The 115343-nt window shown below is 43.9% G+C and carries 86 protein-coding genes, 1 tRNA gene and 2 pseudogenes (2 of these 89 only partly in view); 45 read left to right on the top strand and 44 right to left on the bottom strand.

Annotated elements, in window-relative coordinates; all coding sequences use genetic code 11:
* The 6 genes from FFF34_008525 to FFF34_008500 all read left to right on the top strand — a co-directional run.
* Positions 1-1281, top strand: the final stretch of a protein-coding gene (locus FFF34_008525) for an RNA-binding protein (GenBank protein ID TSD67420.1). It extends 2292 nt beyond the left edge of the window; the window shows 1281 of its 3573 coding nt (coding positions 2293-3573); the start codon falls outside the window, past its left edge; the stop codon is at positions 1279-1281.
* 23 nt (positions 1282-1304) lie between these two features.
* Positions 1305-2630, top strand: coding sequence for a vanadium-dependent haloperoxidase (locus tag FFF34_008520; protein ID TSD67419.1), 1326 nt, complete (start codon positions 1305-1307; stop codon positions 2628-2630).
* 21 nt (positions 2631-2651) lie between these two features.
* The gene (locus FFF34_008515; GenBank protein ID TSD67418.1) at positions 2652-4199 is read left to right on the top strand and encodes a VCBS repeat-containing protein; all 1548 of its coding nucleotides are present in this window, start codon (positions 2652-2654) and stop codon (positions 4197-4199) included.
* Between the two features lie 51 nt (positions 4200-4250).
* Entirely contained in the window at positions 4251-5801 is a 1551-nt protein-coding gene (locus tag FFF34_008510) for a VCBS repeat-containing protein (GenBank protein ID TSD67417.1), read from the top strand.
* A gap of 188 nt (positions 5802-5989) precedes the next feature.
* Positions 5990-8401 (top strand): FtsX-like permease family protein, encoded by a 2412-nt coding sequence (locus FFF34_008505; GenBank protein TSD67416.1) that lies wholly within the window; start codon positions 5990-5992, stop codon positions 8399-8401.
* A 121-nt stretch (positions 8402-8522) separates the two neighbouring features.
* Entirely contained in the window at positions 8523-8897 is a 375-nt protein-coding gene (locus tag FFF34_008500) for a hypothetical protein (GenBank protein ID TSD67415.1), read from the top strand.
* Between the two features lie 6 nt (positions 8898-8903).
* On the opposite strand, the gene bla is transcribed toward FFF34_008500, so the two are convergent.
* Both bla and pgmB read right to left on the bottom strand, forming a co-directional pair.
* Positions 8904-9626, bottom strand: a complete 723-nt coding sequence (bla, locus tag FFF34_008495) for a subclass B1 metallo-beta-lactamase (protein ID TSD67414.1) — start codon at positions 9624-9626, stop codon at positions 8904-8906.
* A 47-nt stretch (positions 9627-9673) separates the two neighbouring features.
* Positions 9674-10324 (bottom strand): beta-phosphoglucomutase, encoded by a 651-nt coding sequence (gene pgmB, locus FFF34_008490; GenBank protein TSD67413.1) that lies wholly within the window; start codon positions 10322-10324, stop codon positions 9674-9676.
* 135 nt (positions 10325-10459) lie between these two features.
* Between pgmB and FFF34_008485 the strand changes: the two genes are divergently transcribed.
* The 7 genes from FFF34_008485 (at position 10460) to FFF34_008455 (ending at position 16295) form a co-directional block, all read left to right on the top strand.
* Positions 10460-10813 carry a glyoxalase gene (locus FFF34_008485; protein TSD67412.1) on the top strand — a complete coding sequence of 118 codons (354 nt, stop codon included), beginning with the start codon at positions 10460-10462 and terminating at the stop codon, positions 10811-10813.
* Between the two features lie 325 nt (positions 10814-11138).
* Positions 11139-11336: a hypothetical protein gene (locus FFF34_008480; GenBank protein TSD67411.1), complete on the top strand. Its 198-nt coding sequence runs from the start codon at positions 11139-11141 to the stop codon at positions 11334-11336.
* Positions 11337-11512: 176 nt separating this feature from the next.
* The gene (locus tag FFF34_008475) at positions 11513-12088 is read left to right on the top strand and encodes a nuclease (GenBank protein TSD67410.1); all 576 of its coding nucleotides are present in this window, start codon (positions 11513-11515) and stop codon (positions 12086-12088) included.
* A 34-nt stretch (positions 12089-12122) separates the two neighbouring features.
* Positions 12123-14558: a penicillin acylase family protein gene (locus tag FFF34_008470; GenBank protein TSD67409.1), complete on the top strand. Its 2436-nt coding sequence runs from the start codon at positions 12123-12125 to the stop codon at positions 14556-14558.
* Between the two features lies 1 nt (position 14559).
* A complete protein-coding gene (locus FFF34_008465; protein ID TSD67408.1) occupies positions 14560-14901 on the top strand; it encodes a hypothetical protein in 342 nt (113 codons plus the stop codon).
* 211 nt (positions 14902-15112) lie between these two features.
* Positions 15113-15622, top strand: coding sequence for a sigma-70 family RNA polymerase sigma factor (locus tag FFF34_008460; protein ID TSD67407.1), 510 nt, complete (start codon positions 15113-15115; stop codon positions 15620-15622).
* Positions 15623-15626: 4 nt separating this feature from the next.
* Positions 15627-16295, top strand: a complete 669-nt coding sequence (locus FFF34_008455) for a hypothetical protein (GenBank protein ID TSD67406.1) — start codon at positions 15627-15629, stop codon at positions 16293-16295.
* Between the two features lie 356 nt (positions 16296-16651).
* On the opposite strand, the gene FFF34_008450 is transcribed toward FFF34_008455, so the two are convergent.
* On the bottom strand, positions 16652-17326 hold the full coding sequence (locus FFF34_008450) for a lipid-binding SYLF domain-containing protein (protein TSD67405.1): 675 nt from the start codon (positions 17324-17326) through the stop codon (positions 16652-16654).
* Positions 17327-17449: 123 nt separating this feature from the next.
* On the opposite strand from FFF34_008450, the pseudogene FFF34_008445 reads away from it, so the two are divergent.
* Together FFF34_008445 and FFF34_008440 are read left to right on the top strand one after the other, a co-directional pair.
* Positions 17450-18437, top strand: a pseudogene (locus FFF34_008445) (acyl transferase).
* 54 nt (positions 18438-18491) lie between these two features.
* On the top strand, positions 18492-19142 hold the full coding sequence (locus FFF34_008440; GenBank protein TSD67404.1) for a hypothetical protein: 651 nt from the start codon (positions 18492-18494) through the stop codon (positions 19140-19142).
* Between the two features lie 3 nt (positions 19143-19145).
* Here FFF34_008440 and FFF34_008435 read toward each other — a convergent pair whose 3' ends face one another.
* From FFF34_008435 to FFF34_008425, 3 genes are all read right to left on the bottom strand, one after another.
* Complete coding sequence (locus FFF34_008435; protein TSD67403.1) at positions 19146-19628, bottom strand: RES domain-containing protein; 483 nt, start codon at positions 19626-19628, stop codon at positions 19146-19148.
* On the bottom strand, positions 19628-20074 hold the full coding sequence (locus tag FFF34_008430; protein TSD67402.1) for a DUF2384 domain-containing protein: 447 nt from the start codon (positions 20072-20074) through the stop codon (positions 19628-19630). The genes FFF34_008435 and FFF34_008430 overlap by 1 nt, the downstream gene beginning before the upstream one ends.
* A gap of 85 nt (positions 20075-20159) precedes the next feature.
* Positions 20160-21443, bottom strand: coding sequence for a tyrosine--tRNA ligase (locus tag FFF34_008425; GenBank protein TSD67401.1), 1284 nt, complete (start codon positions 21441-21443; stop codon positions 20160-20162).
* Between the two features lie 177 nt (positions 21444-21620).
* On the opposite strand from FFF34_008425, the gene FFF34_008420 reads away from it, so the two are divergent.
* Together FFF34_008420 and FFF34_008415 are read left to right on the top strand one after the other, a co-directional pair.
* On the top strand, positions 21621-22292 hold the full coding sequence (locus FFF34_008420; GenBank protein ID TSD67400.1) for a hypothetical protein: 672 nt from the start codon (positions 21621-21623) through the stop codon (positions 22290-22292).
* 201 nt (positions 22293-22493) lie between these two features.
* A complete protein-coding gene (locus FFF34_008415; GenBank protein ID TSD67399.1) occupies positions 22494-24503 on the top strand; it encodes a 30S ribosomal protein S1 in 2010 nt (669 codons plus the stop codon).
* 74 nt (positions 24504-24577) lie between these two features.
* On the opposite strand, the gene FFF34_008410 is transcribed toward FFF34_008415, so the two are convergent.
* Positions 24578-27382, bottom strand: a complete 2805-nt coding sequence (locus FFF34_008410; protein ID TSD67398.1) for a hypothetical protein — start codon at positions 27380-27382, stop codon at positions 24578-24580.
* Positions 27383-27545: 163 nt separating this feature from the next.
* Between FFF34_008410 and pyrR the strand changes: the two genes are divergently transcribed.
* Positions 27546-28091, top strand: a complete 546-nt coding sequence (pyrR, locus tag FFF34_008405; GenBank protein ID TSD67397.1) for a bifunctional pyr operon transcriptional regulator/uracil phosphoribosyltransferase PyrR — start codon at positions 27546-27548, stop codon at positions 28089-28091.
* A 54-nt stretch (positions 28092-28145) separates the two neighbouring features.
* The gene (locus tag FFF34_008400) at positions 28146-29069 is read left to right on the top strand and encodes an aspartate carbamoyltransferase catalytic subunit (GenBank protein TSD67396.1); all 924 of its coding nucleotides are present in this window, start codon (positions 28146-28148) and stop codon (positions 29067-29069) included.
* A 38-nt stretch (positions 29070-29107) separates the two neighbouring features.
* Here the strand turns inward: FFF34_008400 and FFF34_008395 are convergent, their stop codons facing one another.
* A complete protein-coding gene (locus FFF34_008395) occupies positions 29108-29449 on the bottom strand; it encodes a cupin domain-containing protein (GenBank protein ID TSD67395.1) in 342 nt (113 codons plus the stop codon).
* Between the two features lie 11 nt (positions 29450-29460).
* Positions 29461-30765, bottom strand: a complete 1305-nt coding sequence (locus FFF34_008390; GenBank protein TSD67394.1) for an FAD-dependent oxidoreductase — start codon at positions 30763-30765, stop codon at positions 29461-29463.
* Between the two features lie 192 nt (positions 30766-30957).
* Between FFF34_008390 and FFF34_008385 the strand changes: the two genes are divergently transcribed.
* From FFF34_008385 to FFF34_008365, 5 genes are all read left to right on the top strand, one after another.
* Complete coding sequence (locus FFF34_008385; protein TSD67393.1) at positions 30958-33270, top strand: glycoside hydrolase family 65 protein; 2313 nt, start codon at positions 30958-30960, stop codon at positions 33268-33270.
* Complete coding sequence (locus tag FFF34_008380; protein TSD67392.1) at positions 33270-34982, top strand: alpha-amylase; 1713 nt, start codon at positions 33270-33272, stop codon at positions 34980-34982. The genes FFF34_008385 and FFF34_008380 overlap by 1 nt, the downstream gene beginning before the upstream one ends.
* 292 nt (positions 34983-35274) lie before the next feature.
* Positions 35275-37689, top strand: a complete 2415-nt coding sequence (locus FFF34_008375; GenBank protein TSD67997.1) for a glycoside hydrolase family 31 protein — start codon at positions 35275-35277, stop codon at positions 37687-37689.
* Between the two features lie 149 nt (positions 37690-37838).
* Entirely contained in the window at positions 37839-39977 is a 2139-nt protein-coding gene (gene glgB, locus FFF34_008370; protein ID TSD67391.1) for a 1,4-alpha-glucan branching protein GlgB, read from the top strand.
* A 9-nt stretch (positions 39978-39986) separates the two neighbouring features.
* On the top strand, positions 39987-40178 hold the full coding sequence (locus FFF34_008365; protein ID TSD67390.1) for a hypothetical protein: 192 nt from the start codon (positions 39987-39989) through the stop codon (positions 40176-40178).
* 2 nt (positions 40179-40180) lie between these two features.
* Here FFF34_008365 and FFF34_008360 read toward each other — a convergent pair whose 3' ends face one another.
* A complete protein-coding gene (locus FFF34_008360) occupies positions 40181-41050 on the bottom strand; it encodes a polyphosphate kinase 2 family protein (GenBank protein ID TSD67996.1) in 870 nt (289 codons plus the stop codon).
* A 107-nt stretch (positions 41051-41157) separates the two neighbouring features.
* Here FFF34_008360 and FFF34_008355 point away from each other — a divergent pair, with 107 nt between their 5' ends.
* Together FFF34_008355 and FFF34_008350 are read left to right on the top strand one after the other, a co-directional pair.
* Positions 41158-42054 (top strand): helix-turn-helix domain-containing protein, encoded by an 897-nt coding sequence (locus FFF34_008355; protein TSD67389.1) that lies wholly within the window; start codon positions 41158-41160, stop codon positions 42052-42054.
* Between the two features lie 51 nt (positions 42055-42105).
* Complete coding sequence (locus FFF34_008350) at positions 42106-42831, top strand: SDR family oxidoreductase (protein ID TSD67388.1); 726 nt, start codon at positions 42106-42108, stop codon at positions 42829-42831.
* An 82-nt stretch (positions 42832-42913) separates the two neighbouring features.
* On the opposite strand, the gene gap is transcribed toward FFF34_008350, so the two are convergent.
* The 3 genes from gap to pfkA are packed head-to-tail and all read right to left on the bottom strand — an operon-like array spanning position 42914 to position 45753.
* Positions 42914-43909, bottom strand: a complete 996-nt coding sequence (gene gap / locus FFF34_008345) for a type I glyceraldehyde-3-phosphate dehydrogenase (protein TSD67387.1) — start codon at positions 43907-43909, stop codon at positions 42914-42916.
* A gap of 8 nt (positions 43910-43917) precedes the next feature.
* Positions 43918-44766 (bottom strand): hypothetical protein, encoded by an 849-nt coding sequence (locus FFF34_008340; GenBank protein ID TSD67386.1) that lies wholly within the window; start codon positions 44764-44766, stop codon positions 43918-43920.
* Entirely contained in the window at positions 44767-45753 is a 987-nt protein-coding gene (gene pfkA / locus FFF34_008335; protein ID TSD67385.1) for a 6-phosphofructokinase, read from the bottom strand.
* A gap of 124 nt (positions 45754-45877) precedes the next feature.
* Here pfkA and FFF34_008330 point away from each other — a divergent pair, with 124 nt between their 5' ends.
* Positions 45878-46579: an NUDIX hydrolase gene (locus FFF34_008330; GenBank protein TSD67384.1), complete on the top strand. Its 702-nt coding sequence runs from the start codon at positions 45878-45880 to the stop codon at positions 46577-46579.
* Between the two features lie 125 nt (positions 46580-46704).
* Here the strand turns inward: FFF34_008330 and FFF34_008325 are convergent, their stop codons facing one another.
* On the bottom strand, positions 46705-47565 hold the full coding sequence (locus tag FFF34_008325) for an N-acetylglucosamine kinase (GenBank protein ID TSD67383.1): 861 nt from the start codon (positions 47563-47565) through the stop codon (positions 46705-46707).
* Positions 47566-48031: 466 nt separating this feature from the next.
* On the opposite strand from FFF34_008325, the gene FFF34_008320 reads away from it, so the two are divergent.
* Positions 48032-48108, top strand: a tRNA-Arg gene (locus FFF34_008320).
* A gap of 58 nt (positions 48109-48166) precedes the next feature.
* Here FFF34_008320 and FFF34_008315 read toward each other — a convergent pair.
* Positions 48167-49021 (bottom strand): hypothetical protein, encoded by an 855-nt coding sequence (locus FFF34_008315; GenBank protein ID TSD67382.1) that lies wholly within the window; start codon positions 49019-49021, stop codon positions 48167-48169.
* Positions 49022-49733: 712 nt separating this feature from the next.
* Here FFF34_008315 and FFF34_008310 point away from each other — a divergent pair.
* The 3 genes from FFF34_008310 to FFF34_008300 are packed head-to-tail and all read left to right on the top strand — an operon-like array spanning position 49734 to position 61143.
* Complete coding sequence (locus FFF34_008310) at positions 49734-56384, top strand: amino acid adenylation domain-containing protein (protein TSD67381.1); 6651 nt, start codon at positions 49734-49736, stop codon at positions 56382-56384.
* A gap of 2 nt (positions 56385-56386) precedes the next feature.
* On the top strand, positions 56387-60415 hold the full coding sequence (locus FFF34_008305) for an amino acid adenylation domain-containing protein (protein ID TSD67380.1): 4029 nt from the start codon (positions 56387-56389) through the stop codon (positions 60413-60415).
* A complete protein-coding gene (locus tag FFF34_008300; protein ID TSD67379.1) occupies positions 60385-61143 on the top strand; it encodes a 4'-phosphopantetheinyl transferase superfamily protein in 759 nt (252 codons plus the stop codon). Before FFF34_008305 ends, FFF34_008300 begins: the two co-directional genes overlap by 31 nt.
* A 4-nt stretch (positions 61144-61147) precedes the next feature.
* Here FFF34_008300 and FFF34_008295 read toward each other — a convergent pair whose 3' ends face one another.
* From FFF34_008295 to FFF34_008260, 8 genes are all read right to left on the bottom strand, one after another.
* Positions 61148-62452, bottom strand: coding sequence for a zinc dependent phospholipase C family protein (locus FFF34_008295; protein TSD67378.1), 1305 nt, complete (start codon positions 62450-62452; stop codon positions 61148-61150).
* An 84-nt stretch (positions 62453-62536) separates the two neighbouring features.
* On the bottom strand, positions 62537-63916 hold the full coding sequence (locus FFF34_008290; protein ID TSD67377.1) for a carbohydrate-binding protein: 1380 nt from the start codon (positions 63914-63916) through the stop codon (positions 62537-62539).
* A 178-nt stretch (positions 63917-64094) separates the two neighbouring features.
* A complete protein-coding gene (locus tag FFF34_008285) occupies positions 64095-64670 on the bottom strand; it encodes a transposase (protein ID TSD67376.1) in 576 nt (191 codons plus the stop codon).
* A gap of 170 nt (positions 64671-64840) precedes the next feature.
* A complete protein-coding gene (locus tag FFF34_008280; GenBank protein TSD67995.1) occupies positions 64841-65317 on the bottom strand; it encodes an N-acetyltransferase in 477 nt (158 codons plus the stop codon).
* A gap of 190 nt (positions 65318-65507) precedes the next feature.
* Positions 65508-66200 carry an ATP-dependent Clp protease proteolytic subunit gene (locus tag FFF34_008275; GenBank protein ID TSD67375.1) on the bottom strand — a complete coding sequence of 231 codons (693 nt, stop codon included), beginning with the start codon at positions 66198-66200 and terminating at the stop codon, positions 65508-65510.
* A 14-nt stretch (positions 66201-66214) separates the two neighbouring features.
* The gene (locus tag FFF34_008270) at positions 66215-66484 is read right to left on the bottom strand and encodes a hypothetical protein (protein ID TSD67374.1); all 270 of its coding nucleotides are present in this window, start codon (positions 66482-66484) and stop codon (positions 66215-66217) included.
* Positions 66465-66992: a sigma-70 family RNA polymerase sigma factor gene (locus tag FFF34_008265; protein TSD67373.1), complete on the bottom strand. Its 528-nt coding sequence runs from the start codon at positions 66990-66992 to the stop codon at positions 66465-66467. The genes FFF34_008270 and FFF34_008265 overlap by 20 nt, the downstream gene beginning before the upstream one ends.
* A gap of 275 nt (positions 66993-67267) precedes the next feature.
* Complete coding sequence (locus FFF34_008260; protein TSD67372.1) at positions 67268-68677, bottom strand: phosphoglucomutase/phosphomannomutase family protein; 1410 nt, start codon at positions 68675-68677, stop codon at positions 67268-67270.
* A 90-nt stretch (positions 68678-68767) separates the two neighbouring features.
* Between FFF34_008260 and FFF34_008255 the strand changes: the two genes are divergently transcribed.
* Complete coding sequence (locus FFF34_008255; protein ID TSD67371.1) at positions 68768-70078, top strand: aspartate kinase; 1311 nt, start codon at positions 68768-68770, stop codon at positions 70076-70078.
* Between the two features lie 143 nt (positions 70079-70221).
* Positions 70222-71433, top strand: coding sequence for a diaminopimelate decarboxylase (gene lysA / locus FFF34_008250; GenBank protein ID TSD67370.1), 1212 nt, complete (start codon positions 70222-70224; stop codon positions 71431-71433).
* Here the strand turns inward: lysA and FFF34_008245 are convergent.
* Complete coding sequence (locus FFF34_008245; GenBank protein TSD67369.1) at positions 71416-72171, bottom strand: hypothetical protein; 756 nt, start codon at positions 72169-72171, stop codon at positions 71416-71418. The genes lysA and FFF34_008245 overlap by 18 nt on opposite strands.
* A gap of 453 nt (positions 72172-72624) precedes the next feature.
* Here FFF34_008245 and FFF34_008240 point away from each other — a divergent pair, with 453 nt between their 5' ends.
* Both FFF34_008240 and FFF34_008235 read left to right on the top strand, forming a co-directional pair.
* Entirely contained in the window at positions 72625-73764 is a 1140-nt protein-coding gene (locus FFF34_008240) for a PAS domain S-box protein (protein TSD67368.1), read from the top strand.
* 84 nt (positions 73765-73848) lie between these two features.
* A complete protein-coding gene (locus FFF34_008235) occupies positions 73849-74043 on the top strand; it encodes a cold-shock protein (GenBank protein TSD67367.1) in 195 nt (64 codons plus the stop codon).
* A 108-nt stretch (positions 74044-74151) separates the two neighbouring features.
* Here the strand turns inward: FFF34_008235 and FFF34_008230 are convergent, their stop codons facing one another.
* The gene (locus FFF34_008230; GenBank protein ID TSD67366.1) at positions 74152-75258 is read right to left on the bottom strand and encodes an acyltransferase; all 1107 of its coding nucleotides are present in this window, start codon (positions 75256-75258) and stop codon (positions 74152-74154) included.
* 228 nt (positions 75259-75486) lie between these two features.
* Between FFF34_008230 and FFF34_008225 the strand changes: the two genes are divergently transcribed.
* Positions 75487-75852 (top strand): YtxH domain-containing protein, encoded by a 366-nt coding sequence (locus FFF34_008225; GenBank protein ID TSD67365.1) that lies wholly within the window; start codon positions 75487-75489, stop codon positions 75850-75852.
* A gap of 76 nt (positions 75853-75928) precedes the next feature.
* On the opposite strand, the gene FFF34_008220 is transcribed toward FFF34_008225, so the two are convergent.
* The 3 genes from FFF34_008220 to FFF34_008210 all read right to left on the bottom strand — a co-directional run bounded on the left by FFF34_008220 (position 75929) and on the right by FFF34_008210 (position 80028).
* A complete protein-coding gene (locus tag FFF34_008220) occupies positions 75929-77089 on the bottom strand; it encodes a DUF418 domain-containing protein (protein ID TSD67364.1) in 1161 nt (386 codons plus the stop codon).
* Positions 77090-77419: 330 nt separating this feature from the next.
* Positions 77420-79303 carry a M1 family metallopeptidase gene (locus FFF34_008215; GenBank protein ID TSD67363.1) on the bottom strand — a complete coding sequence of 628 codons (1884 nt, stop codon included), beginning with the start codon at positions 79301-79303 and terminating at the stop codon, positions 77420-77422.
* Between the two features lie 215 nt (positions 79304-79518).
* The gene (locus FFF34_008210; protein TSD67362.1) at positions 79519-80028 is read right to left on the bottom strand and encodes a DUF892 family protein; all 510 of its coding nucleotides are present in this window, start codon (positions 80026-80028) and stop codon (positions 79519-79521) included.
* Positions 80029-80160: 132 nt separating this feature from the next.
* Here FFF34_008210 and FFF34_008205 point away from each other — a divergent pair, with 132 nt between their 5' ends.
* Both FFF34_008205 and FFF34_008200 read left to right on the top strand, forming a co-directional pair.
* On the top strand, positions 80161-81105 hold the full coding sequence (locus FFF34_008205) for a DNA mismatch repair protein MutS (protein TSD67361.1): 945 nt from the start codon (positions 80161-80163) through the stop codon (positions 81103-81105).
* 143 nt (positions 81106-81248) lie between these two features.
* Entirely contained in the window at positions 81249-83642 is a 2394-nt protein-coding gene (locus FFF34_008200) for a DUF4968 domain-containing protein (GenBank protein ID TSD67360.1), read from the top strand.
* A gap of 87 nt (positions 83643-83729) precedes the next feature.
* Here FFF34_008200 and FFF34_008195 read toward each other — a convergent pair whose 3' ends face one another.
* Complete coding sequence (locus FFF34_008195) at positions 83730-86093, bottom strand: TonB-dependent receptor (protein TSD67359.1); 2364 nt, start codon at positions 86091-86093, stop codon at positions 83730-83732.
* 304 nt (positions 86094-86397) lie between these two features.
* Between FFF34_008195 and FFF34_008190 the strand changes: the two are divergent.
* Positions 86398-86769, top strand: a pseudogene (locus FFF34_008190) (hypothetical protein).
* Positions 86770-86890: 121 nt separating this feature from the next.
* Here FFF34_008190 and FFF34_008185 read toward each other — a convergent pair.
* Both FFF34_008185 and FFF34_008180 read right to left on the bottom strand, forming a co-directional pair.
* Entirely contained in the window at positions 86891-87319 is a 429-nt protein-coding gene (locus FFF34_008185) for an SRPBCC domain-containing protein (protein ID TSD67358.1), read from the bottom strand.
* A 5-nt stretch (positions 87320-87324) separates the two neighbouring features.
* On the bottom strand, positions 87325-87642 hold the full coding sequence (locus tag FFF34_008180) for a helix-turn-helix transcriptional regulator (protein ID TSD67994.1): 318 nt from the start codon (positions 87640-87642) through the stop codon (positions 87325-87327).
* A gap of 112 nt (positions 87643-87754) precedes the next feature.
* On the opposite strand from FFF34_008180, the gene FFF34_008175 reads away from it, so the two are divergent.
* On the top strand, positions 87755-88804 hold the full coding sequence (locus tag FFF34_008175; protein ID TSD67357.1) for a glycosidase: 1050 nt from the start codon (positions 87755-87757) through the stop codon (positions 88802-88804).
* Between the two features lie 68 nt (positions 88805-88872).
* On the opposite strand, the gene FFF34_008170 is transcribed toward FFF34_008175, so the two are convergent.
* The 6 genes from FFF34_008170 to FFF34_008145 form a co-directional block, all read right to left on the bottom strand.
* The gene (locus FFF34_008170; GenBank protein ID TSD67356.1) at positions 88873-89343 is read right to left on the bottom strand and encodes a MarR family transcriptional regulator; all 471 of its coding nucleotides are present in this window, start codon (positions 89341-89343) and stop codon (positions 88873-88875) included.
* 55 nt (positions 89344-89398) lie between these two features.
* Positions 89399-91966, bottom strand: a complete 2568-nt coding sequence (locus tag FFF34_008165) for a carboxypeptidase-like regulatory domain-containing protein (protein TSD67355.1) — start codon at positions 91964-91966, stop codon at positions 89399-89401.
* Between the two features lie 7 nt (positions 91967-91973).
* Positions 91974-92264 carry a hypothetical protein gene (locus tag FFF34_008160; GenBank protein ID TSD67354.1) on the bottom strand — a complete coding sequence of 97 codons (291 nt, stop codon included), beginning with the start codon at positions 92262-92264 and terminating at the stop codon, positions 91974-91976.
* Between the two features lie 317 nt (positions 92265-92581).
* On the bottom strand, positions 92582-93223 hold the full coding sequence (locus FFF34_008155; protein ID TSD67353.1) for a hypothetical protein: 642 nt from the start codon (positions 93221-93223) through the stop codon (positions 92582-92584).
* 101 nt (positions 93224-93324) lie between these two features.
* Entirely contained in the window at positions 93325-93927 is a 603-nt protein-coding gene (locus FFF34_008150; GenBank protein TSD67352.1) for a DUF2238 domain-containing protein, read from the bottom strand.
* A gap of 83 nt (positions 93928-94010) precedes the next feature.
* Positions 94011-95567 (bottom strand): M20/M25/M40 family metallo-hydrolase, encoded by a 1557-nt coding sequence (locus FFF34_008145; GenBank protein TSD67351.1) that lies wholly within the window; start codon positions 95565-95567, stop codon positions 94011-94013.
* 477 nt (positions 95568-96044) lie between these two features.
* On the opposite strand from FFF34_008145, the gene FFF34_008140 reads away from it, so the two are divergent.
* From FFF34_008140 to FFF34_008125, 4 genes are all read left to right on the top strand, one after another.
* A complete protein-coding gene (locus tag FFF34_008140) occupies positions 96045-97568 on the top strand; it encodes a glycoside hydrolase family 28 protein (GenBank protein TSD67350.1) in 1524 nt (507 codons plus the stop codon).
* Between the two features lie 161 nt (positions 97569-97729).
* A complete protein-coding gene (locus FFF34_008135) occupies positions 97730-100456 on the top strand; it encodes an insulinase family protein (protein TSD67349.1) in 2727 nt (908 codons plus the stop codon).
* A gap of 174 nt (positions 100457-100630) precedes the next feature.
* Positions 100631-103060: an outer membrane beta-barrel protein gene (locus FFF34_008130; GenBank protein TSD67348.1), complete on the top strand. Its 2430-nt coding sequence runs from the start codon at positions 100631-100633 to the stop codon at positions 103058-103060.
* Between the two features lie 416 nt (positions 103061-103476).
* Positions 103477-104055: a fasciclin domain-containing protein gene (locus tag FFF34_008125; GenBank protein ID TSD67347.1), complete on the top strand. Its 579-nt coding sequence runs from the start codon at positions 103477-103479 to the stop codon at positions 104053-104055.
* Positions 104056-104177: 122 nt separating this feature from the next.
* On the opposite strand, the gene FFF34_008120 is transcribed toward FFF34_008125, so the two are convergent.
* The 4 genes from FFF34_008120 to FFF34_008105 form a co-directional block, all read right to left on the bottom strand.
* Positions 104178-105629 carry a RagB/SusD family nutrient uptake outer membrane protein gene (locus FFF34_008120; protein ID TSD67993.1) on the bottom strand — a complete coding sequence of 484 codons (1452 nt, stop codon included), beginning with the start codon at positions 105627-105629 and terminating at the stop codon, positions 104178-104180.
* A 63-nt stretch (positions 105630-105692) separates the two neighbouring features.
* Positions 105693-109118 (bottom strand): TonB-dependent receptor, encoded by a 3426-nt coding sequence (locus FFF34_008115; protein ID TSD67346.1) that lies wholly within the window; start codon positions 109116-109118, stop codon positions 105693-105695.
* Between the two features lie 244 nt (positions 109119-109362).
* Entirely contained in the window at positions 109363-110556 is a 1194-nt protein-coding gene (locus FFF34_008110; GenBank protein TSD67345.1) for a DUF4974 domain-containing protein, read from the bottom strand.
* Positions 110557-110662: 106 nt separating this feature from the next.
* Positions 110663-111253 (bottom strand): sigma-70 family RNA polymerase sigma factor, encoded by a 591-nt coding sequence (locus FFF34_008105; protein ID TSD67344.1) that lies wholly within the window; start codon positions 111251-111253, stop codon positions 110663-110665.
* Between the two features lie 242 nt (positions 111254-111495).
* Between FFF34_008105 and FFF34_008100 the strand changes: the two genes are divergently transcribed.
* Positions 111496-112749 carry an alkaline phosphatase family protein gene (locus FFF34_008100; GenBank protein ID TSD67343.1) on the top strand — a complete coding sequence of 418 codons (1254 nt, stop codon included), beginning with the start codon at positions 111496-111498 and terminating at the stop codon, positions 112747-112749.
* A gap of 55 nt (positions 112750-112804) precedes the next feature.
* Here the strand turns inward: FFF34_008100 and FFF34_008095 are convergent, their stop codons facing one another.
* The 3 genes in view from FFF34_008095 to FFF34_008085 are tightly spaced (at most 6 nt apart) and all read right to left on the bottom strand, a layout consistent with a single transcriptional unit that may run on beyond the window.
* Positions 112805-113932 carry a TIGR03364 family FAD-dependent oxidoreductase gene (locus tag FFF34_008095; GenBank protein ID TSD67342.1) on the bottom strand — a complete coding sequence of 376 codons (1128 nt, stop codon included), beginning with the start codon at positions 113930-113932 and terminating at the stop codon, positions 112805-112807.
* On the bottom strand, positions 113929-115239 hold the full coding sequence (locus tag FFF34_008090) for a hypothetical protein (protein ID TSD67341.1): 1311 nt from the start codon (positions 115237-115239) through the stop codon (positions 113929-113931). Before FFF34_008090 ends, FFF34_008095 begins: the two co-directional genes overlap by 4 nt.
* 6 nt (positions 115240-115245) lie before the next feature.
* Positions 115246-115343: the 3' end of an HAD-IA family hydrolase gene (locus tag FFF34_008085; protein ID TSD67340.1), read on the bottom strand. Its footprint extends 586 nt past the window's final position; 98 of the gene's 684 nt are visible here — the last part of the coding sequence; its start codon lies beyond the right edge, outside the window; its stop codon occupies positions 115246-115248.

Here is a 115343-nt window from a genome sequence, read left to right as displayed (position 1 = left end):
CCTGCCAACTTTACCAGCAAGCTATGCGTAAAAGCCGTCGATTATGATAAAAATGGCAAGCTGGACTTGTTTGTATCCGGCAGGGTTGATCCATGGAACTATCCTAAACCGGTATCAAGCTTTATTTTGCGTAACGATAGCAAAAAAGGCGAATTAAAATTTACCGATGTTACGCCAACGGTAGCTAAATCGCTTAAAAATATAGGCCTGGTGTGCGATGCAGCCTTCACCGATTATGATAATGACGGCTGGCCCGACCTGGTAATAACCGGCGAATGGATGCCTGTTACTTTCCTGAAGAATGACCATGGCGTATTTAAAAACGCTACAAAAACAAGCGGTGTACAAAACAAGCTGGGCTGGTGGAACACCATTGCAGGCGGCGATTTTGACCATGATGGTGATATTGACTACATAGTTGGTAACACCGGCTTAAATACTTTTTACAAAGCAACAGACCAATATCCGCTATACATAACGGCCAAAGATTTTGATAACAACAACAGCTTTGATGCTTTCCCATCGGTGTTTTTAAAGGATAAAGATGGTGATATGAAGGAGTTTCCGGCGCATACGCGTGATGATATTGTTAAGCAAATGATAAGCATGCGTATCAAGTTCCAAAACTATAAATCGTACGCGGTGGCAACTATGGATAGCGTGATAACACCAAAAATGCGCGAGGGGGCTATCAGGTTAAAGGCAAATATATTGCAATCGTGCTATTTGCGTAATGACGGTAAGGGCAAGTTTACCATGATACCATTGCCTTTACAGGCGCAAGTATCGCAGTTAAGCGGTATAGTGGTTGATGACTTTGATGGAGATGGCAACCTCGATGTTGCTCTAAGTGGTAACGATTACGGCACCGAGGTAACCACCGGGCGCTACGATGCTTTTAACGGCCTGCTGTTAAAAGGCGATGGTAAAGGCGGCTTTAGCCCGCTAACCATTATGCAAAGCGGCATATATATACCCGGCGATGGCAAGGCTTTGGTAAAGCTGCGCGGCGCTAAAGGGCAATATTTAATAGCGGCAACGCAATACAAGGATGCCCTAAAACTATTTGAGTTGAAAAAGCCTGTAAAAACCGTTGCCCTGCAGCCTATGGATATGTTTGCCATAATAAAATACAAGAGTGGCAAATCGGCGAAACAGGAATTTTATAATGGCGGATCTTTCTTGTCACAGTCGGGCAGATTTTTTAATATTGATGCTGCAATGGCCTCTGTTACAATAACTGATAACCTGGGCCATACACGAACCATACCTATTAATTGATATTATATATTAGCTATTGAATTATGAGATACTTTAAGGTATTATTTGCTGTTGCTTTGGGCATATTGGTAGCAGGCACGGGTTGCCGGCAAAAACCAAAGACCGCTTTAAAAAGCGATGCCGATGTTTTGCACGATAACGTAGACCAGTTAACACAGGTGATTATATATGATGTGTTTACCCCACCGGTAGCCAGCCGTATATACGGATATGCCTCGTTAGCTTCATACGAAGCAATGCGTTTTGCTAACCCAAAGTATAATTCAATTGTTAGCCAGTTAAAGGGGTTTAAGCCCATGCCGCAGCCGCAAAAGGGTAAAAAATACAACTTCGCGCTTGCCGCTTCAAAGGCATTGTTTACGGTTGCGCATAAAGTAACTTTTTCTGTAGATACCCTGCAAAAGTACGAGGACAAGCTTTACGCCATGTATCACGATAACATGGACGATTCTACCTACGCCCGTTCGATGGCGTTTGGCGAAAGTGTAGGTAAAGCTATATTGGGCCGTGCTGCTTTTGATAATTACCCGCAAACACGCGGTAAACCTAAATTTTTAGGCACTAACGATAACGGTAAATGGCACCCAACCCCTCCCGATTATTTGGATGGGGTAGAGTATTGCTGGGGTACTATGGAAACATTTGTAGTGAAATCATCATCAGATTTTGCCTTGCCGCCGCCGCCTGCCTACAGCGAGGACAAAAACAGCGAGTATTTTAAACAAAACATGGCTGTTTATGAACAAAGCAAAAGTTTAACGCCCGAGCAGGTTACCATAGCCAAGTTTTGGGACGATAACCCATTTGTAATACAGCACAACGGCCACATGATGTTTGTAAACAAAAAAATAACCCCCGGTGGCCACTGGATAGGCATTACAGCCATTGCCTGTAAAAAAACTAAGGCCGATGCAGTAAAAACGGCACAGGCTTATGCGCTTACCTCAATAGCTTTGTACGATGCCTTTATTTGCGGCTGGCAGGTTAAATATGATACCAAATACATTAGGCCGGTTACCGTGATAAACGATAAGATTGACCACACCTGGCTGCCATTGTTACAAACACCGCCATTCCCCGAATACCCAAGCGGGCATAGCGATATAAGCGGCGCGGCGGCGGTAATGTTAACCCACATATTCGGCGATAATTTTGAATACCAGGACACCAGCGACCTGCGTTATATTGGCATGCAGCGCCATTTCGATTCATTCTTAAAGGCATCCGACGAAACATCAATAAGCCGGTATTATGGTGGCATACATTATAAGATAAGCGTTGATGCCGGAGCTAAACAAGGCCGCCAGATAGGCGAGTATATTTGGAACACATTAAAATTACAAAACTAAAAATAAGCACACATACTGATCATGAGACTAAAGAGGACTTTTTGGTTTACATCCTGCATGGTAATAGGCGTAGCAATTTTATCGCTTAGTACTTTACTTAATGGCTGCAAAAGCAAAACAGGCAATGGTTTTGAGTTTACAGGAGATACCCTTGCCGATGGTAAAAAGCTGGCCGAAATTAACTGTAAGCGCTGCCATGCCTTAGTGCCCGTAGATGCACTAACAAAAGATGTTTGGACGGTACATACGTTACCGGCGATGGCGCATAATTTTGGTATTAAAACCTACGGTATCGATTATTATAAGGACGAAACGGATACCTCGGGCCTAACTTTACCCGAATGGGCCGCTATTGTAAACTACTATAAAAAATTAGCGCCGGATACGCTTGCTGCTGCTAAGCCGCCGGTGCCTTTACAAAAAGATTGGGCAGGTTTTACACTTAAAAAGGCGGCCCGATCAAACGATATTTGTTTCACTACAATGGTGGCCGCCAGCCCCGCGGGTAAAATATATACCGGCGATGTGGTATCGGGCAACTTAACCGAGTGGGATAAGCAATTAAACATCAGCAGTGTTACCAAACTGCCATCGGCGGCTATACAAGCTAATTTTGTAAAGGATGCATCGGGTGCCGAAAAGGCAATAGTTACCGCTATAGGGCGCATAGATCCTATTGATTTCCCTAACGGGAGGGTATTTGATGTGGCACTGGGTGGCAAACTGCAGGCAACCGAAATAGCGGCAGACCTGCCAAGGCCGGTACAAACCATTAACGCCGACTTTGATAAGGACGGGAAAGCAGAAATAATAGTGTTAGGCCAGGGTAGCCTGAAAGGCGGCATTTATATGCTAAAATTAGCGGCCGATGGTAAAACCTATAAACAAACCACCCTAAGCGACAGGCCCGGCGCGGTGCAAGCCGTTACCGGCGATTTTAACAAGGATAGCTGGCCCGACCTGATGGTGCTGTTCGGCAGCTCTAACGAGGGCTTATCGCTCATGCTGAATGACAAAAAAGGTGGCTTTACATCAAAAGAACTGATGAGCTTTCCGCCGGTTTATGGGTCTACCAGTTTCCAGCTAACGGATATTGACAAGGATGGCAACCCCGACCTGATATATACCTGCGGTTACAACTTCCGCGATTCGCGGATATTGAAGCCTTACCATGGTTTGTACATATTTAAAAATACAGGCAACTTTAACTTTAAGCAAACCTGGTTTTACCCTATAAATGGTTGTACCAAAGCCATTGCTGCCGATTTTGATAACGATGGCGATTTGGATATTGCTACCACCGCGTTTTTTGCTGATATGAAAAATAACCCTGCCGAAGAGTTTATTTACTTTGAGCAGGACAAAGCCATGCAATTTAAACCGCATGCGGTACCCGTAAGCCAATACGGCCGCTGGATGGCCATGGAAGTTGCCGACCATAACAACGATGGCAAGCCCGATATAATTTTAGGTAATTATGCCAGCGGGTTTTTGTTTCAGCCCAATTTTGCACCAAAGTGGGACGAGCATACACCATTTATAGTACTGGAAAACAACATAAAAAAATAGTTATTGTGGTATTATTGACGAGCGAGATGATGGGAGCAAAACAATTACTAAATGCCTAATACCTACAGGCTACCGGCCAATGGTTTGGCTGCTTTATTGGTAACCATAACCGCCGCGGCTATATTTATTTTGAATGGTTGCGGCAGTAATACAGATAGCCCTCCAACCCGCGCCGAAATACTGGAGCAGGGTGCTGCACTATCAAAAAAGTATTGCGCCAACTGCCATCAATACCCAAAGCCCGCCCTGCTTGACAACCACATTTGGGAAACCAGTGTATTGCCTGCAATGGCCCTTAAATTGGGCTTTCAAAGCGAAATGGGGCAGCTTTATGCCGATAAGCAATCGCTGATAAATATAATAGACTGGCAAAAAATAGTTGAATACTATAAAGCCAATTCGCCCAAAAAGCTGGAAGTACCAAAACCAAATGCCGTTACCGATTGGGCTATATTTAAACTGCAGCGCCCTTTAGGCACAAATAAAAGTGCCACCGCCATGACCACCCTAGCGCGGTACAACCCATTTAATAAAACCCTGTACACTGCCGATGCGGCTAACAACGTGTACAGCTGGGATGCCAGTTTAAGGCCTGCGCTGGTTGCCAAATTACCATCGCCGGTTAGCTATGCTGAGTTTTTTAAAACAGCCGAGGGTAAAAACACAGGTGTATTTACCAGCCTTGGGGTAATGCCGCCTAACGATTATCTTAAAGGCAGCTTAAATGAGGTGCAGTTAGATGGCAAACATGTAGTAACAACCCTGGCTGACAGCCTGCCCCGCCCCGTACAATTAGCATCGGGCGATTTTAACAAGGATGGCCTTACCGACTATATTGTTTGCGGCTTTGGTAACGAGAAAGGGGCGTTGTTTTTGGTACAGCAGCAGCCAAACCACAAGTTTGTTAAAAAAGTGATACGGGCCGTGCCCGGTGCTATACAGCTGGAGATGGGCGATTTTAACAACGATGGCTGGCCCGATTTTTTGTGCCAGTTTGCCCAGGCCGATGAGGGCCTTTGGCTGTTTTTAAACGATAAGCAGGGTGGTTTTAAATCGCAAAACCTGCTGCGTTTCCCGCCGGTGTATGGTACCTACAGTTTTCAACTGGTTGATATGAATAATGATGATAAAAAAGATATCATCTATATATGCGGCGACAATAACGACCTCTCGCCGATATTAAAGCCTTACCACGGGGTGTATATATTTACCAACCAGGGCAACTGTAAGTTTAAACAAACCTATTTTTATCACCTAAATGGCGCTTCAAAAGCCATAGCCGCCGATTTTGATGGCGATGGCGATATGGATATTGCCAACATCGCTTTTTTCCCCGATTTTAAGAATACTCCGCAGGAAGGCTTTACCTATATGGAGCAAACCGGGAAGGGTAAATTTAAAGCGCACAACATCCCCATAAATACAGAGGGCCGCTGGCTGGTGATGGATGCCGCCGATTTGGATGGCGACGGCGACCTGGACATTGTTTTGGGCAATTTTTCTATCTACGAGGAAAAGCTGCTGAACCAAAAGGATTTTAAACCCAATTGGAACGCGCATCAGCCCATTATTGTACTGCAAAACACTTCAAAAAAGCCTTAACAGCTCTAAAATATTCTTACCTGTTACACACGAATATCAATGTACGAAACCGTACGTACAAGTGTTCGTTATCGTACACCTGTGAATTAAATATTGCGTATTTGGCCTATGAGGGCCGTTTTTTGCGCTGGCACTGGCTTTGAACAATTTTTGGCGCAAACCAAATTGTTCACATAAAACCTGTTGTTATGTTTAAAAATCTATTTAAAACTGCATGGCGTAATGTTTATCGCCAACGGTCGTATACGCTTATCAATATTATCGGCCTTGGGTCGGGCATTGCCGTGTGTATGGTAATTTTTGTGCTGATACAGTTCCATGTAAGTTTTGATGACTTTCATACCAAAAAGGATAGGATATACCGCCTGCTTACAGAGTATCATCATGCCGATTCAAAAGATATTTTTTACGGCTCCGGCGTACCCAGGGCTGTACCGCAGGGCATCAAAACCAGTATCCCCGAGGTTGAGGAAATAGCCCCTGTGTACCATCAAAACGACGAGCAATTGCAAGTTTTAAATGCGGATGGCGGTATTGCCAAGAAATTCAAAGAGCAAGGAACGTTTTTAACCACTGCGGCCTTTTTCAAAATATTTGATTTCCCCTTAATACAGGGCGATAAAGCAACTGCCTTAAAAGACCCCAACTCGGTTATACTGACACAGGAAACCGCCGACCGTTATTTTGGCGACTGGAAAACCGCTATGGGCAAAACCATTAAATGGAACAACAGGGATGTGCTGAAAGTAACAGGTATACTGGCGCCAATACCTAAAAACAGCGATTTTCAAATGCATGTTGTTATATCATTAGGTACCGGTTTTACAGCCGACCTTTTAAAATCGAAAGATTGGGATAGCACAGGTGGTTATTTTGCATGCTATGTATTATTGGCACCCAACGTTACCCAAGCACACCTTACCGCCAGGCTGCGTGCTTTGGTGAAAAAGAACCACTCGCCCGATAATATGGACAGCGAAATTACCCAACCGGTGGGGGATATACACTTTGACAACAAAGCTGGCAACTATTCAAACAAATCCATCACCCACCAAATGATAAACATGCTGTGGATGATAGCGCTGTTTATTTTGGTGATAGCCTGTGTGAATTTTATAAACCTGGCCACCGCGCAGGCGGTTAATCGCGCCAAAGAGGTAGGCATACGTAAAGTATTGGGTGGCAACCGCGGCCAGCTGCAAATGCAGTTTTTAGCCGAAACATTGGTAATTGTACTGGTATCGTTGGTATTGGCGGCGGGTATTAGCGTGCTGGCCGTGCCGGCAGTAGGTAAAATTATGGATCTGCCTTTATCTGCAGGTATGTTGCTACAGTATCAGGTAGCTGCCTTTATGGTGGCGCTTACAATTGGGGTAACCATTGTAGCGGGTTTCTATCCATCAATGGTGCTATCGGGTTTTAACCCTATCAATGCCTTAAAAAGTAAGCTGGCCTTTAAATCATCCAAAGGGATATCGTTAAGGCATGCGCTGGTAGTATTCCAGTTTATTATTGCGCAGGGACTCATCATTTGCACCATCATTATAGTAAAGCAAATGAACTTTTTTACCCACGAAAGCATGGGCTTTGCAAAAGATGCCATGGTGAATGTGCCTTTCCCTACAGATAGTGTTGCTATAAGTAAATTGGAATACCTTAAAAAAAGAATAACTGATTTGAACGGTGTGGAAAAGCTAAGCTTAAGCTCGGACGTGCCGGCAGGCGATGATGATAACTGGACAATGTTTACTTATGAAAATGCCGCTAAACCGGTAGATTTTTATTCTATTATTAAAAATGCCGACGAGCAGTATATACCTACCTATAAATTACAGCTGGTAGCCGGGCATAATTTAGCCGCTTCAGACACCACCCGTGAGTTTTTGGTGAATGAGGCTTTAGCGCAAAAGATGGGTATACGTAACCCCAAGGATATGTTAGGCAAACAAATAGCGTTAGGCAATTTTGCAAAGGGCAGGGTAGCAGGTGTATTAAAGAATTTTCACAACCGGTCGTTAAAAGACGAATACGCACCTTTGCTGATAACTACCTACAAAAAACGCTATCATATAGCAAACATCAAGCTAAATACGGCTGATATGCAGGCATCATTAAAAGGTATTGAAAATATATGGAACGAGGTTTACCCCGACTATGCCTTTGAATACCGCTTTTTAGACGAAAGCATAGCGAGTTTTTACAAGCAGGAGAACCAGTTATCGCAGATATACGAATGCTTTGCCATAGTGGCCATATTACTAAGCTGCCTGGGTTTATATGGCCTGGCATCGTTTATGGCCGTACAGCGCCTAAAAGAGGTTGGTATACGCAAAGTGCTGGGTTCGTCGGTATCGGGTATTGTTTACCTGTTCTCTAAGGAGTTTATCATATTGGTAGGTATTGGTTTTGTAATAGCATCGCCCATAACATGGTATTTAATGAGTAAATGGCTGCAGGATTATACCTACCGGATAGAGATACATTGGAGTATATTTTTGTTGGCCGGTGGGGTAGCCATTGGGATAGCTTTAGCTACGGTTAGTTTCCAGTTGATCAAAGCGGCCTTAATAAATCCAATTAAAAGTTTGCGTACGGAGTAGGCTTAAAAAATTATGTATCTGATAAACAATTAGTTATACAATTAATGTTATTTTTAATAGTACTATGTATTGCATAATACCATGTAATGTTTATTTTTGATGAACATTAACCAACAATGCAATGACAACAACTATTAAAAAGCTATCGGCAATTATATTAACAGCAACCTTATTAACAGCGGCTACGGCCTGCCACAATGGGCCGTCGACCACAATTGTTACCCACGATGATAACAACTATCAAAAGATAGAGTATGCCGGCCGTGTGGTATTTAACCAGGACCAAACCGCTATTGAGGATATATCAACAGGAGGGCATTTATACTACGAGCACAACGGCAAAAAGTTCAAGGCCCAGGAGGGTGCAATGGGCCGCATATATTATTCTTTTAATGGCGACAGCGAGGTAAACAGCCTTAGCGCCGAGCAGAAGGCATTGGTTGCCGAAGCCATAAAAGAGATAGTTAAGCAGCGGGCTAAACGTACAGCCAATTAAGCGGCGTTATTTTTGGGTCGCGATTATTTTAAGCGTGTAGGGCAGCTGTTTTAAACCACCTTTCCAGCCCTGGTGGCCGGGGATCACAAATTTGGCATCTTTGTACTTCTCGGCCACTTTTTGCACCGATAGGGGCCATTGGCTAACATTGGCATCAAGCGTGTAGCCTATATCTTTGGTATCAAGGCTTTTTATAAGGCAGCCGCCTACCAGTATCTTGTCTTTAGGGAACCATACTACAATGTTATCGCGGGTGTGGCCTTCGCCGGGGTAAAAGGTTTGTATCTCCAGGCTGTCTACCGTAAAAGTAGTATCGGCAGCAAAGGTAAAGTTGGGCAACTGTTCGCCGCGGCTTTTGCCTAATTTATAGGTGAGTTTGCTGGCATAGGTCTCCACATCTTTTTTGTTCAATACATCAAGCCCGCCTGTGCGGTCGTCATGAAAGTGGGTAGATATGCACAGCGCTATCTTTTGGTTAAAACGCTTTTGTAAGGTATCTATCAGTTGTTTGGTTTGGTCCTCGCCCCAGGGTGTGTCTATCAGCACTATACCGGCATTGGTAACCGCAAACACCGCGTTAGCCGGGAATTGGGTGGTGCCATCGGGCAGGCCGTATGATGTGCACACATAAAAGTTTTTGTTTAAGGGGGTAATGCCTATTTTAAATCCATGCTGCGCAAACGCAACCGACGATAGTAACAAACACAAAAGCAATAATCTCAACTTCATTTCTACCTATACTTTACAAATTTTAACGTATTTAACTTTTACAAGCCTTACAACTCTTTCAATATCTCCAGGTTCATTTTATCAAGGCCGCTAACCACTAAATCAGCTCTTGTAAGCGTAGCTGCATCGCCAATGCCTATAGCTTTCATCCCGCCATTTAAAGCGGCTTCTATACCCGCGACAGCGTCTTCAAACACAACGCAATCGGCAGGGATTACATTAAGTTCTTTAGCGGCGTTTAAAAATACTTCGGGGTCGGGTTTGGGCATGCTCACTTTGTTACCATCAATAATGGCATCAAACAGGGGCAGCAGGTTAAGCTTTGTTAAAATGGTGATGGAGTTTTTACTTGCCGAGCCTATGGCTGTTTTAAAACCGGCATCGCGGCAGGCTTGCACAAACTCACCTGCGCCGGGCAATATCTCGGCAGGTGTCATGTGGTTTATCATATCGGTATACCAGTCGTTTTTGCGGGTAGCCAGTTCCAGTTTTTCGGCATCGGTTTTGATTACGTTGCCCCAGCCCAGTATCAGATCAAGCGAGGCCATACGGCTTACTCCCTTTAGCTGTTCGTTTTGGTGTTCGGTAAAATCAAAGCCCATTTGGTTGGCCAGGCGTTTCCAGGCTTTGTAATGATACACCGCGGTATCTACAATTACGCCATCAAGGTCAAATATGCAGGCTTTCAGGTTGTTCATGCTGTTGCTTAAGCCGTAAAGGTAAAATATGCGGCCAAATTATGTTGAATTTTTTTAGTTGTTGTGTATAGCCTGTTGGTATATGGATTATTTTTGATAGGTTTAATTAACATCTGCAAAACCAAAACATAAACGATGAAAACGATCGAAATTTTATCTGTGCCGGTAACCGACCAGCAAAGGGCAAAGGATTTTTACCTGAAATTTGGCTTTACCTTAATGGTAGAGAACCCTTTTCAGGGCGATTCGCTTTGGATACAATTAGGCCTGCCCGGTGGCGGCACTTCTATTACGCTGGTTAACTGGTTCCCCGGATTAAAGGCCGGCACCCTTACCGGTAATGTGATCAAATGCGATGACCTTGATGCCGATATTGAACGCATAAAAGCCAAGGGCATTGAAGTTGGCCCTGCCGATAAAACCCCCTGGGGCCGCTTTGCTACAGTAAAGGACCCTGATGGTAACGCCTGGAGCTTGCACGGGAAATAGTTGGCAGTTGCGTAGTTGGCACTTGGCACTTGGCAGTTTGCAACCCTTCCCAACGCGTCATTGCGAGGTACGAAGCAACCTCCTGACAGGGCAGGGTAACGGATTTTTATGCTTCAAACGAATGTGGCCCGCTCCTGGCCGCGGAAGGCCCATTATTTTTTGCTTGATCAAAAAGTAACAAAAAATCAAGTCAGCAAAAAGGCTTCTTTGCCGCACAGGGCCTTTGCCCTGCAAAGCTGGCAAAACCACGGGCTGGAATCTTTTGCCCTGCTTCGCTCGCGCACGGCCTCGCTTCAGCAAAATTTCCTATGCCCTTCCACCGCACATGGCCACCATTGTTTTGCCCGCTTTCGCCCGAAGCTGCTTTGCTGACGTGAAGCTGTGGGGAAAAATGGAGTTTAACCGAAATAAAAAAGAGCGTGGGGCTTTTGTCAGCGCGCGCGGGCCGGGTGTATGGCAGGAATGCCGGTTTAGCTTTTTTGGATGGATTGGAGCGAAGCGAACAATCGACAAAAAAGCGTGAAGAACCGGCAGGGCGCGCAGGAAGCATCGCGCTGACTTGAATTTTGGTTACTTTGTTTCAAGACAAAGTAACAGCCCCCGCGGCTACTGAGCGGCGAAAGCTTGTGCAAACCCGATTCAATTCAATAAGATTTTCCTCATCCAATGAAATCATCCACCCGTTTAGTATAATTGCACATGCCAAAAAAGTCCCTGTTAATTGTCCTTTTCGTGCTGTTATCCTTATGGGCTTGTAACAACAACACTACCCTTTACCGGGTAGTAAAAATAAAGGACGGCGATACTATGGAACTACTATCGCCCGATCATCAAAACATTACCGTACGCCTGGCCGAGATTGACTGCCCCGAAAAAAACCAGGCATTTGGGCAGGCCGCCAAACAGTTTACCGCCGCCTTGTGCTTTGGCAAGCTGGTAAAGCTGGATGCTACCCAAAAAGACCGCTACGGGCGCACAGTAGGGCAGGTGCTGCTGGAGGACGGTACCAACGTTAACTACGAAATTGTAAAGAACGGCTATGCCTGGCAATACCGCGCCTATTCAAAAAACATGCAGCTATCCGAACTGGAACAAAACGCCCGCCAAAACCACATGGGCCTGTGGCAGGATGCTAACCCCACACCCCCCTGGAATTTCAGGAAAGACGAAAAAACAAACCGTGTAAGTAAAAAGGCCGCCCAGCCCAAAAAGCCTAAACGGCACTATAAGCGCCGCCGCAAATACCGCGATAGTACTGCTGCACAATTTAATTGATTATGCTTATCTTGCTTACCTATACTATAACCTGATGAAAGTATTTAAGGCCTTATTTTCCCTGGCAATTACCGTGGCGCTTATATGGGCATTGCAAACCAAATTTGGCGATGTGCCGCCGCTGGGGGCATTTTTAAACCCGGCAACAGGTTTTTGGCAAAATGCCGAAAGTAAAAACATTATAGCCGCTAAACAGCTAAAGCTAAGCGGCCTGCAAGGAAAAGTAACCATACGATACGACGAAAACCGTATTCCGCATATTTTTGCAGAGAACGACCACGACCTTTATTATGCGCAGGGCTATATTACCGCTACCGAGCGCTTGTGGCAAATGGATATACAAACCCGCAGCGCGGCGGGCAGATTAGCCGAAGTGGTAGGCGATAAGGCGCTGGCGTTGGACCGCTACCACCGCCGCATGGGCATGACCTACGGTGCCGAGAATACACTGCGCGGCATGATGCAGGACCCGGTAATGAGCCAAGTGATAAACGCTTATACCGATGGCGTAAATGCTTATATTAAGCACCTGCGCCCGGGCGGTTACCCTATAGAATTTAAACTGCTTGATTATGCGCCCGAAGAATGGAAACCCATCAACTCGGCATTTTTGCTTAAGCTGATGTCCGAAACGCTGGCCGGCGGCAGCAATGAACTGGGCATGACCAACGTGCTGAATAAATTTGGCGCTGCGGCCGTTAACGACCTGTTCCCGGATTATCCCTCAAAAGAAAGCCCTATTATCCCCGAAGGGACAAAGTGGAACTTTACCCCTCTTGATATACCGCAGCCCCCCGCCAGCTTTAAGGCACAAATGGTAGCCGGAATGATAAACCGCGAAAAAGTTGCTGGTTTGGGTAGTAACAACTGGGCCATCAGCGGCAGCAAAACCGCATCGGGCTACCCCATATTGGCCAACGACCCGCATTTGAACCTCACCATGCCATCTATATGGTACCAAATGCAGCTGGCAGCGCCGGGGGTAAACGTATATGGCGTTACACTGCCGGGGGCACCCTGCGTGGTTATTGGCTACAACCAAAAAGCAAGCTGGGGCGTAACCAATGTAGATGCCGATATTTTAGACTGGTACCAGGTAAAGTTTAAAGATGCCGCCCGCAACCAATACTGGTACAATAACAAATGGAACAACGTAACCCGCCGTATAGAAACCATTAAAGTGCGCGGCGGGCAAACCATTACCGATACGGTGATATACACGCATTATGGCCCGGTGGTATACGATAACGCTGCCGTTGCCAAAGGCGGCCATATTAATGTGCCCGTAGGCAATGCCCTTAAATGGGTAGCACACCTGGAAAGTAACGAGTTTAAAACCTTTTACCTGCTTAACCGTGCAGGTAACTACGACCAGTATCGCGAAGCATTAAAATACTATACCGCGCCCGCCCAAAACTTTGTGTTTGCATCGGCAGATAATGATATAGCCATTACACCAAACGGTAAACTGCCGCTAAAGTATAAAGAGCAGGGCAAGTTTATAATGGATGGCAGCAACCCCGCCAACGAATGGCATGGCTGGATACCCTTTGAACAAAACCCAACGGTTAAAAACCCGCCGAGGGGATTTGTAAGCTCGGCCAATCAATCGCCGGCAGATAAAACCTACCCATATTACATTAATTGGCGCTTTGAAAGTTATAACCGCGCCAAACGCATAAACGACCGCCTTGGCGCTATGCAAAAGGCTACGGCAGATAGTATGCGTGTTTTGCAGACCGACGATTACAGCATACGCGCGCAGGATGTTTTGCCCACTATGCTGCGCTACATTGATGCCAGTAAGCTGGACGATACGCAGCTGGCAGCATTTAACGAGCTGAAAAAATGGGATAAGTTTTTCAAAGCAAAATCGGTAGGGGCCAGCATTTACAATAAATGGTGGCTTGAATTTTATAACTTTACCTGGGCCAATAAGTTTACCATCCCCGATACGTTGTATACCTACCCATCATACGACCGTACCGAAACCATGTTGCTTAAAGACATGAACTCGAAGTGGTTTGATGACCCGCGCACGCCCGCAAAGGAAAGCGGTACCGATATATTGCTGCATGCCTTTACAGCAGCAGTTGACGGGCTTGCACGCGACCATGGTAAAATGGGCGAGGGCTGGCAATGGGGCAAAGTAAAACCTTTTGAGGTGGCGCATTTGGGCCATGTGCCGGGTTTTGGGTCGGGTAATTTTGAGAGCGGCGGCGAAGGCTTTACCATAAACGCGCTGGAAGACGGGCACGGCCCATCGTGGCGCATGGTGGTGCAATTGGGGCCGCAAACCAAAGGCTACGGTATTATACCCGGCGGCGAAAGCGGCAACCCCGGCAGCTTTTTTTACGATGATATGCTAAAAACCTGGCAGGCCGGTAAGCTGAACGAACTACTTTTCCTGACTTCGCCCGCACAAACTTCGCCCCGGATAAAAACAACCTTAACCTTAAACAAAAAGTAATATGCTGTTTGGTATAATATTGTTATTGGCCTTTATATGCGGATACCTGGTGCCCTGGTGGGTGGCTTGCATATTGGCATTTATAGCCGCCTATTTTTTGGGCAGGCCGTCAACCAAATCCTTTTTGTCGGGTTTTGGCGGCATCTCATTAGCGTGGACAGCCCTTGCCTTGCTCAAAAGCATACCTAATAACCACCTGCTGGCCACCCGCGTAGCCGCCATGTTTCACCTGCCCCAATGGTGGATGATACTGGCCATCACCGCCATCATAGGCGGCCTCGCCGGCGGCATGTGCGCCCTATCGGGCAGTTTGGTAAAAAGGGCGGTAGAAAAGGAGAAGTAGGGGTGAAGCATCTCGACCATACGTCATTGCGAAGTACGAAGCAATCTCCCTTAATGCCAATCTTTAACAACTCTACAGCTATTCAACCTAACTGTAAAGCAATAGCTAACTCGTTCAAAAACAGTCTTTCAGCTAAACGATAAAATAAAAAACTCTTTCTTTGTGATTATTTAACCCTTTGTGCGAATAATAGGGTAAATAATCAAACCAAATGACTGCGCAAGCCAATAAGGATCAGTTTTTATTCCTGATACAGCAAAACAAAAAGCTGATATTTAAGGTGTGCAATGCCTATTGCGCAGATGCCGAGGACCGCAAGGATCTGGTACAGGAAGTCATCATTCAGTTATGGCATTCCTTCGGTAACTATAACAATCAGTTTAAACTATCTACCTGGATGTATCGCATAGCGCTTAACACAGCTATCTCTTTTTACCGGTCTGACAGGAAAAGGCGCATCAGCACAACATCTATAAACGAGAACGTTTTTGATATCGCCGACGATGATTCAAAAGAACTGGACGAAAAGGTAACCTTACTGTACCAGTTTATTGGCCGTTTAGATGAGCTGAACAAAGCCCTGATGATATTGTACCTGGACAATAACAGTTATAAAGATATAGCCGATATACTGGGCATAACCGAAACCAATGTGGCTACCAAAATAAGCCGTATTAAGCAGTACTTAAAAACACAATTTGACAAACAACAAAAAAACTAACACCATGGAACTACAGGAATTTAAAAACATCTGGGCCGAGTACGACAGGAAACTGGACAAAAGCCTGCAAATAAACATGCAACTATTAAGGCAAATGAAAATGGATAAGGTAAATAAACAAACCAGGGGGCTGTTCATTCTAAAGTTGGCCGAAACCTTATTTGCTTTATTTATACTGGGCTACCTGGTTAGCTTTATTGCAAAAAACCTTTACCATTTGCCACTTATCATCTCTGCAGGTTTATTGTTGCTATTTACCGTAATGGGCTTTGTATCTGATATCAGGCAGTTAACCCTTATTTTGCAATTAAAAATGGGTTATGATGATGCCATAGCACCCGTTCAAAAAAAGATTGGGGCGTTAAAAGCGGTTATTATCAGCTACATTAAATTCGGCTTACTTTTTATCCCCTTTTACCCGGCGCTGATGATTGTAGCGGGCAAAATATTTATGCATATTGATTTTACCCTGCCGCAGCATGCCGATTATTTATGGTCTAACGTGGGGGTGGGGGCCCTGCTGTTGGTGCCTATACTATGGATATTTACCGAATTGAGTAAAAAGGATATAAAACCCTGGGCACGTAATTTACTATCCGGCTCGGGCTACCACCAGGCCAATGCCGCCGCGGCCTTTTTACACGAAATAGAAGAATTTGAAAAAGAGAGCTAACTACCGTCCGTTTTAAATGTCAACATCTCCCCGCCAACTTTTCAAATTTCGGAATAATCATTTAAACTTTTAGTGACACTATTTTGTCACTAAGTTTTGGATTGCCAATATTGCCGCAATTCCATCACAACCAAAATGATTGTTTGGAAATATGGTTTAAAATTTTATATTAGTTGAACACATCAGAACAAAAAAGAGAAAACCCTTAAGCTGTATCAACAAAAAAAACAAATAAAAAACAAAATACCACACAGGGCGAAGAATGAAGCCAACCGCCAATAAAACTAAAGCAGTTAAACAAAAACGCCCGGACTAAAAATTAGTCCGGGCGTTTTTATATTAGCTAAAATGTGCCTTTAAAAGGTGCTCAGTGTGGTTTTTACCTGTACAACCGCTGGCGATGTGCTCTTAGAACTCTCAAATATCGTAGCAGACGACTCGGTATTGCCATAAAAGTTGGCATTTGCCGTTTTATCTATAGCTAAATTAGAACCATTGATGCTGATACCGGCAAAAAGACCCTTACTGCGCGAGTAGGAGTAGATCTCAGCTTCCAGCTTATGGTCGGTACTCGCTGTCGAGCTGCGGCCAACAGGTCCCGCTGCCGCCGAAATGTCGCCTCCGATAGTAAAATCGCCGTTTTTGACCTTGGTAAGCACTCCTTTGTTCTTAAACACCAACACCAGGTCAACCGATTGTACCCCTATCTGGAAGCCAAAGCTACCACCGGTTAGGGTAACAAATACAGGGTCGCTCCAGCTGCCATTAGGCAGTTTTACCATGGCAATGCCTTTACCACGTTTGCCGCCAACTACCAATCCGGCGTTTATCAGCTTGGGTATTACCACTATACCCTCGTATTCTTCCAACAGTTGGTGGGGTATGCTCTCTTTCATCTTGGTGAATTCCTTTAAAACGTTGTTGGCATCATGTAGCTTCTCAACGCCTTTATCGTCGGCAGGTTTAGCCGAGGCCAGTATAAAAAATGCGCTTAATAGCAGCGGCAGGCCTAAAAATTTGATTGTTTTCATGGTTGTGTTCTTAATATGTGTTACATAAATGTAATGCTGATAACGAGTGTTTTGCGTGTTTGTTTCATATTTTACATACAGTATATCCGCACTTCTGCCTAATCGCAGTATCTTTACTGCTGCATGATAAAGCCCGATAAACAACAGGTATTCGCTATAAACAGCCTGCAGCAGTTTAACCAAACCGTTTTGCAGGTGTTTAACTACCAGGCGCAAAACTGCGAGGTTTACAGCCGGTTTATCAGTGGTTTGGGTATAAGCCCTGCAGGTATAAAAAATATCGATCAAATACCTTTTTTACCCGTGGAGTTTTTTAAATCGCATAGCATAAAAAGCACTTTGGAGCCTGATGAAGTGGTTTTTACCAGTTCGGGCACTAGCGGGATGATCACCAGCAGCCACCATGTTAGCGATGTTGATTGGTATGTGCAAAGCTTCCGAAAGGCGTTTGCCTTGTTTTACGGCGATATAACAAACTACACCGTTTTGGCTTTGCTGCCGTCATATTTGGAGCGGGATGGCTCGTCATTAATATACATGGCGCAGGATATGATCACACAGTCTGCAAACCGCAATAGCGGCTTTTACCTATATAACCACCTGGAGCTTTATCAAATGCTGCAAGCGCAGCAGCAAGCCAACAAACCAACCATACTCATAGGGGTAACCTTTGCCTTGCTCGACTTTATAGACCAGTACAAACTAAACTTTCCAGGCCTTATAGTAATGGAAACAGGTGGAATGAAGGGCCGACGCAAAGAAATGATACGCGAAGAACTGCATCACGATTTATGCGCCGGGTTTGGCGTAAATGCCATTCATTCAGAATACGGCATGACGGAACTTTTATCGCAAGCATACTCAAAAGGCGAGGGGATATTCAACTGTCCGCCCTGGATGAAAGTGATCACACGCGATCCTAATGATCCTTTCACCATCGTCGAAATCGGCAAAACAGGCGGTGTAAATATCATCGATCTGGCTAATATCAACTCCTGCTCGTTTTATAGCTACGCAAGATCTGGGCAAGGTATATGCCGATGGCTCTTTTGAGGTGCTGGGCCGCTTTGATAACTCCGACATAAGAGGCTGTAATTTGCTGATAGCATAGTTTTATATAACTAACATAATATTCTTATTTTTGCAGCCAATAGCAATTAATAGTATGATCGATAAATTTTTGCACGAAGAACAAGACCCTAAAACGGTTGAAAGAATATATGGACGTTTAGTAGACCTGCTAACAACTGGCGAAGAGATTTTATACATAGCCGTACAGAAAAAGCCTTTGGTAAACTTGTTTCCGGATTGTATTGCCTTAACCAATAAGCGCATATTGTTTTTTACCCCGGCAAACCTCGGCCTTTCTATTAAGTTTGTTGATTTTGTTTGGAAAGACATTATTGATGTATATACCAAAGAAGAAATTATTGGTGCCGTTTTTAGCGCCAAAACCACTAACGGTGCCGAAATGGGGGTAGATTACCTGCCAAAAGTACAGGCCCGTAAACTATACCAATACGCACAGGAGCGTACCCAAGCCGAGCGTGAAGCCCGCCGCATGCGCGATTTGGAAGAAAAACGTGCCGAATCGGGAGCGTTACAAATAGACCATGCCGCGCAGGTAGCTTTTCAGCCTGTTACGCCGCAACCTGCCGCTGCACCAACCCCGCCACCTGCACCAATAGCGCACGAAGAGCCTAAGAAAGATGAGCTGACCGAAAAATTAAAAAGACTGAAAACACTTTTCGAAAGCGGTTTGATATCGCAGGAAGAGTACAACCATAAAAAATTGGAGCTGCTAAGCGATTTTTAAGATTCATTTAGATGCCTTCTTTTCAGGGAAGGTTGGCTTAAGCCGTTCGTCAAAACTAAAAGGTAAGGTCTTTAAGATGCTTACCTTTTTTATGTCGGGATGCCAGGGATTAAGCAGGTAATTGTATTCCTGCGGCACAACTGCCGATGGTACTTTAAGCATTAAATAAGCAGCTTCGCGAATAAAAGTATTGCCAATTTGTTTTAATTCGGCCGGGTATGATACATCCTGCCAGTTATCGGGCAAGGTGCTTTCATCTAAAGTTAAGATGTTTTTATCAGGCACCTCAATTTCGGCAATGCAAAAGTTATTAGGTAATAATAGCGGTGGCATGTGTACCAAAACCTCCAATGCAGCCAATGCCCTCGAAGATGCAAGGTAAACCATCGATTTTCCTTCGCTATTCCAGCGGCCGCCATACAAGCGGGCACCGGTTCCGGTTAAATCGTTAACGTAATTGCATTTGGCTATGCGGTAAAGTGTCATCAGGCAAAAACACCGTGCTCTATGCGGCCAAGCTCTTTAAAGACTAAATCAAAGCCTGCCGAAGTATCAAGTATGGTAACCGGGGCCTCGCCTTTAAAAATATGGCCCGGCGTTTTTACCCATTGCTTAAACTTATCCATCGAACCAAATACCTCTTCGCCACGGGTATACAGGCGGGCAAGCTCAACGGCCTTCTCGGCATATTCGGTTTTAATAATGGCATCATCATCGTAGCGTTGCAGGGTACGCTCGGAGATGTGGATAATGTTAGCTAACTCCTGTATGTTTAATGATATTTTTTTAGCCAAAGCCAGCAACGCTTTTTTTGGAAAACCCTGCCTAGCCAGGGTAATGATGTCAAAATCAGAAGATGATTTAGCGGTTTTTGCCCCGCCTAACAAATTATAAAACGGGGTTGATGAAGCCTGGGTAATATACATTGCCATAGGTTCATTAACCTCATTTTTTACAGTATGTTTTATTTTGTACGACATTTATCCAAAAATAACTACATTTTGTCGTAATTCAAAATTATTTGGCAATTATTAAAAAATAATTTTTCTTTCCTTTTTGCGCTACTAAGTATTTGTTATTGATGAGTTTATCGGTTTTGTAAATATCTTTAGCTGCGTTTATTTTGGCTTTGTTTATAGCTACTCCGCCGCCTTGTATCATTTTTTTGGCTTCGCCTTTTGAAGGGAATACTGCAGTTATACCGGCAAGTAAATCGGTAGCATTTATCCCGGCTTCCAGCTCGCTTTTACTAATAGTAAAGTTAGGTACACCGCTAAATAAGCCAATAACTTCGTCATCATTTAACTCATTTAAAAACTCGATGCCTGTATTACCAAATAAAAACTCGGTCGATTTTATTGCTTTTTCGTATTCGGCTTCGCCATGTACACGTATGGTAATATCCTTTGCCAAAGCTTTTTGCAATACTCGTGTATGTGGGGCAGCATCTTGCTCAAGCTCTAAAGCTTCAATAACCGCCTTATCAAACAAAGTGAAAATACGGATATATGATTTTGCATCAACATCGCTTGTGTTTAACCAAAATTGGTAAAACTGGTAGGGCGATGTACGCCTGGCATCCAGCCATACCGCGCCACTTTCGGTTTTGCCGAATTTGGTACCGTCTGCTTTTTTTATCAATTGTGTGGTTAACGCATAAGCTTCGCCCTGGTCCTTACGGCGTATCAACTCAGTACCGGTAACTATATTACCCCATTGGTCGCTGCCGCCCATTTGCAGTACACAGGTATGGTTTTTCCATAAATAGTAAAAATCGTAGCCCTGTACCAATTGGTAAGTAAACTCGGTGAACGTTATTCCGGTATCACCCTCTAAGCGCTTTTTTACCGAATCCTTAGCCATCATATAATTAACGGTAAGGTGCTTGCCTACATCACGTATAAAATCTAAAAAAGTAAAGTTTTTAAACCAATCGTAATTGTTTACCATTTGTGCGCTGTTGGCACCGGTATTAAAATCTAAAAATTTCTCAAGTTGTTTTTGTACCGATTGCAGGTTGTGATTAAGCACATCTTCGCTTAGTAAATTACGCTCGGCCGATTTACCTGAAGGGTCACCTACCATACCGGTTGCACCACCCACCAAAGCATAAGGCTTGTGGCCGGCACGTTGGAAATGGATAAGCGTCATGATCTGTGTAAGGTGGCCCACATGTAACGAGTCGGCAGTAGGGTCGAAACCGATATAGCCCGATGCCATGCCTTTATTCAATACATCCTCGGTACCGGGCATAATATCATGCAGCATGCCTCTCCAGCGTAATTCTTCAACAAAATTCATTAGTGTGTAGTATATATATCAAAAATGGCAAATATAGTAGAATAATCTGTTGCATAAACAACCAGGGCAATTAGGTGTTAAATCTACAGTACGGTCATTGCATTATAATATAAAGTGACAAGGGTTAAATTACAGCCCAATTTTTGTAATTTGTAAAAAATAGATCAAGCCGCGCCTATGAATTTTCTTTCGCATTATTATTTTGACAGGGATACCACCGATTGCTACTTTACCTTAGGTACCGTACTGCCCGATCTGTTAAAAAATGCGGATAAGTCATTAGTGCTTCACCCGGAGAAGTTGGTTCATGCCAACCCCAAGGTAAACTCAATTATAAACGGCTGGAACAAGCACCTGCTGGTAGACAAATACTTTCATAGTGCTGAGTTTTTCCTTTATCACTCGCATACCCTAAAAAATTTACTTACCCCCACTATAAAAGGCTCGCCGGTAAAGCCCTTTTTTTTAGGGCATATTGCCATTGAATTGATACTTGATAATTTATTGCTTACCACAGGTATGGTAAGCGTTGATGACTTTTACGCACATTTAAACAACTGCGAAGACGAAGTAATAAACCAATTTTTAGTTTTTGCGGGGATGAAAGATCCAGAAGTTTTCTTCAGGTTTTTTAAAGAATTTAAAAGCAGCAGATATTTAACCACATACGCCAATATAGAGCAGGTAACCTATGCCCTAAAACGCATTTGCATGCGCGTGTGGCGCAACCCGTTTACTCCACAGGAGGAGGCTGAGATGTGCAGCTTGCTTATAGCTTATCGCAATAATTTGATTGGCGATTTCATGACTATATATAACCAAATTGAGGCCAAAATTGCTGTTGCATAGTGGATTATAAGCTATTGAAATTCAGTAAAATTTGTTTTTTAATGCCGCACCCGGCGGTTTAAGTTGGCTGTTTCGGGCAAAAAGTATTAAAAACAGCCTAATTAACTCAATTTAACCTTAATTTTTATTTTATCAATAAAAATTATATACCTACCTTTGCAGTCCCAATTAAGTGTTGGGAAAAAGGAGTAAAATTTATTAATGGCAAAAAAACAAGAAGCAGAAAAAGAATTAAAAGCTAAGGAAGCTGAACTGGGTACAGTTACGGCAACCGCAGAAAAGGAAACTATTGAGTCAGAAGCTGATTCAATTTCGATCGAAGAGATCAAATCAAAAATCGCATCTACCCCAAGCGCAGATTTTGACTGGGATGCAGATGACAAAAAGTTTGGTAACTACAGCGATAGCGACCGCGAGAAATTAGAGAAATTGTATGATGGAACTTTTAGTTCAATCACCAAAGGCGAAATTATCTCTGGTACAGTTGTTAACATCAACAACAAAGATGTAGTATTGAATATCGGGTTTAAGTCTGATGGTTTGGTATCAGTTTCTGAATTCCGTGATACACCAGACCTTAAGGTTGGTGATACAGTAGAGGTATTTGTAGAGTCTCAAGAAGATGCTAACGGACAGTTGGTACTTTCTCGTAAACGTGCAAAAACTCAAAAATCATGGGAGCGCATTAATTCAGCTCTGGATAACGATGAGATCATCACAGGTTTTGTTAAAAGCAGAACTAAAGGTGGTTTAATTGTAGATATTATGGGCGTTGAAGCCTTTTTACCAGGTTCACAAATCGACATTAAGCCTATTAGGGATTACGATGTGTACGTTGGTAAAACAATGGAATTTAAAGTTGTTAAGATCAACCACGAATTTAAAAACGTAGTGGTATCGCACAAAGTGCTGATCGAAGACGATTTAGAAAACCAAAAAACCGAAATTGTGGCCAAACTTGAAAAAGGCCAGGTATTGGAAGGTACCGTTAAAAACATTACCGACTTTGGTGTATTTATTGACCTTGGTGGTGTTGACGGTTTACTGCACATTACAGATATATCTTGGGGCCGTATCGAGCATCCACGTGAAGTATTATCATTGGATCAAAAGATCAACGTTGTTGTTCTGGACTTTGATGACGAGAAAAAACGTATTGCTTTGGGCTTAAAACAACTTACACCTCATCCTTGGCAGTCGCTTGACGAGAACATCGCTATCGGCTCTAAAGTAAAAGGTAAAATTGTTACCGTTGCAGATTATGGTGCTTTCTTAGAAATTATCCCGGGTGTTGAAGGTTTAATTCACGTGTCAGAAATGTCATGGTCTCAAAACCTGCGTAACCCTCAGGAATTCCTTAAAGTTGGCGACGAAGTTGAGGCACAAGTTTTAACTTTAGACCGCGACGAGCGCAAAATGAGCTTAGGTATCAAACAATTGACTCCTGACCCATGGCAAAATGCCGGCGAGAAATACGCCACAGGTACTCAGCACGTTGCTACAGTTAAAAACATGACCAACTTTGGTGTGTTTGTTGAACTGGAAGACGGTATCGACGGTTTGATCCACATCTCTGACCTTTCATGGTCTAAAAAAGTAAACCACCCTAACGAATTTACTAAGGTTGGCGAAAAATTAGACGTAGTAGTATTAGAGCTTGACATCGAGAACCGTAAATTAAGCTTAGGCCACAAACAGCTTGAAGAAAACCCTTGGGATACTTTTGAAACCATCTTCACTATCGATTCGATACATGAGGGTACCGTTATCAAGGTAACTGATAAAGGCGCTATTGTAGCTTTACCTTATGGTGTTGAGGGTTTTGCCCCAACCAAACATTTGGTTAAAGAAGACGGTAAGGCTTTAAAAGCTGAAGAAACCGCTGAATTTAAGATCATCGAATTCAACAAAGAGAATAAACGTATAGTTATTTCACACTCACGTATATGGGAAGAAGCTCGTGCTGATGCTCGTGTACAAGAATTTGAAAACCGTAAAAAAGAAGCTAAGTCTTCAAACAATGCGGTTAAGAAAGTGAAAGAATCAGTAGAAAAATCAACTTTAGGCGATTTAAGCGTACTTGCTCAGTTAAAAGAGCAAATGGAAGGCGCTGAAAGCAAAGCAGCTAAAAAACCGGCTGCAGCGGCTGCTAAAAAAGCAGAAGCTAAAGCTGAGCCTGAAGCAGAAGCTGAGGAAACTGAAGAAGTTTAATCACTTTAAATAAAAGCTAAAAGCCCTTCCGTTTATTCGGAAGGGCTTTTTTTATGGTGTTAATTACGGAGTTGCTAATTGGTGCTCATGTTTACGCCGGGTGGAGCAATAACGATCTTGCTGGTTTGATAACCTATATTTCCTTGCATATCTGTACCCTCAACAATTATAGTATAAGTGCCGGGTTTATCGGCGCCGTAAAATGATAGCACAGCTTTACCATCTTTATTGGTTATTAAATTCGGTTCCCAGTGTATGGTGGGGCGTACGCCGGTAGGATTGTTGTTTTTTACCGGATAACGCGGACGGTAAAACTGCCTTGGTAAACAAAGCGGAACCGGGCGGTACTGAATGATATTTGGCGATGTGCGTGTGAAATAGCTATTGCCACTGCGGGTTGTAACCGTGATAAACATATTACTACCACCTGCAATTTTAACATCCTTAACCTCATCTGCACTCATGTATTTTAAAAAATCTATAGTCATTTGCACTTGACCTTCTTCGTTTGCAGCACCGGATGATGTTGAACCAAACATTACATTAGCGCCCTGCCCGTCTACAATTATATCTGCTATCATTTCCAAGCCCACAACAAGTGCAGGATTATCGTGAAATGCCGGGCTCGTAAACATGTTTTCTTTGTAAAAATGACTCGTGCCGAAATTTCTCAACTTACGCACTATTAAATCATATAAAGTCATTTTTCTGGCCTCGACTAATTCTTTTTCGGGTATTTCTTTAATTACATAGCCCATCATTTTACCGGCTATAATATTAGGCTTGTGTGCTTTTATATTTACTTCTTTTAACAGCTTACCTTTTATAACGCGCGCATCTATCCCCGGTATGCGTGAGGGTTGATCCTGGTTAAAATAATTAAGCATTAAACTATTTGAGCTTTGTACAAACCAGGGCATTTGCCTTATATTGTTATATGTGGCGATTTTTGCAGGAATAAACTCATCCAATTTGATATTGGCAGTTGATGCCTTATCATCTTTATTGTTTACCCTTAAAGTATATGCTATAGTATCAAACAAAGGCAAGTTTTTAAATACAAACTCGCCTGCGTCATTACTTAAGGTATCATAAACAACAACGCCATACTTCTGACTAACCGAAAATAGGTTTAGTTTGGCCTTTTTTACAGGTTTGTTAAATAGATTGGTGAGTTTACCTGTTAAATTATTGCCGGCATCGGCTGCGAATTTTACAACAGGTAAAGGCTTTTTAAGCAAATCTAAATTTAGCCCTGTCCACCCCTGGGTAAGCATAAGGTTATCAAGTGCAAGTGTTTTATTTTCATTAGGTTTTGTAAAATACCATTCCGGAAATTCCACATTTCCCTTAAGTTCTGACGTGAGTAATAAACTGCTGATAATATTGCCGTCATCTATATCCCCTTTAATAAATGAATCATCAGTTACAGAAGCGGCAAAACTACCCCGTACGGCATTTCCTTGCACATTAGTCACATTAATGGTTAACGCAATGCTGTCTTTTGGCAGATACTTAGCCTGGCTGTTTGTAATGTCAATTTTTAAACGGTCGTTATGGTCAATAAATACTTTGCGTTCGTTTATAGTATTATTCTCTGCATCTAAAACGCTGAAATTTACAATGCCCGTTGAAAATGTGCTTTTGGGTAAGCGTATATTACTAAACCCGCTTTTTAAATTAAGTGGTATGCCGTAGTACACATTACGGTTGGCTGATGCTATTATGCTATAAGTTTTAGTCTGTAAAGCTACATCGGGCGTGGCTCGTAAATGTAAAAATATGGTATCGGCCGACGATAAATTATCTACCCTAAACACAATGCCCGATGTGTTTACCAAAGGCAACGCAGCTGTATCTTCAATGCCGTTAACGGTAAATTTAGCGGTGTAGGTTTGGCCGGGCTGCGGCAACAATATAAATTTACCCATCCCTTTGTACAACGATTTGAACTTGCTAACCTCTTCGCCGTTTTGGTTTACTATACTGCCGGTAACATCCACACCCAGCCCATCATCTCCAATAGCTTTAAAGCCTACGCGGTTAGCAATGCCTGCAACAAGGCTGCCGCCCTCGGGCATAAACTGCATATCAATTTTTTGCAACGGTCCACCAGGATAAAAGGGCAGTACAAACTTATTTTTTGTAGTTTTATCGGTTATTATTAACGATAGCTTTTGTGTTTTTACCTTGGACGGTAACATAAAGCTGGTACTAACGCTACCCTGATCGGATGTTACATGATTTGTTTTTAAAACCGTCTTTTTATCGTCAATAAGCTTTAATTCAATATCACGGTAGGGTATGGCCATTTTAACCAGGTCGGTTAGCTGTAGGGCTAAATTTACCTGGTTACCCGCGGGTGATGCTTTAATGTTATGCTGCTCATTAATTAACCAGCCTCCCTGTGCAGATGGTTTACCCACATAAAAACGTTTATTAAAAAAAGCCTCCTCTCCGGCGTTTTGCATCCAGTTGGTATAGGCCCTTACCGTATAGCTGCCATCGGGTACTTTATCATCCAACACAATAGTGCCTTGCCCTAAGCCGAAAGCTATAGGCACCGCAAAACGGTTAACCACCTTGTTGCTATCGTTAACTAATTCAACATATATTTTACTGCTTAGCTGCGATGGGGTATAAGTAGCCGCATTAAGCAAGTACGTTTTAAACCAAATGGTATCGCCGGTGGCATAATATGGCCTATCAAACTGCAGGTACAGTTTTTCTATAGGCAGGCGTTCGTGGAGTTTTTCAATTGATGTAATAATGCCTTTAACCGCAGTTGTATCCTGCGCATAGGCATTTACGGTAAACAGGCTAATGCAAAAGCACCCAGTTATTAAAAACAGCCAATACAGTTTTATCTTTAACAGCATAGGTTTATGCAATGGTGAGTTAAATGTATATAAACTAAAGCTGAAAATCAATCCTTTAGCAATTAATAATATGCTTTATTAAGATATGATGATATGCCCGGATAAAAACTCATCACACAAAAATCAAAACTATTTACTACTTTTGCCCAAATCCACCCAAACGATGCAAAACCTAACGCTGCTCGACGGTCAGAAATTCCAGATAACAATTCAGCGTTTATGTCGTCAATTAATTGAAAATCATAACGATTTTTCAGGCTCAGTTTTAATTGGTATACAGCCACGGGGTATTTACCTGGCCTACCGCGTAGCCGAAGAATTACGAAAAATATTACCGGACAGCAAAATTGAACAGGGCGATTTGGACATTACCTTTTACCGTGATGATTTTAGGAGGCAGGGGTCGCCGCTGGTGCCAAACCAAACCAAGATAGATTTTATAATAGAGGGCAAAAAAGTGATCATGATGGATGATGTACTTTGGACAGGCCGCACTATACGCGCTGCCATGGATGCCCTGCAAGCATTTGGCAGGCCCGATAAAGTCGAGCTGCTGGCTTTAGTAGATAGGCGATACTCGCGCCATATACCGGTAGCACCGGATTATGTAGGCATAGAGGTAGACTCCATAGCATCACAAAAGGTAGTAGTAAGCTGGAAAGAAACTGATGGCGAAGACAGAATAGTGTTGGTGTCTGAAGCAAAATAGGGATAGTACGGTAAATAATTCGAAATTGAACATTCGAAATTCGAGATAAAAAATATGGCTCTTAGCACACGGCATTTATTAGGGATTAAAGATTTAAACCGCGAGGATATTGAACTGATATTTGAAACGGCAGATAATTTTAAAACGGTTTTAAACAGGCCGATAAAAAAAGTGCCATCGCTAAGGGATGTAACTATCGCCAATATTTTCTTTGAAAACTCTACCCGTACCCGCCTTTCATTCGAACTGGCCGAGAAGAGGCTTTCTGCCGATGTGGTTAACTTTGCAGCTTCGTCATCATCGGTAAGTAAAGGCGAAACCCTGATAGATACCGTAAATAATATACTGGCCATGAAAGTGGATATGGTAGTTATGCGCCACCCTTATGCCGGGGCAGGCATATTCCTGTCAAAACATGTAAAAGCCCAGATAGTAAATGCAGGCGATGGCGCTCATGAGCACCCAACGCAGGCCCTATTGGATGCATTCTCTATCCGCGAACGTTACGGCGATGTAGCCGGTAAAAAAGTAGTTATAGTAGGCGATATCCTGCACTCGCGGGTTGCCTTATCAAATATATTATGCCTTAAACAACTGGGTGCCGAAGTGATGGTATGCGGCCCTACAACGCTTATTCCCAAATATATTGGCGCGCTGGGTGTTAAGGTAGAGCATAACTTGGTAAAGGCCCTTAACTGGTGCGACGTAGCCAATATGCTGCGCATACAACTGGAGCGTCAGGATATTAAGTACTTTCCATCGCTACGCGAGTATACCATGCTGTACGGCCTTAACAAGCAAATACTGGATAGCCTGGACAAAGAGATCACGGTAATGCACCCCGGGCCAATCAACCGCGGTGTAGAGATCACCAGTGACGTAGCCGACAGCAAACAATCCATCATCCTCGACCAGGTAGAAAATGGTGTGGCTATACGTATGGCGGTGCTGTATTTATTGGCAGGCCAAACTCCGTAAGTTATTCAGTAGGTATTAGCATATAAGCCCTTATAGCATTAGCGCTCTACTTTCACCGTTTCCATATCAATAAGCTCGAAAGTAATATTAACCGAGCGCTTATCTCTGGGCCGGGTACGGTGCACTACGTTTTTTGGGATGGTAAACAATTCACCGGTATTCAATTCAATACATTTATCTTCGAGGTCTATTAACAAGCACCTTTCAGTTACGAAAAAGGTTTCGTCGGAGTTGGGATGATAATGCCAATAAAAATCTTCGGTCATTACACTGGCCCGTATAACGTGGTTGTTTACGAACGACAAAATTAAGTTTTTGTAGGCTGCATCAGTAGCGGTATACTGATGGATATTTATAACGGTAAGCGGGGCTGGATCCATATTGTGTTTAATTATTTTCTTAATATCTTATTAGCCACTTCCTCACCACTTGCCAGGGCTGCTTCAACCGTACCCATGGCTGTGCCTTCATATAAGTATTCGCCTGCAAAGTAAATTGTATCTTCAACAGAGCTTTGCAAAACCTTTCGTGCGTTAGGTGCTTCTACAGTATCGTAAGCATAAGAGCCACGCGTAAACGGATCTGCGGTCCAGTTCATAATTCGGTAGGCTATCAGTTCGCCTTTCAGGTCTTCTAAGCCCCGCTTAAATATGTTGGCTAAGGATTGTAAGCCCTGCGCTAAAATTTCTTCATCGGGCGTGTTTAACTTATCTGCTGCAGTCGGTCCGCCTATCCAGCCGGTAAGCACGTTTGATTGGTCGGGCACTTGGGTCCACCAGGTAGGTATCTCTTCCTCGCTAAATAAATAGCCCATTTTTTCTATATCGTCTCCGGCCATTTTTCGGCTTTCTTCATCCAGCCAAAATGGTTGTTTAAACTCCAACAATAATTTTATTACCGCGCCAAAACCCATTTGCTGTATGGCTTTGCTATGGTCGGGTATAGCGGGGTAAAAACTGATCGCGCCTTTTTCATCCCCATTTGCCTGTAATACACCCAAAGGCATGGCTATAAGTACTTGGGCTGCCTCATATGTTTCGGCATTATCAGTAGTTACTGTTACATATCCCTTTTTCCAACTGATATGTTTTACTACCGAATTAAGCAGCACTTCGCCGCCATTGGCTTTGCATTGCCTGACCAGGTAACTTATAATTGCACAATAGCCGCCATCTACGCGGTGTTGGGCATCCATTTCTTCGTGTTCCCACTCCTTACGCAAGGCAAAGGCGCTGGCCAGCCGTGGGTTGCCCGTATCATAGCCCGATACATATTGCCATACCGAATTGCGCAATACAGCGTATTTATCACCCGGAAACTCCTTTTCTAAAAAATCATAAATATTGGTATCCTGCTTCAAGTTATCTAACTTTTCTATTAGCAGTTCCCAATCCTCAATTACCATATCGTTCTCCCTGAATTTGCCTTTGCGATAGGTCCACATTTCGGCATTGGCACTGCGGTAGGGTATAGCAGCCTCTTTTAACAACTTAAGGGTTACAGGCAGGTTGCCGTGTACAAATTCGGCACCCAGCTCTGTATCTTTAAAAAACAAATTATCGCTAATAGTATAAATGCGGCCACCTGTGCGGTTGCGGGCTTCAAGTACAATAACCTTACGGCCTGCTTTAGCCAAAGCATGGGCAGCCATTAACCCGGCGGCACCAGCCCCAATAACAATTACGGTATTTTTCATAAATAGGTAAATGCAAGGTAGAGGGAATAGTTGTAAGATGCAATAGCCTCACCCCAACCCTCTCCTAAGGAGAGGGGGATTATAGTTTTAAGTCCTCTCCTTTGGACAGGATTCAGGCGAGGCAAATGAATATGCAATTACCTAAGCCTTTAATAATTCTTTATATTATTTTAGCGCATCAATACCCTGCAAATGAAGGATTATTTTAAGGTTGACGAGTGGAAGATCATCGAGGAAGGCTTTGATCCGCATTATAACAAGGTTGCCGAAAGCGTTTTTAGCCTGGGCAACGGCCGTATGGGTCAGCGCGCCAATTTTGAAGAAGCTTATAGCGGGGAAACACTACAAGGCAACTACGTGGCGGGCGTTTACTACCCTGATAAAACCCGTGTAGGCTGGTGGAAAAATGGCTACCCCGAATATTTTGCTAAAGTGCTTAATGCAGCCAACTGGATAGGCATTGATATTAGGGTTGCGGGTATGGAATTTGACTTAGCCAAATGCCATGTGTCGGATTTTCGCCGTGAGTTAAACATGAAAGAGGGGTATTTGAAAAGATATTTTAACATTCTCGGCAGAACGAACATCGAAGCTGAAGTAACCCGCTTCTGTAGTATAGTTGATGATGAGTGTGGCGCTATCAAGTATAAATTTGGCGTACCGGACGAAGGCGAACCATATACCTCAATTATTCCATATATAGATGGCGATGTTAAAAACCAGGATGCCAACTATGATGAAAAATTTTGGGAAGAGGTAGATAGGGGTTTTTGGGAAGACGGCGGATATGTTCATTTGCGCACTAAGAAGACAGGTTTCGAAGTCGCAACCGGTATGAGATGTTTTATACTGGTTAATGGAAAGCCAATAGCGATTGAACCTAACCGTATTGAAAAAGATAAATATGTAGGTTGTGAGTACGCTATCCAGCTTGAAGAAGCGTCAGATGTTACAATTTACAAGTTCGCTGCTAACATATCTTCCCAAAATCACCCCAAAGAAAAACTGATTGAGGTATTGAAGGAGACTTTAGATCGAATCGCCGCCAAAGGCTTTGATACCATGCTGGCCGAACAAGCCGCTGCTTGGGCCGAAAAGTGGAAACACAACGATATTATTATTGAGGGCGATGCCGCAGCGCAGCAGGGCATCCGTTTTAACATATTCCAGCTTAACCAAACCTATACAGGCGAGGATGACCGCCTGAATATTGGCCCCAAAGGCTTTACCGGCGAAAAATACGGCGGTAGCACCTATTGGGATACCGAAGCTTATTGTGTGCCGTTTTATTTGGCCACAGCGCCGCAAAAGGTGGCGCGTAACCTGCTTTTGTATCGCTACAAGCAGTTGGGTAAGGCAATAGATAATGCCACTTTATTGGGCTTTAAAAACGGTGCAGCGCTATACCCAATGGTTACCATGGATGGTACAGAATGCCATAACGAGTGGGAAATAACCTTTGAAGAGATACACCGCAACGGTGCTATTGCCTTTACTATTTTTAATTACGTGCGTTACACCGGCGATGAAGCGTACTTAACCGATTACGGACTGGAAGTATTAATTGCCATCTCACGCTTTTGGGCGCAGCGTATCACCTGGTCGGCGCAACGGCAGCAGTATGTAATGCTGGGCGTAACCGGGCCAAACGAGTACGAGAATAATGTAAACAACAACTGGTACACCAGTACTATTGCTACCTGGTGCTTAAAATATACGCTGGAAGCCATTGGCAAGGTTAAAAAAGCAAACGAAACCCGTTACAACGAACTGGCAACCAAGATTAGCTTTGAAGAGGAAACAGAATGCCAAAAATTTTCCGACATTATAGCTAAAATGTACTATGCCCATGATGATGAGCTACAAATATTTTTACAGCAGGACGGCTACCTTGATAAAGAGCAAATATTGGTAAAAGACCTGCCCGCTACCGAGCGCCCTTTGGTGCAAAAATGGAGCTGGGATCGCATACTGCGTTCGGTATTCATCAAGCAAGCCGACGTGCTGCAGGGGCTGTATTTTTTCGAGGATGATTACGATACCGAAACCCTACGCCGCAATTACGATTTTTATGAACCAAGAACGGTGCATGAGTCGTCGCTATCGCCCTGTGTACACGCCATATTAGCCGCAAGGTTGGGCGATATTGACCGGGCTTATGAGTTTTACCTTCGCACTTCAAGATTAGACATAGACGACTATAATAACGATACCGAGGATGGCTGTCATATTACATCAATGGCCGGCACCTGGATGAGTGTGGTAGAAGGTTTTGGCGGGATGCGGGTGAAGGACGGTGTATTATCTTTTAATCCCTTGCTGCCGCATAAGTGGGAGGCATTTTCCTTCCAGGTAGGCTTTAGGGATGCCTTGCTGAATGTAAGGGTAAGTAAAGCAGGCGTATCTATTAAAAACAAATCGAACAACAGTATTACGGTAAAAGTATATGGCAATGACCACACTATAAATGCAAATGCCGATACACTTATCAAAAAACAAGCCTAATGTCAACCGATCATAAATTGATTATTTACCAGTTGCTACCGCGATTGTTCGGTAACACCAAAACCCTTAACAAAACCTATGGTTCGGTTGAAGAGAATGGCGTAGGCAAGCTTAACGATATTACCGATATAGCACTTACTGCTATCAGGGATATGGGCTTTAGCCATGTTTGGTACACCGGCGTTATTGAGCATGCTACCATGACGGACTATTCATCCTACGGCATTAAATCCGACGACCCGGATGTAGTAAAGGGTAGGGCAGGCTCGCCATATGCTATAAAGGATTATTACGACGTAGCGCCGGATCTGGCTGTAGATGTAAATAACAGGACAAACGAATTCCGCGACCTGGTGGCACGCACACATGCCAACGGCTTAAAAGCTATTATTGATTTTGTGCCCAACCATGTAGCGCGCACCTATGCATCGGATGCCCGCCCGCCCGGCGTGCGCGACTTTGGAGAGGACGACGATAGCAGCAAAGCCTTTAGTCAGGAAAACGATTTTTACTATATCCCAGGCGAGCATTTTAAGGTGCCCGAGGGTTATAACCCCGGGGGTGCTGATTTTGTTAGTCCGCTTAAGGATGGCCGCTTTGATGAATACCCCGCTAAGGCAACCGGTAATGATGTTTTTAATGCTGCACCAGGCATAAACGATTGGTTTGAGACCATTAAGCTGAATTACGGGGTTTACTACCTTGATGGGCATAAAACTTATTTTGGCCATGTGCCGCCGCTATGGCATAAAATGCATCAAATACTAACCTACTGGTGCGAGATGGGTGTAGATGGCTTCCGTTGCGATATGATAGAGATGGTGCCCGTTGAGTTTTGGGCATGGATCATTCCCAAGGTAAAAGCAACGCATCCTGATCTTGTTTTTATTGGCGAGGCATACGACAAGGGCCAATATTATAATTACATACACAACGGCGGTTTCGATTACCTGTACGATAAGGTAGGGCTTTACGATGCTATCCGCAGGTTAACCTGTAACGATTACGGCGCCAGCACCTGGGAGATAAATGCTGTTTGGAACAACCATTGCCGCGGTATTGACCAGCATATGCTTCGTTTTATGGAAAACCACGACGAGCAGCGTATAGCCAGCCGGTTTTTTGCTGGTGATGCTGCATTGGCCAAGCCGGGAATGATCGTATCTGCCACACTGGCAACAGGCCCGGTGATGATATATTCCTGCCAGGAGGTTGGCGAGCCGGCCGAGGGTGTACCCGGTTTTAGCGGCGATGATGGCCGCACCAGCATATTTGATTACTGGGGTGTTACCGAACATCAAAAATGGGTAAACAATGGCGCGTTTGACGGCGAAGGCTTATCATCCGAACAAAAGGAACTTTTTGCCTTTTATAGTAAGTTGCTAAATACTGTAAAAGACAATGAAGCGCTGCGTACCGGCGAATTTTATGAGCTGATGATAGCAAACGAGCATCAGCTCGGCTTCGACACCCTGCTATATATTTACTTGCGGTATACCCAGCAGCAACGGGTATTGGTGGTAAGTAACTTTAACCGTTATGAAAGGAAATTGCAGGTAAAATTACCTGTTGATTTAATATGGCAGCTTAACATAAAAGGGCCGGCTACGTTTACTGATATGCTAAGCGGTACAATTTTTAAAACCGACGAAGTTAGCGAGGGCGTTGAGGTAACCATACCGGCTAGCAGCGGCTTGTTACTTGCTTTTTAAGTTGTAAATGCGCTAAAAACAAGTAATTATTGGCTTTTACAGGCCTAAAAATCACAAAGCTTTATTAATAAACGTTGGTAATATTCGCCAATTGGGGGAAAATTCGATGATTTTTGGCTTGAAAATTAGCGTAATAAATCGTTTATTAGCTGTTACCAATAATTAATTATACTATTATACTGCTTTTGTATCGTAATACAACAAAGCATACTGAAATTGAAAGTCTATGGAAGATAACATGCCTGACCCTAACCCCGAACTTTTAACGGCCAAGTTACTGCAGGTTGAGGAGATGATGGAAGAGGATGAAGAGTTTCGTCACTTAAATAACCCTGCCGATGGTATAAAACCCATTGTTAAAAAATATTTAGGCGTGCCTAACCATGCCGAAAAAGCGGGTAACAAAATATATTTTACTGATGGCGACGCCAAAGTTGAGGTATTGGTAGTTACCAACGAGATCATACGCGTGCGTTTGGCACCTCACAGCGTTTTTCTGGAAGAGTTTTCTTACGCCGTTGAAAAACTGCCACAGGCCGATGTTCAGTTCACTTTATCTGAAACTGATTCGGAGTTTAGGGTGACCACCCCGGTGGTAAACTGCCACATACGCAAACAGGATTTCTTTATATCTTTTTCTGACAGTAACGGCCACCTGATAAGCGAAGATGCGGTGCCAATGCACTGGGAAGAGAATACCCAGTTTGGTGGTTATTACGTGTTTTGTACCAAAACCTGCCAGCCTCAAGAAAGCTTTTTTGGCCTGGGCGATAAAGCAACCGAATTTAACCTGCGCGGCAAACGCCTTAAAAACTGGAACACCGATGCCTATTCGTTCGGTTTTAACCAGGACCCGCTTTACCGGTCGATACCGTTTTATATAAGTGTTGATGACGGTATTGCACACGGCATTTTCTTTGACAATACCTTTAAGGCACATTTTGATTTTGGCGGCGAAGACCCAACCAAAGTAAGTTTTTGGGCCGATGGCGGCGAATTGCAGTATTATTATATACATGGCCCGCACATGATGGATGTGGTAAAAAATTACCACTTGCTTACCGGCACACACCCAATGCCACCGCTTTGGGCGCTGGGCTACCACCAATGCCGCTGGAGCTATTACCCCGAAAATAAGGTACGTGTAATAGCCAATGGCTTCCGCAAAAATAAGATACCATGCGATGGTATTTACCTGGATATAGACTACATGGATGGCTACCGTTGTTTTACATGGAGCCCTAAATACTTTCCTAACCCTAAAAAAATGATAGCCGATTTGGCCGCCAACGGCTTTAAAACCGTGGTGATCATCGATCCGGGTATCAGGGTAGATGATAATTATTCCGTTTTTAAAGAGGGTAAGGAGAACCGTTACTTTTGCCGCCGTTGCGATGATTACTTTATGGAGGGCCATGTTTGGCCGGGCCGTTGCCAGTTTCCTGATTTTACCAACCCCGAGGTACGTAGCTGGTGGGGCGGTTTATTTGACGAACTGGTAGAAGTAGGCGTAGCCGGCGTCTGGAACGATATGAACGAGCCTGCTGTATTTGGTTCGGGCACTTTCCCTGATGACGTGCGCCACCAGTACGATGGGTATCGCGGCTCGCATCGTAAGGCACACAATATATATGGTATGCAAATGGTACGCGCCACCTACGAAGGTTTGCGCAAGCAAATGAAAAATAAGCGCCCTTTTACCATTACCAGGGCAGGTTACTCGGGCGTGCAGCGCTACTCGTCCGTTTGGACGGGTGATAACGTAGCATCGTGGGAACACCTTAAATTGGGTAACATACAGTTGCAGCGCCTATCGGTATCGGGTATATCATTCTGCGGAACAGATATCGGTGGTTTTAGCGGCGAGCCCGATGGCGAACTGTTTACCCGCTGGATACAAATGGGTACTTTTTCACCGTTTATGCGCGCGCACTCGGCCGGTGATACAAAAGAACGTGAGCCTTGGAGCTTTGGCGAGCCATATACATCTATCAACCGTAAATTTATCGAACTTAGGTACAGGCTGATACCATATCTTTACTCGGCATTTTGGGAGCATCACCGTTATGGTTTCCCTATTTTAAGGCCGGTGGTAATGCACGAGCAGGAGGTAGTATCTAACCATTTCCGCCAGGACGAGTTTACCTACGGCGATAAAATATTGATATGCCCTGTGTTAGAACCGGGCCAGCAAAGCCGCAAAGTATACCTGCCAAAAGGCAAGTGGTACAACTTTTGGAACATGGAGGTAACTGAGGGTGGTAAAGAAGTTGTTGTGCCAACTCCGTTAGACATTATACCAATATTTGTAAAGGCCGGATCGGTAATACCCGAATACCCGGTTATGCAGTACACCGGCGAAAAAGAAATAGAAGAAGTAAAGCTGAATATATACTATAGCGATTACGAGGTTAACTCGTTCTTGTTTGAAGATTACGGCGAAACTTTTGCCTACGAGCAGGATATTTACCTCGAAAAGAAATTTGTGGTAAAAGGCGCCGCCGATAAGCTAACCATTAAACAAAGTATGGAGGGTTTATATACGCCACGCTACGAGGGATATCATTTTAAAATAAACGGTCTGCCGTTTAAACCATCAAAGGTTTTGGCCGATGGGAAAGATATTGCCACCATTAGTGCAAACCCCGACAAAACCTACGAGTTTAAGTTTAGCAAAAACTTTAAGCAGATAGAGATTTTTAAATAGCATCAAAGGCCCCTAAAATAGGGGCCTTTTTATTTTATATAAACATCTGCTGCTATTGTATGTTCAATAATGATATATTTGAATTACAGGAATAGCAATATCCTGAAAACACCAATTAAACCCCGGGCGATTTATCGCTACCCTTAATTATGGCTAAGCAAACTAAAAAAACCGCTGCTGAAGTACCTGCTGCAAAACCTGAAAAGGTTAAAAAAGAAACTAAGCCAAAAGCTGCCCCTGCCTTAAAAGCGGATATGCCTGCTGATGCGCCTAAGAAAGCTTTGGCTAAAAAAGCGACCCCTGCAAAAAAATCTACACCGGTTGAGATAATTGCCAATCACAACGAAATTAAGGCTGTAGAGCCTTATAGCCGTTTTACCGATTTTGATATTGACCTGTTTAAATCGGGTAAGCATTTTAAGCTGTACGAAAAGCTGGGATCGCATGTGATGGAGCATAAGGGAGTAGTGGGCACCTACTTTGCGGTGTGGGCGCCAAACGCACAATATGTATCGGTAATAGGTAATTTTAATGGCTGGAACCGTGGTTCGCATTCGTTAAATTACCGCTGGGATGCATCGGGTATATGGGAAGGTTTTATCCCGAATGTTGGTGTTGGCGAAACCTATAAATATTTTATAAAGGCATCTACAGGCGACGGGTTGGAGAAAAGCGACCCTTTTGCCCTGCGCTGGGAATTGCCACCGCATACGGCATCAATTGTTGCCGATACCTTTTACGAATGGACAGACCAGGACTGGATGGCCAAACGCTACCAACATACTGCCCTAGATAAACCTTACTCGGTTTACGAGATGCACGTAGGTTCGTGGGCACGCAGTCCGGAAAGCCCTGATGAATTTTTAAGTTACCGCAAGCTGGCCGAAACCTTGGTGCCATATGTTAAGGAAATGGGCTTTACACATGTAGAGTTTATGCCTATAATGGAACACCCTTACTACCCAAGCTGGGGTTACCAGATCACCGGGTTCTTCGCGGCTTCATCGCGCTATGGTACCCCGCAAGATCTGATGTATTTGGTAGAGCAGTTTCATAAAGAAGGGATAGGTGTTATATTGGATTGGGTGCCTTCGCATTTCCCCGGCGACGCGCATGGGTTGTACAATTTTGATGGTACACACCTTTATGAGCATGCCGATGTGCGCAAAGGTTTCCACCCCGATTGGAAATCGTATATATTTAACTATGGCCGCAACGAGGTAAGGGCTTTCCTGATAAGTAATGCTTTGTTTTGGCTTGACCGCTACCATATTGATGCCTTGCGTGTAGATGCGGTAGCATCTATGCTATACCTCGATTATTCGCGTAACCACGGCGAGTGGGAGCCAAATATATATGGCGGCAACGAAAACCTAGAGGCAATATCCTTTCTGAAAGAATTTAACGAAACGGTTTATAGCAACTTCCCCGATGTGCAAACCATCGCCGAAGAATCAACATCGTTTAGCGGCGTGAGCAGGCCGGTTTATACAGGTGGCCTGGGCTTTGGTATGAAATGGATGATGGGCTGGATGCACGATACGCTCGATTATTTTGAGCATGATCCTATCCATCGTAAATACCACCAAAACCAATTAACGTTTAGTATGGTATATGCCTTTACGGAAAACTTTATGTTGCCTTTCTCGCACGATGAAGTGGTTTACGGCAAAGGATCGATGCTGGGCAAAATGCCGGGCGACGACTGGCAAAAATTTGCTAACCTGCGTTTGCTATACAGCTTTATGTTTACCCATCCCGGCACTAAGCTATTGTTTATGGGCAGCGAGTTTGGCCAAAGTGCCGAATGGAGCTTTGAGCGATCGTTAGATTGGCACTTGTTGCAATACGATAGTCACAATGGGATAAAAGAAGCGGTTAAAGCTTTAAACGCCTTGTATAAGTCTGAACCAGCATTATACGAAAAGGGCTTTGAATGGACAGGCTTTGAGTGGATAGATGCCAGTAACATGGACGATTCGGTTATTGCATTTATACGCAAAGGTGTGCACCGCGCCGATGATTTGGTGATCGTGTTAAACATGACGCCTGTTACTCATCACAGCTACCGCATAGGTGTGCCGGCTGCCGGGCAATGGCAGGAAGTGTTTAACTCCGATAACGAAAAGTATTGGGGTAGCGGCTTAATTAATTACGACCCTGTAGATACCGAAGCTATAAGCTGGCACGGAAAAGATAATTCCATTAGCATTACTACACCACCCTTGGGCGCGGCTATATTTAAAAAAGTGGCCGATAAAGCCCAAAAACAACTAAAAGCAAAATAACTAATATAGATGAGTGGTAAGTTTTTTTATTTATACCTGGTAGGCGGCACAGTTGCTTTGCTATTATTACTATATAGCATTATAGCTGCCTGGCCCGAAGTAAACCGAAGTGGCGCGTTGTTTTATATAATACCCACATTGGCGCTATATTATATGGCTTATAAAACCTATCATGTTAAAAAAGACGGTGAATTAATGTAACGTTATTCTTTTTCTAAAGCTTTTTTTGAGTCCTCCAGCTTTTCCATTTCGTCTTTTGGTAGTACCGGGTATTCTAATTTAAGGCTTTTTAGTGTTTGCAGTATAATGGTAGATATGGCTATCCGGGTAAACCATTTTTTATCTGCCGGCACTATATACCAGGGGCTGTCGTCGGTAGATGTTTCCTTTATAGCTATTTCATAGGCTTGCATATAATCGCCCCAGCGCTTACGCTCTGCTAAGTCGCCCGATGCGAATTTCCAGTTCTTTTCAGGATCGGCTATCCGTTTTAAGAAGCGTTTTTTCTGCTCTTTTTTTGACAGGTGCAAAAAGAACTTGATAATTACCGTTCCGTTGGCGCTAATATGTTTTTCAAAATGGCGTATGCTTTCATAACGCTTGTCCCAAAATTTTTTGTCCAGGTCTTTTACAGTGCTGATGCCGGGCAGGTTCTCGTTTAAAACTAAATCGGGGTGTATTTTAGTAACCAGCACGTTTTCGTAATGAGAGCGGTTATGTATACCAATGCGGCCACGTTCGGGCAGGGCCTTGTAGTGTCGCCATAAAAAATCGTGTTCATAATCTTCGCTGGTAGGCTGTTTAAAGCTAAACACCTGGCACCCCTGTGGGTTTAAGCCTGACATGGTGTGTGCTATGGCACTATCCTTACCCGCGGCATCCATCGCCTGAAAGATGACCAACAACGCGTATTTATTGGCGGCATACAGTTCGGTTTGCAGCTTGGCGGTTTCCTTTATCAAGCCTTTTAAAATTTCGGCTGCATCATCCTTCGCATAATCGGCCGAGTAGGCGGTATCATGGTCATCTAACGAGAATTTTTTACCGGGTTTTACCTTAAACTGTTCTATCATATCTTTTCTGGGCATTTGAGTTGATATATTAAGATGCAAAATGTCAAAAAAGTTTCAGTATGTAGTCTTAATATAAGTTTACCCTTTACAATGTGTAGTTTTGTCATATGCCTGTTTTAACCGCACCCGAAAAAAATGTAATTACCAGTTACCCGTTGTTGCATGATGACGGTACACCCGCTATGATACAGGTGCGCGAGTCTGATGGTATTGAAACAATAATAGACCCCGGCTTTTTGCAGCCTCATCGTAAAGATTATTATATGTTTGCTTTTGTAGAGGAAGGGAACAGCCGCCATTGGATAGACGATGTGCCTTATATTGTTAAGCCCGGGCATTTTTACTTTACCATACCGCCGCAAATACATTTAAAAGAAGAAATTTGCCCTATGAAGGGCTTTGTGGCCTATTTTACCGAAGAGTTTTTATTGCTGGAAGAGAACCGCATGCTGCGCCAGCTGCCCATTATACAAAACCCTGCCGCCGCGCACGAATTAACATTAAGCGCCGCCGATACTACATACCTTTACGATGTAATGCGTAAAATGCTTGCCGAATATAATAATGGCGGCGAGTGGCATAATCAAATGCTTACATCGTGGTTGCGGGTGCTGGTAATATACCTTAGCCGCATGTATACCGATCAGTTTGGCGAAAGCAGGATAACTCCAAGCCATAACCTGCTTAAAAGCTATCAGCAGCTAATAACCGAGCACTATACCGATACGCACGACGTTGCTGCCTATGCCAACCAGCTAAATATTAGCCCGGGGTATTTAAACGATGTAGTGAAGCAACAAAGCGGCAAAACGGCCATCAGCCATATACATAACCGCCTGGTAGTTGAAGCTAAGCGCCGGCTTTTACATACCCACCTGTCTGTTAAGCAAATTGCCGATGAACTGGGTTTTGAAGATGCTGCTTACTTTAACCGCTTTTTTAAACGCCTTGCAGGCGATACCCCCGTAAGCTACCGCACAAAAATCCGTGAAATGTACAGTTAATGCCCCGCTATGTGCAACGCTATAAACGATATATGCTTGTAGCTTTGTATCATGGAAAAACAAACTGTATTAATTACCGGCGCCAATAAAGGTATTGGGCTGGAAACTGCCCGCCAGCTGGCGCGTGCCGGCTACCACATTTACCTGGGTTGCCGCGATAAAGAACGGGGCGAAAAAGCTGTGGAACTACTGCACAGTGAAGGACTAGCCGCTGTTGAATTACTGTTGATAGACGTAGTTAGCGATGAATCTGTACAACAGGCATATGAAGATTTGGCCAAACGTACCGATAAATTGGATGTTCTTATAAATAACGCGGGTATCCCCGGCAGCTTTCCGCAACCAGCTACTAATACTGCCGTAAGTATTTTCAAGGATGTTTTTGAAGTGAACCTTTACGGCGTGGTACGCACTGTACACGCGTTTTTGCCTTTATTAAGCAAGGCTACCAATCCAAGGATAGTGAATGTAACATCAGACCTTGGATCGCTTACCCTGCACAGCGACCCTGCCTGGAGGCACTATGATGTAAAGACCGCTGCCTACGGACCGTCTAAATCTGCGCTTAACGCCTACACCATAGCATTGGCCTATGAACTTAAAGGCAAAATGAAGGTGAACATGGTAAACCCGGGTTATACCGCTACAGATTTTAACAACAACATGGGGTATAAAACCATAGAAGAGGGAGCAGCCCCAATTATTGAAAACGCCATGATAGGCCCGGATGGCCCGACAGGTAAATACTTCAGCGACTATGGCGAAACTCCATGGTAAAGCAATAATGCCCCGCAATAGTAAGCCAACAAAAAAGCCGCGCTAATTAGCGCGGCTTTTAAAATTTAAGGAACTAATAAGCTTACAGCTTGCCAATTTCCTGAACAAGGTCTATCAGTTTGTTTGAGTAACCCCACTCGTTATCGTACCATGATACTACTTTAACAAAGTTGTCATTTAAAGCGATACCTGCTTTTGCATCAAAAATTGATGTGCGTGGGTCGCCTTTAAAGTCTTCAGATACTACGTCATCTTCGGTGTAACCTAAAATGCCTTTTAATTCGCCTTCAGATGCATCTTTCATCGCTTTTTTAATGGCTTCGTATGATGCGCCGTTTTTAAGTTTAACAGTTAAGTCAACTACAGATACATCGGCAACCGGTACACGGAAAGACATACCTGTTAATTTACCTTTTAACTCAGGGATAACCAAAGTAACCGCTTTAGCAGCACCGGTTGATGAAGGGATAATGTTTTGGTAAGCACCACGGCCGCCTCTCCAGTCTTTAGCCGATGGGCTATCAACGGTTTTTTGAGTTGCAGTAACCGCGTGCACAGTGCTCATTAAACCTTCTTCGATACCGAAAGCATCGTTTAACACTTTAGCAATTGGCGCTAAACAGTTAGTGGTACATGATGCGTTTGAAACGATGGTTTGCTCAGCTTTTAATTGTTTGTGGTTTACACCCATAACAAATGTTGGGGTATCATCCTTTGCAGGAGCGCTCATTACAACTTTTTTAGCGCCTGCATCAATATGTTTTTGTGCAGATTCGATAGTTAAGAATAAGCCGGTTGATTCGATGATCACTTCCGCGCCAACTTCGCCCCATTTAAGGTTTGATGGGTCTTTTTCGGCTGTAACGCGTATTGTTTTACCATTTACTACCAGGTGGCCGCCTTCTACAGCGATAGTACCCTTGAACGGACCGTGAGTTGAATCGTATTTCAACATGTAAGCCATGTAATCAGGTTCAACAAGGTCGTTGATACCAACAACTTCAATATCTGATCTTTCAATGGCTGCCCTGAAGGCTAAACGGCCGATACGGCCAAAGCCGTTAATTCCTATTTTCATGATTTTTTCTAATTTTTATTTGAATAATACGTCAATAAATTGTTTATGGGTTCTTTGACAATAGCTGCAATTTTAAGTTCGCGTTCGCGGGCTGCCTCATGCAGGTGGTCCTGAAAGTTGGCGGCTACCGATCCGGCAAAATGTATAGGAGCATCCGGGTGCTCAGTATGTAAAGGTAATAAATAGGTATCAATCAGCTTGCCAAAACCTGTTTTAATGATGTTTTGAAGATAATTGTCATCTTTATTATCTAAAAAGAAATCGCTGAACGAGCTAAGAAACAAAGCGGGCTGTTTTTGGCGGTAAACTTTCTCTAAAAGTGTCTTTCTGTCAGCATCATAGCGCTGTGCAAACTTTTTGCGCAGGTTGCCCGGCAAGGTTTCGTTCATGAAGCTTTTTATAAGCTGCCTGCCCAGCCAGTTGCCGCTGCCTTCGTCGGCTAGTATATAGCCCAGGCCGTAATTGTTTGGCTTAACTTTTTTACCATCATACCATGCCGCGTTTGAGCCGCTTGCGCAAATACTTACAATACCCGGCGAGTTGCGGCAGCAGGCAATGGCAACAGCATCGATATCGTGGTCGACAGTTATTTTGGCGAATTTAAAAAAGGTGGCAAACGCATTATGTACTATTTGCTTTAACTCGGGCGATGATGCCCCCGCGCCAAAAAAGTAAATGCGCCTTATCTCTTCGGCGTGGTGTATAAGGTTTATGTTTTTGTTAAACAGTTGTACAATGTACTTTTCGTCGTTAAAATAGGGATTTATAGCATTTGTGTTAAAAGATGCCACAGTTCGGCCTTTGTAAGCCAGTCGCCAACCTGCGTTGTTAGATCCACTATATACAACTGCAATCATTTATATAGATAATATATCGGCCATTTGCATCAGGTCTTCTTCCAATTTAAACTGGTGCTGGTTTAAAGCCTCTTCAAGGCTGGTTAGTTTAATATGATTGGCCTCAAGCCCCACCATCATTTGTGTCTTACCTTCTATCATGGCGTTTACCGCGGCAAAACCTAAACGGCTGCCCAATATTCTGTCAAACGCCGATGGGCTGCCACCACGTTGCAGGTGGCCTAATATAGTAACTTTTATATCGTAAAATTTCACCTCTTTTTTGACCACTTCGGCTAAATCATAGGCACCCCCACTTTTATCGCCCTCGGCAACAATTACAATACTCGACGATTTTTTGTTGTACTGGCCTTTTTTAAGGTTCTCTATCAGGTTACCAATAGCAGTATCCCGCTCGGGTAATAATATAGCTTCGGCACCGCAAGATATACCTGCGCGCAGGGCAATAGCTCCCGAGTCGCGGCCCATTACTTCAATAAAAAACAAGCGGTCGTGCGCATCGGCGGTATCGCGTATTTTATCAATAGCCTCAATAACGGTATTGGTAGCGGTATCAAAACCCAGGGTGTAGGTTGATCCGTAAAGGTCATTATCAATAGTACCCGGCACACCAATTACAGCTATATCCGGATATTTTTTTGAAAAACGCAGGGCGCCGGTAAATGTACCATCGCCGCCAATTACCACAATGCCATCAATACCATTGGCCTTAAGGTTTTGATAAGCAGCCTCCATACCTTCATCGGTACGAAAAGGAAGGCACCTGGCTGTTTTTAATATAGTACCACCCAGGTTAAGTATATTACTTACCGACCGGGTGTTCATGTCAAATATATTATTATCAATAAGGCCCTGGTAACCCTGGCGAATGCCCGACACCTGGAGGCCATTATAAATTGCAGTGCGTACCACAGCCCTTATGCACGGGTTCATGCCCGGTGCATCGCCACCTGAAGTTAAAACTGCTATTTTTGAAATTTTTTGCATTTTTAAGTTAGTAAATTGGAGCTGCGAATATAGTGTGTCAAATTTACACCATTAAATTTATTTATTTATTTTTGTTATAAAAATTAAGGTATATATTTAACCAATAAACCTAAAAACCAAACCCTTGGAAGTAAAGTTACCTACATTTGACTCAGTATTTTCTATTGACTGTGTGATTTTTGGATTTGAGGCCGGTGAGTTAAAGATATTACTTATTGAGCGTAATGAAGAACCCTTTAAAGACTGGCTGGCCCTACCGGGTTATATAGTTGAACAGGACGAGAGTATTGATGATGCCGCCGAACGTATATTATACGAACTAACCGGCCTGCGCGACCTGCACATGCAGCAGTTTCATACCTTTGGCGAGGTTAACCGCCACCCGCAGGGGCGTGTTATAACCGTTGCTTACTATGCGCTGATACGCATTAACGGCCAAAAAGAACTTAGGCCGGTTACCCAATTTGCTAAAAAAGCTTTTTGGCATCCCGTAAACGATTTGCCTAAACTGGCATTTGACCACAGCGAAATTTTTGAAACAGGTTTTAACAAAATTCGCCGCAGGCTAAATTACCAGCCTATTGCGTTTGAGTTACTGCCCGAAAAATTTACCCTTACCCAGTTACAGTTATTATACGAAGCTGTTCTAAATAAAAAGCTTGATAAACGTAACTTCCGTAAAAAAATGCTGAGCTACGGCTTTTTAAAAGAGCTGGACGAGAAGCAGAAAGGGGTATCGTACCGTGCGGCCAAACTTTATAAATTCGACCGCCGTAAATACGCCAAAATATTCCAGAACGAGATGCTGCTGGATAAAACAGTATAAACAGTTTGCAGTAGGCAGACGGCGGTTTGCTTGAATGTTTTGTTATCCTATCGATATAAAATAGAAAAGGCTTCTAAAAATTTAGAAGCCTTTTCTATGCAAACTGCAAACTTATAACAGCAAACCTACAATTGGCTTGGCGATAACTCAAGGTGGTATTTTACCAGGTTATCTATAGGCGAGCGGATGATGTTACCTACGGTCATGCCGTTTTCGGTAACTACTTCTTCCAGCACATTACGGAAATTGTATCCAACCGAGCCTATGCAGTTAAAGGTATATTTTTGATAATCGGGGTAGTGGGTAACCAGGTTACGGAAAAAATCTTCGAACGAGGTACGCACCAGGTTGCGCGAGTATTCGATATTTACAATATTGTCGTAAACAAATTTGCTAAAGCTGGCGCAAAAACGGTTTGCACGTGGTTGTGTGTAAACAATTTCGTTAATGTCATCGGGGGTTAGTTTAAACTCATCCCAAAAGCTTTTGCGTACTGCTTCGGGCATGTAACCGCGCAGGTAATCAACCAGTAGCTTTTTGCCAATGTAGCAACCGCTGCCTTCGTCGCCCAATATGTAAGCGCCCGAATCGATGTTGTTAATTATTTGTTGCCCATCGTACAGGCAAGTGTTGGTGCCTGTACCTAATATAGCGGCAAAACCTTCGTTGTTACCCAGCAAAGCACGGGCAGCAGCCAAAAGGTCGTGGCCGATATATATCCTCGAGTTAGGGAAAACCACCTGCATCGCTTCCTCTACGATCTTTCGCATCTCGGGGGTCGAACAGCCTGCGCCGTAGTAGTTAACCTCGGTAATGTTTTCTTTTTCAAGGTCGGTTGGTAAACTTTCCTTTAAAGATTGAATGATATAGGCAGTTGGAGCAAAATATGGATTGTAACCTTCGGTGTTAAAGTACACCTTTTTACCTTCTTCAGTAACCAGGCACCAATTGGTTTTGGTTGAGCCACCGTCAGCAATTATGATCATAAAATAAGTTTATTTAAAAAAAATTGGGTTAAAAGTATGATTAACTTATTGTAAAAAAAACACTTGTAACTTTTAAAAAGTAAAAAAGTGCTTTTATGTACCTAAAACCTTGTGTTTAAGTATATAACTGTACGTTATACTGTTATATAATTTTAAGTTTTTAGGCCCTTTTAATAAGTTAAGTCATTATAAATACAACTGTAAGTTTAACATTTAATTACACTAAGTTAATTTAGTGCGGGTTTATAATAGTATGCAATTATATGTAATATTTTAACAAATACTAATTGCTAATAGTTTTTGTATAGTAAATATACATCACTGTGGTATTAAGTGCTACTATTTTTGATTAAAATAAGGTATTTTACTTATGCAGGTGTGCATTTGGCCTTAGGCGTTTGTAATTGGCTATTGACTATTACATTCAATTTTAGCATATTTGCACCGCTAAAAACAAAATAGCGATGGTCCCATAGCTCAGCTGGATAGAGCAACTGATTTCTAATCAGTAGGTCTCAGGTTCGAATCCTGATGGGATCACTACAAAGCCTTTCTAAGCAATTAGAAAGGCTTTTCTCGTTTTTGTTGTCACTTTTGTGGTTTAAATTAGCCCTTTACAGTAGTTATCCCAATAATTCAGTAGCTGATTTTTGCCGTAAAGGGTAAATTTAGTACCCATTGATGGTGTGGGCGTAAATTCTCCAAATACACTGCCCTTTAAAGTTGCATAAAAATCGATCCGCACAAATATGCCATATGCTTTACTTAGCTTTTTAACGTTTGATATCATATCGCCCAGGCAATTTGGAGGTTCTTGCGTCTTAGCCTTTGGATAGTTCTTCTGTACAGTCTCCATTTCGTTCCAATTTTCGTCGTAGAAAGAGGCAAAGCCGCTATTTGGACTAAGCCGGTTAATAACCATTATTGTAGCGATTTTTCCGTTGAAGCAAAAGAATTTATAATCTGTAAGTATACTATATTGATCGTTTTCACTTCTTAAAAATTCTTCCACTAAGAATTCGAGATGCTCATTTGCAATTAAAGCTTGACTTAATACATCTACAATCTTTGACGGTGAGTACTGTTTGTTATCAAAAAGGTTAGTTCCATCTGCCATAACAAATACAAGATTAGAACTATGCCCAACAGTTGGGCGTATTACATAGTTAGCAGGTAATGCTGAAAAATCAAGATTTTGAATGTTCCTGCCTTTCCAATACAAGTCAGGGACCTGGCAACCATTCATTTTAGCAAACTCGCGGGCGTTATGTTTATTACTGAGTTTTCTTTGCCAATGTGTGGTGTCTCGCCATTTCGGCAAGCTATCCTCCGCACTCATCTTAATGTTTCTTATTTCTTCCGCGTTGTCAACTTTCCAAAAAGTTTTATGACGAAACCTTATCCTTCTTTTAAGTTCAACCGACTTTTTGAAATCAATAATAATTTGTTTTAGCATAATATTATCATGGTGAATAGTTAAATAATATTAAAACGAATAGAATAAAGGATAGTATCGTATTGGCCATTATGTGCCGAATTTGTACCAGTTGGTGTGATAAACTTGCCAACCCCCCAAGGTGTGGTTATACCTTTTTATACTTAGAAAGGTATAATCAATGATTTAGTAAATTTTAGAGCGCTTAATCCTAATGTGTAATTTGCACACACTATTTGATAGCGACCGATTTTTCGTGCTTGTACATTCGGGCTTCCCTGACTGGGCTCAAACCACCTGTTTAAAATAAGCTACAATTCTAATTTCATCTATAAATTGGGTCAAAAAAAGTCAAATAGGGTTCACCAACAAAAGCCTTAAGTCGAAAGTCTTGAGGCTTTTTTTTAGCACATTCAGCTTGAACAACTGGTTATTTAATACAAAGCCCGGTATACTGTTGAATCTCCAATCTTTCAGAGCCATTAGTTGTGGGTTATTGTAATCCAAAAAACGATTTTATTTTAATGTTGCTTTTAATTTTATTTTTAAATCAATAGTTACACAATTACCGTATATAAGGTGCTTTCTTTTCACCTAAATTAAATGAAAATTAAATGAAAAAATTTCTCTTAAAACGGTACCTGTAAAAATTTAATTCCTATCTTAAACCATATTTAATGTTAACACAAGCATTATTATTAAACTATTAAAAATAGTTTGCTAAACAAGCTTAATGGATATTTTCAGCGACCAATTTTATACCGCAAACCATACAGATGGTTTAACTATATCGTATTTATTTGAGCAACAGGTGCTGCTACACCCACACGTTGTAGCTGTTGTTTTGGGCGATGTTACCCTTACCTACACACAATTAAATGATAAGGCTAATGAGTTGGCCAAAATTATTACCGCGGTTTCGCCGGCTTCGTTTGTAGTAGGGGTAAGTGCTACACGATCTGTAGATACCATTGTTAGTTTGCTGGCAGTTTTAAAAGCCGGTAAAGCATATTTGCCGCTTGATTCCGCCTTCCCGGCCGATAGATTACAAGATATTATCACCGATTGCGGCATGGATACACTGCTGTGCCCCGCAACGGATGAAATGGTGTTTAAACCATTGGTTAAAAACACGATCATTCCCGGGCGAAAGTATGATGTGCCTGCAAATGCCGGCCCCTTAGCAACAACAAGCGTAGCTTATATTATATATACATCAGGCTCTACAGGTAAACCCAAGGGCGTATGCGTAGGGCATGCGGGAGTAATTAACTTAATAGAATGGCACCACCAAATATCGCCGTATTTAGGTGTGGGCTCGCGCACGCTGCAATTTTCGCCGCTGATATTTGATGCGTCGGTAATGGAGATATTTTGCACCCTTTGCATAGGCGGCACACTTGTTTTAATAGACGACGACATACGTATAGACCCGCTAAGGCTGTTAAAATATGTTGATGAGCATCAAATAAACCGCATTAATGTGCCGTTTGTGGCCCTGCAATATTTTACCGAGGCAGCCGATGCAGAGCAGTATTTCCCCTCGTCGTTGCAGGAAGTCATCAGCGCTGGCGAGCAGCTAAAAATAACCCCGCAGGTATTGCGCTTTTTTGAAGCATTGCCCGGCTGTGTATTTTACAATATGTATGGCCCAACCGAGGCCAGCGTATGCAGCACCGCCCTAAAAATGGAAAGTCCTGCACAAAACTGGCCGCTATTGCCTACCATAGGCAAGCCAATGCAAAATGTGGTGATATATGTGCTGGATGATAATTTAAAAGAGGTACCCAATGGCCAACAAGGCGAACTTTGCATTAGCGGTATTAACCTGGCCTATGGCTACTTAAACCGCCCCGACCTTACCGCCGAAAAATTTTTAGACTGGACAAACGCCGCCGGCCAGCCAACCCGCATATACCGCAGCGGCGACCTTTGCCGCATACTGCCCGATGGTAACATAGAGTACCTGGGCCGTAAGGATACACAGGTAAAAATAAGGGGTAACAGGGTAGAGGTTGGCGAGATAGAAGTACTGCTTAATCAGTTGGATGGTATACAGCAGTCTGTTGTGATAGCCCGCGAGGATGTACCGGGCAGCAAACGTTTGGTAGCTTACCTCGTAGCTGCGGGTGCCAAAAAGGATATTGCCTATCTGCGCGAAAGTATAGAGCAGAAACTGCCTGATTATATGATGCCATCGGCATTTGTGTGGGTAGATGGTTTTGCCAAAACAAGCAGTGGTAAAATTGACCGCAATGCCTTACCCATACCGGATATGCAAAGGCCCGAGCTATCGGTGCTGTATAAGGCACCTGCCACTAAAGCCGAAAAACAAATTGCCTCCCTTTGGGCCGACATGCTGCAATTGGATAAGGTGGGCAATTACGATAACTTTTTTGAATTGGGCGGTAACTCCATACTGGCGTTAAAAACGGTTGCTGCATTAAAAAAACAATATAACTATGTGTTACCGGTTACCAAGTTGTACCAATACCCTACGGTAAATGGCATCGCCTCGTTTTTAGAAGGAGATAAGATTTTGTCTGCCATCCGATCGCCAAAAACTAATAAGGGAAGCAGTAATAAAGATATAGCCGTAATAGGCATGGCGGCCCGTTTCCCGGGTGCGGCTACTATTGATGAGTTATGGAGTGTATTGACCGAGGGCCGCGAAACCACCTCTTTTTTCACCGATGAGGAGCTGGATAAAAACATTCCCCCCGAAATAAAAAGCATGCCCAACTATGTAAAGGCGCGAGGTATTATTGATAACGCTGATGCCTTTGACGCTGCCTTTTTTGGTATTACCCCCAAAGTGGCCGAACTGATGGACCCACAGCACCGGGTGTTTTTAGAACTGGCCTGGGAAGCGCTGGAAACCAGCGGCCACCTGCCCGCAAAATACGATGGTGCGGTAGGGGTGTTTGCCGGTTGTGGCAACAATACTTATTATACCAAAAACGTGCTGTCAAACACCCAACTGGTGGCCAACGTGGGCAGCTTTTTGGTATCAACCATCAACGAAAAAGATTATATAGCCACCCGCACCGCTTACGAGCTTAACCTTAACGGCCCGGCAGTAAGCGTACATTCGGCCTGCTCAACCTCGCTGCTGGCTATTGCGCAGGCAGCCGAAAGCATACGCAGCGGGCAATGCAATGTGGCATTGGCAGGTGGTGCATCTATTAGTGCGCCCATAAAAAGCGGCCACCTGTATCAGCAGGGCACTATGTTAAGCGGCGACGGGCATTGTCGGTCGTTTGATGCCGATTGCGACGGTACCGTTTTTAGCGATGGCGCAGGCGTAGTAGTATTAAAAAGTTTAGAAGAAGCCGAGCGCGATGGCGACACCATTTACGCGGTTTTAAAAGGCGTGGGCCTTAATAACGATGGAGGCGGCAAGGGCAGCTTTACCGCCCCAAGTGCAGCCGGGCAGGCGGGGGCCATTGCAATGGCTATAGCCGATGCAGGTGTACACCCATCAACCATTACCTATGTAGAGGCACACGGCACCGCCACCACCTTAGGCGACCCGATAGAAATTGAGGGCCTCAACCTGGCCTTCGGCAAGCAGGATAAAAACCAGTATTGCGCCGTCGGCTCCATTAAAACCAATATGGGGCATTTGGTGGCTGCGGCAGGGGTAGCAGGGTTTATTAAAACCACGCTGGCCTTGTATCACAAACAAATACCTGCATCGCTGTTTTACAAAAAGGCTAACCCCAATATTGATTTTGCCGATAGTCCGTTTTTTGTGAATACCGAATTGCGCGACTGGCAGGCCGAGGGCAAACGCAGGGCAGGGGTAAGTAGCTTTGGTGTGGGTGGTACTAACGTGCACGCTATCCTGGAAGAGTATCCGCAGCAGGAAAAAGAACAAGGCGATAGCCGCCCGCTGCAGTTGATCAGCTGGTCGGCAAAAACGGCGGGCAGTGCATCTAAATACGCCGATAAGTTATATCAATACATAGCCAATAACCAACCCGACACACTCGCCGATGTGGCTTACAGCCTGCATGCTACCCATGTAGATTTTAAAGAGCGCAACTTTATTTTAGCTAAGGATGGTGAAGACCTGTTAGAAAAGATACGAACGTTTAAACGTGACGTAGCTAACTCAAAAAGCCTGAAAGAGAATGCGTCCGAGATCGTATTTATGTTTCCCGGCCAAGGCGCGCAATATATAAACATGGGCCGCGAATTATATGATAACGAACCTGTTTTTGCCGATGCCGTAAACGAGTGTATAAGCCTTTTAGCCGGCACTAAACATGCGGATATATTAGGCGTTATCTACCCTGAAGAAAGCACGCCAGAGGCTTCGGAGCGGCTTAAAAACACCTTTTATACCCAGCCTGCAATATTCATTACCTCGTATGCCATGGCTAAGCTTTGGATAAGTTGGGGAATAGCACCCGCGGTATTTGTTGGCCATAGCATCGGCGAATTTTTAGCAGCGCATTTCGCGGGGATATTTAGCCTGGCAGATGCCTTAAAGCTGATAACCGAAAGGGCAAGGCTGGTAAGCGAATTGCCGCAGGGCAGCATGCTATCGGCACGTATTACCGAAGATGAATTAAACAAAATATTGCCCGCCAACCTATCTATAGCGGTAGTAAACAGTAGTAAACTAACTGTAGTAGCGGGCGAAGAAGATGCCATAAACAGCTTTGCCCAACAATTAGAAGAGCAGGGCATCCCCGGTAGGTTATTGCAAACCAGCCATGCGTTCCACTCGGCTATGATGGACCCTATAGTGGCCCCGTTTGAGCAGGTGGTGCGCTCGGTGCAGATCAATAAACCGGTTATGCCGGTCATGTCTACCGTTACGGGTAACTGGCTAAGCGAGAGCCAAGCAACCGACCCGGCCTACTGGGCGCAGCATTTGCGTAAAACCGTGCGTTTTGCCAATGCCATTGATAGCCTTACCGAAGATAAGGGCCGTTTATACTTAGAGGTTGGCCCTGGCCGCGCCCTAACCACACTTGCCATACAACAATCGGCAGGGAATGCCGCGGCGGTTATAGCCAGTATAGATGGCGACGAATATCCATCGGTACTAAAGGCTTTAGGGCAGTTGTGGCTAAACGGCGCCACCCCCGATTGGAAAGCATTTTATGCCGGGCAGCAACGTAAAAAGCTGCGTTTACCGGCTTATGCTTTCGATCATAAAAAATACTGGGTAGAGCCTGTTCAAGTTTTTGAACCAGCTTTATTAGCTTACCAACCGGATGAAGTAGTACCGGATGAACCACAAACCCTAATACCCGAAACTATTTTACAGAATACAACAATGAGAAAAGATTTGCTGGCAGATAAACTAAAAGGGATTTTTGAAGATGCATCCGGCATAGAGATGGCTGATGCCCCTGCGGATATGAGCTTCGCCGAGATCGGTTTCGATTCGTTATTGCTTACCCAGATAGCAACAAATCTTAAAAAGGAATTTAGCGTACCGGTAACTTTCCGTAAACTGTTTGAAGAGTATAACTCTATTGATCTGCTGGCCGATTTCCTTGATAAAAATCTGCCGGCGGGTGCCTATGCTCCAGCCGCGCAGCCCGTTTATAACCAGGCTGCAACCGCGCAGCGCCCGGTGCAAATGCCAAACCTGCAATTTTCAGGTAATGGCAGCGCAAACCCGGCCTTAGATATTATTTCGCAGCAATTACAATTATTAGCCAGCCAAATAGCGCATTTACAGGGTGGCAGCGCACCGCAAATGCCTGCTTTTGCGTCACCCGTTGCCAACGGACAAACAGTTGCCCCGCCGGGGATGGAACTGGAACCCCAGCCTGAGGTAACCGCCGAAGAACTGGCCGAAAATAAAAAGCCATTTGGTGCTACCGCCAAAATTGAAAGGCAGGTACAGGGGCTTAATGATAAGCAACTGGAATTTGTAAAAAACCTGACGGCCAATTACAACGCCAAAACAAAACAAAGCAAAAGCCAAACGCAGCAGCACCGCGCCTATATGGCCGACCCAAGGGTGGTAAGCGGTTTCCGCCCCTTGACAAAAGAATTGGTTTACCCTATCATCATTAAAAGATCAAAGGGGTGCCGCCTGTGGGATGTTGACGATAACGAATATATTGATGCTTTAAATGGCTTTGGATCGAGCATGCTGGGTTACCAGCCCGATTTTATAAAAGAGGCCCTGCACGATCAGATAGAAAAAGGCTATGAAATTGGCCCGCAGCACGAGTTGGCCGGCGAAGTGTGTAAAACGCTTTGTGAGTTTACCGGGTTTGACCGTGCCGGTTTATGTAATACAGGCTCGGAGGCGGTGTTGGGTGCCATGCGCATTGCCCGTAGCATTACCGGTCGTTCGCTTATCGTAGCTTTTAGCGGTTCGTATCATGGTATTATGGACGAGGTGATCGTACGCGGTACAAAAAAATTAAAAACATTACCGGCAGCATCAGGTATTTTGGCCGATGCCGTGCAAAATATGCTGATACTGGATTATGGCACCGATGAATCCCTGCGAATTATTAAAGAACGTGCAAGCGAAATAGCGGCTGTTTTGGTAGAGCCCGTACAAAGCCGCCGCCCCGAATTTAGGCCGATAGAGTTTTTGAAAGAACTGCGAACCATTACTGCCGACAATAAGGTTTGTTTGGTATTTGATGAAGTGATCACCGGTTTCCGTATGCATCCCGGTGGCGCGCAGGCCCTGTTTGGTATTAAGGCAGATATTGGCACCTATGGTAAGGTAGTAGGCAGCGGCATATCTATTGGGGTTATAGCCGGTGTAAAAGAGTACATGGATGCGCTGGACGGTGGTTACTGGCAATACGGCGATGATTCGGTACCCGAAATTGGGGTAACCTATTTTGCGGGTACTTTTGTTAGGCACCCGCTGGCTTTAGCGGCTACCAGGGCATCGTTGCAATATATGCGCGAGCAGGGCCCGGCACTACAGGCCAACCTAACCGCCACTACCGAAAAAATGGCTGCTGATATGGATGCGCTATGCAAAAAAGAAGGCTTGCCTTTAACAGTAGTGGGCTTTGGGTCGTTATGGCGATTGAAGTTTACCGAGGATATCCCTTACAGCGAATTATTATTTACCTTAATGCGCTTAAAAGGAATACATATATTAGATGGCTTCCCTTGTTTTATGACAACGGTACACACGCCGAAGGATGTAGCCACCATATTAAGCGTTTTTACCGAAAGTATACACGAAATGAAGGCGGCAGGTTTTTTTGATACTTACCGTCCCGTACCTGTTATACCGCAGGCTAAAATAATTAATGGCGATAACCCGCCGGTTGCGGGGGCCAAACTGGGCCGCGATAAAGATGGCAACCCGGCATGGTACATAACTGATGATAACAACCCGGGTAAATACCTGGAGGTAAAACCTAATATAAACTGAGTTTGAAGAGCGAAACTTTTACATATTACCCGGAAGTGAGCCCTGTAGAATTTGACCCTTTTGCAGGGCCCGAGATACAACTGGTTGCACCGGCTACCGAACCGCAGATAGAGATATGGACATCGTGCCTGATAGGTGGCGCCGATGCCAGCTGTGCCTATAACGATTCGGTATCTATTGTGCTTACAGGCCGGTTTAATATGGATGCTATGTTGCAGGCCCTGCAAGCTTTAAGCGAGAGGCACGAGGCTTTACGCAGTGTTTTTAGTGGCGATGGTAAAAGCTTTATTGTTTATAAAAACCCACCCGTTAGTATTGATTACCACGACCTGGCCGGGCAAAGTAACCAGCAAAACCAGCTATTTATACAAAACTACAATCGGCAGTCGGCTATTACCCCGCTCGACCTAATCAACGGGCCGCTTTTTAAGGTAGCCTTGTTTAAACTAAGCGAAGAAGAATATCATTTAACCCTGCTTATCCACCACATCATTTGTGATGGATGGTCTATAGGGGTAATTATGCAAGACCTTAGTAAATTGTATACCGCCTTTGCTACAGGCGCGGCTCTGCAATTGCCCCCTGCATTGCGCTTTAGCGATTATGCTATTGAAGAAACCGCCTTTGCCACACGTGCCGAACACAAACAAACCGAGGATTATTGGGTAAACCAGTTTAAAGGCAGCGATCACTTATTGAATGTACCTGCCGATAACCTGCGCCCGGCACACCGAACTTACAAAAGCCACCGTGATGATTTTACCTTAGATGCTGCTTTGGTTGAGCAGGTAAAACTAATGGGCCGTAAGGCCGGTGCCAGCTTTGTAACCACCCTTATGGCTGCTTACGAGGTGTTTTTGCAGGAAATAACCGGGCAGGAAGAAATTATATTAGGCTTGCCATCGGCAGGGCAGTCGGCTACGGGTAACTACAGCCTTGTTGGGCATTGCGTAAACCTGCTGGCCCTGCGCAGCTTCCCAACACCCGATAAAACCTTTACCGCTTATTTAAAAGAGCGTAACAGCACCCTTTTAGATGCTTACGAGCACCAGCAATATACTTTTGGCAGCCTGCTAAAAAAACTAAATATCCCCCGTGATGCATCGCGCCTGCCCTTGGTGCCTGTTGTGTTTAATATAGATATAGGCATGAACGAAGGCATAGCTTTCGACGGCCTTAAGCACCGCTATATTAACAACCCGCGCGAGTATGAGACCTTTGAGATATTTTTGAATATTACCGACCATAAAGGGCTTACGCTGGAGTGGTCGTACAATACGCAATTGTTTGAAGCGGCTACCATCAAACGGATGATGGACGAGTTTGAACACCTGCTGCGGCAGCTGGTTAAAACACCCGACGCGCAAATTGGGCAGATACCATCAATGCATGCCGATGAACTGCTGGCCCAATTAAAGGAATGGAACAACACAAAAGTTGAATATCCTAAGGAAAAGCCGCTTCATCAAATCATCAGCGAAACCGCGGCAAAATATCCGGGCAATATTGCTCTTAAATATAATGATGAGACCTATACCTACAGGCAATTAAACGAGCAAGCCAACCGCCTTGCAGCTGTGCTAATAGCCAATGGCGTAAAGCCCAAAGACAAAGTGGCCATATCGCTTGATAGATCGGCGGAGCTGGCGGTAGGTATACTGGCTATCATCAAAACAGGTGCTACCTACGTACCGCTCGACCCGATATTCCCAATCAACCGCATCAATTATATGCTGGCCGATTCGGGCGCGGTCGTATTGCTTACCTCTGCAGCTTACAAAGGCGCTTACCAATCAACCGCTACACAAATTGTACTGGATGATATATGGCCGGGCCTGGATAAATACCCTGCTACCGACCCTGATGTAAAGGTTAACGGCGAAGATCTGCTATACATCCTTTATACCTCGGGCTCTACCGGGCAGCCAAAAGGTGTGCAAATAGCCCACCATAACGTGGTTAACTTTTTGTACAGCATGCAAAAGGCGCCCGGCTTAACGGTTGAAGATAAATTATTGGCAGTAACTACCATAAGTTTTGATATTGCCGGGCTCGAGCTTTTCTTGCCGCTTATTACCGGTGCCCAAATTGTAATGGCCGGTGCCGATGCCTCTAAAGACGGGCGCATACTGCTGGACATTATCAATAAAGAAAAAATTACCGTAATGCAGGCCACGCCATATACCTGGCGTATTTTGATTGAGGCAGGTTGGGATAAGGAGCGTATTAAAGTGATATGCGGCGGCGAGGCACTACCAATGGATCTGGCGCATGGTATACTGGCAAGGGCATCGTCGTTATGGAATGTTTACGGGCCGACCGAGACTACCATATGGTCGACACTGAAAGAAATTACCGTCGACGATAAAAACATCAGCATAGGTAAACCAATTGATAATACCGGTATTTACATACTCGACAAGTTTTTACGCCCCATTGCACCGGGAATAGCCGGTGAATTATACATTAGCGGTGCAGGTGTAGCCAAAGGTTATTTAAACAAGCCCGAACTAACCGCCGAAAAATTTGTTGCCGACCCCTTTGAACCCGGCCAAATAATGTACCGTACCGGCGACCTGGCTACCTACACCCCAACCGTCGACCTGATGTATGTATCGCGGGTAGATGCACAGGTAAAGATACGCGGCTACCGAATTGAGACCGGCGAGATAGAATATAACCTGGCACAGCAGGATAGCATAAAACAGGCTGTAGTTATTGCCCGGGCAGATAATAATGGGGTAGATAAGCTGATAGCTTACGTGGTGCTTACCGATGGTGCAGAACCTACCGATAACCAGGCAGAGTTTATTAATGCATGGCGGGCAGCATTGAAAAAGTCGGTGCCGGATTATATGGTGCCCGATAATTTTATCATCATACGTCAAATGCCGTTAACGCCAAATGGCAAGGTTGATAAAAAATCGTTAGCGGCACAGGGGCCCGCACCTACCGGGCATAGCAATACCTACGTAGCGCCGCGTACCGATATCGAAAAATTAGTTGCCGACATTTGGATAGAGTTACTCGGCGTTGAAAAGGTGGGCATTTACGATAACTTTTTTGAACTGGGCGGCCACTCGCTTATTGCGGTACAGGTAATGGCCCGTATAGAGAAAGAAACTGGCAAACGCTTACCGCTGGCTATATTATTTGAAAACTCGACAGTAGAAAAACTGGCACTGGTGCTTAACCTCGATGGTAAATCCATCACCTGGGATTCCTTGGTGTCTATTAAGCCAAAAGGCAACAAAATACCTATTTATATTGTGCATGGTGCGGGCCTAAACGTATTGCTTTTTAACACCCTGGCCAACCACATGGATGCCGAGCAGCCGGTTTACGGCCTGCAGGCAAAAGGCCTTAACGGTGTAGACGAACCGCTAAGCCGTTTAGAGGATATTGCCGCGCATTACATTGCTTCTATAAGGGCGCAAAACCCCAACGGGCCATATGCGCTGGCAGGTTTCTCATTTGGGGGTATTATAGCCTTTGAAATGGCCCGACAGTTAGAAGCGCTAAATTTAGAGGTGAAAATGCTGGCCATGTTTGATACCTATGCCTACCGCACTACCCATTACGACCCCTTTGTGACCAAGTATTATAAAAAAGGCTTGTACCTGGCGCGCCAGATATGGCACTCGGCTACGTTTAAAGATGGGTTTAAAAAAACCATCGAATACCGCTCAAGGGCGCTTAACAGGAGTATTACCCGTATGTTCTGGAAGATGAAATACGGCAACAAGCAGGAGCAGACAGGCTTTTTTGGCTACGCCAATAAAATAGACGAAACCAACAACATCGCATCGCGCCATTACCGTATACAGCCTTATGATATAGCGGTTGAACTTTTCAGGGCCGAAGTAAGATCGTTTTACCTGGATGACTTTGAATACATGGGCTGGAAACCGTACGCCTTAAAAGGGGTGAAAATCCACAAGATCCCCGGTGAGCATAACACTATTTTTAAAGAACCCAACGACAAAATGTTTGCCAAAATATTGCAGGATTGTTTAAACAAGATCAATTAACAAACGCAGCCGTGGGTACGTTAACTAACCAATATGCCGGTGATGTAGTTTGGCAAAAGCGCCCGGTTGATCTGGCGCCGGATAATCATGTGCACCTTTACCGCCTGCAAATAAGCCAAAACCTGCATTTATTGGATGATTTTACCGCACTATTAACACCCGGGGAATTAAGAAGGGCGGGCAGGTATCATCAGCAAAAAGATAACACGCGCTTTAAGCTGGGCAGGGGTGCCTTGCGTTACCTGTTAGGCAAATACCTGCATGCAGCACCCGGCGCAATTGAGTTTACACATGGTCCCAATGGTAAGCCTTATATCTCAGGGTTTGCAGAGGCAATTTATTTTAATGTATCCTACAGTGCCGATTGGATATTGTTGGCCATAGCCGTATCGCCGGTAGGGGTGGACGTTGAATTGATACAACCCGATTTTGGTTACCAGGATATACTTACCGAACATTTCAGTCCTGCAGAAAGCCAATGGGTAAACAATCCCGAGCGCTTTTTTACCTTATGGACACGCAAGGAAGCTTTTTTGAAAGCGACAGGGCAGGGCATAACGCAACATCTAAAAATAGCCCCTGTAACCAATGGCACGCACACCCTGCATACCAGCCTTGCCCCCGCCGATAGCCATTGGCAAATGACCAGCTTTAACCTTCAAACCAATTATATGGCTGCGGTTGCCACCTTGCGAAGCGTTGGTAATTATAAGTACTTCGAATTTTAAGGCCTTATTTAGTCCCTACTAATGATTTTAGGGTATCCTGCGGCATTGGTTTTAGTGCTGCAATTTGTTGCAAACCTATGCGGGTTTGTGCCCATGCCTTGGGTTCTTTTAAAGCATACGTGGCGGTATCGCCGCTGCTATAAAAGTTTAGGATGTTTTTTTGCAGCTGCGGGGTAATGTTTTTGTACTGGTTATCTTTTAGTTTGGCAACCAATTCGTCGTAGGTTTTATTAACCAGCGGGTACTCGTTAAAGCTTACAGGTTTGCCGGTATCAAAATCAATATCGGCCAGTTCCAGTTTATTATCGCCTGCCAGTTTTAGCGCGGCGGCATAATTGCTTTGTATGGTTTCAAACGCGGTGGCGAAAAGCTTTTGCCCCTCGGCCCCCGGCGATTTAAACGAAAGCTTTTTTAAGGGCCCTATTTTAGGCAGTATCTTTATCATGAATACGGCAAGCTTGGCAAAAAATTTAGGTTCCTGCCGCTCTTTGCCATACTGCAGGTTAAACGATTTACGGTTAAGCTTGTAGGTGAATTTGCGCACGGTAATTCCCGGGTGCATCTTCTGTATCTCTTCTTTATTTGATTTATAGGCCGATTTTGTAAGGTTTGGGAACAGGTTGCGCACACCCCAGCGCATAGTGTTAATGGATGAATTGATGTTGCCAAATATACTGCCAAGTTCCTGTCCGTAGGTTTCATAAAAAGCTTTTTCTAAAACAGGTACAGCTATGTTAAAGCCAATAAAATCATGGTAGCCTTCGGATGTGTAGTTACCCTGGCCAATTTGTATCACATCGTAAGCAAACTCCATACGGCTGTGTGAGGTGTGGTCGTCGTTATAAGTAACCACATCGCCAAACTTCTTTTTAAGATCGGGGTACACAAGCGGCACATTGCGATTGGTTGACATGGAGTGCCCGTATTTATCGGCCATGTAGTGCGATAGCGCACCCAATGCAAAGGCATATTCGTTAATATTACCGGCATCCTTTATCAGCGCTTCAATAAAATCGCCGCTGCGCACATAATGGACAAGATCGGTAAAAAAGCTGTTGCCAAAGGGCATATAACCCATATCGGCCACTATACTGCCGCCATAAGCGTAGGAGTGGGCCAGCATCAGTTGCTCGGTGGTGGCATTTGGATATTTTTGTTTAATAAGCGGTAGCAGCGACCCTTTCCAGGCGGCATCAATAATAGCCTCATGGGCTAATATCGAATAAGCTTTTGAGGATAAACTCATCGCCATAAACAGGGCGCAAATCAAAAAGTATCTGCAAAAACGCTTTAAACTACCGGCAAACATTAATAGGTAAATTAGTTGGACATATTAACGGCAATACCTAACCAAAAGTTTTAATTTTTTTTATTATGGTACTATTGTAGCCTTTTAACGGCGCTCGTTATACACCCCAAACTCGGCTATTGATACCTGTTTGTCGGCTTTGTCTATCCAAACCCTTACTTTGGTGCCATACACCCTGTCAAAACGGTTTACCTTTACTTTAATCTTGTTATCGGCTTTTAAAATGGGTTTCCATACACCGTTTTGCAAATACTCCAGGTGGTAGCTGCTAATATTAGGTTTCGACTCGGATAGTACTACAGTATTAAACTCGGTATCGTGGCCAAAATCAATCTCGTACCATGGTTTATCAACCGCCGGGTTTGATACCCACGAGGTAGTGAAATCATCATCATTAGCAAAATCCATAATTTCCGAATCGTCGCTCCAACTGGCATTGCTCATTTTGTTTTTAGCCAAATTGGTTGATATAATGGGCGCGCCTGTAGGGGCCAGTTTGGGGGCCGGGCCATCGTTTTTCCAAAGGCGTCCTATCTCTTTTAAAGCGGAAAGGGCATTATCGTCAAACAAGCCGTCGCGGTTTGGCGCAACGTTCAATATAAAGTTACAATCTACTTTATTTAAGGGGATGATATCTTCGTTAATAAGCTTAGCAGGGTCTTTAACCGGAGTGGTAGGGAACGATGTTTTCCAAAACCAGTTGGCTTGTATAGGTAAGCAAGCCAGTGACGGCATTATATTGTTTTCTTTTGAAATGCGCTGACCGGCACCCATTTCGTAAGTTTTAATATCGCTATAAAACAGGCCCTCGGCAGGGTATTTGGCGCCGTTAAGGTCCATTAGTACGCAATCGGGCTGTATAGATTTAATCAGGTGGTAAACATCCTCAAAGTTAATGTCATCATAGCTAATACGCGACCATGGCGCATCCCAGCCGTCGATAATTATCGCCTCTATTTTGCCATATTTAGTTAATAGTTCGGTTAGCTGTGCCTTCACCATCTCAAAATGCTTTTGGGTGATAGCATGCGGGCGCAGGCGGTGGTGGGTATCTAAAATAGAATAATACAGCATTACCTTTAAGCCGTTGGCCCTAAAGGCATCGGCATATTCTTTTACCACATCGCGCTTAAGCGGACTGTTCATTACGTTATAGTCGGTAGTTTTGGTGTCCCAAATACAAAAACCGCTGTGGTGTTTGGTGGTTAAACATCCATAGGTCATGTTGGCCGATTTTGCAGCCTTGGCCCACTGGTAACAGTTAAGTTTGGTAGGGTTAAATATAGCCGGCGAAGCATCAGGGTCGGGCCAGTCGGCGTTCATGTAAGTAGGGATGTTAAAGTGAATGAACATGCCAAACTTAAGGTCTACAAAGTTTTGTTGCAGCTTGGTAAGATCAGTTTGTGCCGATGAGCGGTTAACAATAAAAGCTAAAAAAAGGATGCAGGTAAAAAGTTTTTTCATGATAAAAGCAGGCCGGGTGATAAACGTCCTAAGCGTGGCCTAAAATAAGCGATTGTTTTTAAAATGAGGAATAATAGCGTGTTTTAGTGTGTTCGTCTGGATTTATAATCCGGCACCCCCCGTTGGTCCGGATTTATAATCCGGCACCTAACATTGGGGGATTTGCAATCCCCGAGGGTTATCTTACCTCTGTATTGATATCTTCTATAACTGTCACTTCCAGTAATGCATTGTATGCGCCTGCATACTGTGCAGCAGAACTTAAAACGTAATCTTCAGCTTGATAAACTATTCCGGTACTTACCGGGTTTTCGTGTATATAATTTATCTTCTGTTCAATAAATTTGCCCGAACTTAATTCAATTGGATGCAACCCTTCTTGCCAAAATTTGTAATTTTTTATCTTGGGGTCGTATTTGCCGGCAAAACTAAAATGTCTTAATAGCCATTCGCGGCGGCTTTCGGGAATTTCGTTGATGGATTCGATCATTTTTTTTGATGTGAACTTCTTGAAATCTCGCATTACGTCAGATAGCGTATACTGTCCAGGCATAACCGATACTACCAAATGCAGATGGCTGGGCATAAGACACCATGCATATATAACCAATCCTTTGTGCTGTTGGCAATATTTTAAAGATGTGATTAGGTCATTGCAAAGCTCTTTACGGGTAAAAACATCAACCCAGTCTACAACGGTCAATGTTAAAAAATACAATTCGTCGGTAGATGTTATACGATACTTAAAGCCCATGTTTAAAAATATGTTTTTGTTTCGCGGATTGCAAATCCGCAGCTTTTAAGACCGGATTGCAAATCCGGACTAACGTAGTTTAATAGTGTTGGTCCGGATTTATAATTCGGCACCTAACATTGGGGGATTTGCAATCCCCGAGGTAATTTTGTTTCGCGGATTGCGCTCTGCTAATCCAACAGCAACTCCAAAAATTTAAGATCGAGCCAGCGGTTAAACTTAAAGCCTACCTGTTTAAAATGCGCTACTTGTTCAAACCCAAAGCTTAGGTGCAATTGCAGGCTAACAGGATTTTCGCTGTCTATACCAGCAATTAAGGCATGCATACCCGCTTGCCGTGCGCGGTCTATAAGTGTTTGCAGGATGATTTTGCTGATGCCCAGCCCTCGATAATCGCGATGCACATATAAGGAGTGCTCGGCAGTAAAACGGTAACAGGGCCATACCCTAAATTGCCCGTAGGTGCCAAAGCCTGCAATGGTATCGCCCTGTTGCGCGATGATCAATGGAAAGCCAGCCGCCTTGCGTTCGTTAAACCAGGTTTGGCGCATAGCCAGTGTATGCGGCTGCTCGCTGTAAACCGCGGTGGTATGCAGTATTACATCATTATAAATATCCAGCACAAGGGGCAGGTCGGCTTCGGTCATATCCCTTATGGTAACAGGTGTGGCATCCATACAGGTAAAGATAATTAAATGGGTGGAGCAAGAAGCGATTTATAAGCAACCGTCATTTCGATCCGTTGGCTAACGGAGTAGCAAACTCCTTAACACAAAAGCGTTCATGAAAAGCGCGGAGATTGCTTTGTCGCTATCGCTCCGCGCAATGACATGTCGGTTATTTACTGCTCCCCAAAATCTCATCTATCATACCAAACTCCAGTGCTTCTGCGGCTATCATCCAGTGGTCGCGGTCGCTTACGCGGTGCACGGTCTCGTAGCTTTGGCCGCTGTGCTTGGCGGTTATTTCGTATAGTTCGCCTTTCATTTTGGCTATTTGCCGGGCGGCTATTTCAATGTCGGCTTCGGTGCCTTGCGCACCGCCCGATGGCTGGTGCATCATTACCCGCGAGTGGGGCAGGGCGGCACGCTTGCCTTTGGCCCCGGCGCACAGCAGGGTTGATGCCATAGAAGCCGCCATACCGGTGCAAATGGTAGCCACCTCGGGCTGTATAAATTGCATGGTATCGTAAATACCCAAACCGGCGTATACCGAACCGCCGGGCGAGTTAATGTATATCTGTATATCGCGCTTGGCATCGGCCGACTGCAAAAAAAGCAGCTGTGCCTGTATAATGTTGGCTACATGGTCGTCAACCGCGGTGCCTAAAAAGATGATGCGGTCCATCATCAGGCGCGAGAATACGTCCATCTGCGATATGTTCAACTGGCGCTCTTCCAGTATATTGGGCGTCATGCCAGTGGGTAGCGTGTGGGTATTTACCTGCCCTATAAAGCTATCCAGTGCTAAAGAATTGACACGGCGGTGCCTCACCGCGTATTTGCGGAACTCGTTTTTATCCATTTCCATAAAATTTGTTTGTTTTAGCGGTTAAACAGGCGCATTATTTTTTCCCTGAAACTTTGGTGCTGCGGTAGGCTGAACAGCTGCCGGTGCACATCCTGTATTTGTGTACGCAGTTGCTTACGGCCGTATTGCTGCACCAGCGCCAGCGTTTGCTGCTGCCATTGCACCTTCTCCCTTAGCTCTGGAGACAGGATCAACCGCGCCTCAAAAAGCAAGGCATCGCCGGGCTGTTGGGTGTTGTGCAGGTGCGCGTCTATTTCGGCGGTTTCAGTCAATAAAGTCCTCATAAACTAATGCTTGTTGTTTTACTGTTTCGCGTACTTTCTCTAAACATTTATACTTCTGCACGGTCACCGAGCGCTCGCCCGAGTAACCAAACAATTCGGCTACACGGTGCATGGGCAGCTTGTCGTAATAAAAGGCGCTCAGCAGGTCCATACACTTTTTGCCGGCGCTTTGCAGGTAGTGCAGTACTTTGGCCGATGATGGGTTTTGCTCAGGTTCATCGGCCATATCCATGCTATCTGTTAGCGGTAAATTGCCCTGACCGTTCTTAATCTTTTTAAGCCATAGGTGCTTAGCAATGCCCATTAAATAACCTTTATCGTTCTGCACGGGTATATTGGCGTTAACTACCTTTTCGTAATACGCCACCAGCGCGTCCTGGAAAACATCGCGGGCATCATCAAAGCTGCCACCCATTTTGGCTACATGCCGCGCCACCACCGGGAAGGTGCTTTTATACAACTCCATTATCAGCTTTTCTCTTTGGGCGGATGTGTTATCGGTTACCATAGCTTAGCGTTTAATAGGATGTGCAGTTTAGGGGCGATATATCACCGTGAAATTAAAAATAAAAATGCGATTTATCTTAACACAGAGATACAAAGCAGCCCAGAGCCCAACAATACTCAGAAAGTTCTCTTTGTGCACTTTGCGCCTCCTCAGCGTACTTTGTGTTTGAATTTTTTACAAAGAATTAAAAGGATGCAGAAACACACGAATATGGTAATTAAACACAAAAAGGCCCGCCGAAGCAAGCCTTTTTGTGTTGGTTGTGCAGTAATCTGTTATTTAAGCAGATCTGCCTTAACAATATCCAGTATCTTGAATGATTCAGCAGTTGATGGTGCCTCGGCGTATACGCGCAGTACAGGCTCGGTACCCGATGGGCGTATCATCACCCAGGTTTCGTCTTCAAAGAAGAATTTAAAGCCGTCAAGGTCTTCGGTTTTAACCACCTTAAGGCTGCCAAAGCTATCAACACCGCCTTTACAACGGCTAATAATAGCTTGCTTTTTCTCTTCGGTAACGTGCAGGTCGTAACGCTCAACCGCGAATTTGCCTACTACTTTGTATATTTCCTGTACCAGGTCGCTTAAGCTGCGGCCGGTTTTGGCCATAAACTCCCATATCATCAGGCCTATCCAAATGCCATCGCGCTCGGGTATGTGGCCGTTAACCGCGATACCGCCGCTTTCCTCGCCACCCACCATAAATGGTTTGCCCGAGTTAACAATAAGGTCGCATATGTATTTAAAACCAATTTTGGTAACGGTATTGTTTAATCCGTAGGCATCGCACAGCTTTTGTATTTTGCTGGTACACGAAAAGGTAGAGTAAACCTCGCCGGTTTCGCCTTTAACCTTGTTCATGTAATGTATCAGCAGCAGCAATATATGGTGCGAATCTACAAACGTACCGTCGGCATCGTATAAACCAATACGGTCTGCATCGCCATCGGTAACCAAACCTGATGCAATTTCGCCTTCAGATAGTTTTATCAGTTGCTCAAACTCCTGCAGGTTGCGTTGTATAGGCTCGGGTGCCTGGCCGTCAAAGCCGGGGTTATAATCGCTGTGCAAAAAGGTAATATCGGGGAACATACGGCGCATTACATTTTGGCCGGCACCGTACATACCATCGTAGGCCCATTGCAAACCGCTGTCGCGTATGGCCGGTATATCAAAGCTTTTTTCGGCATGCTCCACATACATATCCTCCAGGTTGATGTACTCCACAAGGCCTTCTGTCTGGTAATCGGTGATCGATTTTAGTTTTAGGTCTATGGTATCGGGTATCTGGCTTTCTACCTTTTCAATATCATCCGGGGTAGCAGGGCCGCCATAAAAGGCTTTTATTTTATAACCGTTATAGGCAGGCGGGTTGTGGCTTGCGGTAATAATAATACCTGCCGAAGCTTCTTTACGCACGGTGCCTAAAGATATCATAGGGGTAGATACGAACAAGTTTTCGGCACGGAACACCTTGATACCCTGCGATGCCAGTACGCAGGCAGTAGCATCGGCAAACATAGGGCCTGCAAAACGCGGGTCGCAGCCTACCACTGCCGATGGGTTATCAAAGTTTTGTTTTAGCCATAATGCGGTTGCATAAGCAACGCGTTTTACATTCTCAAGGGTAAAGTCATCTGCTATGATAGCTCTCCAGCCATCAGTGCCAAATTTTATTTTGATCATTTTAGAGAGATAAGTGGTTTAAAATCCTATTTTTAGCGCCTCAATATTGATACAAGAATATCAATCATTTATGGTAAACGGAAACAAATAATGAAAGTTTTAAAATTTGGCGGAACATCGGTCGGTAGTCCCGCCCGTATGCAAAAGCTGCTGGATATAATAAATCCTGCCGAAAGGCAAATAGTGGTGCTGTCGGCAGTATCGGGCACTACCAATAATTTAGTAGAAATAGGGCAGGCTTACCTTGCCGGCGATAAACCAAAAGCTGCCGCTCTTATTAGCGCGCTTAAAGATAAATACGAGGTTTTTATAAAGGAATTGCTGGCCAAACCCGAGTTTTACGACCAGGGTAAAGAAGTTATAGACTATCATTTTAAACTGTTAAGCAGCTTAGCTAACGACCTTTTTACACCGATAGAAGATAAAATTATACTGGCACAGGGCGAACTGCTATCAACAACCCTATACCACATTTACCTGAAAGAAATTGGCGTACCATCGGTTTTATTGCCGGCGCTTGATTTTATGAAGACCGATGAGGATAGCGAACCCATTGTAGACCATATCACTGCCGAACTGCCCCCGTTGCTGGATAAGCACCCCGATGTAAACCTGTTTATAACCCAGGGCTTTATTTGCCGCAATGCTTTTGGCGAAATTGATAACCTTCGCCGTGGCGGCAGCGATTACACCGCATCGTTAATTGGGGCGGGCATACGCAGCGAAGAGGTGCAGATATGGACCGATATTGACGGCATGCACAATAACGACCCGCGCATTGTAAGCAATACCAAACCTATTGCCCAGCTATCGTTTGACGAGGCCGCCGAGCTGGCCTACTTTGGTGCCAAAATATTGCACCCCCAAAGTGTGTTCCCGGCGCAAAAGTATAAGATACCCGTGCGTTTGCTAAACACAATGGACCCGCAGGCTGCCGGTACGCTGATAACCAATACCAGCGAAAAGGACAGGATAAAATCGATAGCCGCTAAAGATGGCATTACAGCCATTAAAATACAAAGCAGCCGCATGCTGTTGGCGCATGGTTTTTTACGCCGTGTGTTTGAGGTATTTGAGCGTTACCGCACCTCGATAGATATGATCACTACATCCGAAGTGGCGGTATCATTAACTATAGACGATACCACTTATATTGAAGAGATAAAGCAAGAGCTTGCCGCGTTTGGATCCGTTGATGTAGATACTAACCATACTATTATTTGCGTGGTTGGCGATTTTGGCGCCGAAAAGCATGGTTATGCCGCCCGCGTGCTGGAAGCGGTTAAACATATCCCCGTTAGGATGATATCCTACGGCGGCAGCGACCATAACATGAGCCTGCTGGTTAAAAACGCCGATAAGGTGGAGGTGCTGAGAAGCCTGCACAGCAGGTTGTTTTAGGCTTTTAACAAAGTGTCATTGCGATCCGTTGGCTAACGGAGAGCAATCTCCCGATGGGCATATCCAATAGGCATAGTTCTGAGATTGCTTTGTCGCTATCGCTCCTCGCAATGACGTGGTTAATAATGATTTGATAAAAGAAAATGTTTAATACCGATACCATACAGCGTTTCACCGATTTAGAAACCCCATTTTACTATTACGACCTTAATGCATTGCAGCAAACGCTTAATGCCTGCCGCACGGCGGCCGATAAGTACGGTTTTCATGTGCATTACGCCATGAAGGCCAACTTTAATACAAAAGTGGTTAGTACTATACAGTCGTACGGGTTTGGGGCCGATTGTGTGAGCGGTAACGAGGTAAAATCGGCCATTGAGCATGGCTTTGATAAAGGCAAGGTGGTATTTGCCGGTGTAGGTAAATCTGACAAGGAGATAAACGCCGCGCTGGATGCCGATATATTTTGTTTTAACGTAGAATCGGTGCAGGAGCTGGAGATCATTAACGACCTGGCCAAAGCAAAAGGTAAGGTTGCCGGCATAGCCATACGCATAAACCCTAATGTTGATGCGCATACCCATCACTATATTACTACCGGGCTCGACGAGAATAAATTCGGCATAAACACCTGGCAGTTAAATGATGTGGTAGATATGCTGCGCAAATGCGCCAACCTTAAATTTTTAGGCATTCATTTCCACATTGGTTCGCAGATAACCGACATGGAGGTTTACCGCAGCCTGTGCATCCGCATAAACGAAATGCAGGACTGGTTTGAAAACCACGGCTTTGCCATAAAAATATTAAATACAGGCGGTGGCCTGGGGGTTGACTATTATAACCCAGATACCAATGCCATACCCGATTTTGAAAGCTATTTTAAAGTTTTTAGCCAGTTTTTAAACGTTAAGCCGGGGCAGGAGGTACACTTCGAGCTTGGGCGTGCCTTGGTGGCGCAATCGGCCTCGCTGATATCAAGGGTGCTGTACGTTAAAAACGGCCAAAAAAAGAACTTCCTGATACTGGATGCCGGTATGACGGAACTAATGCGCCCAATGCTTTACCAGGCGTATCATGTGATAGAGAATTTAAGTGGAAAGTTAAAAGTTGAAAGTCAAAAGTCAATAGCGGATAAATCCGAAATTGAACATTCGAAATCCGAAATTAAATACGACGTTGTAGGCCCTATATGCGAAAGCACCGACTGTTTCCGTAAGGATGTTGATCTGCCGCAATCGTTCCGTGGCGACCTGATAGCTATACGTACCGCTGGCGCTTACGGCGAGGTAATGGCATCGGGTTATAACCTGCGCGACCACGCGCCATCGGTTTACTCAGAAACGGCAGGCTAAACCAACCTGCACCGAGCCGCCCGAAAGGTTACTGCTTGTTGCCGAAGTTAAATAGCCTGTAAGCATTTTATAACCCAGGGAAATGGTTGCGCCCGATGTGGAAGCACCGTAATAGTTATAAGTATCTTTTTTAACCAGCTGCCCTGTTGTTTTATTAATAAACAGCTTTGCTCCAATATTTACATCTTTATTCAGCCTGATGAGCATCTCGCTGAATATGCCATAGCTAAACATTCCCGCCTGTGTAGCGCTGTAAACATCGGGCTGGTTTGCAACAGCGCGGCGGTATGCCAGGTAGTCGCCACCTTCTTGGGTGTACACCATATCAACACCAATCAGCCGCCAATCTGTTTTTTTAGTACTTACATAGTACGATGCCGAGCCGTTAAAGCCAAACCCTGTAAACGCTTTATTAGAAACTGCCGGTTTTGCGCTTACCTGCTCTTTGTAAGTGCCTGCAAAGCCCAACACACCGTAGCTAAAATTGAAATGGGGCACCGTATGCGAGCGGTATATATTTAATAAGCCCGCTTTGGTATCATCTGTTTGGTTAAACATATTATCGTGCATTAATAAGGTGCCCGATCCATACAGCCTTGTTTTAACCGAATCTTTTGAATGTGGCTTTATCATTTGCTGCACGTCGTTTTGGTACAAAGCCGGGCCATAAAAGCGTTCGCTGCATGATGATACGGCCATGCTTAGCAGCAGGCCCGCAATCAGGTGGGTTTTTTTCAATTGGTTTAAAGTTTAGGTGGTTAAATTTATTAAATTTTGCTAAAAACCATTACGGTAAAGTATGCCGGGGCGCTACAATAAAAACTATTTAAAGTATTGTAAATCTGCATGGTAATATAATACGTATATAAAACTGCCTTTGCTTTTTTTTGAGATAAAGCAATTGGGGTTAATAGCTAAACAACGGCTAAACAGTTAAAGCACATGCTTGTGGTTGATGTATGTGTGGTATACTTTTAGCATAACCCCTAAGTTTTTTACTTAGGGGTTTATTTTTTTTATTATTTTTAAAGTCGTTAAAAACTTGCAGTTGTATTATTTCGTAATTAGTTTAACACCATTAAATAACTATAACAGGTACATTAATGGTAATTTATTGGCAAATAAACTTGTTTGTTGCCGTTATTTTATAATAAATAATTAAGTATACCACCTTTTTACCATCCATCATAAATGAAATATACAGAGCAAGAACGCCTTAATGCTGTTAACAGGTTTAAGCACCTTGATGCTGGTATTACTAATGATTTAAATGAACTGGTATCGCTAATTGCCGAAATATGTAATACACCCGTTGCCCTTATTACCTTGCTTGATAAAGACACCCAATGGTTTAAAGCTTCGGTAGGTACCGAGGTGGATTGTACCGACAGAAGCGTGTCGTTTTGTAACCATACCATTGAGCAGGACGGTTTACTTATTATACCCGACCTTGCAGCTGACGATAACTACAATACCAACCCGCTGGTTACCGGCGAGCCTCATGTACGCTTTTATGCAGGTGCAACCCTTACAACAAAAGATGGTTATGCCATTGGCAGTTTGTGCGTGATAGATATGCAGCCGAGGGAGCTGACCGAACATCAGAAAAAATCGATGCTGGTTATGGCTAAACAAGTTATAAACCTGGTAGAGTTTAACTGGAGCATGAGCAACCTTGCTGCACAACACAAAAGAGAACACGAACAAAATATTGCCATAAGCGAATCGCAGTTAAAACTGAAGGCCATTTTTGATAGCTCGGTTGATACGCACGTATTAGTGAATAAAAACTACGAGGTGCTGGCTTATAACAGATCGGCAGCAACTTTTATCCGTAATACTTATAGCCACAAATTAACCGAGGGCGATTCTATTTTAGATTTTACAGACCCGGATATACTTAACCAGTTTAAAAAATACTTTAACGTAGCTTTAGGCGGCCGCACCATTAAACGCGAGTGGATGATGATGGCAGGCACACCTTATGCCTGTTGGAAAGCAACCAGCTTTATCCCCGTAAAAAACAACACCGGCGAAGTAATAGGCGTGGCCCTAAACTCAACCGATGTTACCCACCATAAAAAGCAGGAAGCCTACATTAACGTACAAAATGATGCCTTACAGCGTATTGCCATGATACAATCGCACGAGCTGCGCCGCCCAGTAGCATCGTTGTTAGGTATAATGGACCTGATACGGATGGAAAACATCAGTTTTAATTATATGGATATGATGGAAATTACCGTAAACGAACTCGACGAAAAAATACGCGGTATAGTTAAAGATTCGGAAAATACCCTGCATGGCCGCCACCTGGCAATTGTAGCCTAAAAGCTATTTTTTTAGCGTCTTGGTTATCAACATACGTTAATGTGGATAATTATACCTACCTTGCGCGCTTTAATAAATAAAATAATGCAAAAAGAAGGAACAGTAAAATTTTTCAATGAAACAAAAGGCTTTGGCTTTATCACACCAAACGGTGGCGGCGCAGACGTATTTGTTCATTCAACAGGCCTAATCGATGAGATCCGTGAGAACGATAAAGTAGAGTTTGAAGTAGAAAACGGAAGAAAAGGCTTAAACGCGGTAAATGTAAAAGTTGTTTAATTATATATTAATCCACTAAGCGTACAAAAAAGGGCTATCTCGAAAGAGTTAGCCCTTTTTTTATGAAGTGCATTTTACGAGTCTAATTCCCCAAAATGAGTTAAGCTACTACGCCAGCTTTGTACGTAACCATTTCCTAACCGGCTCATCGTACCATTTTAAGGCGGCATAGGCCAAAGCAATACTACCGGTTAAAATAAGTAAGGCATAGGGCCATGCCTGGGCTAAGGTTACCCCTTTATGGTTGCTAACCCAGGCAACATAAAAATACACAAGGGGGTAATGTACCATGTAAAGGGGGTAAGATATATCACCTAAAAATTTGCATACTCTTTGCTCCGTTTGTGTTTGCAACACGCCGCCGGCACCAAGGTATACAATAAACGGGAACACGATGATGATACAGGCAGCTTCATAAGCCCCATTCATCCAAAAATGTGTGGCGTCGCCAATGCGGGGCATATAAAGTACTATAACTACCAAAAGGCTGCACCACAAAAAGGCGTTTTTAATTTGCGTTGGTTTTGCTGCACGCGATAGCAGCAAGCCCGCGAAAAAAGGATACATGGTGCGGGTAAAGCCAATGCGTACCTGTTCTAAGTTCAATGTCCAGCCACCGCTTACTTCGCCATTTGTGGTGGCCAGGTGCGCAAGCGCAATGGCGGCAATAACTACTAAAATACTTAATGCCGTTTTTGAGAATTTTCTGATCCAGATAGCATAAAGGATGTTGGCGATGTATTCAAAAAATAACGACCAGCCCACGCTATTAAGCGGGTGCATCTCTTGCCAGCCACGTATATCAAGCGATAGGGGCACAGGCAATATGGTGTACCCAACAAGCATCACCAGCAGCATTTTCCATACAGGGATGGTATGAATAAGCGGCCACAGTGTCGAATCGGTAAAATAAAAACCGATTGCCCCAAGGGTCATCCCCAAAACCACCATAGGTTGCAGCCGCTTTACACGGCGTTTAAAAAAACTGCCGACGGTCATCTTATTCCAACGGTCGTCATAAGCATAACCTATAACGAAACCGGATAATAAAAAGAAAAAATCTACAGCCAGGTAACCATGGTTAACAAGGATATCTGCATGGCTGGTAGCCAATGGCTCTACCAGGTGAAAGGTAACCACAATAATTGCCGCCACACCGCGCAGGCCGTCTAATATAGGGTAGTGCGGCTTGGTAGCCAGCTGGTTATTATTCATTAATAAATTGGCTGTATAAACGATGGTGCCGCCGCAAATTATAAAAAAATAGCATAGCTGCCCTGTCAGGTTATACATAAATAGCCTGCCTTAATTAATTGCGGCTGAGGGGAGCGGGTGGGATACACCCGTTACTTGCAGAATTAAACTATTTTTTATTTTATTAAACACTGCGGCAGGGTATTTGTTAACTATGTACAAATCATCTACTAAAAAGTAAAAATTATTATGAAAGATCAAGCAAAAATTATAGCAGCACTTTTGGTAGGTGCTGCGGCGGGCGCTGCTTTAGGGTTATTATTAGCTCCTGAAAAAGGCGAAGAGTTGAGAGGCGATATTGCTGATTACGTTAACGACCTTGTTGATAAGGCGAAGAATAAAGCACAATCGACAGCTGATAACCTGAAAGAGTATGGCAGCAGTGCTGTTGACTCGGTAAAGTCGAAATTTAGCGGTGCTGTTAGCGATGCAGAGAATGCTGCACAGGATGCAAAATCGCAAGCTACTAACTACGCCGAAAACGGTTTTAGTGATGCCAAGCAAAAAGCAAAGGGCACAGCTAACGATTGGAACAACTCTATACAAAACGCATAAGTTGTAATTAATATATAAAAAGCCCGGCCAATTTAATTGGCCGGGCTTTTTTGTTTATGGTGAAACCAACAAAGGCCTACTTTTTAATAGTTAACCTTTTGCCATAGCTTAATTGGCGCCACAGCCACTCAATAGGGCCGTAGTTATACCTGCCAAGCCACCATTTGCTAAAATAAAGCTGTACAATGTAAATAACCAGGCCCAGCAGGTAGTAGCAAGCAACAGGCAGTTTATGCATTACAGCCCAGCCCAGCCCGGCACCCGAAAATAAAAACACACCAATAATGTTTTGGGTGATGTAGTTGGTTAGGGTCATTTTACCCATATATTGTAAGTGAGTAAATATCCCCTGCCACTTGCCGCTTAAATAAAGCCAGCATATTGATGATGAAATAAATACCATAGTGATAAGCACTGTCCAGTAATCGGCATTAAAGTAGGGCTTTAAAAGGGCGGGTTTATTTACCAGGTAGGTTAGCAAATAAACAATAATTAAACACAGCAGGCTTATCGCCCATATGTGGGTCATCTTTTGCTTAAGATCGGTTCTGGTAAAGAAACTGGCCTTTTGGGCTGCCTGGCCCAGCAAAAAACAACAAAACATAACCGTATGCACGGTTACCGCGCAATTTAAATTGATAACCTGCCCAAACCAGGTACCTTGCAGGTTAAACCAAAAAACGTTTAACAAATTGCTGCTTTTGTATAAATGTAAATACGGAGTGAATATTCCCCAAAGTTCAGTACCTGTAATGTGTATTATCCAGGCGGTAACCAGTGGAATAACCACAAATAGGGCAGCACTAAAATAAAGGGATGCTTTAGCGCTGCAACGGTTAAAAAGCAGCAGTATAAGCCCTAAAAAAGCATAATCCTTTAAAATATCACCGAAGTAAAAAACACAGTTTATGAAGGCGAACACAAACAGCCAAAGCATGCGCTTTACAAAAAAACTATAGCTGTTGATGTTTTTTAGGCGGCTGCTTTGCATAATTACCGAAAAGCCATAGCCAAATAAAAAGCTAAGCAGTGTCCAGGATTTTGATGAGAAAACCAAACTACATGCCACTAAGAGTAAATCGGTAGCCTTACTTGTTTTAACGCTGCTATCGGGTGCTAAAAAGTAAAAGTCGATGTAGTTCATTAGCACAACCCCCAAAAGTGCCCAGCCACGCAATACATCAATAAGCGGTATACGCTGGTTATTTGATATGGGCTGAAAATCGGAACGGGGCATGTGCTAAGATTTGGAAACAAGATAATAAAAAAGGGGTATTTTCCTTTGTGATTGAAGTGGTTAAATTATCTGCGGAATCGTGTGTTTTTCAAGGATAGAAAAAATGCCGGATCAAATATATATCACTTAATGCTTGTTTATATGCCGGATATTTTTATATTAGTAATGCTCACCAAACGAATTAAAACGAAAAAAAACGAAAATTTCCCGCATAACCAACAAAAAAGTGGAATGCTTTAAGTAAGGGTATGGAATGTAAAAATGCCTTTAAACAACAAAGAGGCTATTTTTTTTTGAAATAGCCTCTTTGTTGTTGGGGGCAAAGAAAGGTTACTGAACAACCCAGGTGTTATCGGCTTTGTTGGCATCCACAAAAATGCCATTATCCAACGTAACCGACTTAAGGCTTTTGCCTATAACTGCTTTAAAGGTAACCAGTGTTTGTTTTTGGTTAGCCTCCCAAACGGCTGGGGTTTGGTGTATGGTTTTGGTTGTACCATCAGCAAAGGTCAGCACCACATCAAACGGAATGGCAAAGCCGCCAATGTTGCTTACAGTGATGGTATAGCCATCTTTTCCCTTTACAGGGTTGGTAATGGCAATGTCGTTGTAGCCATTGCTAAAGAACCAGTTGTTAAAAAACCACTTAAGGTTTCTGCCTGATACACTGCTCATTGAGTTAAAATAATCCCATGGGATAGGGTGTTTGCCATGCCATCTGTCCATGTAGCCATGCAGGGCTTTCTTAAATAGCTCATCGCCTAACATGTCTTTTAAAGCCAAATAGCTTAACGATGGCTTGCCATAGGCATTGTTACCATAGCCTGTGGTCAGCTCGCTTGATTGGGTGATAATAGGCAGGTCCTCGTTGCTCGATTTGTCATTTATCCAGCCATTTATACGGAACTGTTTATAGAAGGCGTCAGCCTTCTCTTTGCCCTTTTCGGCAGTGCCTATCAGGTATTCTAAGGTAGTGGCCCAGCCTTCGTCCATATAGGCGTAGCGGCTCTCGTTTATGCCCATATAAAACGGAAACCAGGTATGCGCTATCTCGTGGTCCTGCACAAGCTGTGCAAAGCCAGGGTCGCCCATTTGGCTATCGTTTACCATCATAGGGTATTCCATATCTGCAAAACCCTGAAAAGCAGTCATTTTAGGGAATGGGTAAGGTACGCCCGGCCAGTTGTTGCTAAACCAACCCAAAGCGTTACGGCCATACTGCACCGACATTTTAAAATCGGTACCTTTCTCTGAATAAGCAGCCTGCATGCTCGACCGGCGTCCGGTAGCTTTGTCTACAATCACGCTGCCTGCGTCCCAAATGTAGTGGTCGCTTAAGCCAACTGCCACATCGCTGATGTTGGTAGCGGTCCATGTCCAGGTGTTGGTAGCGTTTTGGGCGGTTACCTTGTTGCCTTTAACCTCATCAATGGTAGCTACATGTATAGTGCTGTCGCTGGTCATTGATCTTTCCAGGCGCTCGGCATACTCTTTCTGTAATACCTGTTTAGGGTTGCGTAGGGTACCTGTAGCCCAAACAATGTAGTTTTTAGGTACGGTTACGTTTAAGGTATAATCGTTAAAATCGTTATAAAATTCTTGCGCGTCTGTAAAGGTTACGCGGTCCCAGCCATTGTAATCGTCGTAAACAGATACCCGCGGATAAAAATATGCCAGGTAATAGCTGGTCGAATCTATTTTGCCTTCGCGGCCGCTTTGCTTGCTTACATCAAAGTGCCAGGTAATGTTCAGCTTAACCGAGTCATGGGGCATTAATGGTGTAGTAAGGCTTATAGGCTGGTTGGTGCCCGCGGCTGTAGTATTGTTCCAGCTCTTTTTTTGGCCGTTTACCAAAAACGAATCTATTTGCACACCCGATGTTAAATAGTCGGCACCAGCACCACCCATGCGCGGTGCACCCGGACGGTGAATATTCAGAATAAGCTTCATATTAAGCCTTTTAAGCGTATCTGGGCTATTGTTGAAGTAGGTAATGGTTTCTACCCCTTTTACCAGGCTTGCAGGCGGTACCGTGCTTATAGATATATTATAAACCCCGTGGTTTTGCCAATATTTTGGGCCGGGCTTACCATCAGGCGAACGGGTACCTTTTGTAAAAGCCTGCTTAATATCGCGCGGCATGTACAGATCCTGAGCCTGCAGTTGTAAGAAAAGTACACTGCAAAATAATGCTAACAGTATTGATTTTAACATAGTGATAAAGAATTTTTTATTGAGTTTGTATAAGCAAATGTAAAACTTATAAGCCTAAACATTACTTACTGTTTAGTAAACGAATTGTTACACTAATAGCTTGTGGGCAGGTTTTTAATTTTTTAAACTTGCTTAAGTTATTTTAGTAGGGGTATTAAATAACTATTACAAAGCCGGGCATTTTGCCTGGCTTTGTTCTTTTAAGCTATAACCTATTATAAATCAGTGCTTATATACTCTTTGGCCAATAAGGTAAACAGCTTGTCGTTATCGGTAGATTCATCAAGGTTTTCCACTAATAATTGCTTCACCTCGGGTTCTTTTAGCAAAGTAGCTATCATAATAAGCATTCGGTACGATGTAATGTGTACATGCTCCAGCACTTGTATATATAGGGCAAGATCAAGGTCGTTTAACAAAGGGATAGCCTGGTTCTCATCAATACAAAATTCGTCTTGTACTATCGATCTGATGGGGTTACAGTCCGCATCTGTAGCAGTTTCGCCTATTAGTTTGTAAACCTCTTCCATGCGCGATATCTGCTTTTTGATATCATCAGCAAACTCTTCTATTGCCAATTGCAAGCCCTTAAAAGATGCCAGGCTTACCAGGTGAGCAAGTTTTTTACGTAAAAAGCATTTGCCGTTATATATTCTATCTAAATGATGTAAGAAAATCTCTTTCAGAAACTTTACATCCGGGGTATTCGGGGTATCGGCTTGCATCGCTGTTGTTTAATTGTGAGGTGGGGCAAAAATCCTCTATTTTTTTGAATTTTAAAAGAATTGCTTACTCAAAAGTAAGTTTAATTAATGGTGTTAGGGTATATTAATACCTTTGCACAATATTATTACATTATGAGATATAAGTTAGGCGATTTTGTGCGGTTTGTAGACGAAAAACTGGAAGGTTATGTTACCCGGATCATTGATGAGCAAATGATAGGGGTAACCGTTGAGGATGATTTTGAGATACCTGTTTTAGCCAGTAAGGTAACATCGGTGCATGGGCATGGGTTGGTTGTGAACGAGGATGATGAGTTTGTAGTTGAGGCACCACAAACCGGCGATTTTGTGAACAAAGGCGTTTATATTGCGGTAATAACCGATGCAAAAGCCAACGCATTGGTGCACTTGTATTTGCTTAACCAAACATCTTATAGGTTGCTTACCTCGGTTACCACCGACTTGCAAAAGACTTTTAAAGGGGAATTTGCCGGGATAATAGAATCACAATCATCAGCCAAAATATATTCGGCCAAACTAAGTGACCTGCAATTGTGGCCGAAGTTTATTTTTCAGGTATTGTTTCACACAGCGCAAAACCAACCCGCGTTAGAGCCGCTTAATATTACTGAACAATTTAAAGCAAAAGATTTTGCAGGGGCTAAAAAACAGGTGCCTATATTAAATCAGCAAGGTTGGCTCATACAGCTTGACCAGCCCGAACTGGTGATAGATGCTCAGAAGCTAAAAGAAGCGTTTTTTAAACCTGCTGAAGAAAAGCAGGAATTGGCTAAACCTAAAACAGAGGTTGACCTACACATAGAGAAACTGCGTGATGATTACCAATTTTTGCAAAGCAGCGAAATATTAAATATACAAACCACTCACTTTAAACAAGCTTTAGATGCTGCCATAGTGCATCAAATGCCCGATATAACCTTTATACATGGCACGGGTAATGGCATTTTAAAACACGAACTTCATAAGCTATTAAGTAAACACCCCAAAGTGCAAACTTTTATGGATGCCCGTAAAGAGAAGTTTGGTTATGGGGCTACCAAGGTTATATTAAAGTAAGCCCTATTATAGGCTATACCCACTTTGTTGCGGCTTTTTACCAGCATTGATTAACATAATTGTTATAAATATGTACAAATGACACATTGGGTATTTACCTATCATGTCTATTTTTAAAAACTGTTAACCAATTATATTTCTCTATGTACAAGCTTAATTTCGGCTTTAAAAAGTTATCGCTATTATTTGTTTTTATAGTTTGTTTCGGTGGTGCAAATGCTGCCATACTATCATTTACCAAAACGGCCAAAGGCATCACATTTAAGCTGGATAAAGGCTTAATGCAGATAAATATTTGCAAGGCTGATATTGTGGAGGTAAAGTACACCATGCTTGGTGCCTTTAATGACAAACCGTCACTTGTAGTTAACAACAACTGGCCCCAGGCTATTGCTTACACAGTAACCGATAATGGAACAGATATAACCATTACCACATCGCGTTTAAAGCTTAAAGTAAATAAAGCTACTAATGCAATTACTTATTTTGATACCACAGGCCATGTTATCACATCCGAAGCAAGCAGTAACAAAACTATGACTGCAGCCACTATTGCCGGTATCGAAACCTATAATTGTACTACTGAATTTAACTCGCCAGCAGATGAAGCGCTATATGGCCTGGGCTGCCATCCTTTAGATTCGTTATCTATTAATTACAAGGGCCGCAATCAGGACATGGCGATTAAATATTTAACAGGAGCCATACCGGTTATGTTGTCAACTAAAGGGTATGGGCTTATGTGGGATAATTATTCAGCATCAAATTTTTATGGTGCCGAAGATGGAAACACTAAATTCAAATACGTATCTGAGAGTGGCAAACAAGTAGATTATTACTTTTTTTATGGCCCCGATTTTGACCAGGTAATTAACCTTTACCGCATTGCCACAGGTAAAGCGCAGATGTATGGTAAATGGGCCTATGGCTTGTTTCAATCGCAGGATAGGTATTTGAGCGAGGCAGAGATACTAACCGTAAAAGATAACTATCGTAACAACCACATACCTGTAGATGTACTGGTGCAGGATTGGTATTATTGGGATCCATTGCCTATAGGTTCGCATATTATGAAGCCTGAGCGGTACCCACATCCAAAACAGTTGATAGATGCGTTGCATAAGGCCAACCTGCATGCCATGATATCTATCTGGCCCGTATTTGGTAAAGGTACCCCTAATTACGATGCTTTAGAAAAAATGGGCGGCCTCACCAGCATTACCTGGGATAACGTGGTTACACACACTTTTGATACTTACTACGATGCCCATAACCCCGCCGCACGCGAATTATATTGGCAGCAAGCTCGCGATAGCCTTGTAAAACGGTATGGCTGGGATGCATGGTGGATAGATCAATGCGAACCTGATAATGGAGCCTTGCTTGACGAACGCCGTAAAGCAAACTTTTACACCGGCAAAGGGATAGATTATTTTAACACCTATTCGTTACAGCACACCAAGGGTGTTTACGAGGGCTGGCGCAGGGATATACCCGGTAAACGCGCGTTTTTCTTAGTAAGGCAGTCTTTTGCAGGCGAGCAGCGCAACGCATCAACGCTATGGTCGTCGGATATTGAGTGTACGTTTGCTAATTTCAAAAACCAGGTGCCACAAGGTATTAACGCATGCGCATCGGGCATACCGTACTGGACATCGGATATTGGTGGTTACCACTGGCACTGGACAGCGCCCGATTGGTCGAAACCGGAGTTTAGGGAATTGTTTACACGTTGGTTCCAGTTTGGTGCTTTTAGCCCTATATTCCGTATACATGGTAAAGGCGAACGTGCCTTATTTTCAAAGAACTGGGACGAAAGTACCCGCGCTACGCTATTGAAGTTTGATAACCTGCGTTACAGGCTGCTACCTTATATTTATTCGCTTGCCGGCAAGGTAAACGCCGATAACTATACCATAATGCGTGCACTAACCTTTGATTTTAGGGACGATGCCAATGTTTATGGTATACCAGACCAATATATGTTTGGCCCCGCGTTTTTAGTTAACCCGGTTACTGCCCAGCTATATACAGGAGCCGGTGCCGATAGTAAAGCTAAAACACGCAATGTATACTTACCAAAATCAACTAAATGGTACAACTTTTGGACAGGCGAGGTGCTTGACGGTGGGCAAAACCTTACTGTTGATGTACCGATGGACATGATGCCGTTATATGTTAAGGCAGGCTCGATCATACCTATGGGGCCGGTAATGGAATATGCCACTGAGAAGCCTGCTGACAACATTGAACTGCGCGTTTACCCTGGCGCAAATGGTTCTTTTAAACTATACGAAGACGAGAACGACAACTATAACTACGAAAAAGGACAAAAGGCAAATATCACCTTTACCTGGAACGATAAATTGCGCCAGTTAACTATATCAGATACTAAAGGGAGTTTCCCGGGGATGTTAAAATCACGCTTATTTAAAATTGTTAAAGTAAATGGTGCGCATGGTTCAAACACCTCGATAACCGCCATTGCAGATAAGACCATACGTTACACAGGCAGAAAAGTAGTGGTTTATTTATAATACCGGAGATATGAAGCCTTATCACAAATTATTTTTTCATCATAACAAAGCCCGGCCCAAACGCCGGGTTTTGTTATGATAAAGGTGTTAAAACTCAAATATCACCCCAATTGTAGGCAATACGTTGCCGCTTTTATTATCCAATAGTTTCGATTTAAACCTCGTTGGGTCGCCAGGGGCATCCTGTATATTGCCGCTTGCATCCCTATCGGGCACAAGGTAGGCTTGTAGCTGGTATTGGTTATAAGTAAGGTTTTGAATATCGAGGTAAACGTTAAGCGTAAACTTGCGGAACGGGTACTTTTTATCAACCCGCACATCAATCTGATAAAAGTCTTTTAGCCGTTCGGTATTTAGCTGCCCCCAATCCGGTATCCCTTGCGGGAATATAGCATAATTGCTTTTTATGGTAGATGATACAATGTTATAAGGCGTATATGGGCTGCCACCGGTGTACCTAAGCTTTGCACCCAGTTCCCAGTTGCGTTTAAATACCTTACCGCCTGTCATACTTAAAATATAGCGGTTGTTCCATGAAGATTGTACGTAAGCCCCATTCTTGTCCTGGAACTCGCTACGGAATAGCGTTAGCGCAAATATGCCATAAAAGCCTTTATTAAGCCGTTGCTGTGCAAAAAACTCAACCCCATAGCTGCGGCCTTTTGTAAACCCGGTCACCTTCTGATTTCCCACTACGCCAAAATCAGCCCCTAAATTGGCTAAAGGGATGCTGTCACCTAAAACTTTTACCAATGGGTAGTTTTTGTACCATTTATAAAATCCTTCAACAGTAAAGCGGGTATTTTTTAGCGTATTGTATTCTAAGCCCAAAACCAGTTGCTTATTGCTGATGTAATTAACGTCGCGGTTTGCAAGGCGGCCGGTGCTATCGCGGTAGCCTAAAACGGTATAGGCCGGTAACTGGTAGTAGATGCCGGTGTTAAAGTTCAGGCTAAACTTTTCGGTAAAATTATAGGATGCCGAGAACCGGGGCGAAAGCGTTTTACTCAGGTCATTCATTTTTGCCGAATAATTATTGGCATCAGCGCGTATACCCGCCGATAAATTTAATTTATCCTGGAAATAAGCCCGGCTTAATTGCCCAAAAGCACTATACTTAATAAAATTAAGGTTTGATGTATAAATGTTACTACCAAATGGTAATAAGTTGAAGGTATTGGTGGTGTATTTTGCAGTTTCGACACCTGCCCCAAAACTAACACGGTAATTGTTTTCGCGGCTTATGTTTTCAAATCTCAACTTGTTTTCTATTTCCTGCGAAGTATAATCAAGGGTTTTGGTGCCGGCTTCGTTATTGTCCTGGAATTTTTTGGCTTTATTATTCAGGTAGTCACGGCTTAACACCAATAACGAATACCCTTTTGAACGGAAGTTTTTATATGTTGCGCCAATAGTATAATCGTCTTGCGAGTTAACGGGGATATTAGCCAAAATATATTGGTTCAATTCGGTTTGTTCAGCACCAAGGTTTAACTTAAATCGGTCTACAGCGCCCAAGCCTAATATAGTTAGCTCATTCTTTTGATTGAACTTGGTTTTAACTTTAAACTGAAAATCTTGATACGCAGGCAAAAACGGCAGGCCCAGTAACTTAAATAAGCTTTGCAGGTAGGAGTATCTGTATGAAGATATAAACGTAGTTTTTTTGCCTATTGGGCCGGCCAATGAAGCCGCCAGGTCGCTTGAGCCTAATGTTACTGTAGCATTGAGCCTGTCGGTAGGGCCGTCCTTTTGCTTGAATTCAAATACCGAGCTTAATGCATTACCACGGTTGGCGGGGAACGCGCCTGAGTAAAAATCAACCTCGTTGATGAAGTCGACGTTTATTAAACCTACCGGCCCGCCTGATGAGCCTTGTGTAGCAAAGTGGTTAATGTTGGGTATCTCCACACCGTCTATATAAAAACGGTTTTCGTTTGGTGCGCCGCCCCTAATGATAATATCGTTGCGGAAGCTCACCGGCGATGACACACCAGGTAGTGATTGTATTACTTTACTGATATCGCGGTTTCCACCGGGATTGCGCTTTATTTCGGTTGCGCCAATGGTTCGTAACGATACCGGGCTTTCCAGCGGTTTGTTAAATCTTGGAGCCGATACTTTAACCTCGTTTAAGTTAAGCGCGTCTTCCTCAAGGTTAACATCGGCAATAGCAACTTTGGCATTGGTTAATTGCACATCAAAGATAGTTTTGGTGCGGTAGCCTACAAGTGAGAATTGAAGGGTATAATAACCAGGATTTAAACTATTCAGCTGGTAATTTCCCAGTGAGTCGGTAGTAGCACCTTTATTAGTACCTGTAACTGTAACGTTTACCCCGGCCAGTGGTTTATTAGTTAAAGCAGTTGTGATTGTGCCACGTATTATGCCTGACTGCCCCCAAGCAAAGGTGGGGTATATAAATAATAATAGCAGTAGCAGTTTCTTCATATCGTACACCAAAGATGGCGTATTTTTTGGATCTAATAATTCGCACAAGATAACAAATTAGAATAGTTGAAAATAATTGAAACCATTGTTGTAGTAAAATAGTTTATTCTATAGTTAATATTATAAACCATTAAATAATATAAATATGAAAACTGTAAAATTAGCAATGGTTGCAGCAGCTGCATTAGCCATTAATTGTGCCATAGCAAAAAGTAGTGCACACAAAATTACTACGCATAATAACACTGTTGCCGCGCTTGATACCGTTCCAAAAAAAGGCAAAACAACCACACCAAGGCAAAACAGTCCGTCTACAACAAAGCCGACCAGCCCAACTAATCCGAACAACCCGAGTAACCCTACTACTCCAACGCCTATACCTAATTATCCAACAACACCAACAAACCCTTCAACACCAACACCTACATCGCCTACAAGCCCAACCACACCTACATCGCCTGCAAGCCCAACCACACCTACAACACCAAGCCCTACTATACCCGCATCACCAAGCAGCCCAACATCGCCTACTTCACCAAGTAGCCCAACATCGCCTACCAGCCCAACTTCACCTACTACAACACCCGGTAGCCCAAGTACTTCACCAAGTACAACACCTGTCAGCCCAAGTACCTCACCGAGTACTTCGCCGTCTTCATCCCCTGCAACAGGCAGGCCAGGTATGTAATTTGTGGCATAGATATATCATTAAAAAGGCCGTATCAGTAATTTGCTGATACGGGCTTTGCAGTAATAAATGTCTAAGTCAAATACTTGCCACAACTTGGTAGCAAGTACTATTTCTCCACAAAATCTTTTAAACTGATACCCAATATGTGGTTCCAGCCTTTGTTGAAGCTTGCAGGTCCAAAGTCCGGGCTGTCTTGCGGGAAGGTCTCCAATCCGGTGTGGGTTATCCTCACCAGGGTTTCATCGCCTTGAGGAAACAGCTCGAAAGAAACTTCCGATTCACCGGGATAGCTTTCATACTTCCAGGTGTAGCTAAGTTTCTTTTCAGGCTCTACAGCTGTTACACGGCAGTTATGCACATACTGCTCACCCTTAGCACCCTGGCCGTTAAAACTGAATTCAAAGCCCACACAGGCCTCAAAATGCTCTAACTGAAAGTACCATTGCTTCATTTGCGAATTGTCGGTAAGCGCCTGCCATATGCGGTCGGCTGATGCGTTTAGCGTACGCTCTACAATCAGTGGTTTGTTTTCCATATAATTTATGTTTTAATTTTTTCGTTTTCTATAAAGTTTTCTAAGGCATCCAGCTTATCGTTCCAAAAGGCGCGATATTGGTCTGCCCAAGCCGATACTTGTTCCAATTTTCGTAGGTTAGCCTTGCATAACCTATCACGCCCCTCCTGTTTTATAGTAATGAGGCCGCACTGGGCCAGAATTTTAATGTGTTTGCTTACAGCAGGGCGGCTAATGTCAAAGTTATCGGCAACCGCGTTTAGGTTAAGCTGCTTTTTGGCCAGCAGATTTATTATCTCGCGGCGGGTAGGGTCGGCAATTGCCTGGAATACATCTCTTCGGATCATATCTATCTGAAACCTTTTGGTTACGTAAATGTATGTGAAACCTTTTGGTTACGCAACTAAATGTTAAAATTCTATTTAAACCATTACAGCACACAGCTGTTATTTATGAATGACAGATATAGCAAAGCGTTTTCCGCAAAATCCGTTACTATCACCTAAACATCTTAAACCAACAAGCGAGGGGCTGCATATTGCCTGCCTGTTAAACCCCGGCGTGTTTAAGTTCGACGGCAAAATATGGTTATTGGTACGAGTTGCCGAAAGACCGGAACAAAGCGAGGTACATGTATCGTTCCCGATACTGACAGCTACCGGCGAAACACAAATTATGGAAATAGCCCTGGATGATGCCGACCTTATAGCTACCGACGCAAGGGTGGTGCGATACAAAGGGATAGACTATTTAACCACCTTATCGCATTTACGATTACTTTGCAGCGATGATGGTATACATTTTTATGAGCCTGATGGATACCCGAAGCTTTTTGGTAACGGCCCTTTACAAACCTTTGGTATCGAGGATTGCCGGGTTACTTTTTTAGAGGGAACATATTACCTTACTTTTACCGCCGTATCTGGTAGTGGTGTAGGAGTAGGCATGCGCACTACTGTTGATTGGAAGGTTTTTCAATCGCATGGTATAATATTACCACCGCATAATAAGGATGTAGCCATATTTGAAGAAAAAATAAACGGCTTGTATTATGCCCTGCATCGCCCAAGCAGCGTTGATATTGGCGGCAATTATATCTGGCTGTCACAATCGCCGGATGGCATTCATTGGGGAAACCACAAATGTATAGTTAAAACCCGTGAAGGAATGTGGGATAGCGGACGGGTAGGCGGCGGGGCTGCACCAATTAAAACCGAAAAGGGTTGGCTGGAGATATATCACGGTGCGACCAAAGAACACAGATATTGCCTTGGCGCTGTTTTGCTTGATCTGGATGACCCCTCCATCGTATTAGCCCGTACTGCCGACCCTATAATGGAACCTACGGCACCATACGAGGTTACCGGTTTTTTTGGGCATGTAGTATTTACCAATGGCCATGTTTTGGATGGCGATACACTTACTATATACTATGGTGCTGCTGATGAACATGTATGCGGCGCAACCTTTTCAATTAAAGAAATATTGGCCGCCTTAGATGTATAAAACAAAAGCCCCAAACTATTCAGCAAGGGGCTTTTACATATATGGTCTGCTTTTAGGCAGCTATTATTTTACTGACCTGTGCAGTTGTAGCCTTCGTGGAATTTGATGAGTTTAGACATTACATCTATAGCTATCTCGTAGTTTTTAGCTCCAACCTCTTTTTTATATTGCTCTTCCAGGGTTTCAACCTGGCTGCGCAGATATTGATAGAATTTTTCACCTTCGTCTGTTAAATGGAGCATCACTACACGGGCATCATCAGTGCTTTTTTCGCTTTTAACCATGTCAAGCACTTCAAGCTCTTTGATGATTTTACTGGTGGCTTGTTTAGATACATTAAGTTTCGCAGCCAATGCATTATTGCTGATACCCTCGGTACCTATGCTCATAAACAAAGGCAAATGGGCACTGTTAAAACCTGTTTGATGAGCTACACATAGCTTTTTGCCGCTCCAGTCATCAATAAAACGTTTAAGCAGGTACACCATTTTGCAGGCATATCTTTGATGATTTTCGATATTCACACTCACTTCGCTCATAATCTTATAAATCTAACAGCTTAAGGTTAACTTGGTTTGGTTTACGAATTAACAATTAAAAGTCGAACTTAACAAAGGCACGTACACCATATCTTGGTGCGCCCGGGTTTTCTAAGTAAGTGAACCTTTTAACAAGGTCAATTCTTAATACTTTAAATATATTACCTACACCTATACTACCTTCCATATATGGTTTGGCGCTTAAGGCGTAAGTTGGCGAGCCTATACCGTAACTACCCGGAAAACGTAATAACGATCGGTCGTTGGCGGGGTTGTTTTCGCTACGTACACCACCCCAAAGGCTCTTAAAGTCGATGATCTCGCGTAACTTCAGTTTCTTTAATAAAGGCACACGGTTGAATAAAAAGCCGTTAAAGTTATGGTCTATCATGATGCTGGCATAATGGTCGCTCACAAACTCCTGGAAATTCATTAAGTTGTACGACTGTAATTGGAAAGCATAAGTTTGGTTGGCATGGTGTATATCCATTAAAGGGAATGGCACTTTGCCAAACAAGTAACCACCTTCAGTAACCACATCTGTATAACCTAACTGCGATAAGTAAAAACGTTTACTGATGTTACCCACCACGTTTTGGTAGTTATAATCGCCGCCAACTAAGCCCTTAACACCCTGGGTGTAATTTAAAGTAAAAATAGGGTATTTATCAATTATTGGTGTGCGGTATAGTTTACCCTGATAAAATTTTTCATGTGGTGCCCAACGCAATTGTGCCGATAGTTCGGTTGTGTGTATCAGGTTAACATCGTTTAAAGTACCATTAGGTAACAGGTTCTGAAATAGTAACGATCCTGCCGGGCTTTGGTTCCATTTTTTAAAACCAAGGTTATACGAAAAGTGATTGGTAAACTCGTGCACATAATCTAACCTGAATATATCGTTGTATAGCCATACATCGTTTGCACCACGTTTAAACGATAGCAAGAAGTTACTTTCCTGTACAAACTGCAGTTCCTGGCCCGGTATTTTGGTATCGTGCTGAAAGCTTGCCCTTATATAATTTTGCGGGAACGAGTAAATAGATTTGTTGTTAAGCGAATAGGTACTGCTTAAAAAGTATTTGAATTTCTCATCTTTTGTACCATAAGCGCCATAAGTTTCAAAATAATAACGCTTGCTTAGATTAGTAGTAGTACGACCGCCAATACGTGCGCGGAAACCTTCTACTGGGTTAAAGCTATAAAATGTGTTGGCCGGCCCCATTTCAAAATCGCCAAAGTTTTTATAACCGGCTATTAACAGGGTAGCAATATCCATGGTACGCTTAAATGATGGCATACTTTGCAAGCTATCTACATTTTTATAAACGGTAGCAGCGGCGGCATCCAATGTATCGGGGCGGCTCATCATCCAGTAATGGTCGTCCTTTTCGTCGGCGTTTGCTGCTAAAACCTCAGTAGGGCCTTCATAGGTTTGCTTAGGGCGTGGTTTGTTTATTTCAAAATTGTTTATGGTTACCAGGCGCTCGCCAAATACACCACCGCCTTTATTTTTGTTGATACCAAACTCTATTTTAAGGTCGCTTTGGCTTAAGTGATACTTACCATCGTTGTTTTTTTCGAAGGATAAGTTAGCCTGCATCTGCCTCACAAAGTTTAGGTTGATGTTTTTGTTTACCGTTAAAAAGGCGTTTTGCACAGCATAATTGCCATCCATCGTGATATAAATGCGCCCTTCAAATAACAAACCATTAGTGTTACGTGGTGTAAAGCTCAGCTCAATTAAATTAGGCTGCTGGTCTTTAAGTGTATCGGTAATAAAAAATTTATAAAAATCAGGAGAATGATCAGCAATCGGGCTTAGTAGTTGGTTACTTAATAACGACACGTTGTTATCATAGATATTGATGTCCTGATACATACGGTTAAAGTACGCTTTAAGGCCCTGATTGTCTATAAAGTTCTCGTCGTATTTAACTTGTTTGTTAGCTTCTATAACCTGTTTTTTGGTATATGGGTCCTTACGGAAGTAATTGTCTGAAAGTTTTTCTTCCATGTATAAAGGCAACAGCGTTTTACCACCAATAGCGGTCGAATCCTGCTCTTTAAACATAAACTGGTAGTTTTTAAAAGCCCTTTTATTTTTAAATTTATCTGACAGATTGCTTAACGAAAATATCATACGCTCATACTGTTTGTACTCGGCGTAGTTATAGTTATCTAACTGATTTTGTTCTTTATGGGCAATAACCTGGCGTATTAGTTCAACTGCCGGATTATTTTTATTGGTGTATTTTTTCTTTTTTCCAGATACGATCTTTACCTCGCTTAAACTTTGGCTTTCGGCTACCAGGGCAATATTAATAGTTTGGTCTTTGTTTACTTCAATATTGCGTACAACAGTTTTATAGCCCATAAAAGTCACCTTTATTTGGGTGGCGGTGCCTGTAGTACTAATGGAATAGTGGCCATTGTTATCGGTACTTATTCCTTGTGTAGTACCAGCAAACATTACCGTTACAAACGGCATGGTCTCTTTTGTTTTAGCGTCTGTAACAACACCTCTAACGGTTGTTTGTGCAAAAGATGCCGTAAAGCTTGTAAGCAGTATAAGTAGGGGTAATATGCTTTTTTTAAGAACAGGGGTAAATATATTTTTCATTGTGTTATTAGAATGAGGTTTGGGTAAGGTTTGGATGCCCATGACCACGCTGAAGCTTAGCAGATATAGGCTTAATAACATGTTGTTTGATAGAGCTTACACCCGAAACCACTATACTGCGGGCAGTAAGCGTTAAAAACTCCATATCGATACTGTAGCCCAAAAAATTTTGCTTTATACCTTCTCCTAATGCCTCGATAATATAATCGGCGGGAGTAAGGTGGTGGGGCTGTTGTTCGGCTTGTAAGGGCTTAACAGATATAGGTGTTTCCGGTTGTGATGTATATTTTGTTTCCATGTCTATCTAAATGACAGTACAAATGTAAACCGAGTTGACTATATTAGTCAACTTAATTTACTATTATGACACAAAAATGAATGTTGAAAATTCATTTTTGCTCTGTCAGACGCATGGAGAGTAAATGTGTTACAATAATATGTGTATAAAACACACTAACCATGCCTTGAAATAGGCAAATGCGCCCTTACTTAGTTAGACGATTGAGAAGAAGGAATCTTTTAAAAAAACTTAATTAAGTAATAAATATAAAAATCTGTCATATAAGCGCCGGGTGGCGGTAATGAACAGATTAACATCGTAGCTACTTAATAAAACTATTTTGTGGTAGCGGTAGCATCTCCGCGCAGTATATTTATTTTGGTGTTAACCTGGCCGGCAACCATACGGTAGCCTTTGGCATTTAAATTAAGTAAACCGTTGCGAAGGCTGCGGGGTACAATGTCAAGTGTATGGTCCTTTACATCAAATGCATCCTGTGGATTGTATTGAGCAACGAGATAGGTGCGAATATCAAGGAAATGGTCGCTGTAAATTCCTGCCAGGGCCTTATTTATACTTATTATCCTATTGTAATTATCGCGCCCTTTGCTTTCTAAGCCATTATCAGCGTTAATTAAGCCCAAAATAAGGTAATTAGAGTGGCCAAGACTGGCTACCATTTCGGCAATATCATTCTTTATGGTTTCCTGGTGCCAGGTATTATAACGGCCGGCCCAAATTATAGTGGGGTAAACATGTAGTGATTCATCCGATATCATACGTTCTTTTATCTGAGTGCTTGTTTCAGAAAAAGCGCCCATATTGTATGTTTGCAAGCCTGTAAGCTTAGCCAATTCAGTTAAATAGGTTGTGTCCCTGCCGCCTACGCCATAGGTCAAATCGTCGCCCCAACCCACTATAGTGGTTTTCGACACCGCTATTACTTCTTTCTTACACCCCGATAGGCTTATGACCATTAAAAAAACAATGCAGGCAACGTATCTCATATCATTCATCAAATATGTGGGTTTATACGGTGCTGCAAGCAATTGGTTACGGTTTTTTGCACTATATAGCTTTACGTTGTTAGTTGCTTAATGGCCTTGTTTTGCAGCCTGGCCATAAATATAACCATACAAGTGGCACCTATCATGGCGTACAACATGTCCGATTGTGTGTCCCATATGTAACCCTGTGTCCCCAGGAAAGAATCGCCGGATTCGCCTGATACAATGGCTACAAACCACTCTAAAAACTCGTATAATACGCTGATAGTGACACATACGCATACCGTTAAAAATGCTAACCATTTGCCCGGTTTTACTACCTGCAGGCGAATGAACAACTCGCGGGTTATCATAGCCGGCACAAAGCCTTGTGTAAAGTGCCCTACTTTGTCGTAGTTATTGCGGGTTTGATGAAAGGTGTCTTTTATCCAGTTAAATAGGGGCACTTGTGCGTAAGTATAATGCCCGCCTATAAATAAAACGTAGCAGTGCACCAATATAAAGCAGTAGTTTAAATAGCTAAATTTGAATCGCTTAAAAGTAACTATCAAAACAAAAAAACCTATTATGGCCGGGAAAACCTCTAATACCCAGGTAAAATAATCATGCGGGTTGACGGCCGACGCACCCAGTCCGGCAAAGAATAGGAAAATGAGCAGGTAATATTTTTGCATGCACTAATATGATAATTAAAAACAAAAGCGCCTTAATATTTAAGGCGCTTTGCCAGCGTAAGCCGCTGTAATATAAGGTTTTCTTACAATCCGTCGAATACGAAGGTTTCTTTAACCACCGGTTTTCTTGGCAACATATCGGCCCTTACGCTGGTTTGGTACACAAACGAAGCAACGATGATAGCCGCTTGCTTAAGGTCGTCAATTTGCAGGTGGTCGTAATTATCCTGATTGCTATGGTGCGTACGGGTCTCATAATCAATAGGGTCCTGTATAAACTGAAAACCGGGTATACCGGCCCAATCAAAAGACAAGTGGTCTGTCGATCCTGTATTTTTTAGCGTAACGGTTTTAGCATCAAGGTCATGGAAAGGGGTAAACCATTTCTCAAATATTGGCGCTACAGCTGTATTGCCTTGTGCAAAAATGCCCCGTATTTTACCTGTACCGTTATCTAAGTTAAAGTAGGCCGATACCTTAGCCTGTTCTGGCTTAATGGTGCCATTTGTGCCCATAAAGTGGTTTTTTACATAACCATACGAGCCTAAAAGGCCTTGCTCTTCGCCACCCCATAAGGCAATGCGGATAGTGCGTTTTGGCTTAAGGCCCAATGAATCAAGCAAACGTACAGCCTCCATCATTACAATACAACCCGCGCCATTATCTGTGGCACCGGTAGCCGATTGCCACGAATCAAGGTGACCGCCAAGCATAACCAACTGCGATTTTAGCTTAGGATCGGTGCCCGGTATTTCACCAACAACGTTGTAACCCTTTGTATCTTTGGTTGATGCGGCAGGGGCAATGTTAAGATCAAGCTCTACCTTTTGGCCCGATGCCAGCAGCCTTTTTAACTTTTGAGCATCCTCAAAGGCCATGCTTACCTTTGGCAAACCTTCTGGCATGCCCAGTTTATAACCAGCAAAGCCCTGTACAAACACGGTACCGTTACGGTCCTCCTGCGAGGTGCTGATTATGGCCAAAGCACCCGATTTACCTAATATATCGGTTATACGGTTTAGGGTTTTAAAGTAATTGATAAACCCTGCCAGGGCTGATCTGTCCATCATGTAGGTATCTTTCATATTCACCAGGTCGCTGTCTGCCAGGCGCTCGGCAGATGGCTTAAAGATGGCCTTATTAGTTGCGGGGCCGCCTGTTACCAATATGAATTTACCGGCATACTCGGCGATGTGTTGTTTTAAAAAGCTGGTATCCTGTATATTAGCAGGGCTAAGTAGCTTAACCTCGGCATGCTTCATACCATTGGTGCTTGCGCTCCAAGGCTCCGGATATGCCATTAACGATGCTGAATAGGGGGCTTTCATATAGATATGGAAGTCTTGTATATCCCACTGTTTGCCAAACTCGCCCCAGGGCTCCATAGCCGCATTGGCCATGCCCCATTTTTTCATGGTTGCTACGGCCCAGTTGCCAGCGCGTTTGTAAGCTTCTGATCCGGAGAGCCTTGGCCCGGATACATCGGTGATGTAATGTGCTATTTGAGGTATTTGCGAGCTGTTTAGCTCCGCCTCCCTTATCTTACGGAATACGGCTGTATCAACCGTTTCCTGTGCATACAGGTTGCCGGCAGACAGCATAGCCAGGGCCAAAATTGATTTTAGGGCAAGGTGTTTCATGTGATTTTTTATGTTTAGTAATTTAGTTTTTCCTGAGTTTAAAGCTAAATTATTGCCGCTACAATACCAAACCAGAATTGATTTAGCCAATAAATGCCTTTGTTGGCGCTTTTATACTTAAGCTTTGCACTTCCCTGTGTAGAATTTTGCAGGAAATTGCAGGTCCCTGTATGAATTTTTCCATTTTTTTGCAGGTGTCGGGTTTACTAATATAAAAATATTTATGATATAAACAAGCAATAAGTATGCATGCCGGCTTTTACGTCTAAAACTATTGATCCATTTTTTAATTTCAATTGCCTTGAATTTTAGCGGCAAGAAGAGGGAAACGACTGCCAACTTTTCCCGATTTATCTCTACATTAGTGCAGGCTCGTATCGCCACAACCTAAACCTATACCAGCCCGCATAAACAAGAACAACCGGCCGGGCTTTGAAGATAGAACTAAAACCTAAGAGACATTACGAACACCACCTTATGAAAGCTTTTTACAAATACCTGCTTTATAGTTTTTTATTAGTTAATGTAACGGCATCGGCCCAAAAAGTGGCTATGCCAGCAGCTAACGCCTTTTATAATGTAATGGCGTATGGCGCTAAGGGGAATGGCAAACAGTTAGACAATAAGGCTATAGACAGGGCCATTAACGCCGCTGCCCGGGCAGGCGGGGGCACGGTTTACCTGCCTGCCGGTACATATCTAAGCGGCAGCATACACTTAAAAAGCAACATCAACCTGTTTATTGATGCCGGTGCCACTATTTTAGGCGCCGCACCCGAATTAAAGGCTTACGATGAAGCTGAGGCTTTCCCCGACACGGCTTACCAGGATGGCGGGCATACCTATTTCCATAACAGCCTGATATGGGGCGAGCACCTTACCAATGTATCTATCACCGGGCGGGGCAAAATTGATGGCGGAGGATTGACCAGCAAAGACCACGAGAACAAAGGCGACCCCACCGGCGGATCCATAGGGACGGGCGATAAGGCCATTGCCATAAAGCTAAGCAGCAATATACTGATAAGGGATGTCACTATATTTCATGGCGGGCACTTTGCCATATTGCTTACAGGCTGCAACATGGTTACGCTGGATAATTTAACTATTGATACCAACCGCGACGGTATTGATATTGATTGCTGTACCAATACCCTGGTAAGCAACTGCAGGGTAAACTCGCCTAACGATGATGCCATTTGCCCAAAAAGCTCATACGCCTTAAACCGCCCCATGACTACCGAGAACCTGGTAATAAGCAATTGCCAGGTGTCGGGCTTTAAAGAGGGCTCCCTGCTTGATGGCACCATGGTGCCCCAAAAGGCCGGCTGGAGCAACGGTCGTATTAAGTTTGGAACCGAATCTAACGGTGGCTTTAGGAATTGTGTGGTGGCCAACTGCACCTTCCGCAGCTGCAATGGCCTGGCTTTAGAGGAGGTAGACGGCGGTATAATGGATAACATTATCGTATCAAACATCACCATGATGGATATTGCGCATTACCCTATTTATGTAACCCTGGGCAAACGCAACCGCGGCCCGCGGGCCACTACAATAATGGGTGTGGTTAAAAACATATTCATTAGTAATATTATGGTAACCGGTGCCGACTCACTAAGCGGTATACAAATAACCGGCGCGCCGGGCTACCCGGTTAAAAACGTAAAACTGCAAAACATCAGCGTACAATATAAAGGCGGCGGCACTAAAGCGCAGGGCCTTAAACCCTTCCCCGAGCTGGAACGCGGCTATCCCGAACCTTTTTTATTGGGGATGAACCCGGCCTACGGCTTATTTATTCGTCATGCCGAGAATGTAGAGCTGGATCATGTCTCGTTTACTACCCTAAAACCCGATGAGCGCCCGGCTATCATCGCTACTGATGTGAACGGGCTTGATCTGGATCATTTTAAGGTGCCCGTGATAAAGGGCAACACCCTTACCGTATTTGATAAGGTGACCAATTTAAACATTCAAAATTCGCCGTCGCTGCAAAATTAAGGGTGTGGGTGGTATGGCTATCACCCTCTTTGTGTAGCAGAGAGGATCGACGAGCGACTTAACGAGGTCGGGGTGAGTTAAACACCGATTTAATATTTCCGCCCTAACCGCTTGATAAACAATCCCCAATTATTATCTTTATCCAAACTGACCTTATCATCATGAAAAAACTACTATTGCTGCTGCTGGTATGCGTACCGGCGGTATTATCAGCTCAAAAAAAGCAGTACCCCAACATCGATATCCCGTTTAAAAAGTACGTACTGGATAACGGCCTTACCCTTATTGTTCACGAAGACCATAAAGTGCCGTTGGCGGCATTTGATATATGGTACCATGTGGGCAGCAAAAACGAAAAGCCGGGTAAAACGGGTTTCGCGCATTTGTTTGAGCATATTATGTTTACAAGTACCGAGCATTGGAAAAACTTTGACGAGGTAATGCAAACCGTAGGCGGCGGCAATAATAACGGTACCACTAATAACGACCGCACTAACTACTTTGAAACTTTCTCTAAAACCGGGCTCGACCGTGTGCTTTGGCTGGAAGCCGACCGCATGGGTTATTTACTAAACGGGCTGGATAGTGCAAAAGTAAACGTACAGCGCGGCGTGGTACAAAACGAGAAACGCCAGGGCGATAATCAACCTTACGCCATTATGGAGGAGCTGACCGTTAAAAGTACTTACCCGGCAGGGCACCCTTACTCCTGGTCGGTAATTGGTAGTTTGGATGATTTGAGCGCGGCATCGTTAACCGATGTGAAGGATTGGTTTAAAGAATACTATGGCCCCAACAATGCCATTGTAAGCATTGCCGGCGATGTAAATGCCGACGAGGTTTACGAAAAGGTAAAAAAATATTTCAGCGATATACCGGCAAGCCCGCCAATAGCCAAGCACACCGCATGGGTAGCGAAAATGACCGGCACCCATACCCAGGTTGTACAGGACAGGGTACCGCAGGCCCGCCTGCAAAAATTGTGGAACGTACCGCAATGGGGCACAAAGGATGTGAACTACCTTGACCTGTTAAGCAGCGTTTTAACCACAGGTAAATCATCGCGTTTGTATAAGCGCCTGGTTTATGATGAGCAGTTGGCCAGCAGCGTTTTTAGTGGGGTGGATGACCGCGAAATAGGCAGCCAGTTTTATATTGGTGCCGATGCCAAACCCGGTGTTAGCGTAGATAAGATAAACAAGATCATAAACGAAGAACTGCAGAAGGTATTAACCACCGGCGTTACCGAAACCGAATTGGAACGTGCCAAAACCAGTTATTTTGTAAGTTTTTTAAATGGCATAGAACATAGCGGCGGCTTTGGCGGCACAAACGATATACTTTCGCAGTCGCAAACGTTTGGTGGCAGTCCCGATTTTTATAAAACTATACAGGGCTGGATAAAAGCAGCCACCCCGGCAGATATTAAAAAATCGGCGCAGGATTGGTTAAGCGATGGCGAATATGTACTTAAGGTACTGCCTTATGGTAACTACACCAATACCGATAGTAAGCTTGATCGCAGCGTGATGCCCGCCGCGCCAACACCACCGGCTGCCAAATTCCCGGCTATTAAGCAATTTACTTTGGCAAACGGTTTAAAGGTTTACCTGGCCGAGCAGCATAGCGTACCCGTAGTAAACATTATAACCAGCTTTAACGCGGGTTACTCGGCAGATAAGGACGCACCGGGCCTGGCATCGCTTACCGGCAAGGTAATGGCCGAGGGTACTACCACTAAAACATCAACCCAGATAAGTGACCTGTTGAGCGACCTGGGCAGCAGCTTTAGGGTAAGCAATTCAATTGATTTTACCTACGCCAGTATGCGTGCCTTAAAATCAAACCTGAACGCTTCGCTGGCTTTATATGCCGACCTGTTGCTGCACCCATCGTTCCCGCAAAAAGATTTTGAGCGTGTGCAAAAACAAACCGTATTGGGTATACAGCAGGAAAAAGCTAACCCTAACGCATTAGGCTTGCGTATTTTACCGGCGCTTATATACGGCGCGGGGCATGCCTATAGCAATCCCTTAACAGGTACGGGTACCGAGGCCAGCGTACAGAAGTTGACACGGGCAAGCCTTTCGGCTTTCCATGATACCTGGTTTGCACCCAACAATGCCAATGTAGTGGTAGTAGGTGATGTTACCGAAGCCGAGCTGAAAACACAGTTAGAAACAGCCTTTGCAGGATGGAAGGCGCACCCTGTACCAACAAAAAACATTGGCGAGGTGGCGCCAATAAGCAAGCCCGTTGTGTACATGATAGATAAGCCGGGTGCATCGCAATCAATTATTTATGCTGCCGAACTGGCCCCATCGGGGTCGGCCCCTAACCAGGAAGCCATGCGCATGATGAACAATGTACTGGGTGGTACATTTTTATCGCGCCTGAATATGAACCTGCGCGAGGATAAGCACTGGAGCTATGGTGCCGGTTCACGGATATATAAAACGCAAGGGCCGGGCTTGTTTTATGCTTACGGACCCGTACAAACCGATAAAACAAAGGAAAGTACAGTAGAGATACAGAAAGAACTTAACCAAATACTGAAAAAGAAACCGGTAGGCGATGACGAGTTTAAAAACGAACTGAATAGTGTTATTCTGTCCCTGCCCGGCGATTGGGAAACTAACTCGGGGGTACTGGGCTTTTTACTGGACATAGTACAATATGGTAAAGGTACCGCCTATGCCGAAAACTATGCCGGTATATTGCAAAAATTAACGGTAAATGATATTCGCGATGCTGCAAACACCGTGGTAAAACCAAATCAGTTGACCTGGCTGATAGTAGGCGACCGCGAAAAAATTGAAAAAGGCATCCGCGACCTGGATATTGGCACCATTAAGTTTTTGGACACCGATGGTAAAGAAATAAAATAATAACAAAAGAGGCTGCCAGTGGGCGGCCTCTTTGCTTTATACCTGCATCGCAGCCGTACGGCAACCGTTCGTATGCGAACATTAATTTACAGTAGGTATGGGTTTAATCGTTAAAAATCAGCATTTTACATCCAAGGCATAATTGTTGATATATCAATGTTTTTTTGAGATAAAGTGAATAAATTGAAATTGACCCTTATTACCGTATTGCAATTGCTTGTTGCCGGTGTATACGCCCAAAATTCGACAGGCACCCATAGCTTCTTGCTTAGTATAGTAAACGAAAGAAAGCAACCAATAGATGGCGCTACCGTAAAGCTTTTACAGCACAATAACACGCTAAAAACCGCTGTTACCAATGCCAATGGTGCTGTGCAGTTTAACAGCCTTGCCGCCGGCGATTATACTTTTAGTATTACCTATACAGGTTATCAGCCCAAAATTAGCCGTACTTACCGCATCCCTGCCGAGGGACGGGACAGCATTAGCCTGCAGCCATCCAATACAGCCCTGCAGGAGGTAAGCATCACGGCAAAAACGCCAATGGTTATCCATCAGCAGGGCAAGGTGGTGCTTGATGTCGCTGCATCGGTAAGTAACACCGGTTTAACGCTGCTGGAGGTGCTCGAAAGGTCGCCCGGAGTATCGGTAGATAAGAATGGTGGTATTGCCTTACAAGGCAAGGCAGGCGTGTTGGTGATGATAGATGACAAGCCCACCTACCTATCGGGCGGCGACCTTAATAATTTGCTGAGCAGTATGAGCGCCACGCAGGTATCGCAGATAGAGTTGATAGCCAACCCTACGGCTAAGTACGATGCCAGCGGCAATGCGGGTATCATCAATATAAAAACAAAAAAGAGCAAGGTGAAGGGCTTTAACGGTTCGTTCACCACATCGTTAGGGCAGGGGCATTACCCAAAAAACACCAATAGCCTGGTGTTAAATTACCGCACAGGCAAGGTGAACGCCTTTTTTAACTATAGCCTAAACTATGTAAAGTACTATACCGACCTGTATGCGCTGCGTAAGTATTATGATGCCAATGGCGGCGTTACAGCTACTTTAAACCAAACGTCGTGGTTGCCGGGTACCAGCCTTAACAATACCATAAAAACCGGTATGGATTATTACATAACTCCGAAAACTACTATTGGCCTGGTACTAACGGGTACGGCGGTACACCGCACCGGCGGCAACAACGCCAAAGCCACCTGGCTGGATGCCGACAATATGGTGGATTCGGCCATTGTTACCACCAACTCCAGCACTAACAGGTTTAAAAATGGGGCTGTAAATGCCAATTTGCGCAGCAGCCTTGCAGCCAACCAGGATATAGCCGTAGACCTTGATTATTTAAACTATAACATACCGGTTGAGCAAACCTTTAAAAATCAGTTACTGGCACCGGGCGGCTATACCGAGATATCGCGCGGTACCATCCCAACCAAAATAAACATCAGTTCGGGCAAGGCCGATTATACTTTGAGGCTGAAAAAGGATGCCACGCTGCAAGCCGGCTGGAAATCATCCTTCACCAATACCGATAACCTGGCATCTTACCAAAATTTAATTGGTAACCAGTATGTAGAGGATAACAGCAAAAACAACCACTTTATATATAAAGAGAATATACACGCGGCCTATGCCTCGCTTGAAAAGAAGTTCAGCAAAGTAACCACCCAGTTTGGTTTGCGTTACGAGCACACGGGTTATGATGCCAACCAGTTGGGTAATGCCACGCATAAGGATTCGTCCTTTTCGCGTAATTATGGCGAGTTGTTCCCCAGCGGGTATGTAAGTTACCAGGCCGACACCGCAAACAGCTTTACGTTAACCGCCGGGCGTAGGATAGACCGCCCGATTTTTCAAAACCTCAATCCTTTTTACTTTATCATCAATAAATACACCTACAACACGGGTAACCCGTTTTTGCTGCCGCAATTCAGCTGGAACTTTGAGCTGAGCCATCAATATAAAAACCTGCTCACTACCACGGTATCGTATAGTAAGATACAGAATTATTTTTCGCAGATATTCCTATCCGATGCCAGCGACCCCGCCATACTGCTGTATACACAGGGCAATGTGGGCGGCGTATATAACCTGGGCGTGTCCGAAGCGGTATCGGTATCCCCCGTTAGCTGGTGGGCGGTTACGGCGCAGGCCATTTTTAACCATAAACAGTTAAAGGGCTTTAACGGCAACACTTACACTACCGAAATAAGCCAGTTAAACCTTAATGCGGTTAACCAGTTTACCCTGGGCAAGGGTTACGTAGGCGAAATATCGGGCTTTTACACCACCCGTGCCCGTAACGATATACAGGAGGTTACCTACCCAACCGGGCAGCTATCGGTTGGCCTGTCCAAACCCGTATTAAACAAAAAGGGCACTCTTAAACTTACCGCCCGCGACTTGTTTTACACCAACGCTATGGAGGGCTTTACTACCTTCCCAAATGCTACCGAATACTTTATGCTGCGGCGTGATACCCGGGTGGTTACACTATCGTTCACCTACCGCTTTGGTAAAACCTTTAAAACCGCCAAACGTACCGGCGGCAGCGCAGCCGACGAAATGGAACGGGTAGGGAATGGGTAGGTGGTGAATGGAGAATAGTGAGTGGTTGGTGTTTTAAAGAGCCAGGGGCATGTGCGATTCCTTCCCTGGGGAAGGAGGAGGAAGGGGTTAATAAATGATATTACGATATATGAAGAAATTCCGTCCCCTCAGGGTCTCTCGCAGAGGACCCTGAGGATTATACAACCTCAGGGTCCCTTTCAGGAGACCCTGAGGGGACAAAATTTAAACGACCCTTTTCACAGCGCTTACAGCTTCCTGTAAACCAATTACTTTATCTGAAACGGCACTTTTTCCAATCAAAAAAATCTTCTTCCGTAAACAATTTTTGCTTTTTTGCCGTTGTATTGTAACTAACGATTAAAAAGGCAACGATATAGATAAAAAACTTACGCATTAACCAAATTAATAATTTAATAATCATAACAGGAATTAACATGAAAAAATCCCTTTTTATGGTTGGTGCAGTATTATTTTTTAGCGCAGCTGCCAACCAAGTATTTGCACAAACAGACACAACAAAAAAGACAACCACTACTACCACAACTACCACCACCACCGATGGTGCAAGTGATGTTGTTGGTGCACTGGCCAGTAACGCCGACTACTCTACAGCATTAACCGCTGTAAAAGCCGCGGGATTGGATTCGGCCCTGAAAACAGGTGGACCTTATACGATATTCGCTCCAAATAATATCGCTTTCGATAATTTAGGTAAAGGCAAATTAGATAGCCTTGAAAAGGACCCGGTTAAACTTGCTGCTATATTAAAAGGCCACGTGGTTACCGGTAAATATGCCAAAGCCGATATTATTAAAGCCTTAAACGCGGGTAAAGGTAAAGCCACTTTAACTACTTTAGATGGGCAAACGCTAACCTTATCCATTAAGGATAGCAAGCTGCAGTTAACCAACACGGCAGGTAGTAGCGCCCAGGTAACCCTTTACGATCTAATTGGTGCCAATGGCGTTGTAAATGGCATTAACGGTATATTATTACCGGCTGGAGCCAAGTAAACATTCAGTTTAATAATTATGTAAAAAGCCTCGCTAATGTTAGCGGGGCTTTTTTGTTTACTAATACCACATAAAAAAAGCCGCCTTTATGGGGCGGCCTCTTTCTTAAATAAATCTATTAATTACCAGCCCGGGTTTTGGGTTAGCTTGTTGTTGGTGCTTATTTCGCGTTGTGGTATAGGCCACAGGTAGTATTGTTCTTTAAAAGTTACACCTTGCTCGTTAGGGGTTGATGTAGCCGGGCCAAACTTGTTGTTTTTAACATCGTACACCATGTGGGTGCGTTGTATATCAAAGTAGGCTTTGTCTTCGTAAGCCAGTTCGTGGTAGCGCTCTCTCCAAATGGCTTCCCTAAATTGGTCTTTGGTAAGGCCGCTTAGCGCGGGCAGTTTAGCTCTTCTTCTGATGGCGTTAACCTGCGCGTAGGCATCGGTTGTTGGTCCATTTACCTCGTTGCTGGCTTCGGCGTATATCAGCATAGCTTCGGGTAGTCTTAAAAAGGTCCAGTTCTCGTCGCTGATGCCACTGCTGGCGGCGCTTTCAACATGGAAATATTTATACAATGCATGTACACCAAAGTTTACTGTTTTGCTTGGGTTGCCATACTGGGGATAGCTTGAAAAATAGAACTGGCGCTCTTGGGTACGCAGGTCACCGGGTTCGTAGCTGTTAAAAAACTCGTTAGTAGGTATCATTGCCCCCAGGTGGTCGCCGTAGGCACCTACAGGTAAATTAAACGGCAGGGTTAGCTGCGGTATAGGGTTATCGCGTACACCTACCAAAAACTGACTCTGAAATATCAGCTCGCCCTGGTTTTTATGCTGATTATCGTGCAGGTAGGCATAATTATCAAACATAGTGTATAAAGGCAATACATCCTTAGCTTCGGCTGCTGCCTTAGCGTAATTCTCTGTCTTCTTTAAAGGGAAGCCCGCTGTAGTTAAATAAACGCTTGCCAGCAAAGTTTTAACCGCGCCAAGCGATACCCGGCCGGTTTGATCGGTATTAGGCAGGCCCGATGCTTTGGCGGCTTGAAGGTCGCTAATGATCAAGTCGTAAACGGCACTAACCGGCGAACGCTCCGGATAAAGTTCGGGACTGTTTACCTCAACCGCTTTGGTAATTAGTGGCACATCGCCGTATAATCTTACCAGGTGATAGTAAAAGAAAGCCCTTAAAAAGTAGGCCTGCCCCAGCAGGTTCTTTTTCTGATCATCGGGCATGCTGATAGCCGGTATTTTTTCGATAGCCAGGTTGGCATTGGCAATGGCCGAGTAGCTGTTGCGCCAAACAGTTTCAAAACCCGGGTTAACAGCGTCTGTACGCTGGTTTATTACGTTACTGTTGTTTACACTTTGGCCCAGCGAAGTAGCGTGCCCTGCAAACAGCTCGATGGTGATAAAAGGGCTTTCGCCATAGGCATCACCGTTTTGAAACATGTATAACGATGTGTAAATACCGTTTACAAATGTTTGCGCCTGCCCTGCATTTTGAAAATAGTTTGATTTATCAAAATTGCTGTAGTTTTTCTCATCGAGATACTTTTTACAGCTGCTCACCCAGGCTGTAAGCATCAGTAATAAAACGATCTTATATTTTTTTAAGTTAAATTTCATGATGATAGGTATTAACATTAATTAAAAACTTGCATTTAGCCCTAACAGGAAAGTGCGTGGTTTAGGGTAATCATAAAATTGTATGTTTTGCGTAAAGTTGCTTGACGGGCCCTGGTTAAAGTTGGCGTTACCGTTGTAGGTAGATACCTCGGGGTCGTAACCGGTGTATTTGGTTATTACAAACAAGTTTTGCGCCTGTGCATACAATCTAAGCCTGCTTAGTTTTATTTTAGACAAAACCGCCTGCGGGAAATTGTAACCCAGCGTTACCGAACGGCCGCGTATAAAGTTGCCACTCTCTACCTTGGTCGAGTATATCTCGGTTTGGTAGCGTACGTATGCAGGTCTGTTTTCGGCTATGTTGGTATTTTGATTTTCAGGTGTCCAGGCGTTTAGTACGGTGGCGTAGCTGTTTGCCTGCCCGGTACGGTCCTGGCCCGAGTGTTTGGTTAGGTTCATTATTTGGTTACCGTAGTTAAACTGCAACTCAACGCCCAAATCAAAGTTTTTGTAGGCAAAGTTGTTGGTAAATGTTCCGTAACCATCAGGTATCGATTTACCTAACACCACTTTATCATCGGCAGAAACTTTTCCGTCGCCATTGGTGTCCTGTATCCTTAAGTCGCCGGGCAGCAGGCCGTATTTAGCGGCTTCGGTAGCATCGGCAGTACCCCATGTGCCCAATACTTTGTAACCATAAAAGCTACCGGCAGGCAAGCCTACACGCATCAGGTTAAACTGCGATAAGAAGTTAGGGTCAAGGAAAATGTCATCATTTGATGCACCTAAAGCCAATATCTTATTGCTTAGGAACGAGATGTTGAACGCGGTGTTCCAGGTGAAATCTTTGGTTTTAATGTTCACCGTGTTTAATGTAAACTCCAAACCTTTGTTTTGCAGCTTACCTATGTTGGTATACACGCTGGTGAAACCGCTGGTTTCGGGCAGTGGTGCGTTAAGCAACAGCTTTTGTGTTTTCTTTAAGTAAGCGTCGGCATCTAAGGTAATGCGGTTGTCAAACAACCCGAACGATACGCCAAAGTCATATTCGGCTGTTTTTTCCCATTGTAATAGCGGGTTGCCTATAGTTCTTAAGGTGGTACCAATGCTTTGCTGGCCGCCAAATACATAATTGGTTGTATTGATATTGGCAAGCGATTGGTACTGGCCAATCTCGGAGTTACCTGTAAGGCCGTAGCTTAACCTGAATTTAAGATCGGATATGGTTTTGTTATCTTTCAGGAAATCTTCTTGCGAAGCGCGCCAGGCAAAGGCTGCCGATGGGAAGAAACCGTACTTAACACTCTCACCAAACCTTGATGAACCATCGGCACGGCCGGTTACGGTAAGCAGGTATTTATCGGCCAGGCTATAGTTTATCCTGCCGTAAAACGATTGCATTTGCCATGCGGTATAATCTGAAATGGGCAAGCCGGGAATTGAACCTGCACCTAAATTGTAATACTGGTAATAATTGTCAGTGAGGCTGCGCGATGAACCGTACAGGCGTAATTGTTGAAAGTTTTGACGCTCGGCACCTGCCACCACATTTAAGCTGTGTATTTTGTTAAACTTGGTGTTGTAGGTAAAATAGGTTTGCCATTGCCAAAAGGTTTTGTTGTACTCGTCTATTGATGCCGAGCTGTACGATTGATCGGCGGTTGAACCACCTACTAAACCACTTGCAAAACGGGGAATGTAATTGGCTGATGTGGTAACACCCAACACCGTACGGAATTCGAGCCCTTTAAGCAGATTAAAGTTGGCATAACCGTTACCGCTAAATACGCGCACCTTGGCCAGCTCCTGTATCTCGTTAGCTTGTGCAACCGGGTTATCGCCGCCCTCCATGTTGGGGTAGTCGGTTCTTTTACCGTAGCTGCCATCAGGGTATCTTATCGGGATGATAGGGATCATCTCAATTAACATACGTGGTATATTGTTACCACCGGTACCATAGTTACCTGCGCGTTGGTCTTGCGCGTTATAGTTTAAGGTAGCGCCTACTTTTAACCATGGTTTTACCTGGTTATCTAAAGTTAAGCGTGCGTTATAACGTTTAAGGTAACTGTTTAAAATAATACCCTGATCGTCGGCATAGTTTAAAAACAAACCAAAATTGGTGGTTTCCGATCCGCCGGTTAACGATAGGTTGTGGTTTTGGCTATACGCGCTGCGTGTAGTTTCTTTTTGCCAGTCGGTATCGTATAATGGGTTAAGGTTGGCATCAAACAGTTTTCCAATTAAGGCAGTGCGGATAACTTTCGGGTCGTCATCAGCGTATTTGCCCGATGCCCAGCCAGTAGGGTCGTACTTTTTAATGTTAGCATATGATTCGTCTTCAACCTGTAAAAACTGCTTAGAGTTAAGCACAGGTATCTTTTTTGCCATATTGCTTACGCTTACATAGCTATCGTAACTTATAGTGCTTGGCCTGTTTTTAGCCCCTCTTTTGGTGGTAATTAAAATTACACCATTTGCACCGCGTGTACCATAAATTGCTGTAGACGATGCATCTTTCAGCACGTCTATAGATGCCACGTCGTTAGGGTTGATGGAGTTGCCGCCTTCGGTCCAAACAATACCATCCACCACATAAAGCGGGTCGGTACTGGTATTGATAGAGCTGTAACCACGTATGCGTATACGTGTGTTACCGCCCGGCTCACCAGAGTTGGTAGATACGTTTACACCGGCAATTTTACCGGCCAGTTCCTGCTCAAGGTTGGTTTGTGGGCGCTCCTGCAATGATTTGGAGCTAACGCTACCAACAGAACCTGTCAGATCTACCCGTTTTTGTGTACCGTAACCCACAACCACTACCTCGCTAAGTGCCTGTGGCATTTCGGCAAGGGTTACATCAATGGTGGTGCGGTTGTTAATGGCAACTTCTTGCGTGGTGTACCCCACAAAGCTAAAAACCAATGTGCCGTTACCATCGGGTACAGTAAGGCTGTATTTACCATTAACATCGGTAACAATACCGGTTGAGGTGCCTTTTAGCTTAACGCTAACACCGGGCAAAGGGCCTTTTACATCGCTAACCGTACCTGTTACGGTAACAGCAGCAAATTTAACGGTGCTGGTTTCGTCTTTCTTTTTAACTACAATGGTTTCCTGAAAAATTTTGTAGGTGAGTGGCTGGTCTTCAAAAGCCTTGTCAAGTGCTTCGGCAATGGTTACTTTGTTTACATCAATATTTATACCGCCGGCTTTTGATACATCCTGCTTGTCGTACAAAAAATGATAGTTGGTTTGCTTCTCTATCAGCCTCAGAATTTTCTCGACAGAGACATTCTTTTCTTTGATAGAAACGATTTGACTGTAGCTTTTGGCGCTAACATTAACTAAGGCTGCAATTATTAAAATGGCAGTGAGTTTCATAACCAAAATAATTTTGGAAATTTTAGACCATGCCGTAGGCGTGGCCTTAGAATTAAAATTCATAAGTTTGTTAAGTTTGGGTTAAACATTAAGTTTCAATTCGTCAATTGCGCTGACTGCGATACCCGAATATTAGCCGGGAAAGTGGGTCGAAACACTTCCCGGTTTTTTTGTTTACAGGTGTAGTATAATACGCCCTGCGGGTATGCTATCTGTGGCTTAACGCTGTCGGTGTATTGCTTTCATCATAGGTGTTTTTAGTGGTTAATAATAGATGTATAATTGATATTGATTTTTGGCTGGTTAATTAATTCACTATAATTCTCTTCCCTTCTATACCCACATCTACGCCGGTATATTTTAACATGTTCAACAGTTCGGATGCTTTAACATTGCGGGCTATGCGGCCGGTAAATTCGCGCTTTGGTATTTGCCCTTTATAAACAACATCCACATCGTACCAGCGCGATGCCTGGCGTAAAATAACATCGATACCGGCATCCCTAAATTGAAATATGCCGTTCTTCCAGGCTACCTCATCGTCTACATCAACATCGGTAACTACTTTAGTGTTACCTGTGGCATTTACCTGCGCCTGCTCGCCGGGTTTTAGCCGGTTGGTAGCATTACCGGTTGTAATATTTACCGAACCCTCCAGCAGGGTAGTTTTCATCAGGCTTTCATCGCTGTAATCCATTACATTAAAGTGGGTGCCCAAAACCTCAATTTGTGCGCGGCTCGTTTTTACCCTAAAGGGCATAGCCGCATTTTTAGTCACTTCAAAATAGGCTTCGCCGGTAATTTCAACCTGGCGCAGGCTGCCCGTAAAGCGGGTAGGGAATTTTAACGTCGATGCCGCATTTAGCCACACCCGCGTGCCATCGGGCAGCACAACCTGGTATTGGCCGCCGCGTGGCGTTGCAATGGTGTTTATAGTAGGCATAGCGGCATCGGCCATACCGGCAATATTGTAAACCAATTGCCCATCCGCCGTTTTGCTAACTACAGCACCGCCTTGTTTGGCAAGGGTGCCATTTTTGGCATTATTAAGCGTAATGGTTTGCCCGTTGGCAAGGGTTAAAATGGCTTTATCGCCACCGGGCAGTGCATCGTGCAAAACAGGTTTTGCCTTAGCTATTTTTTTTTGAACGGGCTGTTCGCCGTCTCCTAAAAAATGGTAAGCGCCAAAGCCTAAAAATACCAGCACCGCAGCTGCGGCAGATATTTTTAACCACAAAAAAAGGGTGTTGTTACGGTTTATATTTATTGGTGCGCTTTCGGCCTTTAATATATTATTTAGCAGTTCATCAGTTTTTTGGGCATCAAACAAAGGGGCGTCAATGTGCAGGCTCTCCCAGGCATCGCGTATCAGGTTTGATAGCTGTTTGTCGCTTTCGCCCGCGGCTATAATTTTAAAAAGTTCATCGCGCTCCTGCGGCGTTGCTGTTTTGTTATAATAGCAATTAAAAAGGTACGATAACCTAAGCCGCGATGTTTCCATTTAATAAAGAAGTTTCAATAATTGGTAGTGTACAAAGCCTTTAGGGGGCTTTTGTTAGTATGACACCAAAATCTGTGAAAAAGGGGGTATAGGCTTTTTAATTTTTTTAAAAAAGTGTAAAAAGCATTAATAGCAGCAGCGTAACATCAATATTAGCTTGTACAAAATTGGTTATGGAGTGGGTGGCGCCCTGTAAGTATTTTTTAACAGTTTCGCGCGATAGGCCCATCTGTGTAGCTATCTCGTCGTACTTCAATCGGTTGTGGCGGCTTAGCAGGTAAACCTTTTGCTGTTGTGGCGGCAGGTGGTCAATGGCTTCATCGAGCAGGGTGTAGTAGTCGGGGCTGTCATTCCCGTCAGTTGCGGGTTGCAGGGCCAGTATGTTGTCTTCTACGGTTATTTGGTGCATGCGCTCTTTAGCCAGTTTACGCAGGCAGTTTAGGGCATGGTTTTTTGAAATGACAAACAGATAAGCTTTAAAGTTTTGTACCGCTGTAAGCGTTTCGCGGTTAAGCCATATCTTTAAAAAAATATCCTGCACCACCTCTTCGGCCAACTCGGCAGATTCGGTAATACGATAGATATGCATACCCAAATGCTGATGGTAGGCATTAAAAAGATCGCTAAAAGAATGTTCGTCTCCGGAAGCTACCCGCAAGAGCAACTCCCGTTCACATGGTAAAACCGGGCTAAACATAGGTAGTGTTTGGTAACACTAAGTAATGGAAAAAATATTTTCGCTGCAAGCTATTATTGCTCAAATGTTAAAAAAATATCACTTTGTGTTAATATTACACAATTTAAATTGCCTGATTATTAATGTTTTATAATGTAAGTAAATAAGAGTAAACCATAACGTTTAACAGCAAAAAAGTTAATAATAGCTTAACCTTAGTTACCTTTATGCCTTATAGTTTTGCAAAAAATCAAAATTAACAAATGCCAAACCTTACTAAAGTAAACGCCCTATTGCTGGGCTTGCTATTTACCGCTACTGTTACCATTGCGCAAACCAAAGTTAAAAAGGCGCTATTTATTATTGCCGATGGCATACCCGCCGACGTGATAGAGAAAGTGCCAACCCCAAACCTTAATGCTATAGCGGCTCAGGGCGCTTACCTGCGTGCCCACGTAGGCGGCGAAAAGGACGGCTATTCACAAACGCCAACCATATCGGCAGTAGGGTACAACAGCCTGCTTACCGGTACATGGGTAAATAAGCATAACGTATGGGATAACGATATAGCTGCCCCTAATTACAATTACCCAACCATTTTTAGGCTATTTAAAAACCAATATCCTAATAAAAAGATAGCAGTTTACTCCAGTTGGTTAGATAATCGTACAAAGCTGGTAGGCGATAGCCTGGCGCAAACCAACCGCCTGCATGTAGATTACCATGCCGACGGATATGAGTTGGACACCATCAATTTTAAACACGACCGCGAAAGCGCCTATATGCACCGTATTGATGAGCAGGTGATTGCCAAGGCTGCCGAAGGTATAAAAGCAAATGCGCCCGACCTTACCTGGGTGTATTTAGAATATACCGATGATATGGGCCACCGTTATGGCGATAGCCCCCAATACTATACCGCTATTGAAATGATGGACAAACAGGTTGGCAAAATATGGGAAGCTATACAATATCGCCAGAAGAAGTTTAATGAAGAGTGGATGATATTTATCACTACAGACCACGGCCGCAGTGAGAAAGACGGTAGAGGGCACGGCGGCCAAAGCACCAGGCAACGATCTACCTGGATGGTGACCAACGCCAAGGGTCTGAACACTTACGAGAAATACTATTACCCCGGTATTGTAGATATTATGCCTACTATAGCCCGGTTTATGAATGTTAGCATACCTGCCGCACAGGCGCGTGAAATAGATGGTACCCCGCTCACCGGCCTTGTATCGGTTGCCGAACCTAAAGCCAACCTTATACAAGGTAATTTAGACATAAGCTGGAAAGCATTGAACAAAGGCGAAACCCTAAAAATATGGGTAGCTGCTACCAATAATGTTAAAGAGGGCAAGCCTGATACTTATCAGCTATTGGCCGAAGTGCCTGCTGATAAAGAGCATGCTTTGGTATCGGTAAAAGAAATGCCATCGCAGTTTTACAAGATAAGTATAGAGGGTAAATACAACACCGTTAACCGCTGGATAGTACCCGAAACCAAGAAATAATAAAGGGAAATTTAGATTTGACAACTTTTAAAAGTTGTCAAATCTATTGAACTCATTAATCAAACTTTGCGGCTATAGTTTGCTCACATAGGCCGAAGGATAGCGTCATACCGTTGCCACCAAGTCCGTTGATGATGGTAACCCCGGGTTCGGCTTCTACCACTACTTCGGTTTGGCCTTTGGTCATTTTTGAGTAGATACCATGCCACGTTTGTATCACCTGCTCATTTTTTAAGCGTGTAAATGTTTGCAGGTATTTTAATATCATTTGGTTAATAAAGTCTTTATCGAATGGGTCGTGTACCAGGCCGTATTCGTGCGAGTCGCCTACGGTAAGCTCGCCTGTTGGGTTTTGCGATACCATTACATGTATACCCCATTTTAAGTGTTCTGCGTATTCATGCTCGTAGCGCTTGCGTAATGCTGGCAATGACGGTGCCGCCTGGAAGCCAGGGTAATGTATCATACTTAAGCTGCCGCAAAGCGATGGGCCAATACGCCAGTTACCCGGCTGTGCCACCATGCGCAGCATTTGCAGCTTACATTTTGTAATATCCAGAGATGCAAATAGTTCGGGGTAAAGGGTTTCAAATTCAACGCCGCTGCAAATAAATACCTCGTCGGCCTGCCAGGTGCGGCTGCCCGATGTAACCCTTGTTCCTTCAACCTTGCTGATAGCTGTATTCCAGTGAAATTCTACACCGTGCTTTTCGGCTAAGTGTTGTGCCACTAAAGCGATGGCCGCACGGGCCTCTACTATCATTTCGGTACCGCTCCACAAAGCGCCCTTCAAACCATCGGGATTTACAGCCGGCGACTTTTGTAAGGCTTGTTGCGGTGTAAGTAAGTCACAATCACGCAGACTACGGTTAATATCGGCGTATTGCTCCATTACGTGTAGCTCATCATCATGATAGGCCAGGTGCATAGATCCTACCTCGTCGTGCCAGATGCCCGCTTCTGCGCAGGTTTGTTTCCATATACTGCGCGATAACATGGCGCGTTCAAACAATGGCCCTGTAGGTTGCCCAATGGGCCAAACCATGCCAAAATTGCGTATAGATGCGCCTACGGCACGTTCGTTGCGTTCAAATACGGTTACTTTAAATCCCCTTAAAGCAAGGGCGCGTGCGGTGGCCAGGCCAACAATACCCGCGCCAATTACAATGGCTGATTTGCTCATATAACAGAAAGTTTTAGCTCTGCTTCGCTAACTGGTTTTTTGCGTGCAGCTTGTAAAAAGTAAAATAACGATAAGGTGCAGCAAATGCCGCCAACAACGGCAACTACTATTACACCTTCTTTAAAAAAATCGGCCCAGCTTATATTGGGGCGGCCAAGTTCTTTTATCAGCAATACGCCCACACTGCCCAAATAGCCAACAGAATCGGCTACGTATATTAAAAAGCCAACGTTGCTTTTGTAATGAAAGGTGGCTATCATCCGCTCAAAAAATATGGCGTTGTAAGGTACATAACCCAGGTAAAGGCCAAGGCCGGCCAGCGTCATCCAGGTAATGGGGTCAATAAGTTTTAACGAGAATAGCACCGTTCCCCCGCCTACCATCAGGCAACCGGCAATTATCATGATATGGATGAGGCTAAATGCAAGTACATTCCGTTTTACCAGTATCAGCAAGCTCATGGCTACTAATACAATAATAGATATACGTGTATCTATGCGGGTGTAAATGCCCCTGTCTTTAATACCCAGGCTGTTCCATATCTCTACATTAAAATTATCCCTGATGTCGCGCATTACAGTTAGCAAAACGTAAATAATTAGGGTTAATATAATACCCGGCAAAAAGCGGGTGAGGAACTGTTTGCGTTCGGTACCGTTCATGGGGCTGCGTTCGGTACGTAATAATTTATCTTCGAGCGTTTGCGGTGGCATCAGCTCTAAAAAGAAAACGAACAAGATTAGCGGCAATATAAACAGCGCCCCTGTTAAAAAGGGCATGTTATATTCGCTTACATGGTATACCTGTATAAGGGTTTGGCCAACCGTTTTTACAAAACCCGAACCAAATATAAAGCTGATAGACAGCACTGCCGCCATAAATTCTGTAGATCGGCGGCCCTCTAAATAACCAAATACCAAGCCCCATATTAAGCCAAGCGGAAAGCCGTTTATAAACAGAAATACAATATTGTAAGGCGCAGGCACAAATGCAAAACCCAGCAAAGCCAGCCATGATATACCCACCAGCATAATAATGGTTAGGCCGCGCTTTGTTCCCTTAATTTCGGATATAAAGCGGATGCCATAGAATTTGCTTAGCATATAACCCATTATCTGGGCTATAACAAGCCAAACCTTATAATCTACATGCCAGTACTGGTCACCGGCAAAGGTACCCGCCGTAAATGCCTTGCGGAATGCATACATTGAGGTATAGGCACCAAATGCAGCTATACCTGCCATGGTAGAAATAACCGCATAGGGCCATTTGGCTACGCTTGCCTTTAGTTTATGGGTGAGTTGCATGGCACATTAGTTAATAATGCTTAATACCTCGGCTATATCATCAATAATATGCGTTGGCTTATAGGGCTCCAGTTCGGCGCGGGTAAAGGCACCGGTGGTGACCG

The sequence above is a fragment of the Inquilinus sp. KBS0705 genome (assembly GCA_005938025.2).
Taxonomy (GTDB): Bacteria; Bacteroidota; Bacteroidia; order Sphingobacteriales; family Sphingobacteriaceae; genus Mucilaginibacter.
The sequence above is the reverse complement of the archived record's forward strand: the minus strand, read 5'-3'. Positions and strand labels throughout refer to the sequence as shown.

What these genes read in the sequence shown, in the direction of transcription:
- FFF34_008520 (TSD67419.1), top strand. Translation starts at nt 1,305, where the DNA reads ATGAGATACTTTAAGGTATTATTTGCTGTTGCTTTGGGCATATTGGTA.
- FFF34_008515 (TSD67418.1), top strand. Translation starts at nt 2,652, where the DNA reads ATGAGACTAAAGAGGACTTTTTGGTTTACATCCTGCATGGTAATAGGC.
- FFF34_008510 (TSD67417.1), top strand. Translation starts at nt 4,251, where the DNA reads ATGCCTAATACCTACAGGCTACCGGCCAATGGTTTGGCTGCTTTATTG.
- FFF34_008505 (TSD67416.1), top strand. Translation starts at nt 5,990, where the DNA reads ATGTTTAAAAATCTATTTAAAACTGCATGGCGTAATGTTTATCGCCAA.
- FFF34_008500 (TSD67415.1), top strand. Translation starts at nt 8,523, where the DNA reads ATGACAACAACTATTAAAAAGCTATCGGCAATTATATTAACAGCAACC.
- bla (TSD67414.1), bottom strand. Translation starts at nt 9,626, where the DNA reads ATGAAGTTGAGATTATTGCTTTTGTGTTTGTTACTATCGTCGGTTGCG.
- pgmB (TSD67413.1), bottom strand. Translation starts at nt 10,324, where the DNA reads ATGAACAACCTGAAAGCCTGCATATTTGACCTTGATGGCGTAATTGTA.
- FFF34_008485 (TSD67412.1), top strand. Translation starts at nt 10,460, where the DNA reads ATGAAAACGATCGAAATTTTATCTGTGCCGGTAACCGACCAGCAAAGG.
- FFF34_008480 (TSD67411.1), top strand. Translation starts at nt 11,139, where the DNA reads ATGGCCACCATTGTTTTGCCCGCTTTCGCCCGAAGCTGCTTTGCTGAC.
- FFF34_008475 (TSD67410.1), top strand. Translation starts at nt 11,513, where the DNA reads ATGCCAAAAAAGTCCCTGTTAATTGTCCTTTTCGTGCTGTTATCCTTA.
- FFF34_008470 (TSD67409.1), top strand. Translation starts at nt 12,123, where the DNA reads ATGAAAGTATTTAAGGCCTTATTTTCCCTGGCAATTACCGTGGCGCTT.
- FFF34_008465 (TSD67408.1), top strand. Translation starts at nt 14,560, where the DNA reads ATGCTGTTTGGTATAATATTGTTATTGGCCTTTATATGCGGATACCTG.
- FFF34_008460 (TSD67407.1), top strand. Translation starts at nt 15,113, where the DNA reads ATGACTGCGCAAGCCAATAAGGATCAGTTTTTATTCCTGATACAGCAA.
- FFF34_008455 (TSD67406.1), top strand. Translation starts at nt 15,627, where the DNA reads ATGGAACTACAGGAATTTAAAAACATCTGGGCCGAGTACGACAGGAAA.
- FFF34_008450 (TSD67405.1), bottom strand. Translation starts at nt 17,326, where the DNA reads ATGAAAACAATCAAATTTTTAGGCCTGCCGCTGCTATTAAGCGCATTT.
- FFF34_008440 (TSD67404.1), top strand. Translation starts at nt 18,492, where the DNA reads ATGATCGATAAATTTTTGCACGAAGAACAAGACCCTAAAACGGTTGAA.
- FFF34_008435 (TSD67403.1), bottom strand. Translation starts at nt 19,628, where the DNA reads ATGACACTTTACCGCATAGCCAAATGCAATTACGTTAACGATTTAACC.
- FFF34_008430 (TSD67402.1), bottom strand. Translation starts at nt 20,074, where the DNA reads ATGGCAATGTATATTACCCAGGCTTCATCAACCCCGTTTTATAATTTG.
- FFF34_008425 (TSD67401.1), bottom strand. Translation starts at nt 21,443, where the DNA reads ATGAATTTTGTTGAAGAATTACGCTGGAGAGGCATGCTGCATGATATT.
- FFF34_008420 (TSD67400.1), top strand. Translation starts at nt 21,621, where the DNA reads ATGAATTTTCTTTCGCATTATTATTTTGACAGGGATACCACCGATTGC.
- FFF34_008415 (TSD67399.1), top strand. Translation starts at nt 22,494, where the DNA reads ATGGCAAAAAAACAAGAAGCAGAAAAAGAATTAAAAGCTAAGGAAGCT.
- FFF34_008410 (TSD67398.1), bottom strand. Translation starts at nt 27,382, where the DNA reads ATGCTGTTAAAGATAAAACTGTATTGGCTGTTTTTAATAACTGGGTGC.
- pyrR (TSD67397.1), top strand. Translation starts at nt 27,546, where the DNA reads ATGCAAAACCTAACGCTGCTCGACGGTCAGAAATTCCAGATAACAATT.
- FFF34_008400 (TSD67396.1), top strand. Translation starts at nt 28,146, where the DNA reads ATGGCTCTTAGCACACGGCATTTATTAGGGATTAAAGATTTAAACCGC.
- FFF34_008395 (TSD67395.1), bottom strand. Translation starts at nt 29,449, where the DNA reads ATGGATCCAGCCCCGCTTACCGTTATAAATATCCATCAGTATACCGCT.
- FFF34_008390 (TSD67394.1), bottom strand. Translation starts at nt 30,765, where the DNA reads ATGAAAAATACCGTAATTGTTATTGGGGCTGGTGCCGCCGGGTTAATG.
- FFF34_008385 (TSD67393.1), top strand. Translation starts at nt 30,958, where the DNA reads ATGAAGGATTATTTTAAGGTTGACGAGTGGAAGATCATCGAGGAAGGC.
- FFF34_008380 (TSD67392.1), top strand. Translation starts at nt 33,270, where the DNA reads ATGTCAACCGATCATAAATTGATTATTTACCAGTTGCTACCGCGATTG.
- FFF34_008375 (TSD67997.1), top strand. Translation starts at nt 35,275, where the DNA reads ATGATGGAAGAGGATGAAGAGTTTCGTCACTTAAATAACCCTGCCGAT.
- glgB (TSD67391.1), top strand. Translation starts at nt 37,839, where the DNA reads ATGGCTAAGCAAACTAAAAAAACCGCTGCTGAAGTACCTGCTGCAAAA.
- FFF34_008365 (TSD67390.1), top strand. Translation starts at nt 39,987, where the DNA reads ATGAGTGGTAAGTTTTTTTATTTATACCTGGTAGGCGGCACAGTTGCT.
- FFF34_008360 (TSD67996.1), bottom strand. Translation starts at nt 41,050, where the DNA reads ATGATAGAACAGTTTAAGGTAAAACCCGGTAAAAAATTCTCGTTAGAT.
- FFF34_008355 (TSD67389.1), top strand. Translation starts at nt 41,158, where the DNA reads ATGCCTGTTTTAACCGCACCCGAAAAAAATGTAATTACCAGTTACCCG.
- FFF34_008350 (TSD67388.1), top strand. Translation starts at nt 42,106, where the DNA reads ATGGAAAAACAAACTGTATTAATTACCGGCGCCAATAAAGGTATTGGG.
- gap (TSD67387.1), bottom strand. Translation starts at nt 43,909, where the DNA reads ATGAAAATAGGAATTAACGGCTTTGGCCGTATCGGCCGTTTAGCCTTC.
- FFF34_008340 (TSD67386.1), bottom strand. Translation starts at nt 44,766, where the DNA reads ATGATTGCAGTTGTATATAGTGGATCTAACAACGCAGGTTGGCGACTG.
- pfkA (TSD67385.1), bottom strand. Translation starts at nt 45,753, where the DNA reads ATGCAAAAAATTTCAAAAATAGCAGTTTTAACTTCAGGTGGCGATGCA.
- FFF34_008325 (TSD67383.1), bottom strand. Translation starts at nt 47,565, where the DNA reads ATGATCATAATTGCTGACGGTGGCTCAACCAAAACCAATTGGTGCCTG.
- FFF34_008315 (TSD67382.1), bottom strand. Translation starts at nt 49,021, where the DNA reads ATGCTAAAACAAATTATTATTGATTTCAAAAAGTCGGTTGAACTTAAA.
- FFF34_008310 (TSD67381.1), top strand. Translation starts at nt 49,734, where the DNA reads ATGGATATTTTCAGCGACCAATTTTATACCGCAAACCATACAGATGGT.
- FFF34_008295 (TSD67378.1), bottom strand. Translation starts at nt 62,452, where the DNA reads ATGTTTGCCGGTAGTTTAAAGCGTTTTTGCAGATACTTTTTGATTTGC.
- FFF34_008290 (TSD67377.1), bottom strand. Translation starts at nt 63,916, where the DNA reads ATGAAAAAACTTTTTACCTGCATCCTTTTTTTAGCTTTTATTGTTAAC.
- FFF34_008285 (TSD67376.1), bottom strand. Translation starts at nt 64,670, where the DNA reads ATGGGCTTTAAGTATCGTATAACATCTACCGACGAATTGTATTTTTTA.
- FFF34_008280 (TSD67995.1), bottom strand. Translation starts at nt 65,317, where the DNA reads ATGACCGAAGCCGACCTGCCCCTTGTGCTGGATATTTATAATGATGTA.
- FFF34_008275 (TSD67375.1), bottom strand. Translation starts at nt 66,200, where the DNA reads ATGGAAATGGATAAAAACGAGTTCCGCAAATACGCGGTGAGGCACCGC.
- FFF34_008270 (TSD67374.1), bottom strand. Translation starts at nt 66,484, where the DNA reads ATGAGGACTTTATTGACTGAAACCGCCGAAATAGACGCGCACCTGCAC.
- FFF34_008265 (TSD67373.1), bottom strand. Translation starts at nt 66,992, where the DNA reads ATGGTAACCGATAACACATCCGCCCAAAGAGAAAAGCTGATAATGGAG.
- FFF34_008260 (TSD67372.1), bottom strand. Translation starts at nt 68,677, where the DNA reads ATGATCAAAATAAAATTTGGCACTGATGGCTGGAGAGCTATCATAGCA.
- FFF34_008255 (TSD67371.1), top strand. Translation starts at nt 68,768, where the DNA reads ATGAAAGTTTTAAAATTTGGCGGAACATCGGTCGGTAGTCCCGCCCGT.
- lysA (TSD67370.1), top strand. Translation starts at nt 70,222, where the DNA reads ATGTTTAATACCGATACCATACAGCGTTTCACCGATTTAGAAACCCCA.
- FFF34_008240 (TSD67368.1), top strand. Translation starts at nt 72,625, where the DNA reads ATGAAATATACAGAGCAAGAACGCCTTAATGCTGTTAACAGGTTTAAG.
- FFF34_008235 (TSD67367.1), top strand. Translation starts at nt 73,849, where the DNA reads ATGCAAAAAGAAGGAACAGTAAAATTTTTCAATGAAACAAAAGGCTTT.
- FFF34_008230 (TSD67366.1), bottom strand. Translation starts at nt 75,258, where the DNA reads ATGAATAATAACCAGCTGGCTACCAAGCCGCACTACCCTATATTAGAC.
- FFF34_008225 (TSD67365.1), top strand. Translation starts at nt 75,487, where the DNA reads ATGAAAGATCAAGCAAAAATTATAGCAGCACTTTTGGTAGGTGCTGCG.
- FFF34_008220 (TSD67364.1), bottom strand. Translation starts at nt 77,089, where the DNA reads ATGCCCCGTTCCGATTTTCAGCCCATATCAAATAACCAGCGTATACCG.
- FFF34_008215 (TSD67363.1), bottom strand. Translation starts at nt 79,303, where the DNA reads ATGTTAAAATCAATACTGTTAGCATTATTTTGCAGTGTACTTTTCTTA.
- FFF34_008210 (TSD67362.1), bottom strand. Translation starts at nt 80,028, where the DNA reads ATGCAAGCCGATACCCCGAATACCCCGGATGTAAAGTTTCTGAAAGAG.
- FFF34_008205 (TSD67361.1), top strand. Translation starts at nt 80,161, where the DNA reads ATGAGATATAAGTTAGGCGATTTTGTGCGGTTTGTAGACGAAAAACTG.
- FFF34_008200 (TSD67360.1), top strand. Translation starts at nt 81,249, where the DNA reads ATGTACAAGCTTAATTTCGGCTTTAAAAAGTTATCGCTATTATTTGTT.
- FFF34_008195 (TSD67359.1), bottom strand. Translation starts at nt 86,093, where the DNA reads ATGAAGAAACTGCTACTGCTATTATTATTTATATACCCCACCTTTGCT.
- FFF34_008185 (TSD67358.1), bottom strand. Translation starts at nt 87,319, where the DNA reads ATGGAAAACAAACCACTGATTGTAGAGCGTACGCTAAACGCATCAGCC.
- FFF34_008175 (TSD67357.1), top strand. Translation starts at nt 87,755, where the DNA reads ATGACAGATATAGCAAAGCGTTTTCCGCAAAATCCGTTACTATCACCT.
- FFF34_008170 (TSD67356.1), bottom strand. Translation starts at nt 89,343, where the DNA reads ATGAGCGAAGTGAGTGTGAATATCGAAAATCATCAAAGATATGCCTGC.
- FFF34_008165 (TSD67355.1), bottom strand. Translation starts at nt 91,966, where the DNA reads ATGAAAAATATATTTACCCCTGTTCTTAAAAAAAGCATATTACCCCTA.
- FFF34_008160 (TSD67354.1), bottom strand. Translation starts at nt 92,264, where the DNA reads ATGGAAACAAAATATACATCACAACCGGAAACACCTATATCTGTTAAG.
- FFF34_008155 (TSD67353.1), bottom strand. Translation starts at nt 93,223, where the DNA reads ATGGTCATAAGCCTATCGGGGTGTAAGAAAGAAGTAATAGCGGTGTCG.
- FFF34_008150 (TSD67352.1), bottom strand. Translation starts at nt 93,927, where the DNA reads ATGCAAAAATATTACCTGCTCATTTTCCTATTCTTTGCCGGACTGGGT.
- FFF34_008145 (TSD67351.1), bottom strand. Translation starts at nt 95,567, where the DNA reads ATGAAACACCTTGCCCTAAAATCAATTTTGGCCCTGGCTATGCTGTCT.
- FFF34_008140 (TSD67350.1), top strand. Translation starts at nt 96,045, where the DNA reads ATGAAAGCTTTTTACAAATACCTGCTTTATAGTTTTTTATTAGTTAAT.
- FFF34_008135 (TSD67349.1), top strand. Translation starts at nt 97,730, where the DNA reads ATGAAAAAACTACTATTGCTGCTGCTGGTATGCGTACCGGCGGTATTA.
- FFF34_008125 (TSD67347.1), top strand. Translation starts at nt 103,477, where the DNA reads ATGAAAAAATCCCTTTTTATGGTTGGTGCAGTATTATTTTTTAGCGCA.
- FFF34_008120 (TSD67993.1), bottom strand. Translation starts at nt 105,629, where the DNA reads ATGCTTACAGCCTGGGTGAGCAGCTGTAAAAAGTATCTCGATGAGAAA.
- FFF34_008115 (TSD67346.1), bottom strand. Translation starts at nt 109,118, where the DNA reads ATGAATTTTAATTCTAAGGCCACGCCTACGGCATGGTCTAAAATTTCC.
- FFF34_008110 (TSD67345.1), bottom strand. Translation starts at nt 110,556, where the DNA reads ATGGAAACATCGCGGCTTAGGTTATCGTACCTTTTTAATTGCTATTAT.
- FFF34_008105 (TSD67344.1), bottom strand. Translation starts at nt 111,253, where the DNA reads ATGTTTAGCCCGGTTTTACCATGTGAACGGGAGTTGCTCTTGCGGGTA.
- FFF34_008100 (TSD67343.1), top strand. Translation starts at nt 111,496, where the DNA reads ATGCCAAACCTTACTAAAGTAAACGCCCTATTGCTGGGCTTGCTATTT.
- FFF34_008095 (TSD67342.1), bottom strand. Translation starts at nt 113,932, where the DNA reads ATGAGCAAATCAGCCATTGTAATTGGCGCGGGTATTGTTGGCCTGGCC.
- FFF34_008090 (TSD67341.1), bottom strand. Translation starts at nt 115,239, where the DNA reads ATGCAACTCACCCATAAACTAAAGGCAAGCGTAGCCAAATGGCCCTAT.